The sequence below is a fragment of the Pseudomonas sp. KH_024_B2 genome (assembly GCF_057839965.1).
The window spans coordinates 5,533,760-5,646,086 of record NZ_CM174502.1 but is presented as its reverse complement, the minus strand read 5'-3'; the positions used below and the strand labels follow the sequence as shown (position 1 = coordinate 5,646,086).

At 59.4% G+C, this 112,327-nt stretch carries 105 protein-coding genes and 1 other RNA gene (2 of these 106 cut by a window edge); 67 read left to right on the top strand and 39 right to left on the bottom strand.

What is annotated here, in order from left to right; translation table 11 throughout:
- From AC3I0A_RS26275 to AC3I0A_RS26265, 3 genes are all read left to right on the top strand, one after another.
- Positions 1–369: the end of an ATP-binding cassette domain-containing protein gene (locus AC3I0A_RS26275; RefSeq protein ID WP_489375418.1), read on the top strand. 1,542 nt of this gene lie to the left of the window's left edge; the window shows 369 of its 1,911 coding nt (coding positions 1,543–1,911); the start codon falls outside the window, past its left edge; its stop codon occupies positions 367–369.
- Complete coding sequence (locus AC3I0A_RS26270) at positions 369–962, top strand: mechanosensitive ion channel domain-containing protein (protein ID WP_489375417.1); 594 nt, start codon at positions 369–371, stop codon at positions 960–962. The genes AC3I0A_RS26275 and AC3I0A_RS26270 overlap by 1 nt, the downstream gene beginning before the upstream one ends.
- A gap of 102 nt (positions 963–1,064) precedes the next feature.
- Positions 1,065–1,697 (top strand): LysE family transporter, encoded by a 633-nt coding sequence (locus AC3I0A_RS26265; protein ID WP_489375416.1) that lies wholly within the window; start codon positions 1,065–1,067, stop codon positions 1,695–1,697.
- A gap of 173 nt (positions 1,698–1,870) precedes the next feature.
- On the opposite strand, the gene AC3I0A_RS26260 is transcribed toward AC3I0A_RS26265, so the two are convergent.
- From AC3I0A_RS26260 to AC3I0A_RS26245, 4 genes are read right to left on the bottom strand one after another with little or no spacing between them, the layout of a single operon-like run.
- Complete coding sequence (locus AC3I0A_RS26260; protein WP_489375415.1) at positions 1,871–2,614, bottom strand: penicillin-binding protein activator LpoB; 744 nt, start codon at positions 2,612–2,614, stop codon at positions 1,871–1,873.
- 3 nt (positions 2,615–2,617) lie between these two features.
- Positions 2,618–3,205 (bottom strand): penicillin-binding protein activator LpoB, encoded by a 588-nt coding sequence (gene lpoB / locus AC3I0A_RS26255; RefSeq protein WP_489375414.1) that lies wholly within the window; start codon positions 3,203–3,205, stop codon positions 2,618–2,620.
- A gap of 39 nt (positions 3,206–3,244) precedes the next feature.
- Positions 3,245–3,616 (bottom strand): YcfL family putative periplasmic lipoprotein, encoded by a 372-nt coding sequence (locus AC3I0A_RS26250; protein ID WP_489375413.1) that lies wholly within the window; start codon positions 3,614–3,616, stop codon positions 3,245–3,247.
- A 14-nt stretch (positions 3,617–3,630) separates the two neighbouring features.
- On the bottom strand, positions 3,631–5,028 hold the full coding sequence (locus AC3I0A_RS26245; RefSeq protein WP_489375412.1) for a COG3014 family protein: 1,398 nt from the start codon (positions 5,026–5,028) through the stop codon (positions 3,631–3,633).
- A 353-nt stretch (positions 5,029–5,381) separates the two neighbouring features.
- Here AC3I0A_RS26245 and AC3I0A_RS26240 point away from each other — a divergent pair, with 353 nt between their 5' ends.
- Both AC3I0A_RS26240 and AC3I0A_RS26235 read left to right on the top strand, forming a co-directional pair.
- Positions 5,382–7,280 (top strand): FTR1 family protein, encoded by a 1,899-nt coding sequence (locus AC3I0A_RS26240; protein WP_489375411.1) that lies wholly within the window; start codon positions 5,382–5,384, stop codon positions 7,278–7,280.
- Between the two features lie 118 nt (positions 7,281–7,398).
- Entirely contained in the window at positions 7,399–7,848 is a 450-nt protein-coding gene (locus AC3I0A_RS26235; protein ID WP_489375410.1) for a YaiI/YqxD family protein, read from the top strand.
- A gap of 219 nt (positions 7,849–8,067) precedes the next feature.
- On the opposite strand, the gene elbB is transcribed toward AC3I0A_RS26235, so the two are convergent.
- Positions 8,068–8,736, bottom strand: a complete 669-nt coding sequence (gene elbB / locus AC3I0A_RS26230; RefSeq protein WP_489375409.1) for an isoprenoid biosynthesis glyoxalase ElbB — start codon at positions 8,734–8,736, stop codon at positions 8,068–8,070.
- A gap of 114 nt (positions 8,737–8,850) precedes the next feature.
- On the opposite strand from elbB, the gene AC3I0A_RS26225 reads away from it, so the two are divergent.
- Positions 8,851–10,086: a sterol desaturase family protein gene (locus AC3I0A_RS26225; protein ID WP_489375408.1), complete on the top strand. Its 1,236-nt coding sequence runs from the start codon at positions 8,851–8,853 to the stop codon at positions 10,084–10,086.
- On the opposite strand, the gene AC3I0A_RS26220 is transcribed toward AC3I0A_RS26225, so the two are convergent.
- The gene (locus AC3I0A_RS26220; protein WP_489375407.1) at positions 10,067–10,684 is read right to left on the bottom strand and encodes a DedA family protein; all 618 of its coding nucleotides are present in this window, start codon (positions 10,682–10,684) and stop codon (positions 10,067–10,069) included. The two genes, AC3I0A_RS26225 and AC3I0A_RS26220, sit on opposite strands and share 20 nt — an antisense overlap.
- Positions 10,685–10,892: 208 nt before the next feature.
- On the opposite strand from AC3I0A_RS26220, the gene hemB reads away from it, so the two are divergent.
- Together hemB and ppk1 are read left to right on the top strand one after the other, a co-directional pair.
- Positions 10,893–11,906 carry a porphobilinogen synthase gene (hemB, locus tag AC3I0A_RS26215; protein ID WP_489375406.1) on the top strand — a complete coding sequence of 338 codons (1,014 nt, stop codon included), beginning with the start codon at positions 10,893–10,895 and terminating at the stop codon, positions 11,904–11,906.
- Positions 11,907–11,924: 18 nt separating this feature from the next.
- Positions 11,925–14,144: a polyphosphate kinase 1 gene (gene ppk1 / locus AC3I0A_RS26210; RefSeq protein ID WP_489375405.1), complete on the top strand. Its 2,220-nt coding sequence runs from the start codon at positions 11,925–11,927 to the stop codon at positions 14,142–14,144.
- On the opposite strand, the gene ppx is transcribed toward ppk1, so the two are convergent.
- The 5 genes from ppx to AC3I0A_RS26185 all read right to left on the bottom strand — a co-directional run bounded on the left by ppx (position 14,131) and on the right by AC3I0A_RS26185 (position 18,729).
- Positions 14,131–15,633: an exopolyphosphatase gene (gene ppx / locus AC3I0A_RS26205; protein WP_489375404.1), complete on the bottom strand. Its 1,503-nt coding sequence runs from the start codon at positions 15,631–15,633 to the stop codon at positions 14,131–14,133. The genes ppk1 and ppx overlap by 14 nt on opposite strands.
- 237 nt (positions 15,634–15,870) lie before the next feature.
- Positions 15,871–16,608, bottom strand: coding sequence for an amino acid ABC transporter ATP-binding protein (locus AC3I0A_RS26200; RefSeq protein ID WP_489375403.1), 738 nt, complete (start codon positions 16,606–16,608; stop codon positions 15,871–15,873).
- A complete protein-coding gene (locus tag AC3I0A_RS26195; RefSeq protein ID WP_489375402.1) occupies positions 16,595–17,245 on the bottom strand; it encodes an amino acid ABC transporter permease in 651 nt (216 codons plus the stop codon). Before AC3I0A_RS26195 ends, AC3I0A_RS26200 begins: the two co-directional genes overlap by 14 nt.
- The gene (locus AC3I0A_RS26190) at positions 17,242–17,922 is read right to left on the bottom strand and encodes an amino acid ABC transporter permease (protein WP_489375401.1); all 681 of its coding nucleotides are present in this window, start codon (positions 17,920–17,922) and stop codon (positions 17,242–17,244) included. Before AC3I0A_RS26190 ends, AC3I0A_RS26195 begins: the two co-directional genes overlap by 4 nt.
- Positions 17,923–17,943: 21 nt before the next feature.
- On the bottom strand, positions 17,944–18,729 hold the full coding sequence (locus AC3I0A_RS26185) for a transporter substrate-binding domain-containing protein (RefSeq protein WP_489375400.1): 786 nt from the start codon (positions 18,727–18,729) through the stop codon (positions 17,944–17,946).
- 255 nt (positions 18,730–18,984) lie between these two features.
- On the opposite strand from AC3I0A_RS26185, the gene AC3I0A_RS26180 reads away from it, so the two are divergent.
- The 6 genes from AC3I0A_RS26180 (at position 18,985) to AC3I0A_RS26155 (ending at position 25,082) form a co-directional block, all read left to right on the top strand.
- On the top strand, positions 18,985–19,692 hold the full coding sequence (locus AC3I0A_RS26180) for a FadR/GntR family transcriptional regulator (protein ID WP_489375399.1): 708 nt from the start codon (positions 18,985–18,987) through the stop codon (positions 19,690–19,692).
- A gap of 122 nt (positions 19,693–19,814) precedes the next feature.
- A complete protein-coding gene (trxA, locus tag AC3I0A_RS26175) occupies positions 19,815–20,144 on the top strand; it encodes a thioredoxin TrxA (protein WP_007899382.1) in 330 nt (109 codons plus the stop codon).
- A 247-nt stretch (positions 20,145–20,391) separates the two neighbouring features.
- Positions 20,392–21,651, top strand: coding sequence for a transcription termination factor Rho (rho, locus tag AC3I0A_RS26170; protein ID WP_007899384.1), 1,260 nt, complete (start codon positions 20,392–20,394; stop codon positions 21,649–21,651).
- 141 nt (positions 21,652–21,792) lie between these two features.
- Positions 21,793–23,259, top strand: a complete 1,467-nt coding sequence (gene ubiD, locus AC3I0A_RS26165) for a 4-hydroxy-3-polyprenylbenzoate decarboxylase (RefSeq protein ID WP_419113893.1) — start codon at positions 21,793–21,795, stop codon at positions 23,257–23,259.
- Positions 23,259–24,227, top strand: a complete 969-nt coding sequence (locus AC3I0A_RS26160) for a CDP-6-deoxy-delta-3,4-glucoseen reductase (RefSeq protein WP_489375398.1) — start codon at positions 23,259–23,261, stop codon at positions 24,225–24,227. Before ubiD ends, AC3I0A_RS26160 begins: the two co-directional genes overlap by 1 nt.
- 207 nt (positions 24,228–24,434) lie before the next feature.
- A complete protein-coding gene (locus AC3I0A_RS26155; RefSeq protein ID WP_489375397.1) occupies positions 24,435–25,082 on the top strand; it encodes a gamma-glutamylcyclotransferase in 648 nt (215 codons plus the stop codon).
- Here AC3I0A_RS26155 and glpT read toward each other — a convergent pair.
- Complete coding sequence (glpT, locus tag AC3I0A_RS26150) at positions 25,079–26,431, bottom strand: glycerol-3-phosphate transporter (RefSeq protein ID WP_489375396.1); 1,353 nt, start codon at positions 26,429–26,431, stop codon at positions 25,079–25,081. The genes AC3I0A_RS26155 and glpT overlap by 4 nt on opposite strands.
- 214 nt (positions 26,432–26,645) lie before the next feature.
- Positions 26,646–27,623: an NADPH:quinone oxidoreductase family protein gene (locus AC3I0A_RS26145; protein ID WP_489375395.1), complete on the bottom strand. Its 978-nt coding sequence runs from the start codon at positions 27,621–27,623 to the stop codon at positions 26,646–26,648.
- A 158-nt stretch (positions 27,624–27,781) separates the two neighbouring features.
- Here AC3I0A_RS26145 and AC3I0A_RS26140 point away from each other — a divergent pair, with 158 nt between their 5' ends.
- Positions 27,782–28,189 (top strand): flagellar basal body-associated protein FliL, encoded by a 408-nt coding sequence (locus AC3I0A_RS26140; protein ID WP_489375394.1) that lies wholly within the window; start codon positions 27,782–27,784, stop codon positions 28,187–28,189.
- 145 nt (positions 28,190–28,334) lie between these two features.
- Here AC3I0A_RS26140 and AC3I0A_RS26135 read toward each other — a convergent pair whose 3' ends face one another.
- Entirely contained in the window at positions 28,335–28,784 is a 450-nt protein-coding gene (locus tag AC3I0A_RS26135; RefSeq protein ID WP_489375393.1) for an EVE domain-containing protein, read from the bottom strand.
- A 195-nt stretch (positions 28,785–28,979) separates the two neighbouring features.
- Here AC3I0A_RS26135 and AC3I0A_RS26130 point away from each other — a divergent pair, with 195 nt between their 5' ends.
- Complete coding sequence (locus tag AC3I0A_RS26130) at positions 28,980–29,126, top strand: hypothetical protein (protein ID WP_489375392.1); 147 nt, start codon at positions 28,980–28,982, stop codon at positions 29,124–29,126.
- A gap of 38 nt (positions 29,127–29,164) precedes the next feature.
- Here AC3I0A_RS26130 and AC3I0A_RS26125 read toward each other — a convergent pair whose 3' ends face one another.
- The 4 genes from AC3I0A_RS26125 to AC3I0A_RS26110 all read right to left on the bottom strand — a co-directional run bounded on the left by AC3I0A_RS26125 (position 29,165) and on the right by AC3I0A_RS26110 (position 30,595).
- Positions 29,165–29,770 carry a 5-formyltetrahydrofolate cyclo-ligase gene (locus AC3I0A_RS26125; RefSeq protein ID WP_489375391.1) on the bottom strand — a complete coding sequence of 202 codons (606 nt, stop codon included), beginning with the start codon at positions 29,768–29,770 and terminating at the stop codon, positions 29,165–29,167.
- A gap of 92 nt (positions 29,771–29,862) precedes the next feature.
- Positions 29,863–30,041, bottom strand: a non-coding RNA gene (ssrS, locus tag AC3I0A_RS26120) — 6S RNA.
- Between the two features lie 30 nt (positions 30,042–30,071).
- Positions 30,072–30,389, bottom strand: a complete 318-nt coding sequence (locus AC3I0A_RS26115; protein WP_489069327.1) for a cell division protein ZapA — start codon at positions 30,387–30,389, stop codon at positions 30,072–30,074.
- On the bottom strand, positions 30,386–30,595 hold the full coding sequence (locus AC3I0A_RS26110; protein ID WP_007982902.1) for a TIGR02449 family protein: 210 nt from the start codon (positions 30,593–30,595) through the stop codon (positions 30,386–30,388). The genes AC3I0A_RS26115 and AC3I0A_RS26110 overlap by 4 nt, the downstream gene beginning before the upstream one ends.
- A 127-nt stretch (positions 30,596–30,722) precedes the next feature.
- On the opposite strand from AC3I0A_RS26110, the gene AC3I0A_RS26105 reads away from it, so the two are divergent.
- The 9 genes from AC3I0A_RS26105 to gcvP all read left to right on the top strand — a co-directional run bounded on the left by AC3I0A_RS26105 (position 30,723) and on the right by gcvP (position 42,847).
- Complete coding sequence (locus AC3I0A_RS26105; RefSeq protein WP_489375390.1) at positions 30,723–31,277, top strand: YecA/YgfB family protein; 555 nt, start codon at positions 30,723–30,725, stop codon at positions 31,275–31,277.
- A gap of 27 nt (positions 31,278–31,304) precedes the next feature.
- Positions 31,305–32,639, top strand: coding sequence for a Xaa-Pro aminopeptidase (gene pepP / locus AC3I0A_RS26100; protein WP_489375389.1), 1,335 nt, complete (start codon positions 31,305–31,307; stop codon positions 32,637–32,639).
- Complete coding sequence (gene ubiH, locus AC3I0A_RS26095; protein WP_489375388.1) at positions 32,636–33,820, top strand: 2-octaprenyl-6-methoxyphenyl hydroxylase; 1,185 nt, start codon at positions 32,636–32,638, stop codon at positions 33,818–33,820. The genes pepP and ubiH overlap by 4 nt, the downstream gene beginning before the upstream one ends.
- A 107-nt stretch (positions 33,821–33,927) precedes the next feature.
- Complete coding sequence (locus AC3I0A_RS26090; RefSeq protein ID WP_489378605.1) at positions 33,928–35,145, top strand: 2-octaprenyl-3-methyl-6-methoxy-1,4-benzoquinol hydroxylase; 1,218 nt, start codon at positions 33,928–33,930, stop codon at positions 35,143–35,145.
- A gap of 228 nt (positions 35,146–35,373) precedes the next feature.
- Positions 35,374–36,375, top strand: coding sequence for an extracellular solute-binding protein (locus AC3I0A_RS26085; RefSeq protein WP_489375387.1), 1,002 nt, complete (start codon positions 35,374–35,376; stop codon positions 36,373–36,375).
- A gap of 171 nt (positions 36,376–36,546) precedes the next feature.
- Positions 36,547–38,163, top strand: coding sequence for an ABC transporter permease (locus tag AC3I0A_RS26080; RefSeq protein WP_489375386.1), 1,617 nt, complete (start codon positions 36,547–36,549; stop codon positions 38,161–38,163).
- Between the two features lie 156 nt (positions 38,164–38,319).
- Positions 38,320–39,402 carry a glycine cleavage system aminomethyltransferase GcvT gene (gene gcvT / locus AC3I0A_RS26075; RefSeq protein WP_489375385.1) on the top strand — a complete coding sequence of 361 codons (1,083 nt, stop codon included), beginning with the start codon at positions 38,320–38,322 and terminating at the stop codon, positions 39,400–39,402.
- 52 nt (positions 39,403–39,454) lie between these two features.
- Positions 39,455–39,838, top strand: coding sequence for a glycine cleavage system protein GcvH (gene gcvH, locus AC3I0A_RS26070; protein WP_489375384.1), 384 nt, complete (start codon positions 39,455–39,457; stop codon positions 39,836–39,838).
- Positions 39,839–39,973: 135 nt separating this feature from the next.
- A complete protein-coding gene (gene gcvP, locus AC3I0A_RS26065; protein WP_489375383.1) occupies positions 39,974–42,847 on the top strand; it encodes an aminomethyl-transferring glycine dehydrogenase in 2,874 nt (957 codons plus the stop codon).
- Between the two features lie 168 nt (positions 42,848–43,015).
- Here gcvP and AC3I0A_RS26060 read toward each other — a convergent pair whose 3' ends face one another.
- From AC3I0A_RS26060 to AC3I0A_RS26040, 5 genes are all read right to left on the bottom strand, one after another.
- Positions 43,016–43,336: a DUF2388 domain-containing protein gene (locus AC3I0A_RS26060; RefSeq protein WP_489375382.1), complete on the bottom strand. Its 321-nt coding sequence runs from the start codon at positions 43,334–43,336 to the stop codon at positions 43,016–43,018.
- A gap of 65 nt (positions 43,337–43,401) precedes the next feature.
- Positions 43,402–43,848, bottom strand: coding sequence for an NfeD family protein (locus AC3I0A_RS26055; RefSeq protein WP_489375381.1), 447 nt, complete (start codon positions 43,846–43,848; stop codon positions 43,402–43,404).
- 10 nt (positions 43,849–43,858) lie between these two features.
- Positions 43,859–44,779: an SPFH domain-containing protein gene (locus AC3I0A_RS26050; RefSeq protein WP_489375380.1), complete on the bottom strand. Its 921-nt coding sequence runs from the start codon at positions 44,777–44,779 to the stop codon at positions 43,859–43,861.
- Positions 44,780–44,898: 119 nt separating this feature from the next.
- Positions 44,899–46,680 carry a type IV pilus assembly ATPase TfpB gene (tfpB, locus tag AC3I0A_RS26045; protein ID WP_489375379.1) on the bottom strand — a complete coding sequence of 594 codons (1,782 nt, stop codon included), beginning with the start codon at positions 46,678–46,680 and terminating at the stop codon, positions 44,899–44,901.
- Positions 46,681–46,820: 140 nt separating this feature from the next.
- Positions 46,821–47,156, bottom strand: coding sequence for a hypothetical protein (locus tag AC3I0A_RS26040; protein WP_489375378.1), 336 nt, complete (start codon positions 47,154–47,156; stop codon positions 46,821–46,823).
- A gap of 125 nt (positions 47,157–47,281) precedes the next feature.
- On the opposite strand from AC3I0A_RS26040, the gene AC3I0A_RS26035 reads away from it, so the two are divergent.
- A complete protein-coding gene (locus AC3I0A_RS26035; RefSeq protein WP_489375377.1) occupies positions 47,282–47,746 on the top strand; it encodes an Lrp/AsnC family transcriptional regulator in 465 nt (154 codons plus the stop codon).
- A gap of 90 nt (positions 47,747–47,836) precedes the next feature.
- Here the strand turns inward: AC3I0A_RS26035 and AC3I0A_RS26030 are convergent, their stop codons facing one another.
- Positions 47,837–49,204: a CYTH domain-containing protein gene (locus tag AC3I0A_RS26030; protein WP_489375376.1), complete on the bottom strand. Its 1,368-nt coding sequence runs from the start codon at positions 49,202–49,204 to the stop codon at positions 47,837–47,839.
- 158 nt (positions 49,205–49,362) lie between these two features.
- Between AC3I0A_RS26030 and argE the strand changes: the two genes are divergently transcribed.
- The 10 genes from argE (at position 49,363) to AC3I0A_RS25980 (ending at position 59,885) form a co-directional block, all read left to right on the top strand.
- Positions 49,363–50,520 (top strand): acetylornithine deacetylase, encoded by a 1,158-nt coding sequence (gene argE, locus AC3I0A_RS26025; protein ID WP_489375375.1) that lies wholly within the window; start codon positions 49,363–49,365, stop codon positions 50,518–50,520.
- A gap of 150 nt (positions 50,521–50,670) precedes the next feature.
- On the top strand, positions 50,671–51,969 hold the full coding sequence (argA, locus tag AC3I0A_RS26020) for an amino-acid N-acetyltransferase (RefSeq protein ID WP_489375374.1): 1,299 nt from the start codon (positions 50,671–50,673) through the stop codon (positions 51,967–51,969).
- 646 nt (positions 51,970–52,615) lie between these two features.
- Positions 52,616–53,971 (top strand): OprD family porin, encoded by a 1,356-nt coding sequence (locus AC3I0A_RS26015; RefSeq protein WP_489375373.1) that lies wholly within the window; start codon positions 52,616–52,618, stop codon positions 53,969–53,971.
- 269 nt (positions 53,972–54,240) lie between these two features.
- Entirely contained in the window at positions 54,241–54,879 is a 639-nt protein-coding gene (locus AC3I0A_RS26010; protein WP_489375372.1) for a peroxiredoxin, read from the top strand.
- Positions 54,880–55,203: 324 nt separating this feature from the next.
- On the top strand, positions 55,204–55,797 hold the full coding sequence (gene ssuE / locus AC3I0A_RS26005) for an NADPH-dependent FMN reductase (protein WP_489375371.1): 594 nt from the start codon (positions 55,204–55,206) through the stop codon (positions 55,795–55,797).
- Positions 55,798–55,887: 90 nt separating this feature from the next.
- Positions 55,888–56,853: a sulfonate ABC transporter substrate-binding protein gene (locus tag AC3I0A_RS26000; RefSeq protein WP_489375370.1), complete on the top strand. Its 966-nt coding sequence runs from the start codon at positions 55,888–55,890 to the stop codon at positions 56,851–56,853.
- A gap of 25 nt (positions 56,854–56,878) precedes the next feature.
- Entirely contained in the window at positions 56,879–58,027 is a 1,149-nt protein-coding gene (gene ssuD / locus AC3I0A_RS25995) for an FMNH2-dependent alkanesulfonate monooxygenase (protein WP_489375369.1), read from the top strand.
- Between the two features lie 9 nt (positions 58,028–58,036).
- Positions 58,037–58,825 carry an aliphatic sulfonate ABC transporter permease SsuC gene (ssuC, locus tag AC3I0A_RS25990; protein WP_489375368.1) on the top strand — a complete coding sequence of 263 codons (789 nt, stop codon included), beginning with the start codon at positions 58,037–58,039 and terminating at the stop codon, positions 58,823–58,825.
- On the top strand, positions 58,822–59,628 hold the full coding sequence (ssuB, locus tag AC3I0A_RS25985; protein ID WP_489375367.1) for an aliphatic sulfonates ABC transporter ATP-binding protein: 807 nt from the start codon (positions 58,822–58,824) through the stop codon (positions 59,626–59,628). Before ssuC ends, ssuB begins: the two co-directional genes overlap by 4 nt.
- 41 nt (positions 59,629–59,669) lie before the next feature.
- The gene (locus AC3I0A_RS25980; RefSeq protein WP_419113863.1) at positions 59,670–59,885 is read left to right on the top strand and encodes a TOBE domain-containing protein; all 216 of its coding nucleotides are present in this window, start codon (positions 59,670–59,672) and stop codon (positions 59,883–59,885) included.
- Positions 59,886–60,011: 126 nt separating this feature from the next.
- Here the strand turns inward: AC3I0A_RS25980 and AC3I0A_RS25975 are convergent, their stop codons facing one another.
- Positions 60,012–60,650, bottom strand: coding sequence for a TetR/AcrR family transcriptional regulator (locus AC3I0A_RS25975; RefSeq protein WP_489375366.1), 639 nt, complete (start codon positions 60,648–60,650; stop codon positions 60,012–60,014).
- Positions 60,651–60,912: 262 nt separating this feature from the next.
- Positions 60,913–62,289 (bottom strand): glutamine synthetase family protein, encoded by a 1,377-nt coding sequence (locus tag AC3I0A_RS25970; protein ID WP_489375365.1) that lies wholly within the window; start codon positions 62,287–62,289, stop codon positions 60,913–60,915.
- A gap of 278 nt (positions 62,290–62,567) precedes the next feature.
- Here AC3I0A_RS25970 and AC3I0A_RS25965 point away from each other — a divergent pair, with 278 nt between their 5' ends.
- The 8 genes from AC3I0A_RS25965 (at position 62,568) to AC3I0A_RS25930 (ending at position 71,799) form a co-directional block, all read left to right on the top strand.
- Positions 62,568–63,359: a gamma-glutamyl-gamma-aminobutyrate hydrolase family protein gene (locus tag AC3I0A_RS25965; RefSeq protein WP_489375364.1), complete on the top strand. Its 792-nt coding sequence runs from the start codon at positions 62,568–62,570 to the stop codon at positions 63,357–63,359.
- A gap of 37 nt (positions 63,360–63,396) precedes the next feature.
- Positions 63,397–64,755 (top strand): glutamine synthetase family protein, encoded by a 1,359-nt coding sequence (locus tag AC3I0A_RS25960; RefSeq protein ID WP_489375363.1) that lies wholly within the window; start codon positions 63,397–63,399, stop codon positions 64,753–64,755.
- 56 nt (positions 64,756–64,811) lie between these two features.
- Complete coding sequence (locus AC3I0A_RS25955; RefSeq protein WP_489375362.1) at positions 64,812–66,176, top strand: aspartate aminotransferase family protein; 1,365 nt, start codon at positions 64,812–64,814, stop codon at positions 66,174–66,176.
- Between the two features lie 199 nt (positions 66,177–66,375).
- Complete coding sequence (locus tag AC3I0A_RS25950) at positions 66,376–67,473, top strand: polyamine ABC transporter substrate-binding protein (protein WP_489378603.1); 1,098 nt, start codon at positions 66,376–66,378, stop codon at positions 67,471–67,473.
- A 224-nt stretch (positions 67,474–67,697) separates the two neighbouring features.
- Positions 67,698–68,792 (top strand): polyamine ABC transporter substrate-binding protein, encoded by a 1,095-nt coding sequence (locus AC3I0A_RS25945; RefSeq protein WP_489375361.1) that lies wholly within the window; start codon positions 67,698–67,700, stop codon positions 68,790–68,792.
- A gap of 60 nt (positions 68,793–68,852) precedes the next feature.
- A complete protein-coding gene (locus tag AC3I0A_RS25940; protein WP_489375360.1) occupies positions 68,853–69,995 on the top strand; it encodes an ABC transporter ATP-binding protein in 1,143 nt (380 codons plus the stop codon).
- Positions 69,992–70,912: an ABC transporter permease subunit gene (locus AC3I0A_RS25935; RefSeq protein ID WP_489375359.1), complete on the top strand. Its 921-nt coding sequence runs from the start codon at positions 69,992–69,994 to the stop codon at positions 70,910–70,912. The genes AC3I0A_RS25940 and AC3I0A_RS25935 overlap by 4 nt, the downstream gene beginning before the upstream one ends.
- Positions 70,909–71,799 (top strand): ABC transporter permease subunit, encoded by an 891-nt coding sequence (locus tag AC3I0A_RS25930; protein WP_489375358.1) that lies wholly within the window; start codon positions 70,909–70,911, stop codon positions 71,797–71,799. The genes AC3I0A_RS25935 and AC3I0A_RS25930 overlap by 4 nt, the downstream gene beginning before the upstream one ends.
- Positions 71,800–71,868: 69 nt before the next feature.
- On the opposite strand, the gene AC3I0A_RS25925 is transcribed toward AC3I0A_RS25930, so the two are convergent.
- Positions 71,869–72,303, bottom strand: a complete 435-nt coding sequence (locus AC3I0A_RS25925; RefSeq protein ID WP_489375357.1) for a YkgJ family cysteine cluster protein — start codon at positions 72,301–72,303, stop codon at positions 71,869–71,871.
- A gap of 265 nt (positions 72,304–72,568) precedes the next feature.
- Here AC3I0A_RS25925 and AC3I0A_RS25920 point away from each other — a divergent pair, with 265 nt between their 5' ends.
- The 5 genes from AC3I0A_RS25920 (at position 72,569) to AC3I0A_RS25900 (ending at position 82,048) form a co-directional block, all read left to right on the top strand.
- Positions 72,569–75,019: a glycogen/starch/alpha-glucan phosphorylase gene (locus AC3I0A_RS25920; protein ID WP_489375356.1), complete on the top strand. Its 2,451-nt coding sequence runs from the start codon at positions 72,569–72,571 to the stop codon at positions 75,017–75,019.
- A gap of 115 nt (positions 75,020–75,134) precedes the next feature.
- On the top strand, positions 75,135–78,755 hold the full coding sequence (locus tag AC3I0A_RS25915; RefSeq protein WP_489375355.1) for a DUF2339 domain-containing protein: 3,621 nt from the start codon (positions 75,135–75,137) through the stop codon (positions 78,753–78,755).
- Positions 78,752–80,125 carry a DUF3999 domain-containing protein gene (locus AC3I0A_RS25910; RefSeq protein WP_489375354.1) on the top strand — a complete coding sequence of 458 codons (1,374 nt, stop codon included), beginning with the start codon at positions 78,752–78,754 and terminating at the stop codon, positions 80,123–80,125. Before AC3I0A_RS25915 ends, AC3I0A_RS25910 begins: the two co-directional genes overlap by 4 nt.
- Before the next feature lie 290 nt (positions 80,126–80,415).
- Positions 80,416–81,426, top strand: coding sequence for a class 1 fructose-bisphosphatase (locus AC3I0A_RS25905; RefSeq protein ID WP_489375353.1), 1,011 nt, complete (start codon positions 80,416–80,418; stop codon positions 81,424–81,426).
- A 4-nt stretch (positions 81,427–81,430) separates the two neighbouring features.
- Positions 81,431–82,048: a DUF924 family protein gene (locus AC3I0A_RS25900; protein WP_489375352.1), complete on the top strand. Its 618-nt coding sequence runs from the start codon at positions 81,431–81,433 to the stop codon at positions 82,046–82,048.
- Positions 82,049–82,061: 13 nt separating this feature from the next.
- On the opposite strand, the gene AC3I0A_RS25895 is transcribed toward AC3I0A_RS25900, so the two are convergent.
- The 3 genes from AC3I0A_RS25895 to AC3I0A_RS25885 all read right to left on the bottom strand — a co-directional run bounded on the left by AC3I0A_RS25895 (position 82,062) and on the right by AC3I0A_RS25885 (position 84,655).
- Positions 82,062–82,394, bottom strand: coding sequence for a type II toxin-antitoxin system RelE/ParE family toxin (locus AC3I0A_RS25895; protein WP_489375351.1), 333 nt, complete (start codon positions 82,392–82,394; stop codon positions 82,062–82,064).
- Positions 82,391–82,663 carry a type II toxin-antitoxin system Phd/YefM family antitoxin gene (locus AC3I0A_RS25890; protein WP_489375350.1) on the bottom strand — a complete coding sequence of 91 codons (273 nt, stop codon included), beginning with the start codon at positions 82,661–82,663 and terminating at the stop codon, positions 82,391–82,393. Before AC3I0A_RS25890 ends, AC3I0A_RS25895 begins: the two co-directional genes overlap by 4 nt.
- 99 nt (positions 82,664–82,762) lie before the next feature.
- Positions 82,763–84,655: a methyl-accepting chemotaxis protein gene (locus AC3I0A_RS25885; RefSeq protein WP_489375349.1), complete on the bottom strand. Its 1,893-nt coding sequence runs from the start codon at positions 84,653–84,655 to the stop codon at positions 82,763–82,765.
- 282 nt (positions 84,656–84,937) lie between these two features.
- On the opposite strand from AC3I0A_RS25885, the gene bamE reads away from it, so the two are divergent.
- Both bamE and AC3I0A_RS25875 read left to right on the top strand, forming a co-directional pair.
- Positions 84,938–85,192 carry an outer membrane protein assembly factor BamE domain-containing protein gene (gene bamE / locus AC3I0A_RS25880; RefSeq protein ID WP_419113747.1) on the top strand — a complete coding sequence of 85 codons (255 nt, stop codon included), beginning with the start codon at positions 84,938–84,940 and terminating at the stop codon, positions 85,190–85,192.
- Positions 85,193–85,228: 36 nt separating this feature from the next.
- Positions 85,229–85,798 (top strand): lipocalin family protein, encoded by a 570-nt coding sequence (locus AC3I0A_RS25875; protein WP_489375348.1) that lies wholly within the window; start codon positions 85,229–85,231, stop codon positions 85,796–85,798.
- Between the two features lie 32 nt (positions 85,799–85,830).
- Here the strand turns inward: AC3I0A_RS25875 and AC3I0A_RS25870 are convergent, their stop codons facing one another.
- Positions 85,831–88,227, bottom strand: a complete 2,397-nt coding sequence (locus AC3I0A_RS25870; protein ID WP_489375347.1) for a penicillin acylase family protein — start codon at positions 88,225–88,227, stop codon at positions 85,831–85,833.
- Positions 88,228–88,327: 100 nt separating this feature from the next.
- Positions 88,328–88,921, bottom strand: a complete 594-nt coding sequence (locus AC3I0A_RS25865; RefSeq protein WP_489375346.1) for a DUF6436 domain-containing protein — start codon at positions 88,919–88,921, stop codon at positions 88,328–88,330.
- A 101-nt stretch (positions 88,922–89,022) separates the two neighbouring features.
- Here AC3I0A_RS25865 and bipL point away from each other — a divergent pair, with 101 nt between their 5' ends.
- Positions 89,023–89,961 carry a phospholipase BipL gene (gene bipL, locus AC3I0A_RS25860; RefSeq protein WP_489375345.1) on the top strand — a complete coding sequence of 313 codons (939 nt, stop codon included), beginning with the start codon at positions 89,023–89,025 and terminating at the stop codon, positions 89,959–89,961.
- 50 nt (positions 89,962–90,011) lie between these two features.
- Here the strand turns inward: bipL and AC3I0A_RS25855 are convergent, their stop codons facing one another.
- On the bottom strand, positions 90,012–90,764 hold the full coding sequence (locus tag AC3I0A_RS25855) for a DUF2059 domain-containing protein (RefSeq protein WP_489375344.1): 753 nt from the start codon (positions 90,762–90,764) through the stop codon (positions 90,012–90,014).
- Positions 90,765–90,872: 108 nt separating this feature from the next.
- On the opposite strand from AC3I0A_RS25855, the gene AC3I0A_RS25850 reads away from it, so the two are divergent.
- Complete coding sequence (locus AC3I0A_RS25850; RefSeq protein WP_489378602.1) at positions 90,873–91,505, top strand: 2OG-Fe(II) oxygenase; 633 nt, start codon at positions 90,873–90,875, stop codon at positions 91,503–91,505.
- A gap of 181 nt (positions 91,506–91,686) precedes the next feature.
- On the opposite strand, the gene AC3I0A_RS25845 is transcribed toward AC3I0A_RS25850, so the two are convergent.
- Positions 91,687–92,460, bottom strand: a complete 774-nt coding sequence (locus tag AC3I0A_RS25845) for a transporter substrate-binding domain-containing protein (protein WP_489375343.1) — start codon at positions 92,458–92,460, stop codon at positions 91,687–91,689.
- Between the two features lie 134 nt (positions 92,461–92,594).
- On the opposite strand from AC3I0A_RS25845, the gene AC3I0A_RS25840 reads away from it, so the two are divergent.
- A complete protein-coding gene (locus tag AC3I0A_RS25840) occupies positions 92,595–93,035 on the top strand; it encodes a DUF4399 domain-containing protein (RefSeq protein ID WP_489375342.1) in 441 nt (146 codons plus the stop codon).
- 62 nt (positions 93,036–93,097) lie between these two features.
- Here the strand turns inward: AC3I0A_RS25840 and serA are convergent, their stop codons facing one another.
- Entirely contained in the window at positions 93,098–94,327 is a 1,230-nt protein-coding gene (gene serA / locus AC3I0A_RS25835) for a phosphoglycerate dehydrogenase (protein ID WP_489375341.1), read from the bottom strand.
- 205 nt (positions 94,328–94,532) lie between these two features.
- Between serA and AC3I0A_RS25830 the strand changes: the two genes are divergently transcribed.
- The 4 genes from AC3I0A_RS25830 (at position 94,533) to AC3I0A_RS25815 (ending at position 98,845) form a co-directional block, all read left to right on the top strand.
- Positions 94,533–95,927, top strand: coding sequence for an FAD-binding oxidoreductase (locus tag AC3I0A_RS25830; RefSeq protein WP_489375340.1), 1,395 nt, complete (start codon positions 94,533–94,535; stop codon positions 95,925–95,927).
- A gap of 34 nt (positions 95,928–95,961) precedes the next feature.
- Positions 95,962–96,627 carry a fumarylacetoacetate hydrolase family protein gene (locus AC3I0A_RS25825; protein ID WP_489375339.1) on the top strand — a complete coding sequence of 222 codons (666 nt, stop codon included), beginning with the start codon at positions 95,962–95,964 and terminating at the stop codon, positions 96,625–96,627.
- Between the two features lie 256 nt (positions 96,628–96,883).
- Positions 96,884–97,810: an SdiA-regulated domain-containing protein gene (locus AC3I0A_RS25820; RefSeq protein ID WP_489375338.1), complete on the top strand. Its 927-nt coding sequence runs from the start codon at positions 96,884–96,886 to the stop codon at positions 97,808–97,810.
- Between the two features lie 120 nt (positions 97,811–97,930).
- Positions 97,931–98,845 (top strand): SdiA-regulated domain-containing protein, encoded by a 915-nt coding sequence (locus tag AC3I0A_RS25815; protein ID WP_489375337.1) that lies wholly within the window; start codon positions 97,931–97,933, stop codon positions 98,843–98,845.
- A gap of 146 nt (positions 98,846–98,991) precedes the next feature.
- Here AC3I0A_RS25815 and rpiA read toward each other — a convergent pair whose 3' ends face one another.
- On the bottom strand, positions 98,992–99,666 hold the full coding sequence (rpiA, locus tag AC3I0A_RS25810; RefSeq protein WP_489375336.1) for a ribose-5-phosphate isomerase RpiA: 675 nt from the start codon (positions 99,664–99,666) through the stop codon (positions 98,992–98,994).
- A 147-nt stretch (positions 99,667–99,813) separates the two neighbouring features.
- Here rpiA and ilvA point away from each other — a divergent pair, with 147 nt between their 5' ends.
- Both ilvA and AC3I0A_RS25800 read left to right on the top strand, forming a co-directional pair.
- Positions 99,814–101,328 (top strand): threonine ammonia-lyase, biosynthetic, encoded by a 1,515-nt coding sequence (gene ilvA / locus AC3I0A_RS25805; RefSeq protein ID WP_489375335.1) that lies wholly within the window; start codon positions 99,814–99,816, stop codon positions 101,326–101,328.
- Between the two features lie 39 nt (positions 101,329–101,367).
- A complete protein-coding gene (locus tag AC3I0A_RS25800; RefSeq protein WP_489375334.1) occupies positions 101,368–101,796 on the top strand; it encodes a DUF2269 domain-containing protein in 429 nt (142 codons plus the stop codon).
- A gap of 122 nt (positions 101,797–101,918) precedes the next feature.
- Here the strand turns inward: AC3I0A_RS25800 and AC3I0A_RS25795 are convergent, their stop codons facing one another.
- The gene (locus AC3I0A_RS25795) at positions 101,919–102,575 is read right to left on the bottom strand and encodes a histidinol-phosphatase (protein ID WP_489375333.1); all 657 of its coding nucleotides are present in this window, start codon (positions 102,573–102,575) and stop codon (positions 101,919–101,921) included.
- A 143-nt stretch (positions 102,576–102,718) separates the two neighbouring features.
- On the opposite strand from AC3I0A_RS25795, the gene AC3I0A_RS25790 reads away from it, so the two are divergent.
- The gene (locus tag AC3I0A_RS25790; protein WP_150806187.1) at positions 102,719–103,198 is read left to right on the top strand and encodes an RNA pyrophosphohydrolase; all 480 of its coding nucleotides are present in this window, start codon (positions 102,719–102,721) and stop codon (positions 103,196–103,198) included.
- A gap of 22 nt (positions 103,199–103,220) precedes the next feature.
- The gene (gene ptsP, locus AC3I0A_RS25785; protein WP_489375332.1) at positions 103,221–105,500 is read left to right on the top strand and encodes a phosphoenolpyruvate--protein phosphotransferase; all 2,280 of its coding nucleotides are present in this window, start codon (positions 103,221–103,223) and stop codon (positions 105,498–105,500) included.
- A 111-nt stretch (positions 105,501–105,611) separates the two neighbouring features.
- On the opposite strand, the gene AC3I0A_RS25780 is transcribed toward ptsP, so the two are convergent.
- Positions 105,612–106,358 (bottom strand): NRDE family protein, encoded by a 747-nt coding sequence (locus tag AC3I0A_RS25780; RefSeq protein WP_489375331.1) that lies wholly within the window; start codon positions 106,356–106,358, stop codon positions 105,612–105,614.
- A 122-nt stretch (positions 106,359–106,480) separates the two neighbouring features.
- On the opposite strand from AC3I0A_RS25780, the gene AC3I0A_RS25775 reads away from it, so the two are divergent.
- The 3 genes from AC3I0A_RS25775 to AC3I0A_RS25765 all read left to right on the top strand — a co-directional run bounded on the left by AC3I0A_RS25775 (position 106,481) and on the right by AC3I0A_RS25765 (position 109,175).
- A complete protein-coding gene (locus AC3I0A_RS25775) occupies positions 106,481–107,263 on the top strand; it encodes a sulfite exporter TauE/SafE family protein (RefSeq protein WP_489375330.1) in 783 nt (260 codons plus the stop codon).
- An 84-nt stretch (positions 107,264–107,347) separates the two neighbouring features.
- Positions 107,348–108,154 (top strand): prolipoprotein diacylglyceryl transferase, encoded by an 807-nt coding sequence (lgt, locus tag AC3I0A_RS25770; protein WP_489375329.1) that lies wholly within the window; start codon positions 107,348–107,350, stop codon positions 108,152–108,154.
- A 49-nt stretch (positions 108,155–108,203) separates the two neighbouring features.
- Complete coding sequence (locus AC3I0A_RS25765; protein ID WP_489375328.1) at positions 108,204–109,175, top strand: thymidylate synthase; 972 nt, start codon at positions 108,204–108,206, stop codon at positions 109,173–109,175.
- A 130-nt stretch (positions 109,176–109,305) separates the two neighbouring features.
- On the opposite strand, the gene cadR is transcribed toward AC3I0A_RS25765, so the two are convergent.
- The gene (gene cadR / locus AC3I0A_RS25760) at positions 109,306–109,755 is read right to left on the bottom strand and encodes a Cd(II)/Pb(II)-responsive transcriptional regulator (protein ID WP_489375327.1); all 450 of its coding nucleotides are present in this window, start codon (positions 109,753–109,755) and stop codon (positions 109,306–109,308) included.
- An 86-nt stretch (positions 109,756–109,841) separates the two neighbouring features.
- On the opposite strand from cadR, the gene AC3I0A_RS25755 reads away from it, so the two are divergent.
- Together AC3I0A_RS25755 and AC3I0A_RS25750 are read left to right on the top strand one after the other, a co-directional pair.
- The gene (locus AC3I0A_RS25755; protein ID WP_489375326.1) at positions 109,842–112,109 is read left to right on the top strand and encodes a heavy metal translocating P-type ATPase; all 2,268 of its coding nucleotides are present in this window, start codon (positions 109,842–109,844) and stop codon (positions 112,107–112,109) included.
- A gap of 16 nt (positions 112,110–112,125) precedes the next feature.
- Positions 112,126–112,327 carry the start of a LysR family transcriptional regulator gene (locus AC3I0A_RS25750; RefSeq protein WP_489375325.1) on the top strand. It continues 662 nt past the right edge of the window, so the window shows 202 of its 864 coding nt (coding positions 1–202); the start codon lies at positions 112,126–112,128; the stop codon falls past the right edge of the window.

The window sequence follows — 112,327 nt, the reverse complement described above, 5'->3', positions numbered from 1 at the left end:
TATGCCCGCTGGCTGGTTGACTATCGTCTGCGCAATGCCCCGGTCAACAACACCCCGGTCAATGCCGACAAAACCGACAAGAAAGCCCAGCGCCAGGCTGCCGCCGCATTGCGTCAGCAATTGGCGCCGCACAAGCGCGAAGCCGACAAGCTCGAGGCCGAGTTGGGCAAGCTCCACGAAAAGCTCTCCAAAATAGAAGCCAGTCTGGGCGATAGCGCGGTCTACGAGGCCTCACGCAAGGACGAACTGCGCGATCTGCTGGCTGAACAAGCCAGGCTGAAGATTCGCGAAGCCGAACTGGAAGAGACCTGGATGGAGGCTCTGGAGCTGCTTGAAAGCATGCAGGCGGAGCTGGAGGCGCTGTCCTGATGGAAGCGCTCGATCTGCCTGTGTCTGCTGTGTGGATCGAGCCGCTATGGCTGGCAGGACAGATTCTGCTGATCCTGCTGGCCGGTTATCTGACCCAGCGCTTTGTGGCCAGATGCCTGACCCGCCTGGGCAAACGTTATCCGTTCCCGCCGCAATTTCTGATGCCGCTGCGCGGAGGTTTGCGTTGGCTGATCATGGGCAGCGCGCTGATCTTCGTGCTGGAGCGCCTGGGCGTTTCAGCGACGGTGCTCTGGACTGCGTTGTCGGGGTTTGTCGCGGTGGCCGCGGTGGCGTTCTTCGCCATGTGGAGTGTGCTTTCCAACCTGCTCTGCGCGATCCTGATCTTCACTGTCGGGCCGTTTCGGCTGGGCGATGTGGTCGAACTGGTGGACACCACCGACAAGCCTGGCGTCAAAGGCCGGGTAGTGGCGATCAATCTGCTTTACACCACGTTGATCGAGTCGGCCGAGGCCGGCACCGGCGGCGCCATGGTGCAAGTCCCCAATAGTCTGTTCTTCCAGCGCTCCGTGCGCCGCTGGCGCGGCAGTGATGTGCTGTCGTCGAGTACCAGCGAAAAACTGCCGGATAGCTGATAACGCTAGTCGGCAGGACGCCGGTCCGGCAAAAAATCGATAGTCATTCGCCAGAAGGCGCATTAGCTTAGACACCTATGACGTGTCTGAGTGAGGTGTGCGATGGTGCTTGAAACATGGCTGGCGTTTTTCGCCGCCTGCTGGGTGATCAGTCTTTCTCCCGGTGCCGGCGCCATTGCGTCGATGTCCTGTGGTTTGCAATACGGCTTCTGGCGCGGCTATTGGAACGCCTTGGGCCTGCAATTGGGCCTGGCGATGCAGATTGCGATTGTCGCTGCCGGCGTGGGTGCAATCCTCGCGGCGTCCGCCACAGCCTTCTACGCGATCAAATGGTTTGGTGTGGTCTATCTGGTCTATCTGGCGGTCAAGCAATGGCGTGCCTTGCCGAGCGATATGAGTGACGACGCGGCGATTCGGCAGATCGGCAAACCGCTGGCACTGGTGTTTCGTGGCTTTCTGGTGAACGTCAGCAACCCCAAGGCGCTGGTCTTCATGCTCGCGGTATTGCCGCAGTTCATCGACCCGCACGCGCCATTGGTGTCGCAGTACCTGATCCTTGGCGTGACCATGATCACCGTCGACTTGATTGTGATGGCGGGTTACACCGGCCTTGCTTCAAAAGTGCTGCGCCTGTTGCGCACGCCCAGGCAGCAGCGCCGCATGAATCGTACCTTTGCCGGTTTGTTTATCGGCGCCGCCGGGCTACTGGCGACCATTCGCCGCACACCGATTTAAACGCTTCACCCACAAAAAAGGCGACCTCAAGAGGTCGCCTTTTTTTATCTGATCGTTCCCACGCTCCGCGTGGGAATGCCTCTTGGGACGCTCCGCGTCCCTTCGCGGCAGTGACGCAGAGCGTCACGGGCTGCATTCCCACGCAGAGCGTGGGGAACGATCGAGGATGGGGCTTAGCGCAGAATGACTGGCGCCGTATCTCGCGGCAGGTTGTTGTGCAGCGGTGCTTGCTCCGACTGCTCGTAACCGGGGCCACCGAGCTGTTCGCTCAACTGGCGTGCCACGTCCTCACCCAGCGATTTGGACACATCGCGAACCACCCGAGGGCGGTTCAGCGAGACTTTGACATCCTGGCCATTCACCAGTTTGGTGTCTTGCCCATCGCCCATGGCGGTAAATGCCGAGGTGATTTCGAAGGTCCGGGTGTTGATCAGGCTGAAGTCGGCGACCAGGCTCAGGCCGAGAATCGCCGAATAGCTGTCGGTATTGGCCAATGCGGTAATGTCACGGGTGAAGTCGATATCCGACAGGGTGCCGAACAACACATAGTCGGCGCCCTTGTAGTGACCGGCCTTGATCCGCTTGATCACATCAAAGACGTCTTCGCTGGACTGGGCGGTGTACGGCTTACCTTGAATCAGCTGGAACATCCCGGACTTGAGAATCTCGCCCTTGATATCGCCGCTGAATTTACGCAGCTCACCCTGCTCGATATAGCTGCTGGTGGCCTCGACTTCGTTATAGCTCGACGAGCCGCTGGCGTGATAGATCCCCGCCTGGTAGTTGCTCTGCGCTGAAACGGTGTGGATGTATTCCTCCACACGCTCCTGATACGCGAGGTCGGTGACCGCGATTTTCGGGGCCGCCTGAGCGCCAAGCGCACAGGCCAGGGCCATGATGCCAATCCATGCACGCATTGCTTAACGCTCCGTGGTTTTGCGGATCTCTTTCTCGTCCATCCACTCGGCCAGACCGCTTTCGACGTCGATCAATTGCAGGCTGAATTTGTAGAAAACGTCCTTGTAATCGCTGCTGCGCTTGACGATCGAACTGATCGAACCTTCAAGACGGTATTTGGCGGCGATCATGTTGCCGGTCTTGGCCACGGTACCTTTCTTGTACAGACCACTCTGGTTTTGCAGCTTGAGCTGGTCAACCTGGCTCTGCATGGCGGTGTTGTCGCTGGCGAAACGGGCGGTGCCGGACTTCATCAGCTGAGTCTTGATGGTGGTAGTGATTTCGCGGGTATCGATGTACTCGCTGGTTTTGTTCTTCACATCGTAAACCTGTACCACCGGACGACCCTGCAGGATCCCGGACTGGGCCAGGGAGCGAGTCATGGTCTCGGCGATCATCTGCAAGTCGGTGGAGCCGAACTCGTTGGTCACCAGCTCCACAGCCTTACTGTCGCCGTAAGCGATGTTTTTACCGCCCAGAACCGGTGAGTTGTTGGCGCAACCGCTGGCCAGAAGGGCGACCACGGCGAGGAACGAAAAGCGTGCAAACATGGGAATACTCTCTAAATCCGAACGAAACGGGTGGATGACTTAAGGCGTTTTGATTTCCAGACGGAAATCCACAGCCTTTGCCAACGGGGCAATGGCCGGCAGGAAGCTGGTCTGCGAGCCGTACAGGGTCAGGCTTTTCCAGGATTCCTCTTCAGCCACCGGGAAGCCTTCCGGGCCCAGCCAGGCGAAGCGGTAGTACATCGTCTTGTTGTTGACGCTGGTGTTGCTCAACTGCACGTTGACGGTCATGAAGCCGTTTTCCCGCGCCACGCGCATGGCGCCGACCACAATGTTTTTCAGCTTGCCCATGCTCACGACTTTGCTGGCCGCGCTGCCGGGTTCCGGCGGTGGAGGGGTGGCGCACCCGGCCAGCAGGGCCAGGGCGACGACAGCAATGATTTTGAAGCGCATGAAAGACTCTCTGCTTAAGGTTGTTTGAGGCTGGCCACGGCCTGTTGATTGACCGCAGGTGTCACATGGGCGGCGATTCCGCTGGTGAACACCTGATTGCCGACTACGCGCAAGGTAATGACTTGATAGCGTTGATCTATTTTGACCATCACCTTCGAGCCGCCAAGGGCGTTGGGCAGGCTCAGCTCATGCGCGCCTTGCTTGAGGCGCAGGCGCACGACCTGGGTCGCGTCAGGCAAGGTGCGCCAGGTACGGGTATCGGCACCTTCCATCACCGCTGAGGTGATGCCCACGGCCAGACCGGCCAGCGGGTTGACGTCGTTCAACTGCTTTTGCGCAACGCCGCGGGTAACGGCACGCACGGTGGTGCGCAGAATGATCCCCGGCATGTCGTCACGCAGGGCGCGGCGGGACATGGCGGTGGTGCTGTTGAGCTGCGTCAGGTTCTGTTGCTGACCGTCCACGCCGATCTGAGTGAAGGTCGCGGTCGAGGTGTCCGGTTTGATCACCGGGAACGACAGGGGAGTGATGACCAGATTGCCACTGATCGGCAATGGCAACGGAATACGGATGGAGTCGCGGGCGGGGGCCAGGCCGCTTTGCACAACGATCAGAATGTCGCTTTCTTCGGTCCTGCCGGCCGGCTTGTCGAGGTTCAGCAGCGCCTGTTCGAGCAACGGAGTGTTGGGACGCAATTCCGCGGCTTTGCGGTAGCCCGGCGCAGCGAGGTCTCTTTCACCCAGGGCTTCATAGACGAAACCGGCCAGGTAATGGCTGAAAGCACTCTGGTAGCTGTTTTTCAGGCCGACCACTTCAGGTGCGTCGAGGCTGGCCACGGGATAGCCCTGAAGATCTTTGTATTCAGTCTTGACCCCTTGTTTCCCGGCTTCGTCTTCGCGCTTGAGGTATTCCTTGTCGCGCAGCTCGGCGATCACCGCTTCACGTTCGTGGGTCTTTTTGATTTCGGTGCGGGCACCCTCGAAGTCGTTGACGGCCAGCAGGTTCAGCGCCATCTGGGTGGTCAGCATGACTTTTTCGTAGTCATAGCCTTCGTAGCGACGGACCTTGTCGTTGACCAGAAAGCTGCCGAACTGGGACAGGTACTTGGCGGTATCGAGCTTGACCGAATCTTCCCAGGCTCCCACCACCTTATCGGCGCTTTTCCATGCGGTCTGGCTACCGGCCAAATCACCTTTGGCGCGCAACAGTTCACCTTTCTCGAAGTAATAGAGCAGGTCTTTGTCCTGGCTGCGGTTGTTCTTTTCCAGCAGGGTCAGCGCGGCATCGACATTGCCGGAGCTCAACTGCTGGTTGGTTTCCTGGAGCTCGGAGTCGTAGCTGCGAAATACCGAACAACCGGCAAGCAAGGTGACCGCACTGAGCGCGAGCGAGGTAAGGGCGCGAGATGCCATGTGGAGACTTCTTCCCTGAACGTAAACAGCCGAGCGTGCTGGTCGGGCTGGATGAACCAAATGGCAGGGAAGATGGCTAACCTGCCAATTCCTCATTAGTAGAGGAGCTTAAATACCCTTTTGGAATAACCAAGGCGCTGCATTATAGGCTGCGAGGATGGCAATGTAATGGCTTTTTAATTTCACCATTCAAAGGAGTGCCACTATTTGAGTGCCCGATGGCAAGGAGCCGTCGAGGCGTCTATCACCCGGAAATTTGTTCCAGCCATAGACATAAAAGGACGAGAACGCTTGAGTGAAACTCATTCAAAGTGAACAATGTGTTACTTCGTATTTCCAATTGAGATTCATTCATGACTGCCCCGTCCCGTTTTCTGGCCTGGCTGGTGCTGCCGGTGTTTGCGTTATGCAGTTTCAATCTGCTGGCCGACACCGTGGAAGGCGCGCCCCAGGCACTGCATTTGCTCGACTACATTGGCGCGGATTACCCGGCCACAGTCGAGGCCGGCAAGGTCATCGATGACTCCGAGTACCGTGAGCAGCTTGAGTTTCTGAGCGTTCTGCAGGGGCTGATCGTTGCCTTGCCAGCCAAGCCGGAACGGGCCGAGCTGGAGCAGGGCGTAAGCAGTTTGCGTCACGCCATCAGCCAGCGTCAGGACGGTGCGGGCGTCGCCCGTCAGGCACGGCAATTGGGCGCCAGACTGGCAGTGGCCTATGAGGTCAGCCAGGCGCCGATCATTACCCCGGATCCGACCCGCGGTGCGCCACTGTATGCCCAGCATTGCTCGGTGTGTCACGGCGATGCGGGCGCTGGCGACGGCCCGGCAGGCGTGGGACTGATGCCTCCACCGGCCAACCTGCGCGATGCGGCGCGGATGGATCGCTTGAGCCTCTACGCGATTTACAACACCCTTGGCCTGGGTATTGAAGGCACGGACATGCCGTCTTTCGCCGATCAACTGGATGACCGCCAGCGCTGGGATCTGGCGACCTGGATCGCCAGTTTCAGCGCTGACCCGGCGGCTGCGAAAAGCGAGAAAAACTTCAACCTCGCCGATCTGGCCCGTCAGACTCCAGGTGAAGTGCTGGCTGCCTCAGGCCCTGAGGCGGCGGCGACTTTCCGTGCCCAGCGCGCGCAGCCGCCGCAGGTCAAACGCGGCCCGGCGCAGTTGCTCGACTACACCGCGGCGACGCTGGACAAGAGTCTCGCAGCCTACCGCGCCGGCGATCACGAACAGGCTTACGATCTCTCGGTAGCGGCGTATCTGGAAGGCTTCGAGCTGGTCGAGAGCTCCCTGGACAACGTCGACGCCAATGTGCGCAAAGACACTGAAAAATCCCTGATGGCCTACCGTCAGTCGTTGCAGGACGGCTTGCCGGTGGCGCAAGCCGAGCAGCGCCTGGATGCTGCGAAAGCCAGGTTGAAGCAGTCTGCCGGTCTGTTGGGCAGCGATGGCCTGAGCTGGTCCTTGAGTTACATCTCCGGTTTGCTGATTCTGCTGCGTGAAGGCCTGGAAGCGATTCTGGTGCTGGCGGCGGTCCTGGCATTCCTGCGTAATACCGGCCAGCAGTCGGCGGTGCGCAGCGTCCACGTCGGCTGGGGTTTGGCGCTGATGGCCGGTCTGGTGACCTGGGCGGTGGCGGCTTACCTGATCGATGTCAGCGGCGCCCAGCGTGAATTGCTCGAAGGTGCGACGGCGTTGTTCGCCAGCGTCATGGTGCTCTGGCTGGGTGTATGGATGCACGACCGCCGCCACGCGGCTGCCTGGCAGGATTACATCAAGAGCAGCCTGGTCAGCGGCGGTGGACGGTTCGGCTTTGCGATGCTGGCGTTCTTCTCGGTTTACCGCGAGCTGTTCGAAGTGATCCTGTTCTACGAAACCCTCTGGCTGCAAGCGGGCCCGGCCGGCCACAATGCGGTGCTGGCGGGCGGTGCGACGGCGCTGGTGATGTTGATCGGCCTGGCCTGGGTGATCCTGCGCGGTTCGGCGAAGTTGCCGCTGGCGCTGTTCTTCGGAATCAACGCCGGATTGCTGTGTGCGCTGTCGGTGGTGTTTGCCGGGCATGGTGTCAAAGCCTTGCAGGAAGCCGGAGTCTTCGGCACCCGGCCGGTGCCGTTCTTTGACTTCGACTGGCTGGGGATCCACGCTGATGCGTATTCGCTGGGTGCCCAGGTCGTGGCGATTCTGGCGATCATCGTGCTTTACAGCCGTAGTCGCATGGCGGAGAAGCGGCGGGTGCAGGCTTCTTGAAGCATTCGCTGCGCTCATTTTCGCGGGCAAGCCACGCTCCCACAAGTACGGTGCAATATTTGTGGGAAGGGCCGGGCGACGTTCGCTTGCCCGCGAAGCTTTAGAGGAAAAACACAATATGCGTGTCTGGATCGATGCTGACGCCTGCCCCAAGGCGGCGAAGGATCAGGTCATCAAGTTTGCCTTGAAGCGCCAGTTCGAAGTGCTGCTGGTGGCGGGGCAGAGCCAGATCAAGCCGGGCTACGCCTGCGTAAAGCTGATCGTGGTGCCCAGCGGTCCGGATGCGGCCGATGATTATCTGGTCGAACACGCGGTGCCCGGTGAACTGGTGATTTGCAGCGATGTGCCGCTGGCCGATCGCTTGATCAAAAAGGGTGTCGCAGCCCTTGATCCGCGCGGCAAGGAGTTCGACCCACAGAACATGGGCGAGCGGCTCGCAGTGCGCAACTTGTTCACTGACCTGCGCGATCAGGGCCAGATGGGCGGCGGCCCGCCGCCCCATGGTGAACGCGAGAAGCAGGCGTTCGCCAATGCGCTGGACCGGATTCTTACGCGGTTAATGCGCTGAGCTTGAACTGGAAACGCACCCGTGGGGGCAAGCCCCAATGCTGGTAAGTTAAGAAATTTGAGCGACGAAGATCCTGTGGGAGCGTGGCTTGCCCGCGAAGAACGATGACGCGTAATGCCTGAAAAACCGCGGTGTTTTCTTCGCGGGCAAGCCCGCTCCCACAGTTCTGCGGCTTAACTTACCGGCATTGGGGCAAGCCCCCTCGCCACAAAGTCGGCTTCAAACATCGTTTTCGTGAGTCAACTCCAGCACTCGGTCCACCAGCTTGTTAATCCCCGAAGCCGCTTCACTGATTGACTGCGCGAGCATGTAGGCCGGGGTGCTGACCAGTTTGCGTGCCTTGTCTTCGATGATCTCGCTAACGGCGCATTCTTCATGGGTAGCGCCCATTTTGGTCATCGCTGCGGCTGTATCGGCATCATTGCCGATAGTGCAGGTTACGCCCGGGCCGTAGATCTTGGCGGCCAAGGCTGGCGAGATGCAGATCAACCCGACCGGTTTACCGGCTTCGGCAAAGGCTTCGGCCAGGGCCAGGACTTCCGGCTGCACGGTGCAGCCGGCGCCTTCGATCGCAAAGCTGGAGAGGTTTTTGGCCGCCCCGAAACCGCCAGGAACAATCAGCGCATCGAAGTCTTCGACGTCCGCTTCACGGATATCCTTGATGTTGCCCCGAGCGATTCGCGCCGACTCCACCAGTACATTGCGCGACTCGGGCATTTCTTCGCCGGTGAGGTGGTTGATCACATGCATTTGGGGGATATCGGGTGCGAAGCACTGCACTTGGGCACCGCGCTGATCCAGGCGCAGCAAGGTGATCACGCTTTCATGGATCTCGGCGCCGTCATACACGCCACAGCCGGAAAGTAGCACTGCGATTTTTTTGCTCATGGGTTCTTCTCCAGATTCATGGCGTTAAATGTCCACTAATTTGTCACTCGTTGCCATAGGGTTATTGCGCGACTACACCTAGTCTTTGGATAACAATTGCGATCAGGTCGCGTCATGAACTTCATCCTTTATGCAGTGCCGTTTTTCTTTGTGCTGATAGCCGTCGAGCTGTTGGCCGACCGCTGGCGTGGCGTGAATAATTATCGCCTGGCGGACGCGATCAACAGCCTCAGCACCGGGGTGTTGTCGACTACCACGGGCCTGTTGACCAAAGGCGTCGGGCTGATCTCCTATGCCTTTGCCCTGAAGCATCTGGCCGTGATCGAGCTGTCGGCCGATAGCGCCTGGGTCTGGGTGTTCGCCTTCGTCTTCTATGACTTCTGCTACTACTGGCTGCATCGCCTGGGTCATGAACGCAATATCCTCTGGGCGGCGCATTCGGTGCATCACCAAAGCGAGGACTACAACCTGTCCACGGCGCTGCGCCAGACCAGTAGCGGATTTCTGCTGAGCTGGATCTTCTACCTGCCGCTGGCGGTGCTCGGCGTGCCGCTGTTGGTGTTCGTCAGCGTCGCGGCGCTCAATCTGCTCTATCAATTCTGGGTACATACCAGACACATACCGAAGCTTGGCTGGTTCGAATGGGTTTTCGTCACGCCGTCCAACCATCGTGCCCACCATGCGCAGAACGCTCTCTACATGGATCGCAACTACGGCGGGGTGTTCATTATTTGGGACCGCTTGTTCGGTTCATTCCAGGAAGAGGACGACAACGAGCCGGTGATTTTCGGTGTGACCACGCCGTTGGCGAGCTGGAATCCGTTATGGGCGAATGTGCAGTTCTATGCGCAACTGCTGGCCGACGCGCGGCGCACCGAAAGCCGGTGGGACAAGTTGCGAATCTGGTTCATGCGTACCGGCTGGCGGCCGGCGGATGTGGCGGCAAAATACCCGATGACCAAGCCGGACTTGAGCCAGTTCCGCAAGTTCGAGGTGCCGCTGGATGGACGACAGCAGCTGTATGTCGCGCTGCAGTTCACGGTGTACATCGCGCTTGGTAGCTACCTGATGAACCTTGCCGACAGTTTGCCAACGGCCGCACTGGTCTTGGGCTGGAGCGCTGTGGCGTTTGGTCTGTTTGTGCTGGGCGTGGCCCTGGAGAATCGCCCGTGGGCGTTGAAGCTGGAGCTGTTGCGTCTGGCGCTGAACGTGCCACTGGTGTGGCTGGCGCCGATCCTGGGGCTGTGGCCGGCCAGCGCGGTGGGCTGGGTCGGCCTGCTCAGTTACAGCCTGCTCAGTGGCATCGGCCTCTACTGCTGTAGAAACCGACTCACTCGACTGGCGTCGTAGGTTTGCTGGCTTGTTCGGCCTGTTCGTCTTCGTAGATCTTTTTAGCGAGGCGGGCGTTCTTGAAACGCCGACGCAGCCACAGACAGAAGCCCAGCAGCAACAGCGCGCCCAGCACCCACAGCTCGTACTTCTTGACGCTGCCGAGCATGCCCTCGAGCACCGCGCCGAAATGGTAAGCCGCAGCAGCCAGGGCAGTGGCCCAGATGGCGGCGCCAATCCCGTTGAGCAGCAGATAACGTCCCGGCGGATAACCGGACAGGCCGATCGCCACTGGCATCACGGTACGCAGGCCATACACGAAGCGAAAGCTCAGCACCCAGATGTCCGGGTGCTTGCGGATATGCTCCAGCGCCCGATCGCCCATCAATTGCCAGCGCGGTTTGCGCGCCAGCAATTTGCGGCCGTGCTTGCGCCCCAGGAAGTACCACAGCTGATCGCCGGCATAGCTGCCGAAGAACGCCACGACCACCACCAGGTTGATATCCATGTATCCGCGAAACGCAAGGAAGCCTGCGAGCACCAGAATGGTTTCGCCTTCGAAGAAGGTGCCGAGAAAAAGGGCGAAGTAGCCGAAATCCTGAAGAAATTGTTGGAGCATTGTCTGGATGCTGGCGAAATGAACGCGCAGCCTAACCCTTCGGACACATTCAGGAAAGTATCCAAATGTGTCTCGACGTGAACATTTCCTACAAGGACAATGGGTGCGACTACCAGTCACAGGGGTAAGCACGACTGTCATCTCTTCGTCATAATGGCCGCTTATAACTGTCACGCTCGCCCGCCAGCGCGGGCTCAAGGAGTCTGCCGTGAGCTTTACCCCCGCCAGCCGTCTGTTCCCTGCTACCCGCCTGCGCCGCAACCGTCGTGATGATTTCTCGCGTCGACTGGTCCGTGAAAACGTCCTGACCGTCGACGACCTGATCCTCCCGGTATTTGTGCTGGACGGTGAAAACCGTCGCGAGTCGGTGGCTTCGATGCCAGGGGTCGAACGCCTGACCATCGACCTGCTGCTTGAAGAAGCGGCCAAATGGGTCGAGTTGGGAATTCCTGCATTGGCACTGTTCCCGGTGACACCGCCCGAGCTCAAATCCCTTGACGCTGCGCAAGCCTGGAACCCGGACGGCATCGCCCAGCGCGCGACCCGTGCGCTGCGTGCACGCTTCCCTGAGTTGGGTGTGATTACCGACGTGGCGCTGGACCCGTTCACCACCCACGGGCAGGACGGCATCCTCGATGAGGAAGGCTATGTGCAGAACGACATCACCGTCGATGCACTGGTCAAACAAGCGCTATCCCACGCCGCTGCCGGCGCTCAGGTGGTCGCTCCATCGGACATGATGGACGGCCGGATCCAGGCGATCCGCGAAGCCCTCGAACTGGCCGATCACGTCAATGTGCGGATCATGGCCTATTCGGCGAAGTACGCCAGCGCCTATTACGGTCCGTTCCGCGATGCCGTCGGCTCCGCGCTGAATCTGGGCAAGGCCAACAAGGCCTCCTATCAAATGGACCCGGCCAACAGCAACGAAGCCCTGCATGAAGTGGCCGCCGACTTGTCGGAAGGCGCGGATATGGTCATGGTCAAACCTGGCATGCCGTACCTGGACATTCTTTATCGGGTCAAAGAAGAATTTAAAGTGCCGACCTTTGTCTATCAAGTGAGCGGTGAATACGCGATGCACATGGCGGCGATCCAGAATGGCTGGCTGAGTGAAGGGGTTATTCTTGAATCCCTGACCGCTTTTAAACGTGCAGGCGCTGATGGCATCCTGACTTACTTTGCCGTTCGTGCTGCTCAATTGTTACGAGAGCAAAAATAGCCCTCCCAGGAACATGTGATGAATACCGTAGGACTCACTGAAGTTGCACTAGAAGACGCTCAATCCGTGGTCGAGCAAATCGTCGAAATCCTGCCGGAGCTGGAAACCCCGCCGCCGGCCGTGGTCGAGCCGCAGCAAGCGGTGCCGGCGATTGCGATTCCCGGCCTGGATGACAGTAGCCTGTACATCCATCGCGAGCTGTCGCAGCTGCAGTTCAATATCCGCGTGCTGGAACAGGCGCTGGATGAGTCCTATCCATTGCTGGAACGGCTGAAATTTCTGCTGATCTTCTCCAGCAACCTGGATGAGTTCTTCGAAATTCGCGTCGCCGGCCTGAAGAAGCAGATCACCTTCGCCCGTGAGCAGGCCGGTGCCGATGGCCTGCAACCGCATCAGGCGCTGGCGCGCATCAGCGACCTGGTCCACGGTCACGTCGACCGCCAGTACGCGATCCTCAACGATATTCTGTTGCCGGAGCTGGAGAAGCATCAGGTCCGCTTCATTCGTCGCCGCTACTGGACGACCAAACTCAAGACCTGGGTCCGGCGCTATTTCCGCGACGAGATCGCGCCGATCATCACCCCGATCGGCCTCGACCCGACGCACCCGTTCCCATTGCTGGTGAACAAGAGCCTGAACTTCATCGTCGAGCTGGAAGGCGTCGACGCCTTCGGTCGCGATTCCGGTCTGGCGATCATCCCGGCGCCGCGTCTGTTGCCGCGAGTCATCAAGGTTCCGGAAGAAGTCGGCGGTACCGGCGACAACTATGTGTTCCTGTCGTCGATGATCCACGCGCACGCCGATGACCTGTTCCAGGGCATGAAGGTCAAGGGCTGCTACCAGTTCCGTCTGACCCGAAACGCCGACCTGTCGGTCGATACCGAAGATGTCGAAGACCTGGCCCGCGCCCTGCGTGGCGAGCTGTTCTCCCGTCGCTATGGCGATGCGGTGCGTCTGGAAGTGGCCGACACTTGCCCGAAACACCTGTCCGACTACCTGCTCAAGCAGTTCAACCTGAATGAAACCGAGCTGTACCAGGTCAATGGCCCGGTCAACCTGACGCGTCTGTTCAGCATCACCGGTCTGGACAGTCACCCGGAGCTGCAATACACGCCGTTCACGCCGCAAATCCCCAAGCTGTTGCAGAACAGCGAGAATATTTTCAGCGTGATCAGCAAGCAGGACATCCTGCTGCTGCACCCGTTCGAATCCTTCACGCCGGTGGTCGACCTGCTGCGTCAGGCGGCCAAGGATCCGCATGTATTGGCGGTCCGGCAGACGCTGTATCGCAGCGGCGCGAATTCGGAAATCGTCGATGCCTTGGTCGATGCGGCGCGTAACGGCAAAGAGGTCACTGCGGTGATCGAGTTGCGTGCGCGTTTCGACGAAGAGTCCAACCTGCAACTGGCCAGCCGTCTGCAAGCCGCCGGTGCGGTGGTGATCTATGGTGTGGTCGGCTTCAAGACCCACGCCAAGATGATGCTGATTCTGCGTCGCGAAGCCGGGGAGATCGTCCGTTACGCCCACTTGGGTACCGGCAACTACCACGCGGCCAACGCCCGCCTGTACACCGACTACAGCCTGCTGACGTCCGATGACGCGCTATGTGAAGACGTCGGCAAACTGTTCAGTCAGTTGATCGGCATGGGCAAGATCTTGCGCATGAAGAAGTTGATGCACGCGCCGTTCACGCTGAAGAAGGGCATGCTCGACATGATTGCCCGGGAAACCCAGTTCGCCCTCGACGGCAAGCCGGCGCACATCATCGCCAAGTTCAACTCGCTGACCGATCCGAAGATCATTCGTGCGCTGTACAAGGCCAGTCAGTCCGGGGTGCGTATCGATCTGGTGATACGTGGCATGTGCTGCCTGCGGCCGGGTATCGCCGGGGTCTCGCACAACATTCATGTGCGCTCGATCATCGGTCGCTTCCTCGAGCACACGCGGGTGTTCTACTTCCTCAACGGTGGCGAAGAGCAGATGTTTCTGTCCAGCGCCGACTGGATGGAGCGCAACCTCGACAAGCGCGTCGAGACTTGCTTCCCGGTCGAGGGCAAGAAGCTGATTCTGCGCGTCAAGAAAGAGCTGGAAAGTTATCTCACCGATAACACTCACAGCTGGAATCTGCAGTCGGACGGCCGCTACATTCGCAACACGCCGACCGGCAATCAGAACCCGCGCAGTGCCCAGGCCACTCTGCTCGAGCGCCTGAGCAACCCGGTGCTCAGCGTACGTTAAGCACGAAGCCGACTCGGGTCAGCCACTCCGCTTCCAGCGCGAAGTCGGCCTGAGTCAGCTGGTTCTCTTGCAGCCAGTTTTTCGGGAACAGCACATCCAGACTGTCGCCGTCGGCGCGCAGCACCACTTGCGGCATCTCCTGGGTGCCGCGGATGTGATGGAACAGAATCGCAAAGCGCAGCAATACGCACAGGCGAATCAGCTTGACGCCTTCATCGCCGAATTCGGCGAACTTGTCCCGGGGAATGTTGCGTCGATGGCCGCGCACCAGTAGCGCGAGCATTTGCTGGTCTTCGCGGGAGAAGCCGGCCAGATCCGAGTGCTCGATCAGGTAGGCGCCGTGCTTGTGGTATTGGTAGTGGGCGATGTCCAGCCCGACTTCATGGACCTTGGCTGCCCAGCCGAGCAGTTCGCGCCAGACGCCGTCATCCAGATCCCAATCCGTCGCCACCTGATCGAAGGCATGCAGCGCCTTGCGCTCGACCCGTGCCGCTTGTTCCAGATCGACGTGATAACGGTCCATCAGCGAGCTGAGGGTGCGCTCACGGACGTCTTCGTGATGATGACGGCCCAGCAGGTCATAGAGCACACCTTCGCGCAGAGCGCCTTCACAGTGGTCCATGCGTTGTAGCTCGAGGGCATCGAAAATCGCTTCGAGAATCGCCAGGCCAGCCGGAAAAATCGCCCGGCGATCGGGTTTGATGCCCTCGAAGTCGATTTTCTCGATGTCGCCGAGCTTGAACAGCTTGCGTTTGAGCCAGGAAAGCCCTTGGGCGTTGACCTCGCCGGTGCCGTGACCGCCGGCCTTCAACGCCAGACCAATGGCGCGGATGGTGCCCGAGGAGCCGATGGCTTCATCCCAGGTCAGGCGATGCAGGGCATGTTCGATGCCCATGATCTCCAGCCGTGCCGCCGTGTAAGCCTGGGCGTAACGGGCCGGCGTGATCTTGCCGTCGCGGAAATAGCGTTGGGTATAGCTGACGCAGCCCATTTGCAGGCTTTCACGCAGCAGCGGTTCGAAACGCTGGCCGATGATGAATTCGGTACTGCCGCCGCCGATGTCGGCCACCAGGCGCTTGCCCGGGGTGTCGGCGAGAGTGTGGGAGACGCCGAGGTAAATCAGACGTGCTTCTTCACGGCCAGAGATGACTTCTACCGGATGACCGAGGATTTCTTCGGCGCGGCCGATGAATTCGCCACGGTTACGCGCTTCGCGCAGGGCGTTGGTGCCAACGATCCGCACCGCGCCCGGGGGCATACCGTTGATCAGTTGAGCGAAACGTTTCAGGCAATCGAGCCCGCGCTGCATGGATTCTTCGCTGAGCTGACGCTCTTCGTCGATCCCGGCGGCCAGCTGAACCTTCTCGCCGAGCCGCTCCAGAATGCGGATTTCATCGTTCTGGGTTTTGGCCACGACCATGTGAAAGCTGTTGGAGCCCAGGTCGATAGCGGCGATCAGAGAAAGATTAATGGCTTGGGATTGCGGCATGGTTAAAGGGTCTCGGTCGATAACCTCGCCATCCTGCCACGATCAAACCGTCGCCGCCAACGCGCAGTGTTCAAAGCCTTGATCTGGCGCAGGAATGCCGATGACCGCTTCGCGGTCAATCGCGGGCAAGCCCGCTCCCACATTGGTTCTGCGTCGTATGCGGGATTAGAGGCGACATAGAACCCCTGTGGGAGCGGGCTTGCCCGCGAAGGCGGCCTCCAAGGCACTGAAGATCTCTCAGCCCGCCGCCTCAACCGTCCCGATAAAATTCGCCAATTCCACCGTCTGCGGATTGGCAAACAATATCTTCGGATCGCCGACCTCATGCACCTTGCCCTGATGCATGAACACCAGCTTGTCGCCGACTTCACGGGCGAAACGCATTTCGTGGGTGACCATGATCAGCGTCATGCCATCCCTGGCCAGTTGTCGGACCACGCTGAGCACTTCGTTGACCAGTTCCGGGTCGAGCGCCGAGGTGATCTCGTCGCAAAGCAATACTTTGGGGGACATGGCCAGCGCCCGGGCAATCGCCACGCGCTGCTGCTGGCCGCCGGACAGGCGATCCGGGAACGCATCGAACTTTTCTCCAAGCCCCACTCGCTCAAGCATCTGGCGCGCCAGTTCGGCCGCCTTGGCCTTCGGCACTTTCTGCACCACCTGTGGCGCGAGCATCACGTTTTCGCCCACGGTCAGGTGCGGGAACAGGTTGAACTGTTGAAACACCATCCCGACCTTCTGCCGCAGGCTGCGCAAATCGGCGCGAGCGGCGTCCAGGTATTCGCCGTCGACTTCGATGACCCCGTCGTTGATCGACTCCAGGCCGTTCAAGGTTCGCAGCAGGGTGCTTTTGCCCGAGCCGCTGCGACCGATGATCGCTACGACCTGACCTTCCTCGATACTGAGGTCGATGCCTTTGAGCACATGGTGGTCGCCGTAATATTTATGCAGGGCGGAAATTCTAAGCAGAGGCATGCAGTCTCCTTTCCAGGTAGCGCGCACTGAGCGACAAGGGGTAGCAGAGCAGGAAATAACCGAGCGCCACCAGGCCGTAGACCATGAAGGGCTCGAAGGTGGCGTTGGCGAGCATGCCGCCGGTCTTGGTCAGTTCGGTGAGGCCGATGATCGACGTCACGGCAGTGCCTTTGATCACTTGCACCGAGAAACCTACGGTCGGCGCCACGGCAATGCGCAAGGCTTGCGGCAGGATCACGTAGCGCAGTTGTTCAAGCGGAGTCAGCGCCAGGCTCGACGAGGCTTCCCACTGACCGTGAGGAATCGATTCGACGCAACCGCGCCAGATCTCCGCCAGATAAGCACTGGTAAACAGCGTCAAAGCGATCGCTGCGGCCAGCCACGGCGAGATATCGATGCCGAGCAGCGCGATGCCAAAGAACACCAGAAACAGCTGCATCAACAGCGGCGTGCCCTGGAACAGTTCGATGTAAGTGCGGGCGAATGCACAGGGGAAAGCCTTGTCGGAAATTCGCAGCGTCATGACCAGCAAGCCGATCAGTCCGCCACCGATGAATGCCACCAACGACAGCGCCAGGGTCCATTGCAGGCCGGTGAGCAGGTTGTGCACGATGTCCAGGAACGTGAAGTCGCTCATTGGCTGTTCCTCGCGCTGCTTCTTGCTATATACCGGCGGCCGATCCAGTTCAGTAATTGGCGGATCATCAGGGCCATGCACAGGTAGACCAGCGTGGTCAGGGCATAGGTTTCGAAGGCGCGGAAGTTACGCGACTGAATGAAGTTGGCGGCGAAGCTCAGTTCCTCCGTGGCGATCTGCGAACAGACCGCCGAGCCGAGCATGACGATGATGATCTGGCTGCTCAACGCCGGCCAGACCTTGCCCAGCGCCGGCAGCAGCACCACATGGCGGAAGGCTTCGAAGCGGGTCATCGCCAGTGCGGCCGCGGCTTCAAGCTGGCCGCGTGGAATCGCCTGAATGCCTGCGCGAATGATTTCCGTGGAATAGGCACCCAGGTTGATCACCATCGCCAGTATGGCTGCCTGCCATTCGGAAATTTGCACGCCAAGTGACGGCAAGCCGAAGAAGATGAAAAACAGCTGCACCAGAAACGGCGTGTTGCGGATCAACTCGACATACACCCCGAATATCGCCGCGAATGGCTTGATCTGCCAGGCCCGAACCAGCGCACCGACAATCCCGAGGCTGATCCCGAGCAGCGCTCCAATGGCGGTCAATTCAAGGGTGAACAGCGCTCCTCGCAGCAACAGGTCGGTGTTGTCCAGCACTGGTAAAAAGTCGAACTGATAAGCCATGGTCAATCTCCGTGACAGCGATCAGAGATCAGCCGGCAGCGGCTGCTTGAGCCACAGTTGCGAATTCTTTTCCAGGCTGCCGTCGGTTTTGGCCGTGACCAGAATCTGATTCACCTTCTCCAGCAGCGCCGGCTCGTTCTTGTTCACGCCGACGTAGACCGGCGAGTCCTTGAGCTTCACTTTCAGGGCTGGAATACGCTTCGGGTTGCGCTCGCTGATGGTGACCATCACCACGTTGCCGCTGGCGATCAGGTCAACCTGGCCGGCCAGGTAGGCGGCGATGGTCGAGTTGTTGTCTTCGAAGCGCTTGATGGTCACACCTTGCGGGGCCACGGCAGTCAGCTCGATGTCTTCGATGGCGCCACGGGTGACGCTGATGGTTTTGCCTTTCAGGTCGTCCAGCGTGCTGATGGCCGCATCGGGCGGGCCGAACACCGCGAGATAGAAGGGTGCATAGGCGCGGGAGAAGTCGATGACTTTTTCGCGGTCAGGGTTTTTGCCGAGGCTGGAGATCACCAGATCGACTTTGCCGGTGGTCAGGAAGGGGATCCGGTTGGTGCTGTTGACCGGGGTCAGTTCGAGTTTGACCTTGAGTTGATCGGCCAGAAGTTTCGCGGTGTCAATGTCCAGGCCGCGGGGCTTCATGTCCGGCCCGACCGAACCGAAGGGTGGGAAGTCCTGCGGTACGGCCACCTTGAGGGTGCCGCGTTTGACGACATCTTCCAGGCCGTCGGCATGGGCGGGCGCTTGACTCAGCATCAGGCTGGCAAACAGGGCAGTGAGCAGGGCGCTGCAACGCTTGGTCATGACAACTCTCCGAATCCAGGGAAGTGATTTCTGCGTTCGGACTTTGCACAGCCCATGCCAGCCGTCTCGAAATGCGCTGGCGGGCAGGGTTTGTCTGGGTTCCATCGGTCTTACTGGTCTGAACAGTTGAGGTGCTTTTTGCCCCGTTATCGAGCGTCGGTCGACATGCCTGACCCCGCATGGGGCGTGACTTGCCGTGAGTCGCCAATAGCTTTACAACTAGCCGGTCATTGGCCAGGTCCCTGCGAAAAAACCATGAACTCGATCTCCCGCGCCGTACCCGAAATAGCCCTGCAAGCCATTCGAAAACTGATCGCCGAACAAGGCTTCGGGCCAGGGGATGTGTTGCCCTCGCAGCGAGATCTGGCGTTGCAACTGGGTGTTAGCCGGGCGTCGTTGCGTGAGGCCTTGTCGTCCTTGAGTGCGCTGGGGGTGATCAGTGTGCAGCCGGGGAAGGGCGTGTTCGTGCAGTCGCTCATCGACTTGCCTCGCGGCGAGTCGGGTTTGTCCTGGCCCTTTGCGGCCCAGGCCTCGCCCGTGGATATCTTTCAGTTGCGCTATGCCCTGGAAGGTTTTGCGGCGGGTTTGGCGGCGGTAACCCTGACGGCGGATGAGCTGGATGCCCTGGAGGACAATGTCGAGGCGATGCGCAACGAATTGCGTGCCGAAGATTTCGACGCGGCGGCGCGGCTGGATTTCGAGTTTCACCGGCGAATCCTGCTGGCCAGCGGCAATCAGGCGATGCTGAGCATTCTCAGCACCAGCGCCGAGATGTTCCTGGAAAGCCAGAAATTACCGTTCATCCGGCCCGAGCGGGCCATGGAAACCTGGCAGGAACACCGCAAGATCCTCCGAGCCTTGGCTCGCCGGGCGTCCGGCGCCGCGCAGAAGGCCATGCAGGAACACGTGCGTAACGCAGCCCTGCGTACCGGGATTGTCATCGTGACTCCCGCGACGTCCTGAGTTGAGCTATACCCAAACTCATGCGCCACCATAGTGAGAGTCAATCACCTGCGGCTTCCTGAACAGGGGAAGGGCGGCTATGATGGGCAACGTTTTTTTTTGCTTACAACCCGGAGACATCCATGAGCAGCGATCTTATCAAGCACGTCACCGACGCTAACTTCGAAGAAGAAGTACTTAAGGCTGCCGGCCCTGTGCTCGTTGACTACTGGGCTGAATGGTGCGGCCCTTGCAAAATGATCGCCCCGGTTCTGGACGAAATCGCTGGCACCTACGCCGGCAAACTGACCGTCGCCAAGCTGAACATCGACGAAAACCAGGAAACCCCGGCCAAGCATGGCGTGCGTGGTATCCCGACGCTGATGCTGTTCAAGAACGGCAACGTCGAAGCTACCAAGGTCGGCGCGCTGTCGAAGTCGCAACTGGCTGCATTCCTCGACGCCAATATCTAAGCGTCGTTATCAAGAATCATGAAAAGGCCCCGCAAATTGCGGGGCTTTTTCATGAAAGAGGGCTAGACGCTCTGAAACTCAGGTGGTACATTCGGCCCCGCACTGGTTTCTCCATTGCCCCCTGCTAGCCGTCGCCGACGCTCTCCTTTTCGAATAGTACGCGATCCTGTCGCCTTCTCTGCGGCGCGGCCTCATTAAGCCAAAAGCTTAATTTCCCCCCCTCCATAAATGATTACGTCATTCCTATATGAATCTGACTGAACTCAAGCAAAAGCCGATTACCGAACTGCTCGAATTGGCCGAACAGATGGGCATAGAAAATATGGCCCGTTCGCGCAAGCAGGACGTGATTTTCTCCCTGCTCAAAAAGCACGCTAAAAGCGGTGAGGAAATCTCCGGTGATGGCGTGCTGGAGATTCTCCAGGACGGCTTCGGCTTCCTCCGCTCTGCTGACGCTTCCTATCTCGCCGGCCCAGACGATATCTATGTCTCGCCGAGCCAGATCCGTCGCTTCAACTTGCGCACCGGTGACACCATCGTTGGCAAGATCCGCCCTCCGAAGGAAGGCGAGCGTTATTTCGCCCTGCTGAAGGTCGACACGATCAACTACGATCGTCCGGAGAACGCGAAAAACAAGATTCTCTTCGAGAACCTGACCCCGCTGTTCCCGACCGTGCGGATGAAGATGGAAGCCGGTAACGGTTCCACTGAAGATCTCACCGGCCGTGTGATCGACCTGTGTGCGCCGATCGGTAAAGGCCAGCGCGGCCTGATCGTTGCTCCGCCGAAAGCCGGTAAAACGATCATGCTGCAAAACATCGCAGCGAACATCGCCCGTAACAATCCGGAAGTTCATCTGATCGTTCTGCTGATCGACGAACGTCCGGAAGAAGTAACCGAAATGCAGCGTACCGTACGCGGCGAAGTGGTTGCCTCGACGTTCGATGAGCCGCCAACCCGTCACGTGCAGGTTGCCGAAATGGTGATCGAGAAGGCCAAGCGCCTGGTCGAACACAAGAAAGACGTGGTGATCCTGCTCGACTCCATCACTCGTCTGGCTCGCGCCTACAACACCGTGATCCCGAGCTCCGGCAAGGTCCTCACCGGTGGTGTCGATGCTCACGCCCTGGAGAAACCGAAACGTTTCTTCGGCGCCGCGCGAAACATCGAAGAAGGCGGTTCGCTGACCATCATCGCCACCGCGCTGGTTGAAACCGGCTCGAAGATGGACGAAGTGATCTACGAAGAATTCAAAGGCACCGGCAACATGGAACTGCCTCTGGATCGCAAGATCGCGGAAAAACGCGTCTTCCCGGCGATCAACATCAACCGTTCCGGCACCCGCCGTGAAGAGTTGCTGACCGCTGACGACGAGTTGCAGCGCATGTGGATCCTGCGCAAGCTGCTGCACCCGATGGACGAAGTCTCGGCCATCGAGTTCCTGGTCGACAAGCTCAAGCAGACCAAGACCAACGATGAGTTCTTCTTGTCGATGAAGCGCAAGTAAATCGCGCAAGTCAGCAAAAGCCGGGGAAACCCGGCTTTTTGCTATCTGACTATTCATGATCTGCGCAGTCACTATTCTGAACAGCTGGGTTCGGCGCTAAACTCATGCCCCCGAACGCCATGGCCAAAACGAGGCTCACGCATGCAGTATCGCGACTTGCGCGACTTTATCAGCGGCCTGGAAAAGCGCGGCGAACTCAAGCGCATCCAGGTTCCGGTGTCCCCAGTGCTGGAAATGACCGAGGTCTGCGATCGCACTTTGCGCGCCAAAGGTCCGGCCCTGCTCTTCGAAAACCCGACCGGTTATGACATTCCAGTGCTTGGCAACCTGTTCGGCACCCCTGAGCGCGTTGCCTTGGGCATGGGCGCCGAAGCGGTCAGCGAACTGCGGGAGATCGGCAAACTGCTGGCCTTCCTGAAAGAGCCAGAGCCGCCGAAAGGGTTGAAGGACGCCTGGTCGAAGCTGCCGATCTTCCGCAAGATCATCGCCATGGCGCCGAAAGTCGTTAAAGACGCGGTCTGCCAGGAAGTGGTCATCGAAGGTGATGACGTCGATCTGGCCATGTTGCCGGTGCAGACCTGCTGGCCTGGCGATGTCGGCCCGCTGATCACCTGGGGCCTGACGGTTACCAAAGGTCCGAACAAGGACCGGCAGAACCTCGGCATCTATCGCCAGCAGGTCATCGGTCGCAACAAAGTCATCATGCGCTGGTTGAGCCATCGTGGCGGCGCGCTGGACTATCGTGAGTGGTGCGAGAAGCATCCGGGTCAACCGTTCCCGGTTTCCGTGGCGCTGGGTGCGGATCCTGCAACCATTCTTGGTGCGGTCACGCCGGTGCCGGACAGCCTCTCCGAATACGCCTTCGCAGGTCTGTTGCGTGGCAACCGTACCGAACTGGTGAAATGTCGTGGCAACGACCTGCAAGTTCCGGCGACCGCCGAGATCATCCTTGAGGGCGTGATCCACCCGGGCGAAATGGCCGACGAAGGTCCGTACGGCGACCACACCGGCTACTACAACGAAGTCGACAGCTTCCCGGTGTTCACCGTCGAGCGCATCACCCACCGAATCAAACCGATCTACCACAGCACCTACACCGGCCGTCCGCCGGATGAGCCGGCAATTCTCGGTGTGGCGCTGAACGAAGTGTTCGTGCCGATCCTGCAAAAGCAATTCCCCGAGATCACTGACTTCTACCTGCCGCCGGAAGGTTGCTCGTACCGCATGGCCATCGTGACCATGAAGAAGCAGTATCCCGGCCATGCCAAGCGGGTAATGCTCGGTGTCTGGTCGTTTTTGCGACAGTTCATGTATACCAAGTTCGTTATCGTGACTGACGACGATATCAACGCACGCGACTGGAACGACGTGATCTGGGCCATCACCACGCGCATGGACCCCAAGCGCGACACGGTGATGATCGACAACACGCCGATCGACTACCTCGACTTCGCCTCGCCGGTTTCCGGCCTGGGCTCGAAGATGGGGCTCGATGCCACGCATAAATGGCCCGGTGAAACCACCCGCGAGTGGGGCCGGGTTATCGTCAAGGATGAGGCAGTCACCCGCCGGGTCGATGCTATCTGGAATCAGTTAGGAATAGATTGATGCGTGTAACCTTGCAGCCGTCCGGAGCAGTGCTTGAGATATTGCCCGGCGAGCGGATTCTCGATGGAGCACGGCGCCTGGGCTACGAATGCCCGCAGAGCTGTCGCAATGGCAATTGTCATGTGTGCGGCGCGCTGCTGGTCGAAGGTCGGGTCGAACAGGCCGGTGATGTCCGTGATCACGGCGAGTTCTACACTTGCATTGCAGAGCCGCTGGAAGACTGCATCGTGCTGTGGGATGGCGTGCTTGCGCTGGGAGAACTGCCGGTGCGCAGCCTGTCGTGTCAGGTGATTGAGTGTGTCGAAGTCGGCGGTGATGTCTGGCGGGTACGGCTGCGGGCGCCGGCGGGCAAACCGCCGCGTTATCACGCCGGCCAGTACCTGATGCTCGAGCGCGAGAGTGGTGAGAAATCCGCGTTCTCGCTGGCCTCGGCGCCGCATGCCGGACGTGATCTGGAACTGCATGTGCTGGTGCGCGAAACCAGTGCACAAAATCTGATCGAACAGCTGCAACGTAACGCCATGGTGCGAATCGAGATGCCATTCGGCGACACCCACTTGTCCGAACTGCCGGACGGCCCTTTGGTGCTGATCGCCGCCGGTACCGGCATGGCGCAGATGCACAGCCTGATCGAGCACTGCCGGGCCAGGGGTTTCAAGCATCCGGTGCATCTGTACTGGGGCGTGCGCCAGCCGGACGACTTCTACGAGATCGAGCACTGGGATGAGTGGAAGCAACTACCCAATCTCTATCTGCACAAAGTGGTCAGCGATCTCTGCGGTTGGGACGGTCGTTGCGGCATGTTGCATGAAGCGGTGTGCGAAGACATCAGCGATCTGTCTGCTGTACACGTTTATGCCAGCGGTTCGCCGGCGATGATCTACGCGACCCTTGATGCACTGGTCAGTGCGGGCATGGACGCGCACCAGATGCGCGCCGATGTGTTTGCCTACGCTCCCCGGCCTTGATTCCTCAGCGACTGGGCCGCTCCTCGTTGTAACTCCCTATATAGCCTAATGGTATTTATTCAATTGGATAAATGCCGTTAGGGTATATGTCACTTAGGCGGCCGATTAATGGCACCTAACTTGCCTTAAAACTTATGTGTCTTGCGGTTACAGCCGTGCGTTCTATTAAGTAATTATCGATACGCGGGGAGCTCAACGCTATTCGCCATGACAGCCATCGAACCGGCTCTTTTGAATCTGCCTTACCCGCCGCGGCTCGATCTGGGACCGCAGCTCACTCACGAACAGCTCATGAGCTCGATGCAGACCACCATGAGTCGGCACAAGGGTGGGCCGGTCTGGTTATTCGCCTACGGTTCATTGATCTGGCGTCCTGAATGCTCGGCGGTCGAGCGGGTACGCGGGCGAGTGCATGGTTATCATCGCGGCTTGTACCTGTGGTCTCACGAGCATCGTGGCACCCCGGAGTTACCAGGGCTGGTATTCGGTCTGGATCGCGGCGGCTCGTGCAGCGGCTTCGCTTACCGGCTGCCGGAAGAACAGCTGGAAGCATCGTTATATGCACTTTGGCAGCGCGAGATGCCGGTCCCGTCTTATCGCCCACACTGGCTCAGCTGCCGCCTCGAAGACGGAAGCCAGGTTCAGGCCCTGGGGTTCGTACTGGAACGGCACCTGCCCAGCTACGCCGGCAACTTGCCAGACAGCGTGCTGAGCCAGGTATTCGCCAGCGCTTGCGGACGCTACGGCACTACTCGCGATTACGTCGAGCAGACCGTTAACGCCCTGCGTAGCCACGCCATGCCAGACCGGAATCTGGAGGCGCGGCTCAAGCGCTGTCATTCAGGCTCGCATTAAGCGAGCACTTCTTCGCGGCTCGAACTGGCTACGTTCTTGTGCCACAAAGTCGGAGCGAGGAAGGCCATGGCCAACAGGCAGGCACTGACCAGCAACACAAAGCCGCCATCCCAGCCGAAATGGTCCACGGTGTAGCCCATCGCTGCACTGGCCGCGACCGAACCACCCAGATAACCGAACAGGCCAGTGAACCCCGCAGCGGTGCCGGCGGCTTTCTTCGGCGCCAGCTCCAGCGCCTGCAGACCGATCAGCATCACCGGGCCGTAGATCAGGAAGCCGATGGAGAACAGCGCGATCATGTCGACGGTCGGGTTGCCCGCCGGGTTGAGCCAGTAAACCAGTGTTGCCACAGTCACCAGCGCCATGAATACCATGCCGGTCAGGCCGCGGTTGCCACGGAAGATCTTGTCCGACATCCAGCCGCACAGCAGCGTGCCGGGGATGCCTGCCCACTCGTAGAAGAAATACGCCCAGGACGTTTTGTCGACATTGAAGTGTTTGACTTCTTTGAGATAGGTCGGCGCCCAGTCCAGCACGCCATAGCGCAGCAGGTAGACGAAGACGTTGGCCAAGGCGATGTACCAGAGCATTTTGTTGCGCAGCACGTATTTGACGAAGATTTCCTTGGTGCTGAATTCTTCTTCATGGCTGGCATCGTAGCCTTGCGGATAATCGTTCTTGTACTTCTCGATCGGCGGCAGGCCCACCGACTGCGGGGTGTCACGCATGGTGGCAAAAGCGAACACCGCCACCAGCAAGGCTACAGCCGCCGGCACATAAAACGCCGCATGCCAGTCGTTGAACAAGCCCATGCCCAGCAGGAACAGCGGACCGATCAGTCCGCCGCCGACGTTATGCGCGACGTTCCATACGGAAACCACGCCGCCGCGTTCCTTCTGCGACCACCAGTGCACCATGGTCCGGCCACTCGGCGGCCAACCCATGCCCTGAGCCCAGCCGTTGATGAACAACAGAATGAACATGATGGTCACGCTGGACGTCGCCCAAGGCGCGAAACCGAAGATGAACATGACCCCGGCCGACACGAGCAAGCCGAATGGCAGGAAGTAGCGCGGGTTGGAGCGGTCGGACACCAGGCCCATGAGGAACTTGGACAAACCGTAGGAAATGGCAATCGCCGACATCGCCAGCCCCAGCTGACCTTTGGTGTAACCCTCTTCGATCAGGTACGGCATGGCCAGGGAGAAGTTCTTGCGCAGCAGGTAATAACCCGCGTAGCCAATGAAAATCCCGGCGAAGATTTGCCAGCGCAAGCGGCGGTAGGTGCTGTCTACGTGTTCTTCAGGCAATGGAGCCTGATGTGCGGCAGGACGAAAGAAAGCAAACATTCAAAGGCTCCAGATTTCTTGTTTTGACTGCGGATGCGAATGTTACAGTTTCGTTACCGAAAATAGCACCGCATATCATCCGTAGGCACGGAACAAATGAGCAATTTCATGTTGTTTTACGAACATGTCGCATAAAGGTAAGTGAGGGGCGTGTTTGGTGCCGTCTTCTGTAGGAGTCGTCGGTCGACGCTCCTACAGTAAAGGGGGCATCTGTTTACCGAACCTGCACAACCACCTTCCCAACCGCCTTGCGCTGGCCGAGATCATTGATGGCTTGAGCCGCTTGCGCCAGCGGATACACCTGCGATACCAACGGCTTCAACTTGCCTTCTGCAAACCAGCCGAACAATTGCTGGAAGTTCGCTGCGTTGTCCTGCGGTTGGCGTTGGGCGAACGAGCCCCAGAACACGCCGACCACGGCTGCGCCTTTGAGCAGAGCAAGGTTCACCGGTAGTTCGGGAATGCGTCCGCTGGCGAAGCCGACTACCAGCAGCCGGCCATTCCAGGCGATGGCGCGGATGGCCTGGTCGAACAGGTCGCCACCGACCGGGTCGTAGATCACGTCGGCACCCTGGCCGTCGGTCAGGCGTTTGATTTCGTCTTTCAGGTTGGTTTCGCTGTAGTTGATCAGCTCATCGGCACCGGCGGCCTTGGCGACCGCGAGTTTTTCGGCGCTGCTGGCGGCGGCGATAACGCGGGCGCCCATGGCTTTGCCGATTTCCACGGCGGCGAGGCCGACGCCGCCGGATGCACCGAGTACCAGCAGGGTTTCGCCGGGTTGCAGATTGCCGCGTTGTTTCAGCGCATGCATGGAGGTGCCATAGGTCATGCTGAACGCCGCGGCGGTGTTGAAGTCCATGGCCGCAGGAATGGGCAGCACGTTGTAGCCCGGCACTGCGACCTGCTCGGCGAAGCTGCCCCAGCCGGTCAGCGCCATGACCCGGTCACCGACTTTGAGATGACTGACCTTTTCGCCCACCGCACTGACTACACCGGCCGCTTCTCCACCGGGTGAAAACGGGAAGGGCGGCTTGAACTGGTATTTGCCCTCGATGATCAGCGTGTCCGGGAAGTTCACCCCGGCGGCGTGCACGTCCAGCAGGATCTCGTTCTTCTTCGCTTGAGGACTGGCGACTTCTTCCAGCACCAGCGTTTCGGCAGGGCCGAAGGCTTTGCATAGCACGGCTTTCATCAGGGCTATTCCTTTTGGAGTGATGGCCGATAAGTGTAGGTGTGTGAGTCAAGCGGTCAACGAGCATGCCCCGCCCTGATAGTCAGCCATAAGCTTTGTGCTTGGGCTCCGACAGGCGGGTCGCTATGCTAGGCCGCAAACCGGATAAGGAGCGAATTGTGAAAGCGTGGATCATGTTGATGCTGGCCCTGTCTCTGCCAATGGCGGCGATGGCCGAAGAAGCCAAAGAGGGTGCAGCACCGAAAGTCAGCTACATCAGCCTGACCCCGCCATTCGTTGGCAACTATGGTCTGGATGGCAGCCCGAAACTCAAGGTGTTTAAAGCCGACGTGGCCTTGCGTGTGACGGGTGATGAAGCGGCGCAAGCGGTGAAGGCCAATGAGCCGTTGATCCGCAACCAGTTGGTGGCGCTGTTTTCCCAGCAAACCGCCGAGGCCATGAGCAACGTCGAAGCCAAGGAAAAGCTCCGTCAGGAAGCCTTGAAGCAGACGCAGCAAGTGATGAACGACGAAACCGGCAAGCCGATGGTTGATGATTTGTTGTTCAATAATTTGATTATTCAATAGGATTTTTGGTGTCTGGGCGGGCCTCATCGCGAGCAAGCTCGCTCCCACATTTGATCTCCATTGGCTGCAGAATTTGCATCCAACACAAATCCCTGTGGGAGCGAGCTTGCTCGCGATGAGGCCAGTACAAGCAACCGAGTACTCTCTAGCGCAACGCCAACACCGCCGCCCATTGCTCGGCGGTCACCGGCATCACTGACAGCCGACTGCCTTTCTGTACCAACGGCAACTCGGCCAGCGCGGTTTGCTGTTTCAGATAGCCCAGCCCCAATACTTTGGGAAAGGTTTCGACATGGGCGACGTTTATCGCGCTCCACGGATTTTTCTCGGTGCTGGCTTTAGGGTCGAAATACACGCTTTGCGGCTCCAGCGCGGTCGGGTCCGGATAGGCTGCTTCGGCAATGCGCCCAATACCGGCAATGCCCGGCTCGGGGCAACTGGAGTGATAGAAGAAAAACTCATCGCCTGCCGCCATGGCCCGCAGAAAGTTACGCGCCTGATAATTGCGTACACCGTCCCAGCGCGTTTCACCGAGCTTCTCCAGTCCTTTGATCGAGAGTTCTTCCGGCTCGGACTTCATCAGCCAATAGGCCATCGTGTTTGCTCCTGGAGGGTACGCGGGCAAGTTGTCGGTCAATTTTATGACAAACCGACAGTCGGTTGACGCCGGCATTTGCGTGTCGGTTCACGTTACCGCAAAATGCCGGCCTTCCAAGCTTGACGCTGCTGCACGGCCTATAACGAAACCGCTGCTGTCATCGTGTGTGATTTGCCTGAAGGGGGGCAATCGATGAAACGCAAACCGGATTTACTATGGATTTTGGTTATTTTGTTCGGTTTGGGGGTCGTGACTACCGGTTACGCGCAGAGTCTGTGGTCGAATCAGACCGATGCACCGATTGAAGTCGCTCAGCAACAGCCATCCTTCAAGCGCTGATAGTGTTCACCGGACGCCGCTGACTCAAGTGGCGTCTACTACTCGGCGAAATACCACTTCCTGTCCGTGACCGTTCCTTGCAGCGGTACATCCCAGCTCGCCTGATCCAGTCGTTCGACTTTCTGACATTCATGGGCCAGCCCCAGCAACGTCGGCTTGCGCCAGGTTTTGCGGCGCGCCAGATACGCCAGGCTGCGGTCATAGAAGCCGCCGCCCATCCCCAAGCGTCCGCCGAATTCATCAAAACCAACCAGCGGTAACAACACCAGATCCAGCGCCCAGACCTTGCGTTGCCTGGCCGCGTTATGTCGTGGCTCGGGGATGCCGAAACGGTTGGGCCGAAACTTTTCCCCGGGGCGAATGCGCTGGAACACCATCTTGGTTTGTGGCCAAGGGCTGAGCACCGGCAAATAGATGGCCTTACCCCGACGCTGAGCGGCGCGCAGCAGCAGGCTCGGATCGATTTCACCATCTGCGGGTAGATAAAGAGAGATGTGTTTTGCCCGGCGAAACAGCGGGTGCTGTGCCAGTTGTCGATAAAGCCCGCGGGCTGCCTCGCGTTGTTGGCAAGGCGTCAGCGCCTGGCGGGCCTTGCGCAGCATGCGTCGAAGTTGCGGGCGGGATAGCGGCGCAGGTTCGTTCATGGATTCTGGCTGATCAGGATCGAGCGCGGCAGGATGGCGTACTCGTAAAAAGCCAATGCCAGTTTGAAGAAACTGGCATTGGGCAAGAATTCAGGCTCCCCGGATGAACCGCTGTCGACTTAGCCCTTGAACCCGAAAGTTCAAGGTGGAGGATGCAGTAAGCGTTAAGGCTTTCCGTCTAGCGGACATGCACACCGGCCCAACGTGCAACCTCCAGGGTAGTGCGAATCGGCTCAGGGACATCGCCAACTGGCAAGCACCCCAGGGAGTGGCGCGAGTATACCGCAACCACCCTCAGGAATCAGCTCTTGCTGACATCCGGATCGGTAGCGAGCACCAGATCGACGCGTTCCAGCAGGTCGCGGACCTGCTCGCGGGTCGAACCGCTGGCCTGCACTTCAGAGCGCTCCTGGTTATGCAGCAGGTCATGGGTGATGTTCAGCGCAGCCATCACCGCAATGCGATCGGCACCGATGACTTTGCCGCTGCTGCGGATTTCGCGCATCTTGCCGTCCAGATAACGGGCAGCACTCACCAGGTTGCTGCGTTCTTCCTGGGGGCAGATGATCGAATATTCCTTGTCGAGGATCTGCACGGTAACGCTATTGCTTGAACTCATGAGTCTTGCTCCAGGGCTTTCAGGCGCGAAATCATGGATTCGACCTTACGCCGGGCGATTTCGTTCTTTTCAATGAGGTGCGCGCGTTCTTCACGCCAGGTCTTTTCCTGAGCTAATAAGAGTCCATTCTGGCTCTTTAGTTGCTCGACCCGGGTAATCAGCAGTTCGAGTCTGGCCATCAGTGCTTGCAGGTCGGTGTCTTCCATAGTGTTCCACAGGATTTGTCTGATGGGTGGTAACTGGCGGACAGCCTTTAATAGTCTTGGCGAGTCTGTCGATGTAGGATACAAGGCCTTCATTCTAGACATAGCGCCGTCTGGCGCCTAGCTGCCCATGCCCATTCAGAATTCCCCGTACCAAGCCTTCGCCACCCTGCTCAAAACCAGCGGCCATCCTGTCTCGCCTGCCGAATTGCATGGCCTGTTGCTCGGCCGCAGTTGCGGCGGTGCCGGTTTCGAATCCGACAGCTGGCTGGTCGACGCCGCCGAGATGCTCGAAGGCGAGCCGCAAGACAATGTCCGCAACGCCTTGATCGGCCTGCAAGAGATGGTCAAGGGCGAACTGACCAGTGACGACATGACCGTTGTCCTGCTGTTGCCGTCCGATGACGCGCCGCTGGCCGAGCGTGCCGAGGCCCTGGGCCAGTGGTGCCAGGGTTTCCTTGCCGGCTTCGGTCTGACCTACCGCGACAACGCGCTGAGCGCTGAAGCCACCGAAGTCCTGCAAGACCTCGCGGCCATCGCCCAGGTGCAAGACGCTCTGGAAGAGTCCGACGACGGCGAAAGTGACTACATGGAAGTCATGGAGTACCTGCGGGTCGCGCCGCTGCTGCTGTTCACCGAGACCAAAAAACCGGCTGAACCTGCTGCCAAGCCTTCGCTGCATTAATTGCTTGATAGGGAAATCCATCTGCCCATGATTCATATCCCGAAATCGGAATACACCCGCCGCCGCAAGGCGCTGATGGCGCAGATGGAACCCAACAGCATCGCGATTCTGCCGGCTGCCGCCGTGGCGATCCGCAACCGTGATGTCGAGCACGTCTACCGTCAGGACAGCGATTTCCAGTACCTCAGCGGTTTTCCCGAGCCTCAGGCAGTGCTGGTGCTGATGCCCGGTCGTGAGCATGGCGAATATCTGCTGTTCTGCCGTGAACGTAATGCCGAACGGGAGCTGTGGGACGGTTTGCGCGCCGGTCAAGAAGGCGCGATCCGTGACTTTGGCGCCGATGACGCCTTCCCGATCACCGACATTGACGACATCCTGCCGGGCCTGATCGAAGGGCGCGACCGGGTCTATTCGGCCATGGGCAGCAATCCTGAATTCGACCGCCATCTGATGGACTGGATCAACGTGATCCGCTCTAAAGCGCACCTCGGCGCCCAGCCGCCGAACGAATTCGTTGCTCTGGATCATCTGCTGCACGATATGCGGCTGTATAAATCAGCGGCAGAAGTGAAGGTGATGCGCGAGGCCGCGCGGATTTCCACTCAGGCCCATGTTCGCGCCATGCAGGCCAGCCGTGCCGGTTTGCATGAGTTCAGCCTGGAGGCGGAGCTGGATTACGAGTTCCGTAAAGGTGGGGCGAAAATGCCGGCGTATGGCTCGATCGTCGCCTCCGGGCGCAACAGCTGCATCCTGCATTACCAACAGAATGACGCGGTGCTCAAGGACGGCGATCTGGTGCTGATCGACGCCGGTTGCGAGATCGACTGCTACGCCAGCGACATCACCCGGACCTGGCCAGTCAGCGGCAAGTTCTCTCCTGAGCAGAAGGCGATCTACGAGTTGGTGCTGGCTGCCCAGGAGGCCGCGTTTGCCCAAATCGCGCCGAACAAGCACTGGAACCAGGCCCACGAAGCCACGGTTCGGGTAATTACGGCGGGGCTGGTGGAGCTTGGCTTGTTGCAGGGTGACGTCAACGAACTGATCGCCAGCGAAGCCTACAAGGCCTTTTACATGCATCGTGCCGGTCACTGGCTGGGGATGGATGTGCATGACGTCGGCGAGTACAAGGTCGGCGGTGAATGGCGGGTGCTGGAAGTCGGCATGGCGCTGACGGTCGAGCCGGGTATCTACATCGCACCGGACAATCAGCACGTGGCGAAGAAATGGCGCGGCATTGGCGTGCGTATCGAGGATGACGTGGTAGTGACCAGACAGGGCTGTGAAATTCTGACCAACGGCGCACCGAAAACCGTGGCCGAGATCGAGGCATTGATGGCGGCTGCCCGGACTCAAGCGGCATGAGTAGAGTCAATCTGGCAATCATCGGTGGTGGTCTGGTCGGCGCCAGTCTGGCGTTGGCCTTGCAGGCCGGAGCCAAGGCGCGCGGCTGGAAGATCGTGCTGATCGAACCTTTCGCCCCCGGCCACACCTATCAACCGAGCTATGACGCCCGTTCCTCGGCGCTGTCCTTCGGCGCCCGGCAAATTTATCAGCGGCTTGGTGTGTGGCAGGAAATTTCCCGCCGCGCAGAGCCGATCAAACAGATCCATGTTTCCGATCGCGGGCGGTTTTCCACTGCGCGATTGTCGGCCATGGAAGAGGGCGTTCCGGCGCTCGGTTATGTGGTGGAGAACGCCTGGCTCGGTCAATGCCTCTGGCAAAGTCTGGACAAGGATGTGATCAGTTGGCGCTGCCCGGCGGAAGTGACGCGCATGGAACCTCTCGAAGATGGCTACCGCCTGACCCTCAGCGATGAAATCACCCTCGATTGCGACCTGGCCGTTTTGGCCGACGGTGGTCGTTCCGGTCTGCGCGAGCAGTTGGGTATCGGCGTCAAAAAGCGTCCGTACAACCAGAGCGCGCTGATCGCCAACATCACCCCGAGCGAAGCCCATGACGGCATGGCGTTCGAACGCTTTACCGATGACGGTCCGATGGCCTTGCTGCCGCTACCGGAAAACCGCTGCGCGCTGGTCTGGACCCGACTCGGCATGGACGCAAAGCGTCTGGCCAACCTCGATGAGCGCAGCTTCCTCAGCGAGTTGCAGGGCATCTTCGGTTATCGCCTCGGCACCCTCAAGCAAGTCGGCGCGCGGCATCTTTATCCGCTGACGCTGGTGGAGGCCGAAGAACAGGTTCGTCCCCATCTGGCGGTATTGGGCAATGCGGCCCACAGCCTGCATCCGATTGCCGGTCAGGGTTTCAACCTGTCCCTGCGCGATGCCCAGGCGCTGGCCGATACGTTACTGGCCAGCGAGAGCGGGCCGGGCGACTTCGCCATCTTGCAGGCCTATCGGGAGCGGCAACGGCTGGATCAGCAGTTGACCGTGGGCTTCTCCGATCAGGTCACCCGTTTGTTTGGCAGCACGCAGCCACTGGTTTCGCTGGGTCGCAATATCGGCCTGCTTGGCCTCGATTTGCTGCCGCCGGCCAAGCGCTGGTTCGCCCGACAGGCCATGGGACTTGGCACGCGTCCCGAATGACCCGGCGTTTCGAGACTCATAACGACGGCGGCACGCTGGTGGCGCGGGTCGATAACCCCCTTTACGTGCGGCTCAAGCCGCAAGCGAGACAGGCTTAAAGCATGGAAATGCGCGCAGATCTGCTGATTGTCGGGGCCGGAATGGTCGGGAGCGCGTTGGCGCTGGCGTTGCAGGACAGCGGGCTGGAGGTTTTGCTGCTCGACGGCAGCCCATTGAGCGTCAAGCCCTTCGATCCGCAGGCGCCGTTCGAGCCGCGAGTGAGCGCCTTGTCGGCAGCCAGCCAGCGGATCCTCGAACGCCTGGGGGTCTGGGAGGGTATCGTCAACCGCCGCACCAGCCCATATGCCGAAATGCATGTGTGGGACGGCAGCGGCACCGGACAGATTCACTTTTCGGCGACCAGTGTGCACGCCGAGGTGCTGGGGCATATCGTCGAGAACCGCGTGGTTCAGGATGCCTTGCTCGAGCGCTTGCACGACTGCGATATGGGCCTGCTGGCCAATGCGCGTCTGGAGCAGATGCGCCGCTCCGGCGACGACTGGCTGCTGACCCTGGCGGATGGGCGCATGCTGCGTGCGCCCCTGGTGATCGCGGCGGACGGTGCCAACTCGGCGGTGCGCCGTCTCACCGGTTGCGCGACTCGCGAGTGGGATTATCTGCATCACGCCATCGTCACCAGCGTGCGCAGTGCCCAGCCCCATCAGATGACCGCCTGGCAGCGTTTTACCGATAACGGTCCGCTGGCGTTCTTGCCGCTGGAGCGTGATGGTCAGCACGATTGGTGCTCGATCGTCTGGTCGACCACCCCGAGCGAGGCTGAACGCCTGATGGCGCTGGATGACGAAACTTTCTGTCGCGAGCTGGAGCGTGCCTTCGAAGGACGCCTGGGCACGGTGTTGAGCGCTGACCCGCGACTCTGTGTCCCGCTGCGTCAGCGCCATGCCAAGCGCTATGTGGCTGAAGGCCTGGCGTTGATCGGCGACGCTGCCCACACCATCCACCCGTTGGCCGGGCAGGGGGTCAATCTCGGTTTCCTCGACGCCGCTGTGCTGGCTGAGGTGCTGCTGCAAGCGGCCAGCCGCGGCGAGCGTCTGGCGGATGTGAAAGTACTGAGCCGTTATGAGCGCCGACGCATGCCGCACAATCTGGCGCTGATGGCGGCGATGGAAGGCTTTGAACGCTTGTTCCAGGCTGATCCCTTGCCACTGCGCTGGTTGCGTAATACCGGGCTGAAAATGATCGATCAAATGCCAGAGGCCAAGGCGCTGTTTGTGCGCGAGGCGCTGGGGCTGATTGGGGATTTGCCGGAGTTGGCCAAGGCTTGATCCTTCAGCGTCGCTTATGGCCCCTTCGCGGGCAAGCCCGCTCCCACAGGAGTACGCAGTCTAAATGTGGGAGCGTGGCTTGCCCGCGAAGCGATGGTTCAATCAACGCAGATTTTCGACCTTGCCGATGCAGCAACATCTAGTAACTTCTGCGCAGAGTGTTCGGTTGAGAAGCTAAATGTGAGTCCTTATCATTTCGTCTCAATCCTATTACGAGAGACCGCTCCCATGTTGGCACCGAAGCGTCTACTGACCGCCCTGGCACTCACTCTGATTGGCAGCACCGCTCAGGCGGCTGATGAGGTGGTGGTCTACTCCTCGCGTATCGATGAGCTGATCAAGCCGGTTTTCGATGCCTACACCAGCAAGACCGGTGTCCAGGTGAAGTTCATCACCGACAAGGAAGCGCCGCTGATGCAGCGGATCAAGGCCGAGGGTGAGAACGCTACCGCCGACCTGCTGCTCACCGTCGATGCCGGCAACCTCTGGCAAGCAGAGCAGATGGGTATTCTTCAGCCGTTTACCTCCAAGATAATCGACGCCAACATTCCGCTTCAATACCGCTCGTCCGCTCATCAATGGACCGGTTTGAGCCTGCGGGCGCGGACCATTGCCTATTCCACTGATCGGGTAAAACCAGCAGACCTGAGCACTTACGAGGCATTGGCCGACAAGCAGTGGGAAGGCCGTTTGTGCCTGCGTACGGCGAAGAAGGTCTACAACCAGTCGCTGACTGCCACGTTGATCGAAACCCACGGTGTGGAAAAGACCGAAAAAATCATCAAAGGCTGGGTCAGCAACCTGTCTACCGATGTGTTCTCCGATGACGTCGCGGTGCTCGAAGCGATCAATGCCGGGCAATGCGATGTCGGTATCGTCAACACCTACTACTATGGCCGTCTGCACAAGCAGAAGCCTGATCTGGCGGTAAAACTGTTCTGGCCGAACCAGGGTGACCGTGGTGTACACGTCAACCTGTCCGGCATCGGCCTGACCAAACATGCCCCGCACCCGGAAGCGGCCAAGGCGCTGGTGGAGTGGATGACCACACCTGAAGCGCAGAAGATCTTCGCCGATATCAACCAGGAGTTCCCGGCCAACCCGCAGGTGCAACCGTCTGCTGAAGTGGCGGGCTGGGGTAAGTTCGTCGCCGATACCCTACCGGTGGAAGTGGCCGGCAAGCGTCAGGCCGAAGCCATTCGCTTGATGGACCGTGCTGGCTGGAACTGAGTCGCTGGTTATACTGCGTCCCGCATCTGCGGGGCGTTGATCGTTCCCACGCTCTGCGTGGGAATGCAGCCATGGACGCTCTGCGTCTGCCCGCTCCAGAGGTGACGCAGAGCGTCGCAGGCCATGTGCCCACGCAGAGCGTGGGCACAATCATTTGATAGAGAGCTTTTCGTGGCCCATCCCGCCCAACGTCGTTGGTATCCGCTGGTCTTTGCCATTGCCGCGCTGGTTCTGTTGCCGCTGAGCGTGTTGCTGCTGTCGTGGCAGTCGATCGACCAGCAGATATGGTCGCACCTGTGGGAAACCCAGATGCCGCGCTTGCTCGGTAATACCCTGACGCTGGTGCTGGGCGTGGGAGTCGGCGTAACGCTGCTGGGTGTCAGCCTGGCCTGGTTGACCAGCCTTTGCGAGTTCCCCGGGCGGCGCTGGCTGGATTGGGCGCTGATGCTGCCGTTTGCGATTCCGGCCTATGTGCTGGCGTTCGTGTTTGTCGGGCTACTGGATTTTGCAGGTCCCGTGCAAACGCTGATGCGCGAATGGTTCGGCAGCGGCCTGCGCCTACCTCGGGTGCGTTCCACCGGTGGCGTGATCCTGGTTCTGGTGCTGGTGTTCTACCCCTATGTCTACCTGCTGGCGCGCACGGCCTTTCTCGCCCAAGGCAAAGGCTTGATGGAAGCGGCGCGCGTCCTCGGTCAGTCGCCATGGCGAGCCTTCTGGCACGTGGCGCTGCCCATGGCGCGTCCGGCCATCGGTGCCGGCGTGGCATTAGCACTGATGGAGACCCTGGCGGATTTCGGCGCAGTGTCTGTGTTCAACTTCGATACCTTCACCACGGCCATTTACAAGACCTGGTACGGCTTCTTCAGCCTGCCCAGCGCCGCGCAACTGGCCAGTCTGTTGCTGCTGGCAGTGATGTTGGTGCTCTATGGCGAGCGCCGGGCCCGGGGCGCCCACCGAGCGGGAAACGAACGGCCGCGAAGCAAGGCGTTGTATCACCTGCGCGGGCTCAAGGCCCTGGCCGCGAGTGGCTGGTGCGGCCTGGTGTTCGCCTGCGCGTTTGTGATCCCCGTGCTGCAACTGCTGGTCTGGTTCTGGCAGCGCGGACGTTTCGATCTCGATGAGCGTTATGCCGGGCTGATCGTGCACACGCTGTATCTGGGGGGCATGGCGGCATTGATCACAGTGAGCGTGGCCTTGTTGCTGGCATTTGCCCGACGACTGGCACCGACCCATGCCATCCGCTCCGGGATCAGTGTGGCCAATCTGGGTTACGCCTTGCCGGGTTCGGTGCTCGCGGTGTCGATCATGCTTGCATTCAGCTATCTGGACCGCGAACTGGTGATTCCGCTGTCGTCCTGGCTGGGCGGTGCTGGCAAGCCTTTGCTGCTGGGCAGCTTGTCGGCGTTGTTGCTGGCATATCTGGTGCGTTTCATTGCGGTGGCCTATGGGCCGCTGGAAAACAGCCTGGCGCGGATCCGGCCTTCATTGCCCGAAGCGGCACGAAGTCTGGGCGTCAGTGGACCGCGACTGTTTTTCAAAGTGTATCTGCCGCTGTTGCTGCCGGGCACCTTGAGTGCCGCGTTACTGGTGTTCGTCGATGTGCTCAAGGAAATGCCCGCCACCTTGCTGATGCGCCCGTTCGGCTGGGACACGCTGGCCGTCCGCATCTTCGAGATGACCAGTGAAGGTGAGTGGTCGCGAGCGTCCCTGCCGGCATTGACACTGGTTTTGGTCGGGCTGTTACCGGTCATCGGATTGATCCGACGTTCCGCTCATCGAATCAGCTAGGTGTCAGTCCTACACCTTGCGGCTACAATGCGCGGCATTCGGTGCGGTCCACCCTTCGGGTCGGGTCACTGAAAGCTGCTGCAAGCCACATTTTTAAAGGCTTTCAACCAGCACAGTGCCTGTCCGCACCTTCGCCACGCCCGGAAGGAGAAACCCATGGGACAGCGTACGCCTCTGTATGACCTTCACCTCGCCCTCGGCGCGAAGATGGTCGATTTTGGCGGTTGGGATATGCCTTTGCATTACGGCTCGCAAGTCGAAGAGCACCATCAGGTGCGACGCGACTGCGGGGTTTTTGATGTATCCCACATGACCGTGATCGATGTCAGCGGCCCCCAGGCCAAGGCCTGGCTTCAGCATTTGCTGGCCAATGATGTCGAGCGTCTGCACAGCTCCGGCCGTGCCCTGTACAGCGCCATGCTCAATGAGCGTGGCGGGGTAGTCGACGACATGATTGTCTACCGCACCGAGGCCGGTTACCGTCTGGTGGTGAATGCCGCCACGCGTGATCAGGACATGGCCTGGATGCAGGCTCGGCTCGGTGAGTTCCAGGTGCAGATGCATGAGCGCCCGGAGTTGGCGATGCTCGCGATTCAGGGCCCGCAGGCCCGGCACAAGATTGCCGAACTGGTCACTCAGGCCCGCGGCATGCTGATTCAGCAGCTCAAACCTTTTGAGGGTCAGGCCGAAGGTGACTGGTTCATCGCGCGTACCGGCTATACCGGCGAAGATGGTCTGGAAATCGTCCTGCCTGCCGATCAGGCACCGGCGTTCTTCAACGATCTGGTCGGTGCGGGCATTTCGCCGATCGGTCTCGGCGCCCGCGATACCCTGCGTCTTGAAGCCGGCATGAACCTTTACGGTCAGGACATTGATCAGGATGTCTCACCGCTGGCCGCCAATATGGCCTGGAGCATTGCCTGGGAGCCTGAGACTCGCGACTTCATCGGTCGGGCCGCTCTGGAGGCAGAGCGGGCAGGCGGAGTGAAACAAAAACTGGTTGGGCTGGTGCTGGAAGAACGCGGTGTTTTGCGCGCTCACCAGGTAGTTCGCATCGCCGATGTTGGCGAAGGGGAGATCACCAGTGGTAGTTTCTCTCCTACGCTTAGCAAGTCGATCGCACTGGCGCGGGTGCCCATGGCAACCGCCGACCGTGCAGAAGTGGAAATCCGTGGCAAGTGGTACCCGGTTCGGGTGGTAAAACCGACCTTTGTGCGTCATGGCAAAGCCTTGATCTAACTTTTTCTGGCGGGCAATCAACCGCTGACATTTCTTCTTGAGGACACAGAATATGAGCGAAATCCCTGTCGACCTGCGTTTTGCCGAAAGTCACGAATGGGCCCGTCTGGAAAAGAGTGGCAACGTGAAAGTGGGTATTTCAGACCACGCTCAGGAAGCCTTGGGTGATGTAGTGTTCGTCGAGTTGCCGGAAATCGGCAAGGTGTTCGCTGCCGGTGAGGCCGCGGGTGTGGTCGAGTCGGTCAAGGCCGCGTCCGATATCTACTCGCCAGTCTCCGGTAAGGTCATTGCCATTAACGAGGCGTTGGCCGACAACCCGGAACTGGTCAACAGCGCGCCATACGACAGCTGGTTCTTCGAACTCGAGCCAAGCGATACCGCTGAACTGGACAAGTTGCTCGGCGCCGCCGACTACAAGGCCGCTATCGGCGAGTAAGCCCTTGGCGACACCTGAAAAGCCCCGACCTGTCGGGGCTTTTTATTGACCGCAGGAATCCGCTGCGGGATCGACTGCTATGCTGCTGTGACCGTATTGCATCGACGCTGAGCGCCATTCAAGAGAGAGCCCGTCATGTCCCAGTTGCCGTCCTTGAGCCAGTTACGCGACCCCAATGCCTTCCTGCGGCGCCATCTGGGGCCGGATGCCGGCGAGCAGCAGGCCATGCTCGACAGTCTCGGGCTCGGCAGTCGGGTCGAGTTGATCGAGCAGACGGTGCCGCCGGGTATTCGCTTCAACCGTATTCTGGATCTGCCGCCAGCACTCGACGAAGAGGCCGCACTGGCCAGGCTTAAAGGTTATGCCGAACAGAACCAGATCTGGACCAACCTGATCGGCATGGGCTATCACGGTACTCTGACGCCGACGGTGATCTTGCGTAACGTGCTGGAAAATCCCGGTTGGTACACTGCCTACACACCGTATCAGCCTGAAATTGCTCAAGGCCGGCTCGAAGCACTGCTGAATTTCCAGCAGCTGACCATCGATCTCACTGGTCTGGAGCTGGCCAACGCTTCGCTGCTGGATGAAGCCACAGCGGCGGCAGAAGCCATGGCCCTGGCCAAGCGCGTGGCCAAATCCAGAAGCAATCTGTTCTTCGTCGACGAAAATTGTCATCCGCAGACCATCTCGGTGGTGCAGACCCGGGCCGAAGGGTTTGGCTTCGAGTTGGTGATCGACGCTGTGGATAACCTCGCCAGGCATCAGGTCTTCGGTGCGTTGCTGCAGTATCCGGACACTCACGGCGAGATCCGCAATCTACGCCCGCTGATCGACCATCTGCATGCGCAGCAGGCGCTGGCTTGCGTGTCTGCCGACCTGCTCAGCCTGTTGCTATTGACCCCGCCAGGAGAGTTGGGTGCCGATGTGGTATTCGGCTCGTCCCAGCGTTTTGGTGTGCCCATGGGCTACGGTGGGCCCCACGCGGCGTTTTTTGCCAGTCGCGATGAGTACAAACGGGCGATTCCCGGGCGGATCATCGGTGTTTCGAAAGACGCGCGCGGCAATGTGGCCCTGCGTATGGCGCTGCAAACCCGCGAGCAACATATCCGCCGCGAGAAGGCCAACTCGAACATCTGCACAGCGCAGGTGCTGCTGGCCAACATCGCCAGCTTCTATGCGGTTTATCACGGCCCCAAGGGGCTCAAACGCATCGCCCAACGGGTTCACCGGCTGACCTGCATTCTGGCGACGGGCCTGGAGAGAAATGGCATTACACGGCTCAACAAGCGGTTTTTCGACACCCTGACGCTGGAAGTCGGCGGCAGCCAGACGGCGATCATCGAAAGCGCCAAGGGCGCGCAAATCAATCTGCGCATTCTCGGGCGTGGTCAGTTGGGTCTGAGCCTTGACGAGACCTGCGACGAAACCACTGTGGCGCGGTTGTTCGATGTATTCCTCGGCGCCGATCATGGGCTGGATGTCGCTGAGCTGGATGCCGAGTCATTGGTTTCGGGCATTCCGAATGAACTGCTGCGCAGCTCGCCTTATCTGAGCCATCCGGTATTCAGTGCCCATCACAGCGAAACCGAGATGTTGCGTTATCTCAAACAGCTGGAGAACAAGGACCTGGCGCTCAACCAGTCGATGATTCCGCTGGGCTCCTGCACCATGAAACTCAACGCCAGCAGCGAGATGATTCCGATCACCTGGCCGGGTTTCGCCAATATGCACCCGTTCGCGCCGAGAGAGCAGGCGTTGGGTTATTCACTGATGATCCGCGAGCTGGAGAGCTGGCTCTGCGCGATCACTGGTTTCGATGCCATCTGCATGCAACCCAACTCCGGCGCTCAGGGCGAGTACGCCGGGTTGCTGGCGATCCGCAGGTACCACGAAAGCCGTCAGCAGGGCGCGCGCAACATCTGTCTGATCCCGGCTTCCGCCCACGGCACCAACCCGGCTTCGGCGCAGATGGCCGGGATGCAGGTAGTGATCGTCGAGTGCGACGATGCCGGCAACGTTGACCTGGACGACCTGAAAGCCAAGGCCCAGGCCGCCGGCGACAATTTGTCGTGCCTGATGGCGACCTATCCGTCGACCCATGGCGTGTATGAAGAAGGCATCAGCGAGATCTGCGAAGTTATCCACAGTCACGGTGGTCAGGTCTATATGGATGGCGCCAACCTTAATGCCCAGGTCGGGTTGGCCCGGCCGGCGGATATCGGCGCCGACGTTTCCCACATGAATCTGCACAAGACGTTCTGTATTCCCCACGGTGGTGGTGGTCCCGGGATGGGGCCGATTGGCGTGCGGGCGCATCTGGCACCGTTCGTCGCCAATCACCCGGTGGTGCCGATCGAAGGTCCGCTGCCAGAGAACGGAGCGGTCAGCGCGGCACCTTGGGGCAGTGCAAGCATCTTGCCGATCAGTTGGATGTACATCGCGCTGATGGGGCCGCAATTGGCCGATGCCAGCGAAGTGGCGATCCTCGCGGCGAACTACCTGGCCGAGCACTTGAGCGGCGCCTTCCCGGTGCTCTACAGCGGGCGAAATGGCCGGGTGGCTCACGAATGTATCCTCGACCTGCGACCGCTCAAGGCGCAAACCGGGATCAGCGAGGAGGATGTCGCCAAGCGCTTGATGGACTACGGCTTCCACGCGCCGACGATGTCGTTCCCTGTACCGGGCACACTGATGATCGAACCCACCGAAAGCGAGTCCAAGGCTGAGCTGGATCGCTTCATCGAAGCGATGCTGAGCATCCGCGCCGAAATTGCCCAGGTGCAGAACGGCACCTGGCCTGGCGAAGACAATCCGTTAAAACGCTCGCCCCACACGCTGGCGGACATCACCGGCATCTGGGAACGGCCTTACAGCATCGATCAGGCGGTGACGCCTACTGCTCACACCAAGGCCCATAAATACTGGCCGACGGTGAACCGCGTCGACAATGTCTATGGCGACCGAAATCTGTTCTGTGCCTGCGTGCCGGTGGATGCGTATCGCTGATCTGTGGGAGCGGCGGTGCGGCGATCCGACTTGCCCGCGAAGCGAACACCGCGGTTTTTCAGGTGTTGTGCGTCATCGTTCTTCGCGGGCAAGCCCGCTCCCACAGGTGTTGAGAACAAAAAAATGCCGCTCGAAGGAGCGGCATTTTTTATTCAGCCAAGCAGCAGATCACTCTTGAGCAACGGCATTCTTCGCCAGAATAGCGTTGGCCAGTTCCATGTCGGTGGCCTGTAAACCCGGGTTGTCGGTGCGGACTTTCTGTATTGCGGCTTCCAGATACGGGCCGCGGATGCTGCCTTCGCTGGCGACGAAGCTGCCGGCGTCATCCTGAGCCGCGACGACCAGCTTGTGATCCTTGGAGGTCAGGTAGCTGGAACCGGTGGTCGCTCCCGAGGTAATGACGTTACGCCAGAAGGTGTCCTCCGCCATTGCCGATCCGACAGGAAAGGACAGCAAGGCCAGGGTGGCGACAGCTAATTTGAGACGCATGGGTGACTCCGACTTTGGGTTATCTGGCGCCTTTGATGCTCGATAACCCACTGAGTTCCATGACTTTAATCGATCCGTTCTACCTGGATGACGACCCCTTCCTGGCCGATCACCCGAACACGGGAGCCGGCGGGTGTGTCCGGCCCTTTGGCCATCCAGACACCGTCGGCGACTTTGATCTTGCCGCGCCCCCCGACAATCGCTTCATGCACCACGAAGGTTTTGCCGATCAGCTCCTGGCCACGCAGATTGAGGGTCGGTTGATCGCTGGCTCTGGCACTGTGTTGGCGTTTCCACCAGTACAATGCCGTCAGCACTGATAGCAGACCGAACAGCAGCAATTGCACTTCCCAGGACAAATCCGGAATCAGGAAAGTCAGCACCCCGACTATGGCAGCGGCCATGCCGACCCAGAGCAAATACCCGCCAGCGCCGAACACTTCGAGAATCAGCAGGACGGTGCCCAGCGCCAGCCAGTCCCAGAACGACAAATGCTGCATGAATGCCCACATAGGTCGCGCCTCAGGCCTTTTTGCTGTCGAACGTGGCTTTGACGATTTCGCCGATGCCGCCGACGGCGCCGATCACCTGGCTGGCTTCCAGTGGCATCAGGATCACTTTGCTGTTGTTGGCCGATGCCAGTTTGCCCAGCGCATCGATGTATTTCTGCGCGACGAAGTAGTTGATCGCCTGCACGTTGCCGGTCGCGATCGCTTCGGATACCACCTGCGTGGCCCGGGCTTCGGCTTCGGCTTGCCGCTCGCGGGCTTCGGATTCGAGGAACGCAGCCTGACGACCACCCTCCGCTTCGAGGATCTGCGCCTGCTTTTTACCTTCGGCGGTCAGAATCGCCGACGCCCGCAGACCTTCGGCCTCGAGAATTTGCGCGCGCTTGATCCGCTCGGCTTTCATCTGGCCGGACATGGCGGCCATCAGGTCGGCGGGCGGGCTGATGTCCTTGATCTCGATCCGGGTGATCTTGATGCCCCACGGCGCCGTGGCTTCATCGACAGTACGCAGCAATCTCTCGTTGATGTTGTCACGCTGGCTGAGCATCGCGTCCAGTTCCATGGAGCCGAGTACGGTACGGATGTTGGTTTGCAGCAGGTTGCGGATAGCATGTTCGAGGTTGTTCACCTCATAGGCGGCCTGAGCGGTATTGACCACCTGGAAGAAGCACACGGCATCGATCTGCACGGTAGCGTTGTCGGCGGTGATGACCTCTTGCGGCGGAATGTCCAGCACGCTTTCCATCACGTTGATCTTGCGGCCGATGCGGTCCATGACCGGAATGATGATGTTCAGGCCAGGCTTCAGGGTGTTGGTGTAGCGGCCAAAGCGCTCGACCGTCCACTGAAAGCCTTGCGGAACCACCTTGAAGCCCATGAACACAATGGCGATGGCCAGGCCGACGAAAAGTAAAAGCACGGTACCGATCTGCATGACATTTCCCTGTTCAGGTTTTAATCGATGAGGCTGCAATGGTCTGATGGTAGCGGAATGGGGCTGGCATACGAGTCGATTCGTGCTGTTTTGCATCATCAGGAGACAAAGTCCTGTTCTTACTTCTGCTCACTCTGCGGCGTAACCCGCAGCACCTCCTCAATCGTAGTCAATCCGGCGGCGACTTTTTGTGCGCCGGACAGTCGCAGGCTGCGCATGCCTTCCTTGAACGCCTGGTGACGCACCGCCTGTAGATCGGTATCAGGGCTGATCAGTGCTTTGACGGTGTCGCTCAGCAGCATTATTTCGTAGACCCCGGCACGTCCTCGGTAACCGGTGTCGCGGCACTCCAGACAACCGATGGCCCGTTGGGCATTGGTTGGCATTGGCGCTTGCCAGGGCCTGGTCAGGGTTTGCCAATCGTCTTCGCCCAGGCTCAGCGGCGCTTTGCAGTGGGGGCAAAGGGTGCGCACCAGACGCTGGGCCATGACGCCGAGGACGGTGGCCTTGATCAGGTAATGCGGCACGCCGAGTTCCAGCAGGCGGCTAATGGCGCTGGGCGCGTCGTTGGTGTGCAACGTCGACAGGACCAAATGCCCCGTGAGTGCGGCCTGGATCGCCATTTCCGCGGTTTCCAGATCACGGATTTCGCCGATCATGATGATGTCCGGGTCTTGCCGCATCAGCGCCCGCACACCGCTGGCAAAGGTCAGGTCGATATTGTGCTGAACCTGCATCTGGTTGAACGCCGGTTCGACCATCTCGATCGGGTCTTCGATGGTGCAGAGGTTGACCTCGGGCGTCGCCAGTTTTTTCAGCGTGGTGTAGAGCGTGGTGGTTTTGCCCGAACCGGTGGGGCCGGTCACCAGAATGATGCCGTTGGGCTGGCGGGTCATGTCTTGCCAGCGGCGCAGGTCCTCTGCGGAGAAACCCAGCTGATCGAAATCCTTGAGCAGCACTTCCGGGTCGAAAATCCGCATGACCATTTTTTCGCCAAAGGCCGTCGGCAGCGTCGACAGCCGCAACTCGACTTCACCGCCGTCCGGGGTTTTGGTCTTGACCCGACCGTCCTGGGGTTTGCGCTTTTCCGCGACATTCATCCGGCCCAGGCTTTTCAGGCGGCTGACGATGGCCATGGTCACTTGCGGCGGGAATTGATAGACGTTGTGCAGCACGCCGTCGATGCGAAAGCGTACGGTGCCTTGCTCGCGACGGGGTTCGATGTGGATATCGCTGGCACGCTGCTGGAAGGCGTACTGGAACAGCCAGTCGACGATGTTGACGATGTGCGCGTCGTTGGCGTCCGGCTCCTGATCACTGGCGCCGAGGTTGAGCAACTGTTCGAAGTTGCCCAGGGTGCTCATTTTTTGATCAGCGTTGTTGGCGCCGCTGACCGACTTGGCCAGCCGGAAGAACTCCACGGTAAAGCGCTGAATGTCCGCCGGGTTGGCCACCACGCGTTTGATCGGCAGCTTCAGGACGTGAGTCAGATCGGCTTCCCAGGCTTTGACGTAAGGCTGCGCGCTGGCCACGGTCACCGCATCGCGGTCGATCGAAACAGCGAGAATCTTGTGGCGTTGGGCGAAGGCATAGGACATCAGCGCAGTGATGCGCGCGACGTTGATCTTCAGCGGATCGATGCGCAAATAAGGCTGACCGGCCTGCTGCGCGAGCCATAAAGTCAGGCTTTCCAGATCGAGCCGTTTACCGGGGCGGCTGAGGTCGTCGAGGTGTTGGCTGGCGAGAAACTCTAGCGGATGGAGCTGGTGGTTGGCGGCATTGCGTCGGGTACCCAATGCGTGTTCGGCCGAATCCTGGCTGATAAAGCCTTGGGCGACCAGTTCACGCAACAGATCATTGAGATCCAGCCAGCGGTCCTGAGTGAGGAGGGAAACGGACATGCGGGTTCCTTATGAACAATCCTGTAACTAGCGGTTTAGACGTGTGCGTCTCTGACCACAGATTGCCAAGAATAGTCCCCGGATGAGCCGACCGTTCGGCTATTGCCAAACCAGGCGTTGCGAATTCTTGCCGAGCGACCTCAGCCGAGCGCCTGTGCGGGCTGAGCCCATGAAGAATCAGCAGGTTGCAGATCCACCGAGCAGACACTGATCAAGTTACGCAATTTTTCAGCGATCACCTGGGCGCGGTGCCAGCTCAGCCCGTCGAGCGCCACATCGATCGACAGCAAATCGTTCTGCTGCAACACGTTGACCTGCTGCGGAACCAGAAACTGCAGGGCGAAATGGTTGAGTACCCGACACAGCAGATCCGGTTCAGCTTCGGCGAGCAGCTGATAGCGCACGCGGCAATGGGCGTTGCTGACGTTCCAGACATCGGCGCGGGTTGGGGGGCTGACAGCTTCGAGAGGGGGCATGTGGGTTCTCCAAATCATTGGAGAAATTTTTACATGCGATTCGCGGTATTTCTTATCTATGATTGGATTAATTGGTGATAAATCGAATTGAATAATTCGCCATTGGTTGGTTTAGGGGTTTTTATATGCATAGCGATCTCGACGCTTACGATCGACGGATTCTGGCACTGCTCCAGGAGGACGCCTCGCTCTCCAGCGCGCAAATCGCCGAACAGGTAGGGCTGTCGCAGTCGCCGTGCTGGCGACGGATTCAGCGGCTCAAGGAGGAGGGGGTGATTCGCGGGCAAGTGACGTTGCTGGATCGCAAGAAGATCGGCCTCAACACGCAGATCTTCGCCGAGATCAAACTCAACGCCCACGGTCGCTCCAACTTCACTGAATTCACCGAGGCGATTCGCGGCTTTCCAGAAGTATTGGAGTGCTATGTGTTGATGGGGTCAGTGGACTTTTTGCTGCGCATCGTGACGGCGGATATCGAGGCCTACGAGCGGTTTTTCTTCGAGAAACTGTCGATGGTGCCGGGGATTCAGGAGGTCAACTCGATCGTGGCTTTGTCTGAAATCAAATCCACGACGAGTTTGCCGGTGTAGCAGTGGGTTTGCGTTGAATCTTCTGACGTCTTCGCGGGCAAGCCCGCTCCCACAGGAGATGTGGGAGCGGGCTTGCCCGCGAAAGCGATCTTACATCCGCAGCAAAGTCTTCCAGGCACGGTTCTGATACACCGCAATCGCTTGCTGCTTGCGGGCATCGAGCGCTTCATCGGTGATTGGCTCGTTGGCCAGTTGCTGCAACTGTTTCAGCTCACCGTAGAGGCGATCCGTTTCCGGGATCTCCAGCACGCCACGCGCGTGATGCAGCCAGGCCTGGATGCGTTCGATACGCGGCAATTGCTCGGCCAGATCTTCCGGTTGTTGCTGGTAGCGCGGCAGTTGCAGGGCGACGGCTTCGTCGGCCAGCAGACGCGGCAACCAGTTGCCCAATTGCGCAGCGCCCTGGCGATTGCCACGAGTGTTGCGATCGGCAGCCCAGGCGCGGGCCAGCAGCCAGCGTGAAGTGTTCAGCGAGAACAGGCCCCAGCGAACGTCTTCCAGTTCTTCGGCGAACTGTTCCGGCGCGGCTTTGCGCACGTCTTCGTCGTCCTGACCGGCTTGTACCAGCGGACGCCAGTCTTCCAGCAACGCATCGAGCGAGACACGCAGGTCATGGGTCGACTGACGCGGTGCGGCCTGGCCGAGGCTGCCGATCAGCGCGCGCAGTTCGCTAAGGTTTTCTACCCAATCCTGCAGCAGGCGCCAGTGGCCGTTGAAACGGTATTGCTCGGCCAGACGCTGGCTGCTGCTCAGCAAGTGCCAGCTCAATGCCGCGAAGGCATCGTCCAGCGGCAGTTCAGTCGTCAGCTGCGCAGCGGGCAGGCTCAACGAATAGCTGTTGGCGTCGAACAGGCGATAGCCACGCTCGGCCTTGCTGATATCGCACGGCATCAGCGCCAGGGTGACGGCCAGTTCGGCGGCCAGTTCCAGCAGTGCGGCCGGCTCGCCTTCGCGCAGCTCCAGCTCCAGCTCGCAGATTTCTTCTTTCTGCTCGCCGGCGATCACGTGGCCCAGGTCCAGCGCGGCTTCGATGACCACTTTGGCCTTGCCACGGCCCCAGGCGATTTCGGCGCGTTCGCGGACGAAGTCGGTGGTGAAGATCGGCTTGAGGGTCTTTTTGTCCAGCTCGGCCAGTTGTTCCGGCCAGCATTCGCCGTCGAGTTTTTTTACGTCGAGCTTGGCTTTGGGCAGTTTCCAGTCGTATTCGTGACGCTCGGACAGACCGGCGATGCTTTGACCGCGGGTCTTGAGGGTCTGGATCACTTCTTCGCCATCACGACGCAGGCGCAGGGCAACCTTGGCCTGGGCCAGGTCGCGCTCCGGCGTGTCGAAGTACTGGTTCATCAGTTCACGGCGTTCCCAGCCACTTTTGTTGCGTTTTTTCAGTAACGGATGCTCGCGCAGGGCGGCGAGGGTTTCGCGGCTGACGCGGAGTTTGATTTCAGTTTCTTTCTGCATGGCCGGAAAATCCAGGATCGGGAGCGCAGCCGGGGGAATGTGTGGCTGCCAAGGTCGTGCAGTGTACAGGACTCACCGGCTCGACGTGCCGCGACGGTTTATTCCATGGTGCGGATAGCTCTATGATGAAGCTCGTCTGTGAAGTTTGGAGCCAGCGCATGCCTTTGCCATCCATGAAAGATCAGTTCGCTGCGCTGATCGCCGCGCCGTCGGTCAGTTGTACCCAGCCGAGCCTGGACCAATCCAACCGTGCGGTAATCGATCTGTTGGCGACCTGGCTCGGCGATCTGGGTTTTGCCTGCGACATCCAGCAGGTCAGCCCCGGCAAGTTCAATCTGCTCGCCAGCTTCGGCTCTGGTCCCGGTGGCCTGGTGCTGGCCGGACACAGCGATACGGTGCCGTACGACGGCGCGCTATGGCAGACCGATCCGCTGAAGCTGACCGAAGTCGATGGCCGCTGGATTGGCCTGGGCAGCTGCGACATGAAGGGCTTTTTTGCGCTGGCCATCGAAGCCGTCCTGCCGCTGCTGGACAAGTCGTTCAAGCAACCATTGCTGATCCTCGCTACCTGCGACGAAGAAAGCTCCATGGCCGGCGCTCGTGCACTGGCCGCAGCGGGTCGGCCGCTGGGACGTGCAGCGGTGATCGGCGAGCCGACCGGGCTCAAGCCGATTCGTCTGCACAAAGGCGTGATGATGGAGCGCATCGATATTCTCGGGCAAAGCGGCCACTCATCGGACCCCCGCCTGGGTCATAGCGCGCTGGAAGCCATGCACGACGCCATGGGTGAACTGCGCGGCTTGCGCCTGGCGTGGCAACGCGAGTATCGCAATCCGCAGTTCAGCGTGCCGCAGCCGACCCTGAATTTTGGCTGTATCCACGGTGGCGACAACCCCAACCGGATTTGCGGCCAATGCTCGCTGGAATTCGACCTGCGACCCCTGCCGGGCATGGACCCGCAAGTGTTGCGCGCAGCGATCCGGCAGAAGCTCGAGGCTGTGGCCGAGTGGCATCAGGTGAAGATCGATTACGCGCCGTTATTCCCCGAAGTGCCGCCTTTCGAGCAAGCTGCGGACTGCGAATTGGTCCGGGTCGCGGAAAGACTCACCGGCCACCTTGCCGAAGCAGTAGCGTTTGGCACCGAAGCGCCTTATCTTCAGCGTCTTGGCTGCGAAACCCTGGTGCTCGGCCCTGGCGATATCGCCTGCGCCCACCAACCGGGGGAATATCTCGAAATGTCACGTTTGCAGCCTACCGTGCATCTATTACGTCAACTGATCGAACATTACTGCCTGACACCGGCGCCGCTCGTATAAATTGCGGCCCGATAAATTGCCAGTGTCCCAACCCGTACTTATGAGGAGAGCGCGCGTGTCGCCAAGCCTGTTCCGACGATAACCATCAGCCCGCTGTGCGTTTTCTGTTTCGCCCTTTTTTCGGCTGCTATTTATTACAGGCCCAGGTTCATGCCCGATTACGTCAATTGGCTTCGTCACGCTTCTCCGTACATCAACGCCCACCGCGATTGCACCTTTGTCGTCATGCTTCCTGGCGACGGGGTCGAGCATCCGAACTTCGGCAATATCGTCCACGACCTGGTGCTGTTGCACAGCCTGGGCGTGCGGCTGGTGCTGGTTCATGGCTCGCGCCCGCAAATTGAAACCCGTCTCGCGGCTCGAGGCCTGACCCCGCATTACCACCATGGCCTGCGCATCACCGATGCGGCGACTCTGGAGTGCGTCATCGATGCGGTCGGCCACCTGCGGATCGCTATTGAAGCGCGCCTGTCGATGGACATGGCTTCTTCGCCGATGCAGGGCTCGCGCCTGCGGGTGGCGGGCGGCAATCTGGTGACTGCCCGGCCGATTGGCGTGCTTGAAGGTGTCGATTATCACCACACCGGCGAAGTGCGTCGGGTCGACCGCAAGGGCATCAACCGCCTGCTGGATGAGCGTTCGATCGTGCTGTTGTCGCCGCTGGGCTATTCGCCGACCGGGGAAATTTTCAACCTCGCTTGCGAAGATGTCGCCACCCGCGCAGCCATTGACCTGGGGGCGGACAAGCTGCTGCTGTTCGGCGCGGATCTCGGTCTGATCGACGAAAATGGTCGGCTGGTCCGTGAGCTGCGTCCGCAACAGGTGCCGGCGCATCTGCAGCGCCTGGGCAGCAACTATCAAGCTGAGCTGCTGGATGCGGCAGCTGAAGCTTGCCGGGGTGGTGTGGCTCGCAGTCATATCGTCAGCTACGCCGAAGACGGCGCGCTGCTGACCGAACTGTTCACCCGCGACGGTGGCGGTACGCTGGTGGCTCAGGAGCAATTCGAGATTGTGCGCGAAGCGGCCATCGAAGACGTCGGCGGTCTGCTGGATCTGATCAGTCCGCTGGAAGAGCAGGGCATCCTGGTACGCCGTTCCCGCGAAGTGCTGGAGCGCGAGATCGAACAGTTCAGTGTGGTCGAGCGCGAGGGGATGATTATCGCCTGTGCGGCGCTGTATCAAATTGCCGATTCGGACGCGGGGGAGCTGGCTTGCCTGGCGGTGAACCCGGAATACCGCCACGGCGGTCGTGGTGATGAATTGCTCGAGCGAATCGAAACCCGCGCCCGGGCTCAGGGGCTGAAAACCTTGTTCGTGCTGACCACGCGTACCGCGCACTGGTTCCGCGAGCGTGGCTTCGTGCCTAGCAGCGTCGAGCGCCTGCCCTCGGCCCGAGCTTCGCTGTACAACTATCAGCGTAATTCGAAGATCTTCGAAAAGACCTTATAACTGCGCCTGAAAAAGTCCCGTAGGAGCGAGGTTGATCGTTCCCACGCTCTGCGTGGGAATGCCTCACTGGACGCTCTGCGTCCGCTTCGACAGTGACGCGGAGCGTCATGGGCTGCATTCCCATGCGGGAGCGTGGGAACGATCAATACCGCGAATAATCCGCCAGCACCATCTCACCACCACGCTTCCAGACTGTGACTATTTCTGCTGTCTGAAAAAAATGCGAGAGACACACAAACTGTAACAATTTGACTAGATGATGCGCGTTTTAGCATGATGGCGTCGCTTTTTTGATCGCGGGTGACGTATGAGGCATACGCAAAAGCTAAGCGATCTAAAGAAATCATTACAAATACCATTTAGGAATTAGCTTATGAGCCGACACCCGGTGTCTGGTTCGGTTGAGTGATGCCAAGTGTTATTCCTTAATCGTATAAAAATGAATGAAACAATTCTTTTTGGCTTTATGAAAAAATCATTACCCTGCACGAAATCGATCACCGCGACCGGTTAGACCTTGGTCGTAGACACGCTTGGTTACGATTGACTTGCGAGTCACGGTACGGCGCTAATCGCGCACTGCGGATCCAGGGCGTTAGACCCAGGACCAAAGAACAGAAGAATTAGAAACGAGAGGAGCGAAACAATGAACAAGTCCACGTTGGCCATGGCTGTGGCCATTGGGGTTTTGGCGCAGCAGGCAGGCGCCGCTGGTTTTGTTGAAGACAGCAAAGCCACTTTGGGGCTGCGTAACTTCTACATCAACAACGATAACCGTGACTCCGGCACCAAAGCCGCAGGCGCTCAGAACAAACAAGAAGAGTGGGGCCAAGGCTTCATCTTCAACTTCACTTCGGGTTACACCCAAGGCACCGTGGGCTTCGGTCTGGACGCTATCGGTCTGCTGGGCGTGAAGCTGGATTCGGGCGGCGGCACCAACGGTGCGGGCAAGAACACCTACGGTGGCACTGTGTTCCCTACCGAGTCGACCAGTGGCAAAAACGCTCAGGCAGTGGATGAGTTCTCCAGCCTGGGCCTGACTGCAAAAGCCAAGATCTCCCAGACCGAACTGAAACTGGGTACTTTGCAGCCAAAACTGCCTGTCATCGTGACCAACGATGGTCGTCTGCTGCCGCAGACCTTCCAGGGTGGTCAGATCACTACCAACGAGATCAAGGACCTGACACTGGTTGGCGGTCAGATTGAGCATGCCAAAGGCCGTAACTCGACTAACAACGAAGGTCTGTCCATCCCGGGCGCCAACGGCGGTTCGAACTTCAACAACGGCAAGTTCAGCAACAAGTTCTACTACGCCGGTGGCGACTACAAGATCACCAAGGATCTGACCGCTCAGTACTACTACGGCAACCTGGAAGATTTCTACACGCAGCACTTCCTGGGTCTGACCCACAACTGGGCATTGCCAGTGGGTAGCCTGAAGTCCGATCTGCGTTACTTCAACAGTGATTCCGATGGCAAGAACGCCAGTCAGGAAGGTCGTCTGGCAGGCTACCGCGCCACCGGCGTTCATAACGACCGTGAAGTCGATAACCGTACCTGGAGTACGAAATTCACCTATAGCCTGCAAGGCCACGCCCTCAGCGCTGGTTATCAACGTGTGAATGGCACCAGCGACTTCCCATACCTGAACCAGGGTGACGGTGCCAGCAGCTACCTGATCACTGACTCGCAGATCGGCAAGTTTCAGCGTGCCGGCGAGCGCACCTGGTTGGCTCAATACGCTTATGACTTCGCTACCGTTGGCTTGCCAGGCCTGACCACTTCCGTGATCTACCTCAAGGGTGACAACGTGAACGCTGCCACTGGTAGTGACACAGGTGAATGGGAGCGCGACTTCTCCATTGGTTATGTTGTTCCGTCAGGCACTTTCAAAGGTGTAGGCCTGGCGTGGAAAAACGCTTCCCTGCGCTCCGACGTTACCGGTCAGCGTGACCAGGACGAAAACCGTTTGATCGTCAGCTACTCGATCCCACTGTTGTAATACCGCGTTGAAACCTCGCCCGGCGCAACGCCGGGCGAGGTGTTTCTCCAAGTCAGACTCACCCTGCAAGCCCTCCTAGAAACCCTTTGTTGCAGCTATTCCAGACCTTCTCGCCCCCAGAATGAGAGGATGGTCTTCGCGTGTTCGTGCGTCCGCTGAAGATCTGTTTTATATTCTAATTACTTATAAACAAATCGATATTTATTCTTTTTAATTAGTCTTCTGCGCAGGCACAGTAGGTTCAATAAGCACTCACAAGGAGCAGTACCATGAGCCTCAGACTTGGCGATATCGCCCCCGACTTCGAACAGGAGTCCAGCGCCGGCACGATTCGTTTTCACCAGTGGCTCGGCGATAGCTGGGGCGTGCTGTTTTCCCATCCCGCGGATTTCACCCCGGTGTGCACCACGGAGCTTGGTTTCACCGCCAGGCTCAAGGACGAATTCGCCAGTCGCGGCGTCAAGGCCATTGCCCTGTCGGTCGACCCGGTGGACTCGCACCACAAGTGGATCGAGGACATCAATGAAACGCAAAACACCCTCGTCAACTTCCCGATCCTCGCTGACGCTGATCGCAAGGTCTCTGACCTCTACGACCTGATCCACCCTAATGCCAACGACACCTTGACCGTGCGTTCGCTGTTCGTGATCGATCCGAACAAAAAGGTGCGCCTGACCATTACCTATCCGGCCAGTACCGGACGTAACTTCCATGAAATCTTGCGGGTGATCGATTCGCTGCAGCTCACCGACAACTACAAAGTGGCCACGCCGGCCAACTGGCAGGACGGTGATGAGGTGGTGATCGTGCCATCGCTCAAGGATGAAGAAGAGCTCAGGAAACGCTTCCCGAAAGGTTATCGCGCAGTGAAACCGTATCTGCGACTGACGCCGCAGCCTAACCGCTGAATCTCAGTCAGTTTCTTTGTGTTGCTGACACCGCCTTCGCGGGCAAGCCCGCTCCCACAGGAGTACGCGGTCAAATGTGGGAGCGGGCTTGCCCGCGAAGGCGGATTGACAGTCGCCGCAAAACTCAAGGTCCACAAAGCAGGGGTTTTCAGGTCGTTTCGACGGCCTGTTTTTTTGTCTGTAGAAATGTTCTTGTCTATGCATTTAAAGAATAAACAAATGAATAAATAAGATTTATAGATATATAAATCACCTGTTAAGGTCTGTTCATCCCAGCGAAATCGCAGTGAGCGAATCGCCAATAAGCCCTGAGGAATTATCTGCATGCTGGTCGTCTCACTCGGTGGAAGTCCCAGTCAGCGCTCCCGTTCCGGGGTGTTGCTGGACTATTCCAAACGCTGGTTACAGCAGCAAGGTGTGGAGGTGGTGAGTTATCAGGTACGGGACTTCCCGGCCGAAGATTTGCTCCACGCACGCTTCGGCAGCCCGATGGTGATCGACCTGCTGCAACAGATTGCCAACGCCGATGGCTTGCTGATCGCCACGCCGGTTTACAAAGCGTCATTCTCTGGCGCACTGAAGACCGTGCTCGATCTGCTGCCGGAGCGTGCACTGAGCCACAAGGTGGTATTGCCCATGGCCACCGGCGGCAGCATTGCTCACATGCTGGCGGTGGATTACGCGCTCAAACCGGTGTTGTCGGCGCTGAAGGCCCAGGAAATGCTTCACGGGATTTTCGCCGAAGACAGCCAGATCGCTTATGGCGAAGGCAGCGCCCAGGCGCAGCTGGTGCCGATATTGGAGCGACGTTTGAACGAGGCACTGGAGCAGTTCTACAGCGCGATGGCGCGGCGGCCACAGCCGATTGATCCGAATCTGTTGAATGAACGTCTGTTGAGTGCTCGCTGGAGCATTTAAGTCTCACCCGAATGTGAAGTACTCACCTTACTCCGCCGCTAACGGCCAAGCAGGTGCAGCCATAACCCCAACAGCAAAAAGGAGAGCGCTATGCGCACTGTCATTTTGCGTCGTGGTCTGGTCGCTCTGTTTGCTGCGGCTGTGTCCCTCGGCGTTATTACTCAAGCCGAAGCCGAGAGCTTGCGCATCGGCTATCAGAAATACGGCACCCTGGTGCTGCTCAAAGCCAAGGGCTCGCTGGAGAAACGTCTGGCAGAGCAGGGCGTTCAGGTGCAATGGACTGAATTCCCCGGCGGCCCGCAACTGCTCGAAGGGCTGAACGTCGGCTCCATCGATTTCGGCGTGACCGGCGAAACCCCGCCCGTGTTCGCTCAGGCGGCCGGTGCCGATCTGCTCTACGTGGCTTATGAGCCGCCAGCGCCGACCAGCGAAGCGATCCTCGTCCCGAAAGACTCGCCGATCAAATCGGTGCAGGATCTCAAGGGCAAAAAGGTCGTCCTCAACAAAGGTTCCAACGTTCACTATCTATTGGTTCGCGCCCTCGAAGACGCCGGCCTCAAATACACCGACATCCAGACCGTATTCCTGCCACCGGCCGATGCCCGCGCTGCGTTCGAACGTGGCAGCGTCGATGCCTGGGTGATCTGGGACCCGTACCAGGCCGCCGCCGAACAGCAACTGCAAGCACGCACCCTGCGTGACGGCAGCGGCATCGTCGACAACCATCAGTTCTACCTGGCAACCAAGCCTTACGCCGAAAAGCACCCGCAAGTGATCAAGGCGCTGGTGGAAGAAGTGCGTGCCGTCGGCGAATGGTCCAAGGCCAACCCTGAAGACGTGACCAAACAGGTTTCGCCACTGCTTGGCCTGCCCGCGGACATCACCCTGACCTCGGTGAAACGCCAGGGCTACGGCGCACTGTTCCTCACCCCGGAAGTGGTCGCCGCTCAGCAAAAAATCGCCGACAGCTTTTACCAACTCAAGCTGATCCCGAAACCGCTGAGCATCAAAGACGTGATCTGGACGCCACCTGCGACCGTTGCCAAAGCGCCGTAATTCGAATTCCTTGGGAGACAACTCCATGAGCCTCAATATTTTCTGGTTCCTGCCCACTCACGGCGATGGTCATTACCTTGGCACCGCCGAAGGCGCTCGCGCCGTTGATCATGGCTATTTGCAGCAGGTCGCTCAAGCGGCGGATCGCCTGGGTTTCGGCGGGGTGCTGATCCCCACCGGACGCTCCTGCGAAGATTCCTGGCTGGTTGCTGCGTCGCTGATCCCGGTGACTCAGCGGTTGAAGTTTCTGGTCGCGCTGCGCCCCGGGATCATTTCCCCAACAGTGGCGGCGCGTCAGGCGGCGACCCTGGATCGGTTGTCCGGCGGTCGTGCGCTGTTCAATCTGGTGACGGGGGGCGATCCGGATGAATTGGCTGGCGACGGGTTGTTCCTCAGCCATGAAGAGCGCTATCAGGCATCAGTAGAGTTCACCCGCATCTGGCGGCGGGTACTGGAAGGCGAGACCGTCGATTATGACGGTCAGCACATCAGCGTGAAGGGCGCGAAGTTGCTCTATCCGCCGATTCAGCAACCGCGTCCGCCGCTGTATTTCGGTGGTTCTTCGCAAGCGGCGCAGGACCTTGCGGCCGAACAGGTCGAGATGGTGCTGACCTGGGGCGAGCCACCGGCCGCCGTTGCAGAGAAGATTGAACAGGTGCGAGCCAAGGCTGCGAAGCTTGGACGGACCCTGCGCTTCGGCATTCGTCTGCATGTGATCGTTCGCGAAACCAACGCCGAGGCCTGGCAAGCAGCGGACCGACTGATCTCTCATCTGGATGAGGAGACCATCGCTCGCGCCCAGGCTTCTTTGGCGCGTTTCGACTCGGTGGGCCAGCAACGCATGGCGGCGCTGCATGGCGGGAGCCGCGACAATCTGGAAGTCAGCCCGAACCTCTGGGCGGGTGTCGGTCTGGTGCGCGGCGGTGCCGGTACGGCGCTGGTTGGCGATGGTCCGACCGTGGCGGCGCGGGTCAAGGAATACGCGGATCTGGGCATCGATACCTTTATCTTTTCCGGTTATCCACATCTGGAAGAGTCGTATCGAGTGGCTGAGCTGCTGTTCCCGCACCTGGACATCGAACGTCCGGAACTGCCGAAAAGCAGCGGTTACGTCAGCCCGTTTGGCGAAATGGTCGCCAATGACATTCTTCCTAAAGCTGCGTCCCAGAGCTGAGGCGCGGCCATGAAGAACGTAAAACTTAGCCATAGCCTCGCGCCGTGGGCCTTGCCGGTGTTGTTGCTGGCGGTGTGGCAGTTGTCGGTATCGGCAGGCTGGTTGTCGACGCGGATTCTGCCGGCACCGAGCGCGGTGATCGAGGCCGGTGCACGGCTGATTAGCAGCGGTGACATCTGGACCCATCTGGCAATCAGTGGCTGGCGCGCGGCGGTCGGTTTCCTGATCGGTGGCGGTATTGGTCTGGCCCTGGGCTTTATCAGCGGTTTGTCGAAATGGGGCGAACGCCTGCTCGACAGTTCGGTGCAGATGATCCGCAACGTGCCGCATCTGGCGCTGATTCCGCTGGTGATTCTGTGGTTCGGCATCGATGAGTCGGCGAAGATTTTTCTGGTGGCGTTGGGCACCTTGTTCCCGATCTACCTCAACACCTATCACGGCATTCGCAACGTCGACCCGGCGTTGGTGGAAATGGCCCGCAGTTATGGTTTGTCCGGTTTCGGCCTGTTCCGTCAGGTGATTCTGCCGGGCGCGCTGCCTTCGATTCTGGTGGGTGTGCGCTTCGCGCTGGGCTTCATGTGGCTGACGTTGATCGTCGCCGAAACCATCTCTGCCAGTTCCGGCATTGGCTATCTGGCGATGAATGCCCGGGAGTTTTTGCAGACTGACGTGGTGGTGCTGGCGATCCTGTTGTACGCGGTGCTCGGTAAATTGGCCGACCTCGCGGCCCGTGGTCTGGAGCGGGTCTGGTTGCGCTGGCATCCGGCCTATCAAGTGGCCAAAGGCGGTGCGGTATGACGGCTCAACAACCGCCTCGCCTGCTGCGCGGGATTCCGCTGGCGGTGCGCAAGCTGCAAAAAACCTTTGGCCAGCGCCAGGTGCTGCATGAGATCGATCTGCATATTCCGGCCGGCCAGTTTGTCGCGGTGGTTGGTCGCAGCGGCTGCGGAAAAAGCACCTTGTTGCGCTTGCTCGCCGGCCTCGATAAACCCACCGGCGGTGAATTGCTCGCAGGTTCCGCACCGCTGAGTCAGGCGATCGAAGACACCCGTTTGATGTTCCAGGAAGCGCGTTTGCTGCCCTGGAAAAAAGTCATCGACAACGTTGGCCTCGGGCTCAAGGGCAACTGGCGACCCAAAGCACTGCAAGCGCTGGAAGCGGTCGGCCTGGCGGATCGCGCCAACGAGTGGCCGGCGGCCTTGTCCGGTGGGCAGAAGCAGCGTGTCGCGCTGGCCCGCGCCTTGATTCACCAGCCTCGGTTGCTGTTACTCGACGAACCGCTGGGCGCACTGGATGCGCTGACCCGAATCGAGATGCAGCAATTGATCGAAGGCCTTTGGCAGAAACATGGATTCACCGTGCTGCTGGTGACCCACGACGTCAGTGAAGCCGTGGCGATTGCTGATCGGGTGATCCTGATCGAAGAGGGCGAAGTCGGCCTCGATCTGCAGGTAGAGCTGCCGCGCCCTCGGGCTCGCGGTTCGCACCGGCTGGCGGCGCTGGAAACCGAAGTCCTTGGCCGCGTGTTGTCGCTCCCCGGTTCGCCACCTGAGCCGGAACCCGTTTCACCCTTGCCCACGCAATTGCGCTGGGCTCAATAACTCAACTTCAAAAACCTTTTACCCAAACAGGAATACCGCTCATGACTATTAAAGCCATCAACGTTCGCAACCAGTTCAAAGGCACCATAAAGGAAATCGTGGAGGGTGATGTCCTGTCGGAAATCGACGTGCAGACCGCTTCCGGCGTGGTCACTTCGGTGATCACCACGCGCTCGGTCAAGGAGTTGGAACTGGTGGTCGGCAGTGAAGTGATCGCCTTCGTGAAATCCACCGAGGTATCGATCGCCAAGTTGTAAGCAGTGCGCAATGGACAACCCCGAATGGTTTAAGCCCTTCGGGGTTTTTTGGGTGTTTGTCTGTGGATCGGTGGTGCGGCCATCGCGAGCTTGCTCGCGAAGGGGCCAGTGGAGCCAGCAAAGAAATCAGACTGGAATAGTGCGCTTGGGCAAATACGGCGGCAGATACAACCCCAGATAAGCATCGAACACCCGCATCCCTTCTTCAGCCATACGCGGGGTGATCTGCCCATGCTGTTGCACCGAACGGGCGTAGACACGATCGCCCAGCTCCATGGCCAGGGCGAAGACGTCGACATCCTTGGGCAATACCGGCAACTGGAAATGCTGATCGAACAGTTTATGCATCAGGTCGCCGAGCTCGATGTCGTGCTGACGGTCGGCCTGGGTGACTTCGGTCAGACCGTGCTGGGCGAGGATCAGTTGGCGGGCGGCGGCGTCTTCGCTGTAAATGCTTAGCATACGTTGCTCTACCAGTCGCGACAGGTCACGCCAGTTGTTGAGCGATGCATGTTCGATAGGCGCTTGCAGGCAGGCGCGAAAAGCCGCGTGGACATCAGCAGTCAGGGCTTCGAGCAGGGCCGGGACGCTGGCAAAGAAGTGATAGACCGACGACGGCGGGATCTGCGCACCGGCAGCCACGCTGTAGATCGACAGGCTGGCCACGCCCTCGGCGGCAAGCAGCGTGCGGGCTGCGTCGAGTATCGAGTCGATCCGGGCCTGGCTGCGTGCGCGGGGTTTGCGGATAGTGGCGGGGCGCGTCATTTGAGTCTCCTGCGGGGCAGCGGGCATTGTACGCAGAGCGTGAGGATGATCCATACCCTGTGGCGAGGGAGCTTGCTCCCGCTGGGTCGCGCAGCGGCCCCAAATCCTGCGACCGCGTTCTGTCAGGCAGACGGTGCCAGCAGGTTTTACGACTGCTACGCAGCCGAGCGGGAGCAAGCTCCCTCGCCACAGGGTTTTGTGAATATCCATAAAAAAACGCCGCAGGCTTTTCGGCCGGCGGCGTTGTTTTTACTGCAACCGCTTACACGGTATGCAGGTACCAGTTGTACTCGAGGTCGGAGATGGAGTGTTCGAACTCCTCCAGCTCGCTCTCTTTACAGGCGACGAAGATGTCGATGTATTTCGGATCGATGTACTTGGCCATGACTTCGCTGTCGTCCAGCTCACGCAAGGCATCGCGCAGGTTGTTCGGCAGGCTCTGCTCATTTTGCTCGTAGGAGTTGCCTTCGACCGGAGCGCCAGGTTCGATCTTGTTGACCAGACCGTGGTGCACGCCGGCCAGAACCGAAGCCATCAACAGATACGGGTTGGCGTCGGCGCCGGCAACGCGGTGCTCCAGACGTACCGCATCGGCCGAACCGGTCGGTACGCGCAACGCAACGGTCCGGTTATCCAGACCCCAGCATGGCGAGTTCGGCACATAGAACTGTGCGCCGAAACGACGGTACGAGTTGACGTTCGGGCAGAGGAAGGCCATCTGCGCCGGTAGGGTCTCGAGCACACCGCCGATCGCGTGACGCAGTGCGGCGTTCTGCTCGGGATCCTCACTGGCAAAGATGTTCTTGCCTTCTTTATCAAGGATCGAAATGTGTACGTGCAGACCATTACCTGCCTGGCCCGGGTAAGGCTTGGCCATGAAGGTGGTGTCCATCTCATGGTCGTAGGCGATGTTTTTGATCAGACGTTTGAGCAGTACCGCGTAATCGCAGGCCTTGATCGGGTCGGCAACGTGATGCAGGTTCACTTCGAACTGCGCCGGAGCACTTTCCTTGACGATCGCGTCGGCCGGAATGCCTTGCTCTTTCGCACCTTCCAGAATGTCCTGGAGGCAGTCGACGTATTCGTCGAGGTCGTCGATCAGGTAGACCTGGGTCGAGTGCGGGCGTTTGCCGGAGATTGGCGAGCGGGGCGGTTGTGGCCGGCCATTCACGTTCTCCTGGTCGATCAGGTAGAACTCCAGCTCGAATGCGGCGCAGATGGTCAAACCCATGTCGTCGAACTTGCTGACGACCTGGCGCAGGACTTCGCGAGGGTCGGCGAAGAAGGGTTCACCTTCGATTTCGTGCATGGTCATTAACAGTTGCGCGGTCGGGCGCTTCTGCCAGGGTTCATTGCACAGGGTGTCAGGGATTGGATAACAGATTCGGTCAGCATCACCGATGTCCAGGCCCAGGCCGGTGCTTTCTACCGTCGAGCCATTGATATCCAGAGCAAATAAAGAGGCCGGCAGGTTGATGCCTTTCTCGTAAACCTTGTGGAGGCTGGTGCGTTCAATGCGCTTGCCGCGCACCACACCATTCATATCCGCAATCAGAAGGTCAACGTACAGAACCTCAGGATGTTCCTTAAGGAACGCGTTCGCTTCGTTAAGCTGAACGGCACGCGGGGGTACCGACATGATGCAACACCTTTGTTGTTAAAAATATCAATCATTGATCTCTTCAGATTCCAGTCAACCCGAACGGCATGCCGAAGTCAAGCGAGGCCTTTTTTGCCCTCAAAAAGCGCTCGAAAGGCATTTTTGGGGCAATTTAGGGCGTTTTTATGCCTTTAGCATCTTTGGCGTCCACAGCCTTGAGCGGGCCGTGTTGTATTTTTTACGGGGGTGTTGTGTAAAAAAATGAACAAGGCTAAGCTCGATTCAAACCCATAACAGCAATAATACCGGGGTGCTTCATGTCACGCCTGCCGTTAATCGGCGTCACCGCCTGCTCTAAGCAGATCGGTTTGCATGCTTATCACATCAGTGGCGATAAGTACGTCCGTGCAGTCGCCGTTGCTGCCAAGGGCTTGCCATTGATTCTTCCGTCCCTGGCGGAACTGCTCGATCCGACCGATATTCTTGACGGTCTGGACGGCATCCTCTTTACCGGCTCACCTTCCAACGTCGAACCCTTTCACTATAGCGGACCTGCCAGTGCGCCGGGGACTGCTCATGATCCTGCACGCGATCGCACCACCCTCCCGTTGATTCGTGCCGCAGTAGCGGCGGGCGTTCCGATGCTCGGGATTTGCCGCGGTTTCCAGGAAATGAACGTGGCGTTCGGCGGCAGTCTGCATCAGAAGGTTCATGAGGTTGGCACATTCATGGACCATCGTGAGGACAATAACGATCCTCTCGAAGTGCAGTACGCGCCCAGCCATCCGATGCATATCGAGCCGGGTGGCGTACTGGCGGGTCTGGGCCTGCCGAGCGAAATTTCCGTCAATTCGATTCATGGTCAGGGCGTTGAGCGTCTGGCGCCGGGTCTGCGTGTCGAGGCCAGGGCTCCGGATGGGTTGATCGAGGCTCTGTCTGTCGAGAAGGGCGGGACCGCAGGAGGCAAGGCCTTTGCTTTAGGTGTGCAATGGCACCCTGAATGGCAAGTGACCGCCAATCCTCATTACCTTGCCATCTTCCAGGCATTTGGCGATGCCTGTCGAAAGCGGGCAATACAACGCGACGCGGATGCGTCAACCAGCGCCTGACTCCAACGAGTCAGGAAACTCAAGCCTAGAGGCATTTATGAGTAACAACCTCGACCAGCTCACCGATTGGTTGAAAGACCATAAGATCACAGAAGTCGAATGCATGATTGGCGACCTTACCGGGATTACCCGCGGCAAGATCTCGCCGACCAACAAGTTCATCGCCGAGAAGGGCATGCGCCTGCCCGAGAGTGTGCTGTTGCAAACAGTGACGGGCGACTATGTCGAAGACGACATCTATTACGAACTCCTCGATCCGGCAGACATCGACATGATCTGCCGTCCCGATCAGAACGCGGTATTTCTCGTGCCTTGGGCCATCGAGCCCACGGCCCAGGTGATTCACGACACCTACGACAAGCAGGGCAACCCGATCGAGTTGTCGCCGCGCAACGTGCTCAAGAAAGTCCTGAAACTCTATTCCGATAGAGGCTGGCAGCCAATCGTGGCGCCAGAAATGGAGTTCTACCTGACCAAGCGCTGCGAGGACCCGGACTTCCCGTTGCAGCCGCCGATTGGCCGCTCCGGCCGCCCGGAAACCGGTCGCCAGTCCTTCTCTATAGAAGCTGCCAACGAATTCGACCCATTGTTCGAAGACGTCTACGACTGGTGCGAACTGCAGGAGCTGGATCTCGACACGCTGATCCACGAAGACGGCACGGCGCAGATGGAAATCAACTTCCGTCATGGCGATGCCTTGTCCCTGGCCGACCAGATTCTGGTGTTCAAGCGGACCATGCGCGAAGCGGCGCTCAAGCACAACGTGGCCGCGACCTTCATGGCCAAGCCGATGACCGGTGAACCGGGCAGTGCGATGCACTTGCACCAGAGCATCATCGACATCGAGACCGGTAAAAACGTCTTCTCCAATGAAGACGGGAGCATGAGCGAGTTGTTCCTGCACCACATCGGTGGCTTGCAGAAGTTCATCCCCGAGCTGCTGCCGCTGTTCGCGCCGAACGTCAACTCGTTCCGCCGCTTCCTGCCGGACACCTCGGCGCCGGTGAACGTTGAGTGGGGCGAAGAGAACCGCACCGTCGGCCTGCGCGTGCCGGATGCCGGCCCGCAGAACCGTCGGGTGGAAAACCGCCTGCCGGGTGCCGATGCCAACCCGTACCTGGCCATCGCTGCGAGCCTGCTCTGTGGTTACATCGGCATGGTTGAGGCCATTGATGCGAGCGCACCGGTGGTCGGGCGTGGTTACGAGCGACGCAATCTGCGTCTGCCGCTGACCATCGAAGATGCGCTGGACCGCATGGAACACAGCGCCACCATCGAGAAGTACCTGGGCAAGAAATTCATTACTGGCTACGTCGCGGTCAAGCGGGCCGAGCATGAAAACTTCAAGCGCGTGATCAGTTCGTGGGAGCGGGAATTCCTGCTCTTCGCCGTCTGATGCGCCGGGTGCGGCTGCTCCAGGCCGCACCCTCACTGAACTTTGGGAGAATTGGTATGACCAGCAACAACCCGCAAACCCGTAAATGGCAAATCCTGAGCAATGATCACCACCTGGCCCCTTTCAGCGACTTCAAACAGCTGAAAGTGAAAGGCCCGCGGATCATCACCAACGCCAAAGGCGTTTACCTCTGGGACAGCGAAGGCAACAAGATCCTCGACGGCATGGCCGGCCTCTGGTGTGTGGCCATCGGTTACGGGCGCGATGAGCTGGCCGATGCTGCCAGCAAACAAATGCGTGAACTGCCTTATTACAACCTGTTCTTCCAGACCGCTCACCCGCCGGTGCTGGAATTGGCCAAGGCCATCGCCGACATCGCACCGGAAGGCATGAACCACGTGTTCTTCACCGGTTCCGGCTCCGAAGGCAACGACACCATGCTGCGTATGGTCCGCCACTACTGGGCGATCAAAGGCCAGCCGAACAAGAAAGTCATCATCAGCCGCATCAACGGTTACCACGGTTCGACCGTGGCCGGCGCAAGCCTGGGCGGCATGACCTATATGCACGAACAGGGCGACTTGCCGATTCCGGGGATCGTCCACATCCCGCAGCCATACTGGTTCGGTGAAGGCGGCGACATGACGCCTGAAGAGTTCGGTGTCTGGGCTGCCGATCAGTTGGAGAAGAAGATCCTCGAGCTGGGTGTCGACAATGTCGGTGCCTTTATTGCCGAACCGATCCAAGGTGCGGGCGGCGTGATCGTGCCGCCAGAAAGCTACTGGCCGCGCATTAAGGAAATCCTCGCCAAGTACGACATTCTGTTCGTCGCCGATGAGGTGATCTGTGGTTTCGGCCGTACCGGTGAGTGGTTCGGTAGCGATTTCTACGACCTCAAGCCGGACATGATGACCATCGCCAAGGGCCTGACCTCCGGTTATATCCCGATGGGTGGCCTGATCGTGCGTGACGAAGTGGTCGAGGTGCTTAACGAAGGGGGTGATTTCAACCACGGTTTCACTTACTCCGGGCACCCGGTAGCGGCGGCGGTCGCACTGGAAAACATCCGCATCCTGCGCGACGAGAAAATTATCGAGCGCGTCCATGCAGAAACGGCACCCTATTTGCAGAAACGTCTACGGGAACTGAACGATCACCCGCTGGTGGGGGAAGTTCGTGGTGTCGGCCTGTTGGGGGCCATCGAGTTGGTTCAGGACAAGGCCACCCGTGCGCGGTATGTCGGGAAGGGCGTCGGCATGATCTGCCGGCAATTCTGCTTCGACAACGGCCTGATCATGCGCGCCGTGGGCGACACCATGATCATTGCTCCGCCGCTGGTGATCAGCCATGCCGAGATCGACGAGCTGATAACCAAAGCTCGCAAGTGTCTGGATCTGACTCTGAGTGCATTGCAAGGCTAAGTGCTAGGCTCTGAGCGAGGGCGCAACGTTGCACTTTCGCTCGGAGCAATCGCAAGGACGGGTCTTTCCTTGAAAGCCTGCCCTGGATCTTGCCAGACTACCGGTTGTTTTAGTTGCCCAGGAATCGGCCGCTGGCTCTTGGTTAACAAGAACGTGGTTAAAAAGAATAATTGGAGCATGACGCATGAAGGCATTAGGTATGAAACTAGCTGGCAAGACACTCCTCGCCTTGTCCCTGATGGGCGTGATGGCGGGTGCAGCCCAAGCCGATGACAAGGTGCTGCACGTGTATAACTGGTCCGATTACATCGCACCGGATACCGTCAAGAAGTTTGAAGCCGAGTCAGGGATCAAGGTTGTTTACGACGTTTTCGACAGTAACGAAACCCTGGAAGCCAAATTGCTGGCGGGCAAGTCCGGTTACGACATCGTCGTACCGTCCAACAACTTCCTGGCCAAACAGATCAAGGCCGGGGTGTACCAGAAGCTGGACAAGTCCAAGCTGACTAACTGGAAAAACCTCAACGAGTCGCTGCTCAAGGCAGTATCGGTGAGTGACCCGGGCAACGAACATGCCTTCCCTTACATGTGGGGTTCGATCGGTATCGGTTTCAACGCCGACAAGGTCAAGGCTGCACTGGGTGCCAATGCGCCAACCAACTCCTGGGATCTGCTGTTCAAACCTGAAAACGCCGCCAAGTTGAAGTCGTGCGGTATTAGTTTCCTTGATTCGCCAACCGAGATGATTCCGGTGGCGCTGCACTACCTGGGCTATCCAACCGACAGCCAGGACAAGAAACAACTGGCTGAAGCCGAAGCGCTATTCCTGAAAATCCGGCCTTCGGTGGGCTACTTCCACTCGTCCAAGTACATCTCCGACCTTGCCAACGGCAACATCTGCGTAGCCGTGGGTTACTCGGGCGACATCTACCAGGCCAAGGCTCGTGCAGAAGAAGCCGGTGGCAAAGTCAAAGTCAGCTACAACATTCCGAAAGAAGGTGCCGGCAGCTTCTACGACATGGTCGCTATCCCCAAGGATGCGGAAAACGTCGAAGGTGCCCACAAGTTCATGAACTTCCTGATGAAGCCGGAAATCATGGCTGAAATCACCGATGCCGTGCAGTTCCCGAACGGTAACGCGGCAGCCACTGCACTGGTCAGTAAAGAGATCACCAGCGACCCGGGCATTTATCCGCCTGCGGACGTGCAGGCCAAGTTGTATGCCATTGCCGACTTGCCCGCGGCTACCCAGCGAATCCTGACTCGCAGCTGGACCAAGATCAAATCGGGTAAATAAGTTAAACCCTGTAGCAGCTGCCGCAGGCTGCGTTAAGGTCCGAAGGACCTTCCCTCGTTCTTGAGGGCGCACGCAGCCTTCGGCAGCTGCTACAGGTATCTGCATAAAAGTTTTGCCGGAACGGTTTATCGAGGGTAAGTTGCGCGCCGGCTTTGTTGCCGGACAGCCATGGCTGTCATGTAACGCGGGCACAACTGCGGCCCAACTATTTAGAGGACCTCCACTTGCCTATTTGTTTTTTTCGCAACGCCATGCTGGCCGGTGCGGGCCTGACTCTGGCAGTCAGTGTTCAAGCCGCGCCCACCGTGCATATTTATAACTGGTCGGACTATATTGGCCCGACCACCCTGGTGGATTTCAATAAAGCCACTGGCATCAAGCCGGTGTATGACGTGTTCGACTCCAATGAAACCCTGGAAGGCAAGTTGCTGGCCGGGCATACCGGTTATGACGTGGTCGTGCCGTCCAACCACTTCCTGGGCAAGCAGATCAAGGCCGGGGCATTCCAGAAGCTCGACAAGTCACAGTTGCCGAATTATTCGAACCTCGACCCGGTGTTGCTCAAGCGCCTGGAGAAGAACGATCCGGGCAACCAGTACGCCGTGCCATACCTGTGGGGCACCAACGGCATCGGTTACAACGTCGAGAAAGTCAAAGCCGCGCTGGGCGTCGACAAGATCGACTCGTGGGCCATGCTGTTCGAGCCGGAGAACATCAAGAAGCTTTCCGGCTGTGGTGTGGCGTTCCTCGACTCAGCGGACGAAATACTCCCGGCGATGCTGAACTACATGGGCCTGTCGCCAAACAGCCAGGACCCTGAAGACTACAAGAAAGCCGAAGCCAAACTGCTGGCGATCCGGCCTTACGTGACCTACTTCAATTCGTCCAAATACATCTCTGACCTGGCCAATGGCGAGATCTGCGTGGCCGCCGGTTTTTCCGGCGATGTGTTCCAGGCCAAGGCGCGGGCCGCCGAAGCCGGCAAGGGCATCGACATTGCCTACGTGATTCCCAAAGAGGGCGGCAACCTCTGGTTCGACATGCTGGCCATTCCCCGGGATGCGACCAACATCAAGGAGGCCCATGCCGTTATCAACTATCTGCTCAAGCCTGAAGTGATCGCCAAGGTCAGTGATTCTGTCGGCTACGCCAACCCCAACCTGAAGGCGGGCGAGCTGATGGATCAGGCCGTACGCACGGACGAGGCGGTCTATCCCTCGCAGGCCGTCGTCGACAAGCTGTATGTCAATGCAGAGTTGCCAGCCAGGATTCAACGACTCATGACCCGCAGCTGGACCAAGATCAAGTCGGGTAAATAGCACGCTATCCAGGGTTCGTCTGTATTGGGCGAACTGCAAATTTTGTTGGGAGTTTCGTAAATGGCAGTTGCCTCCGGCGCCTATAAGAAAGCCCTCGATGGCGATCAATCACCTAAACAGGTGTTGGTCAAAATCGACCGGGTCACGAAGAAGTTCGACGAGACGATTGCCGTGGACGATGTGTCCCTGGAAATCAAGAAAGGCGAGATTTTCGCTTTGCTCGGCGGTTCGGGATCGGGCAAATCCACCTTGCTGCGGATGCTCGCAGGCTTCGAGCGGCCAACGGAGGGGCGCATTTTTCTCGATGGTGTGGATATCACCGACATGCCGCCGTACGAGCGGCCGATCAACATGATGTTCCAGTCCTATGCCTTGTTCCCGCACATGACGGTGGCGCAGAACATTGCCTTCGGCCTCAAGCAGGACAAGATTCCGGCGTCTGAAGTCGATGCCCGCGTGGCGGAAATGCTCAAGCTGGTGCAGATGAGCGAGTACGCCAGGCGCAAGCCGCATCAACTGTCCGGTGGTCAGCGTCAGCGGGTGGCGCTGGCGCGCTCCCTCGCCAAGCGGCCGAAGCTGTTGCTGCTCGACGAACCGATGGGCGCGCTGGACAAAAAGCTGCGCTCGCAAATGCAGCTTGAGCTGGTCGAGATCATCGAGCGGGTCGGGGTGACCTGCGTGATGGTGACTCACGACCAGGAAGAAGCCATGACCATGGCTGAACGCATTGCGATCATGCACCTGGGCTGGATTGCCCAGATCGGTAGCCCGATCGACATCTACGAAACCCCGACCAGCCGTCTGGTCTGTGAATTCATCGGTAACGTCAACATCTTCGAAGGTGAAGTGGTGGACGACGCCGAGGGCTATGCCGTCATTACCTGCAAGGACCTTGACCGTAACATCTACGTGGGTCACGGCGTCAGTACCTCGGTGCAGGACAAGGCCATCACCTACGCGATTCGGCCGGAAAAACTGTTGGTCACTACCGAGATGCCGACCTGCGAAAACAACTGGTCGAGCGGCAAGGTGCATGACATCGCCTACCTGGGCGGTCACTCGGTGTTCTACGTCGAATTGCCAAGCGGAAAACTGGTCCAGTCTTTCGTCGCCAACGCCGAACGCCGTGGCACACGGCCGACCTGGGGCGACCAGGTTTATGTGTGGTGGGAAGACGACAGCGGCGTGGTACTGCGTTCATGAAAATCCGAAAACTCAAACGTGCGTTGCAACGAATAACGCCCGGTGGCCGGCAGTTGGTCATCGGGGTACCGTTTCTCTGGCTGTTCATGTTCTTCATGCTGCCGTTCTTCATCGTTCTGAAGATCAGCTTCGCTGAAGCCGACGTAGCCATCCCGCCGTACACCGAGATCTACAGCTACGTCGAGCAGAAGCTGCAACTGCTGCTCAACCTCGGCAACTACGTGATGCTGAGCGAAGATGAGTTGTACATCGCCGCTTACCTCGGCTCGCTGAAGATGGCGTTATTCAGCACCATCCTCTGCCTGCTGATCGGCTATCCGATGGCCTATGCCATCGCCAGCGCGCGCAAGGAAATGCAAACCGTGCTGGTGCTGCTGATCATGATGCCGACCTGGACGGCGATCCTGATCCGCGTTTACGCGTGGATGGGCATCCTCAGCAACAACGGCCTGCTCAACGGCTTCCTGATGACGATGGGCTGGATCGATGAACCGCTGCAGATTCTCAACACCAACCTGGCGGTCTACATAGGGATTGTGTACTCGTATTTGCCGTTCATGATCCTGCCGCTCTACGCCAACCTGGTGAAGCACGACAACAGTCTGCTGGAAGCCGCGTCGGACCTGGGGTCGAGCACCTTCAACAGCTTCTGGAAAATTACCGTCCCGCTGTCGAAGAACGGCATCATCGCAGGCTGCATGCTGGTGTTCATCCCGGTAGTGGGTGAGTTCGTGATCCCGGAGCTGCTCGGCGGTCCGGAAACCCTGATGATCGGTAAAGTGCTCTGGCAAGAGTTCTTCAACAACCGTGACTGGCCGGTGGCGTCTGCCCTGGCGGTGGTGATGCTGGCGATCCTGATTGTGCCGATCATCCTGTTCAACCGTAGTCAGGCTAAAGAAATGGAGGGCAGAGAATGAAGCGCTTCGGTTTTTCAAGCCTGATGCTGATAGTGGGGCTGCTGTTCATCTATGCGCCGATGCTGATCCTGGTGATCTACTCGTTCAACGCCTCGAAGCTGGTGACGGTCTGGGGCGGTTGGTCGATCAAGTGGTACGTCGGTCTGCTGGACAACACCCAACTGATGGGCTCGGTGGTGCGCTCGCTGGAGATCGCCTGCTACACGGCGGTGGCGGCGGTGGCGTTGGGCACCCTGGCGGCGTTCGTGCTGACCCGAATCACCCACTTCAAGGGTCGCACGCTGTTCGGTGGCCTGGTCACCGCGCCGCTGGTGATGCCCGAAGTGATCACCGGTCTGTCGCTGTTGCTGCTGTTCGTGGCCATGGCGCAGATGATCGGCTGGCCGCAGGAGCGTGGCATCCTCACCATCTGGATCGCCCACACCACGTTCTGCGCGGCCTATGTGGCGGTGGTGGTTTCGGCACGCTTGCGCGAGCTGGACCTGTCCATCGAAGAAGCCGCCATGGACCTCGGGGCGCGGCCGTGGAAGGTGTTCTTCCTGATCACCATCCCGATGATCGCCCCATCGCTGGGCGCGGGCGGCATGATGTCCTTCGCCCTGTCGCTGGATGACCTGGTGTTGGCGAGCTTCGTCTCGGGCCCGGGTTCGACGACCTTGCCGATGGAAGTCTTCTCGGCGGTTCGTCTGGGCGTGAAACCCGAGATCAACGCCGTGGCCAGTTTGATTCTGCTGGTGGTGTCGCTAATGACCTTCCTGGTCTGGTTCTTCAGCCGCCGTGCCGAAGAACACCGCAAGCGCGCCATCCAGCAAGCCATCGACGAAAGCGCTGCCGACTCCTGGAAGCAACCGGACATACGCCGCGCCCCGGCGCCGACTTCGGTTTAAGCCAGTGTTGATGATCGTTCCCACGCGGGAGTGGGAACGGTCAGTTACCCTCTGGCCACAAGGTAAGGCTCAAAAAATATGCAGTGTCTTGCGGCTGGTATCGCGCTCGACTTCTTTGGGTTTGTACGCGCAATACCCTGGCCGAGGGCCGATTTTCGGGTGATTGCGGCAGGTGTCCGGGCGTTTTTCGTAAATGGTGCACAGACGGCTTTTGCGGTCCAGGTAAAGGCAATCGTTGTTGCTCATGCGCTGAAGCGTGAAAATTTCCGACTTCTGGTTGTAGCGCTCGACGATGCCTTCTTTCTGTAAGCGCTTGGCGATATTCTTTGGTGGGTCGCCACGCTCGAATTCATCGACGATGCCGATGCGGATCAAGTCTTTGATCTTCACTTCGACCGGCAGGGTGCAACAGCTGGAAACACAGCCACCGCACATATAGCTGGAGTATTTCGCCCAGGTATCGAGTCGGTCGATTTCCGCGGCGGCGATCAGTTGGGGCTTCATCAGGTGTGTTTCCAGGGGGTGTATCAGGGCGCGCGATGATACCGGGGTTGGTGGATGTGTGAACAACCATTTGCCGGTTTTTCGTCCGTTCAGGGTATTTTGGGCCAGATCGGCACGGCTTCTGCATCTTTTCAGGACATACCGGCCGGGACAAAAGCTTTGCGTGGGCAATTGCAAATTAACGCCGAACCACAGCCTTTGCCTCGTGTCAGACCGACTAGGCTCAGACAATTCCATGCCGTCTATCTCGTTCGAGGTCGTATCGATGACTCAGGAACCGCTTGTTCGTGACGTAGAGGTGGCCGCATTTCGCGACGCTGTCTTGGCCAAACTCACCTACGCGGTGGGCAAGGATCCGGATCACGCGTTTGACCATGACTGGTTCGAAGCCATTGCCTTGGCAGCCCGGGACCATATGGTCGAGCACTGGATGGACCACACCCGGCAGATCTACCGTAAGGGCCAGAAGCGGGTGTACTACCTGTCGCTGGAATTTCTGATTGGCCGTCTGCTCTACGACAGCCTGAGCAACCTCGGGCTGCTGGACGTGGCGCGCGAAGCCTTGACCGAGCTGGGTGTCGACCTTGAGCGTATACGCCTGCTGGAACCGGATGCGGCGCTGGGCAACGGTGGCCTTGGCCGGTTGGCGGCGTGTTTCATGGAAAGCATGTCGACACTCGGTATCGCCGGCCATGGTTACGGTATTCGTTATGAACATGGCTTGTTCCGTCAGGCGATAGTCGATGGCTGGCAGCAGGAGCAGACCGAACACTGGCTGGATTTCGGCAACCCGTGGGAATTCGAGCGCCCAGAGGTGATCTACCCGATCGGCTTTGGCGGTCACGTCGATACCGTGATGGATGAAACCGGCAAGACCAAGCAAGTCTGGTGGCCGGTAGAAACCGTCCGGGCGGTAGCCTACGACACGCCGGTGGTCGGTTGGCGCGGTGCCAGCGTCAACACCCTGCGGCTATGGCGGGCGCGGGCGATGGAAGAACTGCATCTGGAGCGCTTCAATGCCGGCGACCACTTGGGCGCCGTGGCTGAAGTGGCGCGGGCGGAAAGTATTTCCCGTGTGCTCTATCCGGCCGACAGCACCGAAGCCGGGCAAGAACTGCGGCTGCGTCAGGAATACTTCTTCGTTTCGGCATCCTTGCAGGATCTGATTCGCCGACACCTGAACATGCACGAGTCATTGCTGAATCTTGGGGATCACGCCGCGATCCAGCTCAACGACACCCATCCTTCGATCGCTGTGGCCGAGCTGATGCGTCTGCTGGTCGACCTGTACGACCTGGCCTGGGATGCGGCGTGGCAGGTTACCGTCGACACACTGTCCTACACCAACCACACGTTACTTCCGGAAGCACTGGAAACCTGGCCGGTGGGGTTGATGGAGCGGATGCTACCGCGGCATATGCAGATCATCTACCTGATCAATGCCCAGCACATCGACGCGCTACGGGCCAAGGGCATCCACGACTTCGACGTGCTGCGCGCGGTGTCGTTGATCGAGGAAGACAACGGCCGCCGTGTTCGCATGGGTAACCTGGCGTTTCTCGGCTCCCACAGCGTCAACGGGGTATCCGCTCTGCATACCCAATTGATGCGCAGTACGGTGTTTTCCGAGATGCATAAGCTCTATCCGGAGCGAATCAACAACAAGACCAACGGCATTACCTTCCGGCGCTGGCTGTACCAGGCCAACCCGGAACTGACCTCGATGATGGTCGATGCCTTGGGCCCCAAGTTGCTGGATAACGTTGAGCAGCGGTTGATCGACCTGGAGCCGTTCGCCGAGAAATCAGGGTTTCGCAAGCAGTTCGCCGAGCAGCGCCTGCACAACAAAAGAGCCTTGGCCGAAATCATCCATGAGCGCTTGGGCATCGCTGTCAATCCGGCGGCGATGTTCGATGTACAGGTCAAACGGATTCACGAATACAAGCGTCAGTTGCTCAACCTGCTGCACACCGTGGCGCTGTACCAGGCGATCCGCGCGGAACCGGAAATCGATTGGGTGCCGCGAGTGAAGATCTTCGCCGGCAAGGCTGCGGCCAGTTATCACCAGGCCAAGTTGATCATCAAACTGACCAATGACATCGCCCGCACGGTGAATAACGATCCGACCGTGCGCGGCTTGCTTAAAGTCGTGTTCCTGCCCAATTACAACGTCAGTCTGGCGGAGAGCATTATTCCGGCCGCTGACCTGTCGGAGCAGATTTCCACCGCCGGTTTCGAAGCCTCGGGCACCAGCAATATGAAGTTCGGCCTCAACGGTGCGCTGACCATTGGCACGCTGGACGGTGCCAACGTGGAAATGTGCGAACGTATCGGTGCCGAGCACATGTTTATCTTTGGCCTCACCGCCCAGCAGGTCGAAGCGCGCAAACTCAACAGTGAGTTCAGCGCCGTTCCCGATATCGCGGCCTCCCATCGGCTCAACGATGTGCTGCAAGCGATTCGCGGCGGGGTCTTCTCGCCAGATGATCCCGCGCGTTATACCGGGTTGATCGATTCGTTGATCGACCATGACCGATTCCTGGTCTGCGCCGATTTCGATTCCTATTGGCACGCTCAAATGCGAGTGGAAGCTCATTGGCAAAACTCGAAAGAGTGGTGGCGCTCGGCGGTGCTGAGCACTGCGCGGATGGGCTGGTTCTCGTCCGACCGGACGATTCGTGAATACGCGACGGACATCTGGAAGGCTCTTGGGTAGCTTTTTATGTAGCTTTTAACGACAAATGTGCGCAAGGCCCAACGCCTGTTGGGCCTGATCGATATACTGAGTGTCAGTTTCGCCGGGATGGCCACGGCGCTTAGGGATATCGACCATGCAATGGATTTTCATGTTGATAGGGCTGGTGCTGGGCGGGGGGCTCGATGAGTCCTTCAGCGGCGCCCTGCTGGGTGCACTGATCGGGCTCGGCGTCGGGCAGGCTATGCGCCTTGCGAGTCTGGGTTCGCAAGCGGCGCAGCAGCGCCAGCAACTGGAACTGGCGCAGAAGGCTTTAGCGGTTGTCGAGCGACGCTTGGCGCTGCTTGAAGTGCCGGGTGTCAGAGCTGCCGGGCAGCCTGAGCCGACGACTGCCAGCGAATCTGTCCAACCTGATCAACCCCCTGAAATTGTCTTGAGCGAAGCATCGGAACCGACTCCGGCGTCTTTGGGTGCGGTTCCCGAACTGGTCTGGGATTGGCCGGCCGAGCTTGAACACGAGCAATTTTCCGTTGCGCCAGAGGCGAGCAAACCACTGGCTGCCGATGCCTGGAAGCCAGAACCCGCCGCCCGCGAACCAAGAGAACCGGCCGCTCCACGTGGACCGAACCTGATCGAGCGCGCCATTGCCGGCGCACGCAATTGGTTGTTCGGTGGTAATACCGTGCTGCGGGTTGGTGTGGTGCTGTTGTTCCTGGGGTTGGCGTTTCTGCTGCGTTATGCCACTGAAGGCATGGTGGTGCCGATCGAGCTGCGTTACGCCGGGGTCGCGGCTAGCGCTCTTGGCCTGTTGGGGGTGGGCTGGTGGCTGCGTCTGCGTAACAGCAACTTCGCGTTGATGCTGCAGGGTACCGGGATCGCGGTGTTGTACCTGACGGTGTTCGCCGCCATGCGCCTGCATCCGTTGCTCGATCCGACCGCTGCCCTGGGCTTGTTGGTGGCGGTCACGGTGTTCTCGGCGATTCTGGCGATCACTCAGGACGCGCTGGGCCTGGCTGCTGCGGCGGCACTCGGTGGCTTTGCCGCGCCGATCCTGACCTCCACCGGCGCCGGCAATCATGTCGCGCTGTTCAGTTATTTCGCCTTGCTCAATGCCGGCATTCTCGGCATCGCCTGGTTCAAGGCCTGGCGTTTGCTCAACCTGATCGGTTTCGTCGGCACCTTCGGCATTGGCTTCGCCTGGGGCCTGCGTTCTTACACACCGGAACTGCTGTGGAGCACCGAACCGTTTCTGATCCTGTTCTTCCTGATGTACCTGGCGATCGGGCTGCTATTCGCGCGGCGCAAGTTGCTCGAAATGAGCGATGCACCAGAAGACGACAGCCGCGAGGCGCTGCTGCGCTGGTCGACGCGCAAGGGCGACTATGTTGACGGCACGATGCTGTTCGGCCCGCCGCTGGTGGGTTTCGGTTTGCAGTTCGCGCTGGTCGAGCATCTGGAATTTGCGGCAGCGTTCAGTGCTTTGGCGCTGGGCATCATCTACATCGGCCTGGCCCGTTTGCTTGCCGGTGGGCGAGCGCTGTTGCTGGGCGAAACCTGCCTGGCATTGGGGGTGATTTTCGCCAGCCTGGCGATTCCGCTAGGGTTGGATGCCCGCTGGACGGCGGCGGCCTGGGCGGTGGAAGGCGCGGGGATTTTCTGGCTTGGCCTGCGTCAGCAGCGCCCCCTGGCGCGGGCGTTTGCCTTGCTGCTGCAACTGGGCTCGGCGCTGGCATTCCTCAGCGAACTGCGCACTGGCGAGGCGAGTCTGCTGGACGGTGCACCGCTGGGGGCTCTGTTGCTGGGCGCGGCCTTGCTGTTCAGTTTCTATCAATTGCGCAACGCCTTGCCCGAGCAAGCGTCGAACCGGGAGCGCAAGGCATTGCCAGTGCTGGCCTGCGGTGGCCTGGCGTTCCTCTATCTGCTGGCGCCGTTGTTTTTCTTCAGCCACGGCACGGCCATCAGTTGGGCGCTGGCAGGGCTGGTGACCTTGTTTGTCGGCCTGCGCCTGCAATCGCGGACTTTCCTCTTTACCGCCTTCGCTGTGCAACTGCTCGGTGGCGCGTTGTTCCTGCTGCGGCTGCAAGGCGCGCAGGGCGACTCTGCGGTCTTCAGCGCCGGCTGGAGCGGTTTGCTCAGCGCGTCCCTGATCGGTCTGGCGTTGATTGGCGGCATGTTGCTGGCGGCGCGTGATGACATGGTGCGCAGCGACGTGCGCCTGTTGCGCGGTCTGTCGGTGGTGTTGCTGGCAGGTCTGGTGCTGATCAATCTGGCGGTGCTGTTCGTCCTGCCGTGGCAAACCGCGAGCGCGGTGTGGGCCGCCAGTGGTTTGTTGATCATCTGGTTGAGCCTGTATTTGCAACAGCGAGTGAGTTTTGTTTTTGGTCTGCTGTTGCAGGTAATTGGCGGTGCAGCGTTCCTGATTGCTGGTCCTGATCTGCTGGGACCATTGAGCAGCGAAGGATTGCGACCGTTGGCCCACAGCGGTTTCTGGACGCCGCTGGTGTTGGGGTTGGCGGCGATGGTCGGGGCCTGGCGCTTGCAGCGTGGCAATCATGCGACGGCGTTCGATGTCTTGAGTTTGCAGCGTTTGTCCGAACTGCTGCTGGTGTGGGGCGCGGCCTGGTGGGCGTTGGCGTTGGTCAGCGAGGTGTTGCGTTTCGCCCCGGCGGATCTGCAAGCCACACTGTTGCTTGGTAGCGCGGCGTTGAGTGTCGCGGTGTGGGCCGTGTTGGCCTTGCGCTTGAAGTGGCTGGCGTTGGGCCTGCTCTGCAGCTTGCTGATGCTGGCCTCGGGTCTGGTATTGGTGGCGGCCTGGCACACTCGCTATCACCCGGCGGCGAACTTCGGCTGGCTGGCGTGGGCGTCGGTGTTCATCGTGCATTTCATCTCGTTGCGACGCTTGGCGCCGATGCTGCCCGCTACCGCGTTGAGCGCTGCCCATGTGCTGGGTTGCTGGCTGCTGCTCGGCGTGCTGGCGCTGGAGTTGCGTTACGGCCTGCTGTTGTTGTCCGAGCAGTACAACGCCTGGCGCTGGTTGGGCTGGGCGATTCTGCCGAGCCTGTATCTGGTGCTGATGGCCGCGCCTCGCAGCTGGCCGTGGCCGGTTTCGGCTTATTCGCGCGAATACCGCTTGTACGCGGCGCTGCCACTGGCATTGCTGATGCTCGGCTGGTTCTGGCTGGCAAACATCGCCAGTGACGGTACCGCCGAGCCGCTGCCTTATGTGCCGCTGCTCAATCCGCTGGAGTTGGGCCTGTTGTTCGCCCTGTTCGGGGTCTATGTCTGGTCTCGCAGCGCGGTCACGCAATGGGCGATCCGCGCCGACTATGCCGAGCGCGCCACGCAACTGGTGGCAGGCGTCTCGCTGTTCGCCTTCTTCACTGCACTGGTGATGCGCAGTGCTCACTATTGGGGCGGTGTGCCGTTTGCGCTGGACTTGCTGCTCGAGTCGATGCTGGTGCAGGCCGGCCTGTCGATCGTCTGGACGCTGATTGCCTTGAGTCTGATGATCGGCGGCCATTTGCGTCACCGTCGCGAAATCTGGCTGATCGGTGCTGCGCTGATCGCGGTGGTGGTCGCCAAGCTGTTCTTTGTCGAGTTGAGCAACCGCGGCGGGCTGGCGCGGATCGTGTCGTTTATCGGCGTGGGTGTGTTGTTGCTGGTGGTGGGCTATTTCGCCCCGTTGCCGCCCAAACGTGCCGAAGCTGAGCCGGGAGCTGAAAAGCCGGCCAATGAATCTGAAGGAGTGTCGTCTTGAGACAGAAGCTGAGCCTGGGCTGGTTGGGGGCTGTGGGGTTGTGTGTGGCGCTGTCGGCCAATGCCCAGGAAAAGCCGGGAGATTTCGTCACCCAAGTGCCGTTGACCCTGAGCGGCGAAGGCCCCTGGTATCGCCTCGAGTTGCCGATGGCGGTGCAACTGAAGGCGCGTCAGACCGATCTCAGCGACGTGCGGGTGTTCAACGCCGCCGGTGAAGCCCAGGCCTACGCGCTGGCCCGTGAGCAAGCGCGGACCACCGAAAACCGTACCTTGAACGACGTGAAGTGGTTCCCCCTATACAGCTCGGCGGACGCCAGCGAAGCCATGCCGGGTATACGGGTGCAATCGAACGCCAACGGCACGCTGGTCGAAGTCCAGCCTTCCAGTCAGTTGGAAGCCGGTGAAGAAGTCCTCCGCGGCTGGTTGCTGGATGCCAGTGCGATCAAGGCGCCGTTGCAGCAGTTGATCCTCGACTGGACCAGCGAGCGTGATGGCTTTCAGCGCTTCAGCATTGAAGCCAGCGATGACTTGCAGCATTGGCAGTCCTGGGGCGAAGGGCAGGTGGCGCGCCTGTCGTTTGCCGACGAGCGGGTCGAGCAGCATGAAGTCGGTTTGCCGGGGCTGTCAGCGCGCTATCTGCGCCTGCTTTGGAATACCCCACAGTCGGCGCCGGTCCTCACCTCGGCCCAACTGGAAAGCGCCAGCACCAACAGCCTGCCGCTGCCATTGGTCTGGTCGCGGTCGTTGGCCGGGAGCAGCGTGAAGGCGGGCGAATACACCTGGCAGCTGCCGATGGGCCTGAGCATCGAGCGTTTGCAGATCGAGCTGAGCCAGGCCAACAGCCTCGCCCCGGTGACCCTGTATGGTCGTCGCGAAAGCAGTCTGCCATGGCAGCAGCTGAGCAGCGGTTTGCTCTATCGCCTGACCCAGAACGCTCAGGAGGTGGTGCAGGACGAATTGCAGCTGCCCGGTCAGACCGTTCAGCAGCTCAAGCTGATCGTCGATGAGCGTGGCGGTGGCCTGGGCGCTGAAGCCCCGGCCTTGCACTTTGCCGTGCGGGCGACGCAGTTGGTGTTTCTGGCGCGCGGTACAGGACCCTACACGCTAGCGCTGGGTAATCCGACGGTGAAAGCGGCGAATCTTTCGCTGTTGACGCTGATTCCGGACTACAGCGCCGAGCGCATGGCGGCTTTGGGTCAGGCCAAAGTCGATGGTGATTCGGTGGTGATTCAGCCGACCACCGCGACGCCGCCGGTTGTCGTTGGTACTGACTGGAAGAAAATCGGTTTGTGGGCGGTGCTCTTGCTGGGCGTGGTGTTTCTCGCCGCCATGGCGTTCAGTTTGTTGCGCAAACCACCGGCGAAGACCTGATTTTTTAGCGCTTCGCGCTATTCGCGGGCAAGCCCGCTCCCACATTTGATCGCATATCCCCTGTGGGAGCGGCGGTGCGACGATTCGACTTGCCCGCGAAGACGATCTTTCACTCAGCCGAGATGATGCTGAAAATGTGAGGAATCTTCAGACACCTTCGGTCGGTTTCGGACTACGCTCAACCCGGCGCATGAACTCTATGGGACGGATCACGTCTGATAGGAGGAAATGCGCCTCGACTCGCGTTAAACTGCGCGGGTTTTTAACCCCCCATTCCACCGGAGCCTTCCATGTCCCGCGTTACCCTGAGTCGCTATTTGATTGAGCAGACCCGCAGCAACAACACTCCTGCCGATCTGCGCTTCCTGATCGAAGTGGTGGCGCGTGCTTGCAAGGAAATCAGCCACGCCGTCTCCAAAGGCGCCCTGGGTGGTGTTCTTGGCAGCATGGGCACCGAAAACGTGCAAGGCGAAGTGCAGAAGAAGCTCGACGTGATCTCCAACGAAATCCTGCTTGAGGCCAACGAGTGGGGCGGTCACCTGGCCGGCATGGCGTCCGAAGAAATGGACAATGCCTACCAGATTCCGGGCAAATACCCGAAAGGCGCGTACCTGCTGGTTTTCGACCCGCTGGACGGTTCGTCGAACATCGATATCAACGCACCAGTCGGTACTATCTTCTCGGTGCTGCGTTGCCCGAACGAATACCTGAGCCAGAACGAACCCTTGAACGAAAAGGCCTTCCTGCAGCCAGGCACTGAGCAGGTAGCAGCCGGTTATGCCATTTACGGCCCGCAAACCATGCTGGTGCTGACCCTGGGTGATGGCGTGAAAGGCTTCACCCTGGACCGTGAAATGGGCAGCTTCGTCCTGACCCATGAAGACATCAGAATCCCGGAAACCACTCAGGAATTCGCGATCAACATGTCCAACCAGCGTCACTGGGAAGCCCCGGTACAACGCTATGTCGGCGAATTGCTGGCTGGCGAAGAAGGCCCGTTGAAAAAGAACTACAACATGCGCTGGGTCGCCGCGATGGTCGCCGATGTACACCGCATCCTGACCCGTGGTGGACTGTTCATGTACCCGCGCGACAGCCGCGAGCCGTCCAAGCCGGGCAAACTGCGTTTGATGTACGAAGCCAACCCGATGTCGTTCCTGGTCGAACAGGCTGGCGGCGCCTCCACCGACGGCCACCAGCGAATCCTCGACATTCAACCCGAAGGCCTGCACCAGCGTGTAGCGGTGTTCCTCGGTTCGAAAGAAGAAGTCGGACGCGCCACGGCTTACCACAAGGAATAAACCCATGTCCGCGCCCTGGCAGCCGTTGCTTGAGTGGTGGTTCGGTTCAGCATGCTCTTTGAACCAGAAACCGCCCAACGAAGTGGCGGCTGAGAAGGGCAGGTTATGGTTCGGCAAGCGCGACAGCCAGGACCTCGAAGCGCGCGAGCGTTTCGGGGTTCAGGTCGAGCAGGCACTGGCCGGCGAATTGACTGAGTGGGCGCAATGCCCCGAAGGTTGGCTGGCCTTGGTGCTGTTGCTCGATCAACTGCCGCGGATGATCTTTCGCGAAACCCCCAAAGCCTTTTCGGGTGACCTGCGTGCTCAAGCGCTGGTGGCTCAAGGGATTGCTGCAGATTTCGACCGGCAATTACCGGCTATACATCGGGCTTTTATCTATCTGGTGTTTGAGCATTGCGAGAATCTCGCGGCGCAGAACGAAGGCGTTTCGCGCTTCGCTGCCTTGCAAGCAGAGCAACCGCTGGCGGATCAGCCGGTGTTTGCCGACCATCTCGACTACGCCGAACGGCATCAAAAAATCATCGCCCGGTTTGGGCGCTTTCCTCATCGCAATGAGCTGCTTGGGCGGGTTTCCACGCCTGAAGAGTTGGCGTTTTTGCGTGAGCCGGGGTCGCGGTTCTAAGCACTGCGTGAGCTCACAGATTCACTTGTAGCAACCGTTTCATCAGCAGTGTTGGCAGGTTTTTTCGAGTGTCTGCAATAATGTGGATATAGACAGTCTGGTCTCGCACCTCATAAATGATCCGGTTCATTCCCGACAGGATTTGTCGATATTGGCTGAGATTAAGCTTCTCGATTTCTTCCGGGATTGATCCTGCATAAGGCAGTGCCCCCAAATGGCGGATGGCTGTCTTTAGATCGGTGTAAGTGCTTTGCCATGTCTGGGTAGAGAACTGTTTTGTGAGATAGCTACGCAGTTCCTTGAGGTCTGTTTCTGCGGATTTAAGAATAACGACATTAAAGCTCATTGATGATCGGCCCTGTCCAGTTCTGCAAAGACGTCCTCCGCATCCCTGAATTTGCCTTCGTCAATTTCGCGATTGCCCATTGCGAGTAGCTTCAGCAAGACCATCGTATCTTCCTGCTCTTCAAAGCTTTTTATATCCATTACTACCAGTTTTGCTTCTCCGTTTTGGGTGATGACCAAAGGCTCCCGACTCTCTGAGATGGTCTTGACGATTTCAGCGGTATGACTTTTCAGATAGCTGATGGGTTTTATCTGGGATGAAAGCTTCATGGAATTTGATCTCGTCTGGGTGAGCAGGACTGAGTTTAGTCTTAATTCAGTCCTGCGTCAGCTCCTCCAGACAAGCGCATTTTGGGTGCGATCGGGGGCCTAAATCCTGAAACTCCCTACCAACTGCTTCAACCGCGCCGCCTGCTGCTCAAGATCGGCACACGCTCGCAAGGTCGATTGCAGGTTTTCCACGCCTTCCTGGTTCAGGGTGTTGATCTCGGTGATGTCGACGTTGATCGATTCGACCACGGCCGTCTGCTCCTCGGTCGCAGTGGCTACCGATTGGTTCATGCCGTCGATCTCGCCGATGCGCTGGGTCACGCTGCCCAGGCGTTCACCGGCCTGGTTGGCGATGCCGACGCTGCTTTCGCTCTGGCGCTGACTGTCGGTCATAGTGATCACCGCTTCGCGGGCGCCGACCTGCAGTTCCTCGATCATCTTTTGCACTTGCTGCGCTGAATCCTGAGTGCGGTGGGCGAGGTTGCGTACTTCGTCGGCAACCACCGCAAAACCACGTCCGGCTTCACCGGCGCGGGCGGCCTCGATGGCTGCGTTGAGCGCCAGCAGGTTGGTCTGTTGCGAGATGCTGGTGATCACTTCGAGGATCTGCCCGATGTTCACCGTGTTGCTGTTCAGCGTCTCGATATTGCCGCATGAATCGCTGATCTTGGCCGACAACTGCTGCATGGCGGCGATGGTTTTATCCACCACCTGCTGACCGTCTTCGGCCAGGCTGCGGGCGTCGCTGGAATGTTGCGAGGCGAGGGCGGCGTTCTGGGCGATTTCCTGGGCGGCGGCGCCAAGCTGGTTAATCGCCGCAGCGACGCTGCTGGTGCGCGAGGCTTGCTGGTCAGAATTGAACATCGACGAGTTGGAGGCGCTGACTACCCGCAAGGCCACTTCGTTGACCTGGCCGGTGGCCGATGCTACTTCACGAATCGAGGTGTGAATCCGCTCGACGAAACGGTTGAAGGACATGCCCAGCGAGCCGAATTCGTCGTGGCCATGAATGATCAGGCGCTTGGTCAGGTCGCCTTCACCTTCGGCGATATCGTGCATCGCGCGGCCCATGGTCAGCAGGGGCTGCATCAGCACGCGGATCAGCATGCCCAGCAGGACGATGATAATCACCACGGCGATCGCCATGGCGATGATGGCCGAGGTGCGGAATTCACTGAGCATCGAGAACGCGGTGTCCTGATCAAGCACCAACGCCACATACCAGTCCGCCGACGGCACGCCGTTGACGTGGGTGAAGGAGATGAACTGAGACTTGCCGTCGACTTCAACTTCCTTCATGCCCGGGCTGACTTTAGGTGCACCGCCGGGATAAGCGTCGGCCAGACTCTTGAGCACCAGTTTGCTGTCCGGGTGGATCAGGATCTTGCCGTCGGCGCTGACGATAAAGGCATGACCATGGCCGCCGAAATTCAGCGAGTTGATGATCGCGCTGACGCTGGACAGATCGATGTCCGCGCCTGCCACGCCGATGAATTGATTCTGATGCTGTACCGGGGTGGCGACGGTGATCACCAGCTTGCCTGACGACGCTGCGATGTAGGGTTCGGTGACGATGGTCTGCTGGGCGCTGTTGGCCGCCTTGTACCAGCCGCGGGCGCGCGGGTCGTAATCTGCTGCGCGGTTGCCGGCCGGGATCGAGAACATCACGCCGTCCTGGCCGCCGAAGTAGCTCAGCTGAAAATTGCCGGTGTAGGCCGGCAGGCCGACGCTGCGCTTGAGATTGTCGGGCGCGCTGCCGTCGATGGCGATCTGTTGGGCCAGCGATTGCAGCAATTGCATGCGGCTTTCCAGCCAGGTGTGGATGTTGCGGGTGGTCAGGCTGCCGAGTTCCTGCATCGAGGTTTCGGTGCTGCTGCGCAAGGTCTGGCGCTGTCGATAGTCGTTGAACAGGATGAAGCAGGCGAATGCAACGACGACTACAAGAGCGGCTGCCAGCAGGATCTTGTGACTGAATTTCATGTTTGTGGTCATTAAATGAACTACCGCAAGTGGCTGGTCAGCGAGGGGGCGTCAATTTGCCACAGTGAGGGGCTTTGCGCTGCTTTTATGTCGGCTTCCCAGCGCCAAAGATTAGGCAGTTTTTGAGAAAGTCGACGAAATACCTCTTGGTGCAGGAAAGTGGCTGATTTCAGGAGGGAATGGGGATATGTCAGGTAAGAAATAGCCAGTGACTTGGGGAACCAGATGGTGGTTTTCTCTTCTAAGCTTCTGGTTGGCAGCCATGCCTTCCCCCTTCTTCCCTGGAGTTTCACCATGTCGCTGCGATCTCTTGCCTTGTTGTCGTTCTGCGTGCTGCTGGCTGCGTGCAGCAAGGTCAATCAGGAAAACTACTCGAAAATTTCGACCGGCATGCCCAAGGCCGAAGTTGAAAAACTCTTGGGTACTCCTTCCGATTGTTCCGGTGCCCTGGGCATGTCCAGCTGCACCTGGGGTAACAAGAACAGCTTTATCAGCGTGCAGTACGCCGGTGACAAAGTCCTGATGTTTTCCGGGCAAGGCCTGAAGTAAAAAAAACCGGGGCCGCGCGCCCACGGGAGAAGAATAATGATGCGGTTCGTAATAGTTCTTTTGGCCAGCCTGATATTGGCCGGCTGCGCCACCTCTGGCAATGACCCGTTGGCGCCCAAGACCGTCAACAGTGTCAATCTCAAACGTTACCAAGGGACATGGTACGAGTTGGCCCGTCTGCCGATGCATTTCCAGCGCAACTGCGCGCAATCCGAAGCCCATTACACCCTCGAGGACGATGGCGATATGGCGGTATTGAACCGTTGCCTGACTCCGGATTGGCAATGGGAAGAGGCCACAGGCACGGCAACGCCGCAGGTTCCCGGCAGAACCGACAAGCTGTGGGTCAAATTCGATAACTGGTTTGCCACGCTGTTGCCGGGCATTTCCAAGGGCGAATATTGGGTGCTGTACGTCAGCGATGACTACAAGACCGCCATCGTCGGCAGCCCGAATCGACGTCACCTCTGGCTATTGTCTCGTACGCCTGAGGTCAATGCGGTGAAGCGTGAGGACCTGCTGAGCAGGGCGCGTCAGCAGGGATATGACACTAACCGTCTGATCTGGCGAGTATCGGATGCGAAGATGGCCAAGACCTCGAAGTAGCGACGCGGTTTGATCAATCTTGTGCTGTTTGCTTATTGAGCCACCTTCGCCGGCAACAGCTTCAAGGTGCTGCGGGTATTGGCCGCCACTTCCTCGTCGCTGAAGTGCGCTTGCTGGTAAATCCCTTCGATGTACGCCTCGGCCTGGTCGTCAAAGTGCTTGTCGAACGGCACGCCGCTTTGTCCTACCGGGTTGATGGTCAGGCTGTGGGCGGGGTCGGCGAAGTCGATGATGCGTCGGGTCGAGGGACCATAGGTTACCGGCCACGGCGCGGGGCCGATCCTGGCCGAAAGGTTGTTCGGCACTTCGTGAGTGCCGGGCGCCTCGAACGGGCCGACGTTGAAAATTCGATCCAGTGGCTTTTGCAGGCCCAGCGGATGGCCGTGAGTCAGGGTATGCGCTTTGCCCCACAGCCATTGAGTCGAGTCGTCGCCGAGGAGGGTCTTGAGGTGGGCGATGCTGGCCTGCCATGCAGCCTTGACGGTGTCGGCGCGACTTTCCTTCCCAGGGGTGTCGCGGTTATCCCACCACGGCGAATCGGTGGACGCAGCCAGACGCGGCAATGTTGCATCAATGACTCGAGTGGAGAGCAGGGTCTCGAAGAAGCCGTCGCCGAGTTCGTCGTGAAACGCGGCGTCGGTCAGGTTGAACAGAAACTGGTTGAACAGCGTGGCGCTGGTGGAGTCCAGCGGATAGTCGCCTTTCCACTGCGTCAGTTGCTCTACCAGTTTGAGTTCCGCCGGGTCTTTCACCACCTCCCGCAGCACCGGCAACAGCGGCGCCAGCAGACGAGGACCGTAGGCGGTAGTGGTGCCCAGTTGCAGCGCCTGGCTGTTATCCAGGTCCCATTTGATGCCTGCGTCGCTCAGCTGCTTGTTCAACTGCTGGCCGCGATCCGCCAGGTTGTAATAGCCGGGGATTTCCATTCCGGTAGGTGAGAGTGGCTGGAAATTGGCCGAGACAATGTAACCGCGCGCCGGGTTCTCTTCCTGAGGGTTGGCGCTGAACGGATAGAAACCATCCTTGTCCGCCTGGCTGGTGCTGCCGTCGAGGATAAAGCCTGGATTTACCCCGGCCGGGCGTTTCGGCAGTTGCGCCGCCGCCCACCAACCGATGTCGCCCTTGGCGTTGGCCCACACCAGATTCAATCCCGGTGCCTGGACCTTGGCCGCGGCGCTGCGGGCCTTGGTCAGCGTGTTAGCGCGGTTGAGCTGGTAGAAGCCCTCGAGAATCGGGTTTTGGGTTTCGAGGAATCCCCACCACATGGCTATCGGTGTTTTGCCAGCAGTGGCGCCAAGCACGTCATTGACGACAGGACCGTGGGGCGATTGGCGCAGGACCAGCGTGACCGGAGCCTGGCCTTTTACTGTGATCTGCTGTTCGCTGGTGGTCATGTCGACCCATTGGTCGCGATACCAGACCTGATTGGGATTGTCCGGGTTGACCTTCTCGGCGATCAGGTCGAGATCGTCATTCTGGAACATGGTCACGCTCCAGCCGAAATCCAGGTTGTGACCGAGGGAGGCGAAGGGCATCAGCGCCTGGTAGTAGCCGTACAGCTCGAATCCTGGCGCCGACAGATGGGCTTCGTACCACACCGAAGGCGCGGAGAACCGTACATGAGGATCGCCGGCCAGCAGTGGTTTGCCACTTTTGGTCCGGTTGCCGGCAATCACCCAGGCATTGCTGCCTTCGAACTGCGGCAAGCCGTTGTCGGCCAGTGCCTGTTCGCTCAGGCGGGCGATGGCGTTCAGGTCTTTCCAGTCGGCCGCGGCCAGGGCAGGGGTCGAAGCCAGTACGCCCTTGGGTTGCCAGTCGAGGTCAAAGACACTCAGGTAGTCATTACCCAGTTGATCGCGCACATAGGTCAGCAAGGGTTCGGTGCGAAACGCCGCGGCAAAACTGTAGGCCATGTAACCGGCGATGCTGATGGTGTCCTGGGCCGTGAACGGGCGCTTGTGGATGCCCAGTACGTCGAACTCCATGGGTTGGGCGTGAGTCGCCTGATACTGGTTGATACCGTCCAGATAGGCTTCCAGGGCTATCCAGGTCGGTGATTGCCGATCCATACCGGCCAGGTAAGTCTCTGCGCGCTCGCGAATACGCAGGCTGCGCATCAGTTTGTCGGTGTCGAGTAATTTGGCGCCGAGCACTTCGGCCAGCTCGCCGCGGGCCAGCCGGCGCATCATTTCCATCTGGAACAGCCGGTCCTGAGCGTGGACGAATCCGAGGGTGCGGTACAGGTCGGTTTCGTTCGCGGCGCGGATATGCGGCACGCCGCGTTCGTCATAACGCACCGTCACCGGGTCTTCCAGGTGATCGAGCTCAACAAGGCCCTGGCGCAAAGGCTGCTTGCTGTACACATACCAGCCACCACCGACGGCCAGTGCGACGATCAACAGGGCGAGTGCGGTGAGGCTGCGTTTCATGGTGACTCCTTGTTCGTTCTTGAAGACGGCTACTCCTGCCGCCGGTTTTTAGCACGGCTCACCGACCGGACATATCGCACCTAGGAGGGATTCGCTTGAGTCACTCGTGTACTTCTTTTGCGCTGTCATTGATCCACGGGCAATAACAGCCCACAGCCAATGTGTGAGTAGCGTTGACCGGGCGGTCTTCGCTCAATGCCTGCAAGATCGGTTCGATAAAGCTGTTGCTGGAGTTGCAGGTCAGGCCTTCGCTGTAGGGTCCGAAATACGCCAGTTTGCCGTTGCGGTCCCAGATCGCCACGGCCGGGCTCGCCGGTATCTGATCGGAGCCGGGCAGGGCCGGCAGGGTTTTCAGGCTGCTCAAGGTGGCGGGCAACTGGCCGTGGCTACCGGGTTTTTGCACCGAATAGAACTCCACACCTTGCGGCACGTAATGCTCGATCAGTTCAGCCAGGTGTTGTTGATTGCCGACGTTGCACGGGCAGGCAGGATCCCAGAAATGCACCAGGCGAATCGGGCCGGGACCGGCCAGTTCAGGTGGCAAACTTAGAGGATCGCCGGAAAACACCGCCGTGTGTTCGCTGAAGGCGCGCAGGTAACGGCCCTGAAACCAGTCGTAAGCGGCCCACAACGCCCCGGCACACACCAGGGCGAGCAGGCTGGCAAGCAGTGTCGTGCGGTAGGGCAGACGCATACGGATCAATCCTCGAAGGTCGCGTAGCTTGCCATGCTTGCCGCGACAGATGAATATCGCAGACCCATAAAGTCTGTTCCCGTTTTTGTCTGGAAATACTCATGCCTGCCACCTTCAACCCTGATCACCTGCGTGCCAGCCTGCTGCCGTTAGCCGCCGCGCAGCCGCTGTCGGTGGAGGCACAGGCCTATCAGCGTTTCTATGGCCTGGATTTCCTGCAGCGCGACGTGCCGGTCAAGCGTGCGCTGGGACGCTTCGAGGTCGGTGGGTACGAGGTGGTCAGCCAGGTCTGGTGGCCGCAGCAAGCCGTGGCCACGATGTTTTTGTTTCACGGCTTCTACGATCACATGGGGTTGTACCGGCATGTGATCGAGTGGGCACTGGAGCAAAATTTCGCGGTGATTGCCTGCGACCTCCCCGGGCACGGTTTGTCCAGCGGCGAGCGCGCCAGCATCAAGGACTTCGCCGAGTACCAGGCGGTGCTGCAAGGGCTGTTCAGCGAGGCGCAGTCACTCGATCTACCACAGCCGTGGCACCTGTGCGGGCAAAGCACCGGCGGGGCGATTGTGATCGATCATCTGCTCAGTCACGGCACCGACAGCCCGGCGCAAGGTCAGACCATCCTGCTTTCGCCGCTGGTGCGGCCGCGGGCCTGGGGGTGGTCGCAGTTCAGTTATTACCTGCTCAAACCTTTTGTCAAAGGCATCGAGCGGCGTTTCAGCGAGAACTCCAACGACCCTGATTTCTTGCCGTTCCTGCAGGCTGATCCGTTGCAGCCGTTATGTCTGCCAACCGCTTGGGTCGGAGCGCTGGCGCGGTGGATCAAACGCATCGAAGCTGCACCGCGCAGCACGCGGCGGCCACTGATCGTTCAGGGGCAAGCGGATATGACGGTGGACTGGGAGCATAACCTGGAGGTATTGCGCAGCAAGTTCGATCAGCCGCAGGTGCTGATGCTGCCGCAGGCTCGCCATCATTTAGCGAATGAAACACTGGCGTTGCGCGAGGGGTATTTCGGGTTTTTGACCAGGAACTTCTGAAAGATTTTAGTGACTGCTAAGACGCGAATGATTTTCTGATCGGCGCGGAACTAGGGCTGCAAACTCGAGGTGCTTTGCCCCACTGCCAACCCGGCGCGGATCGCTGCCAGCGCGGCTTGATAGTAAGCCTTGCCTTCGTCTGACTCAGCGAAGGTGGCGAACTCTTCCAGTTCCGAATCAGACAGGTCGCGGTAAACGTAGAGCAAGGTGTTGTTCAGGTCGGCGCCGATCTGATCCATCAGCCGCTGCCGTTGGCCGCTCAACATCCCTTGGGCCTGACCGTTGCCGAGCAGGCCGGGAATCATCTGGCTCAGGCTGTCGGCGGCAACCCCGGCGATCGCCAGGCTGACTTCGGCACCGGCCTCGCGAGCAGGCAGTGCCTGAGCCAAATGGCCAATGATCAACAGACGGTTGTCACTGGCTTCGATCTTCGGCAAGCCCTCAGCGTTTTTTGCCAACTGATCGCGGCGGGTCGCCAGCAGTTCAGCGGCGATGATCTTGCGCCCCAGTGGTGACTGGAAAAACGCCAGTGCCGGTTTCGGGTCGGCGAGGTTCTGCCGCAACTGTGCCAGGGCCCGCTGATCCATGGCCTTTGGCGCAAAGCGTTGATTGCTGTTGTTCACCAGCGCCTGGAACACTGCAGGCGGCAGGCTGTTTTTGTAGCGTTGCTGGGCGGCGGTCAGGGCATCACTAAAATGCGCGCGTTGTTCTGGCCAACCGGCGACCTTGTACAACTGGTCGAGGCCGTCTGCCCAAGCGGGCAAAATGCAGAACATCAGCAGTGAAAAAAGCAAGCGACGCATAAGGACTCCTGTCAGCAGGCGACTATTCTCCGTGTGAGGTATCGTCTTGTCGAGAATTCGTATCAGCCCGCTCTGCGGCTCTGTCGGATTTACAGGCGTATGGATACTATGCGCGGTATGCAAATACCCTCTGATCACCCGCTGCTGTTACGCATCGTCGACGACCTGGCTGCACGCGGCTGGTCGCAGCAGAATATTTTCCTGCCAGAGGCTCTGACCCTGGAACTGGCGGCTGAGTGCCGTAAACGTGCCTCCGAGGGGGAATTGGCGCCGGCTTCGGTGGGCCGAGGACCTTTCCAGGAGATTCGCGAGGGTATTCGAGGTGACCATATTCAGTGGATCGAGCCCGGCCAGGTCGAGTCTTGCGATAGCTACCTGGGGTTGATGGACAGCCTGCGGCTCGCGATGAATCGTGGGTTGTTTCTCGGCCTGGAGGATTTCGAAAGTCATTTCGCGCTGTACCCGCCGGGTGCGTTTTACCTTAAACATGTCGACCGCTTTCGCGATGATGACCGGCGCATGGTGTCTGTTGTGGTTTACCTCAATCAGGGCTGGTTGCCTAAGCATGGCGGCCAGTTGCGGATGTATCTGGATCAAGGGGTTGAACATGACGTGGTGCCCACGGGCGGTTGCCTGGTGGTGTTCCTCTCCGGCGAAGTGCCCCACGAAGTCCTGCCCGCCACTCGAGATCGCCTGTCGCTGACGGGGTGGTTTCGTCGTCGCGGCAATGAGCCGTTCTGACATGCAACTTGCCTGGATTTACAAAGCTACGCGGAACCCCTGTGGGAGCAGCCGGTCGACGCTCGATTGCTCGCGATGAGGCCGGCACATTCAACATTAATGTTGACTGACAAACCGCTATCGCGAGCAGGCTCGCTCCCACATTTGATCTCCAGTGTGACAAATCCCTCCGCCAAACTTATCAAGGCTTCGGCGGCTTGCTCGCATCCATTCCGAACCATTTTTCCGAAAGTGCCATTAGTCGACCATCGGCCTTGATGCGTTGCAGCGCCTTGTCGATGCTTGCCTGAAATGCCGGGTTACCTTTCTGAAAGGGGATCGCCAGGCTCAATGTCGGGCCGACGTTGGCGCCTTCTTTTACGGGCAGGCGGCTGTCACGAATGGCGTAAGGGACCAGCAGGCGGTCGCTGACGGCCGCGTCGATCTGCTTGTCCGCCACATCTCTGAGTGGTTGTTGCGCGTCGGGGTAGCTGCGCAGATCGACACCTTCGACCGTGCGCGTCTGTTCGGCGAACTGGCTGCTTTGCGCCACGCCCAGCGCCTGACCATTGAGTGCCAGCAGCGTGCCCAGCGGGCGCGGGTCTTCCTGGCGCACGATCAACTGCGCATTGGAATAGCTGTAAGGTTCGCTGAAATCGAAACGATCCTTGAGCTCCGGGGTCATTGCTATGTGGTTGATGGCCACATCGTACCTGCCGCTCTCGACGCCTTGCAGCAAGTCAGTCGAGTCCGTGACGACAAAGTCCGTCCGCACGTCCAGCTCGCTGGCGAGCATTTGGCCCAACTCGACCTCGAAGCCAGTGAGTTTGTCGTCATCCTTGAAGTTGAACGGTGGAGTATTGGCTTCCAGGGCAATGCGCAGCTCGCCGCGGTCATTGACATCGTCGATCAATTCGGCTTGAGCGTAAGGGGTCACTAGGGGCAGTAAAAGTAACAGGCCAGGCAAAAACCGCATGGTCACTCCTTTGAAATCGAATGTGCTGTGCGCGGGTTCTGGTGCGCTTTGCTATGGTGTTGAGAGCCTTCGACAACGAATTGCCACGAAGTTGTCTTAACCGTACAGATTTTCCGAAAAAACTGGAGAACAGAATGAACACCTTTATGTCTCGTGCTGCTTTGACCAGCCTGCTGCTGGGTGCTTCGATGCTGGCAAGCGCTGCGGATGGCATCCCGCGCACCCCGGCCCCCAAAGGCGCAGAGGTGCTCATCGTCTCTCCGGAAGACGGTGCCAAGGTGGGTCAAACCTTCAAGGTCAAGTTCGCTGTCAAGGATATCGCCCTGGCCCCCGCCGGCGACGAGACCAAAAACACCGGCCACCATCACCTGCTGATCGACGTCGACAAGCTACCGGCCGAGACCGCACCGATCCCGATGGACGCCAACCACATGCACTTCGGCAAGGCCCAGACCGAAGCCGAGGTCAAGCTGGCCCCAGGCAAGCATACCTTGCAGCTGGAACTGGGTGACAAAAACCATGTGCCGTTCGACCCGCCGATTGTCTCGAAAAAAATTACCGTGACCGTGGAATAACGATTCGCGGGCATGAAAAAGGGAGACCCCAAGGGTCTCCCTTTTTATTGGACGCTTGAAGCTTAGAACAACACGCGGCAACGGATGGTGCCGTTGACGTGTTGCAGCTTCTCTTGCGCCAGGTCCGAGTACTCGGCGTCGACGTCGATCACGACGTAGCCGACTTTCTCGTTGGTCTGCAGGAACTGACCGGAAATGTTGATACCGTTTTCGGCGAAGACCTTGTTGATCTCGCTCATCACACCCGGGATGTTCTGGTGGATGTGCAGCAAACGGTGCTTGCCAGGGTGAGCCGGCAGGGCCACTTCCGGGAAGTTGACCGAGGACACCGACGTACCGTTGTCGCTGTACTTGACCAGCTTCTCTGCCACTTCCAGACCGATGTTGGCTTGGGCTTCAGCGGTGGAACCGCCGATGTGCGGGGTCAGGATCACGTTGTCCAGGCCACGCAGCGGGCTTTCGAACTCTTCGTCGTTGGAGCGCGGCTCCACCGGGAATACGTCGATGGCCGCGCCGATCAGGTGCTTGTCCTTGATCGCGTCCGCCAGGGCTTGCAGTTCAACTACAGTGCCGCGAGCAGCGTTGATCAGAATGCCGCCCTTTTTGATCGCGCGGATTTCTTTCTCGCCGATCATCCACTGGGTCGCAGCGGTTTCCGGAACGTGCAGGGTGACGATGTCGGACATGCCCAGCAGCTCGGTCAGGCTGGCGACCTGAGTCGCGTTGCCCAATGGCAGCTTGGTGATGGTGTCGTAGAAGTACACCTGCATGCCGAGGCCTTCAGCCAGGACCGACAACTGCGTCCCGATCGAGCCGTAACCAACGATACCGAGCTTTTTGCCGCGGATTTCGAAGGAGTTGGCCGCGCTTTTGATCCAGCCGCCACGGTGGCAGGAAGCGTTCTTCTCGGGAATGCCGCGCAGCAACAGGATCGCTTCAGCCAGCACCAACTCGGCCACCGAACGGGTGTTGGAGTAAGGCGCGTTGAAGACCGCGATGCCGCGTTCGCGAGCAGCGTTGAGGTCGACCTGGTTGGTGCCGATGCAGAAGCAGCCAACAGCGACCAGTTTCTTCGCGTGATCGAAGATCTCTTCGGTCAGTTGAGTACGGGAGCGAATGCCGATGAAGTGAGCATCAGCGATCTTTTCCTTCAGCTGGGCTTCCGGCAGAGAACCGGTAAGGTACTCGATGCTGGTGTACCCGGCGGCCTTGAGGACGTCGACAGCGGATTGGTGGACGCCTTCGAGAAGAAGGAACTTGATCTTGCTCTTGTCGAGGGAAGTCTTGCTCATCTGCTTAAACCTGTGTCCCGGAGAAAAGTGGCAGGGGAAGTGGACAGCCTGAGCTGACCTGAACGGCATGACAGCCGTCACCGCAGAACGCCTTTGGGCACTATCCTGCGGGGGCGGTATGCTAGCATATGCACCCCGCTAAACACTCATTCCTGCGACGTGAAGCGTCTTCAGGATGACCATGAATTGTTCGAGAGTTCTGTCGATGACCAATCCTGCGCTGATTGATGAGCTGAAGACCCTGGTTGAGCCTGGCAAGGTACTGACCGATGCCGACTCCCTGAATGCTTACGGCAAGGATTGGACCAAGCATTTCGCGCCGGCCCCGACCGCCATCGTATTCCCGAAAACCACCGAGCAAGTCCAGGCCATCGTGCGCTGGGCCAATCAGCACAACATCGCGCTGGTGCCCTCCGGCGGACGTACCGGGTTGTCGGCGGCGGCGGTGGCGGCCAATGGCGAAGTCGTGGTGTCGTTCGACTATATGAACCAGATCCTCGACGTCAACCTGACTGACCGCACCGCGGTTTGTCAGCCGGGCGTGGTCACCGAGCACTTGCAGAACGTCGCCGAAGAAAAAGGCCTGTATTACCCGGTGGACTTCGCTTCGGCCGGTTCCAGCCAGATTGGCGGCAATATCGGCACCAATGCCGGCGGGATCAAGGTGATTCGCTACGGCATGACCCGCAATTGGGTCGCTGGCATGAAGGTCGTGACCGGCAAGGGCGATCTGCTGGAACTGAACAAAGACCTGATCAAGAACGCCACTGGCTACGACTTGCGTCAGCTGTTCATTGGCGCCGAAGGTACGCTGGGTTTCGTCGTTGAAGCCACCATGCGGCTGGATCGGGCACCGAAAAACCTTACTGCGATGGTCCTCGGCACTGCCGATTTCGACTCGATCATGCCGGTGTTGCACGCGTTCCAGAGCAAGCTGGATCTGACTGCCTTCGAATTTTTCTCCGACAAGGCATTGGCTAAAGTCCTGGCTCGCGGTGATGTGCCTGCGCCGTTCGAGTCCGATTGCCCGTTCTACGCGCTGCTGGAGTTCGAAGCGACCACTATCGATGTGGCCAACCACGCCCTGGAAACCTTCGAACACTGCGTCGAACAAGGCTGGGTCCTCGACGGCGTGATGAGCCAGAGCGAGTCGCAGCTGCAGAACCTCTGGAAGCTGCGCGAATACATTTCCGAAACCATTTCCCACTGGACGCCGTACAAGAACGACATTTCGGTCACTGTGTCGAAAGTCCCGGCCTTCCTGAAAGAAATTGACGCTATCGTCGGCGAACACTACCCGGACTTCGAAATTGTCTGGTTCGGCCACATTGGCGACGGCAATCTGCACTTGAACATCCTCAAGCCGGAAAATCTGAGCAAGGACGAGTTCTTCGCCAAGTGCGCGACCGTCAACAAGTGGGTGTTCGAAACCGTTGAGAAGTACAACGGCTCGATTTCCGCCGAACATGGTGTGGGCATGACCAAGCGCGATTACCTGACCTACAGCCGTTCGCCAGTCGAGATCGAATACATGAAAGCCGTCAAAGCGGTGTTCGACCCGAACGGGATCATGAACCCGGGCAAGATCTTCGCGGTTTGAAACACCTGATGAATTAACGAAGCAGGAGTCGCTAATGAGCTATCAGCACCAGTATGTCGACGGTACCCGTATCCACTTCCCGCTGGGGAAAGTGGTATGTATTGGTCGTAACTACGCCGAACACGCCAAGGAACTGGACAACCCGGTGCCCACCGAGCCGTTGCTGTTCATCAAGCCGGGCAGCTGTGTCGTTGCGCTTGAAGACAGTTTCACGATTCCGACCGAGCGTGGCTCTGTGCACTACGAGGCTGAAATTGCCGTGTTGATCGGCAAGCCGCTGTCGACCAGGCCGAGCCGCGAAGAAGTGCTCGACGCGATTTCCGGTTTTGCTCCGGCACTGGACCTGACCTTGCGCGACAAACAGGCGGAGCTGAAAGCCAAAGGCCTGCCATGGGAAATCGCCAAGTCGTTCGACGGTGCAGCCGTTCTGGCTCCGTTTGTGGTCAGCAGCAGCTTTGACGATCTGACCAACATCGGCATCCGCCTGACCATCAATGGCGAAGTCCGTCAGGATGGCAACAGCCGCGACATGCTCAACCCGATCGTGCCGATGATCCAGTACATGGCCGGCTGTTTCTCGCTGCAGGCCGGTGACGTGATCCTGACCGGCACCCCGGTGGGCGTCGGCCCGCTGAATGTCGGTGATGAGCTGGTGCTGGAATTGCCGGGCGTGAGCAGCTACAACTGCAGCGTTCGCTGATCTTGAACCGCTCTCGCAAGGGAATGAAAAGCCTTGTGGGAGCGGGCTTGGGTGGGAGCGGGCTTGCCCGCGAATGCGTCATCTCAGTCGATACATGTGCCGGGGCGAACATTGCCTTCGCGGGCAAGTCGGATCGCCGCACCGCCGCTCCCACAGGTCTTGCCCTGTTTCAGGTCCTGCCTGTTTTTTTCCTTTTTTTCACATGTCGTCCGGATAATTCTTCGGCCACAGCATGATTTTCTGAAAGGCTTCCTCAATGACCACGCAATCTGTCCCTACGCTTGAAACGGGTCGCCGCTCCCGCCTCGCCCTGCGCAGGTATTACTGGCTCTTGCTGGTCGGGGCGATGGTGTATGGCCTCGCGTTTGCGATGCATTGGGATGATCGGGGTGTGCTCTGGGTGCAAGAGCGTTTCAAAACCCCGGCCGAACGCAAAGAGAGTGTCTGGCTGCCGGACTATCGCGCGGTGATCGATGCCAAGCTGTTGCCGGGCATGGAAAAGGATGAGGCCTCTGATCTTGTCTACAACCCGCTGACGAAAACCCTGTTTTCGGTCATGGGCAAAAATCCGTTTCTCGTCGAGCTGAACCTGCAAGGCGATGTGCTGCGCAAAATGCCGTTGATTGGCTGGAATAATCCGGAAGGCGTGACGATGATGGAAAACGGCTCGATGGCCATCGTCGATGAGCGTCAGCACAGTCTGGTGATCGTCAAAGTCGAACCGGAAACCCGTGAATTGAACATCGCCGACTTCCCGAAATACGACCTCGGCCCATCAAAAGACCAGAACAAGGCCTTCGAGGGGATCACCTGGGACCCTCGTAACCAGCAGCTGTTGCTGGGTGAGGAGCGCCCGCCGGCGTTGTTTACCTGGAAAAGCGACGGCAGCCAGACGCTCAAGGGCGACAAGCAAAAACTGCCGAGCAATGCGTTGGACATGCGCAATCTCTCGGCCCTGGCCATCGACCCGCGCACGGGTCATGCCCTGGTTCTGTCCGCCGATTCTCACTTGTTGCTCGAGCTGGATGAAAAGGGTGAACAGGTCAGCTTCATGACCTTGCTTGGCGGTTTCAATGGCCTGAAAGACACCATCCCCCGCGCCGAGGGCGTGACGATGGACGAGGCGGGCACTTTGTATATGGTTAGCGAACCGAACCTGTTTTATCGATTCGATAAAAAGTAGGATGGTTTGGGCTTTGTTGCAGGAGTTGTCCCGAGCTAAGCCTCCGTGCATTCACAATTAAGTTTGAATTCATAAAATCGTGGTATTTCATCCGCCCGTTTTGCTCTTGAGCTTGCCTGAATGCGCCGACTTGCCCGCCCTAAGCCTTTTTTGCTGTTTGTCGGTCTTGTCGTTCTGATGCTGCTGGGGTTGGCCGGGCAGCACTATCGATTTTTCGAACGCGGCTGGTTCAATCTGCAGACCTGGTGGCAGCCGGTTGATGCTCGGTCCATGGGCCTGGCAGATTACCGGGTGGCGCTTGAGGCCAAGGTCATCGAGGGACTGGATGACGATGTCTCGGCGCTGACCTACGATCCGGACCGAAACAGCCTGTTCACCGTCACCAATCAAAACTCCGAACTGATCGAACTGTCCCTCGACGGACGGATTCTTCGTCGTGTGCATTTGATCGGTTTTGGCGATCCGGAAGCTGTGGAGTTCATCAGCGCCAATACTTATGTGATTACCGATGAGCGTCAGCAACGGCTGATCAAGGTTCACCTGGATGACGACACGGTTTTCCTCGACGCGGCAGACGCAGAGCAAATCACCCTTGGCGTGCACATGAGCAGTAACAAGGGATTTGAAGGTCTGGCTTACGATTCGGTGGGTAAGCGGCTATTCGTCGCCAAGGAACGCGACCCGATGCTGATCTATGAAGTGCAGGGTTTCCCGCATTACAACCCGGAGAAGTCCTACGCGGTTCATGTGGTCAACAACCCCAGGCGCGATGCCGGTTTGTTTGTCCGCGATCTGTCCAGCCTGCAATACGATGAGCGCAGCGGCCATTTGCTGGCGCTGTCCGATGAGTCGAGACTGGTTCTGGAGCTGGATGTCGACGGCCGACCGTTGAGCACAATGTCGCTGAGCAAGGGGCGTCAGGGGCTGCAGGAGACCGTACCGCAAGCGGAAGGGATCGCCATGGACAACGACGGCACCCTCTACCTCGTCAGCGAACCCAACCTGTTTTACGTCTTCAAGAAGCCACAGCCCTGAACAACACCGCATACCCCCTGTGGGAGCGGGCTTGCCCGCGAAGGCGGTGTGTCAGTCAACTGTGATGTTGAAGCTGATGGCCTTTTCGCGGGCAAGCCCGCTCCCACAGTTATTTCATCTGCCCACAAGAGTGGGGGCAGTCTGGCTTATCGAGCGCGCAGGGTTTTCACGCCTTCGCTGGTGCCCAGCAGCAGCAGGTCGGCCGGACGCGCCGCGAACAAGCCATTGGTGACCACGCCGACGATGGCGTTGATCTGGCACTCCAGTTCAACCGGATTGGTGATCTGCATGTTGAACACGTCGAGGATGATGTTGCCGTTGTCGGTCAACACGCCTTCACGGTAAACCGGGTCGCCGCCCAGCTTCACCAGCTCGCGGGCCACGTGGCTGCGGGCCATCGGAATCACTTCGACCGGCAGCGGGAAGGCACCCAGCACCGGTACCAGTTTGCTGGCGTCGGCGATGCAGATGAAGGTCTTGGCCACGGCCGCGACGATCTTCTCGCGGGTCAGGGCTGCGCCGCCGCCCTTGATCAGGTTCAGGTGTTCGTCGCTTTCATCGGCGCCATCGACGTAGAACTCCAGGTCGCTGACGGTATTGAGCTCATACACCGGAATGCCGTGGCCCTTGAGGCGTGCGGCGGTGGCTTCGGAGCTGGCGACCGCGCCGTCGAACGCGCCCTTGTGCAAGGCCAGGGCGTCGATGAAGCAGTTGGCGGTGGAGCCGGTGCCGACCCCGATGACGCTCTTGTCGTCGAGTTTCGGAAGGATGAAGTCGACGGCGGCCTGAGCCACTGCCTGTTTGAGTTGATCCTGGGTCATGCGGGCTCCGAAAGCGGGCAGAGGGGGAACGAAAGGCCGGCATTATAGCCGTATACCCGGTTAAAACCTCTGGATTCGTGTGGTCGCACGGCCGAACGCTGGGTTAGACTCCTTGGCCCTGCCCAACCCGCTCAGTGATGCTTTCCGATGCTCGAACAGTACGTCAAGAAGATCCTCACCTCGCGCGTTTATGACGTTGCCGTGGAAACCCCATTGCAGACTGCCCGCCAGCTCTCCGAGCGGCTGGGCAATGAGATCTGGCTCAAGCGTGAAGACTTGCAGCCCGTGTTCTCGTTCAAGATTCGCGGCGCTTACAACAAACTCACCCAGTTGACCGATGAAGAGCGTGCCCGCGGTGTGGTCACCGCATCGGCCGGCAACCACGCCCAGGGTCTGGCGCTTGCGGCCAAAGTGCTGGGGGTCAAGGCGATCATTGTGATGCCCAAGACCACCCCGGAGATCAAGGTCGAAGGCGTGCGTTCCCGTGGCGGCAAAGTAGTGCTGCACGGCGATAGCTTCCCGGAAGCATTGGCTTACTCGCTGAAACTGGTCGACGAAAAAGGCTACGTCTACATCCACCCTTACGATGATCCGCACACCATTGCCGGGCAGGGCACCGTGGCGATGGAGATTTTGCGCCAGCATCCGGGGCGCCTGGACGCCATATTCGTCCCGGTGGGCGGCGGTGGCCTGATCGCCGGGATCGCGGCGTATGTGAAATACCTGCGACCGGAAATCAAAATCATCGGCGTCGAACCAGATGATTCAAATTGCCTGCAAGCGGCCATGGCGGCCGGCGAGCGCGTGGTGTTGCCGACCGTCGGCCTCTTCGCCGATGGCGTGGCGGTGGCGCAGATCGGCCAGCACACCTTCGATATCTGCAAAGACTACGTCGATGAAGTGATCACCGTCAGCACCGACGAGATCTGCGCGGCAATCAAGGATATCTACGACGATACCCGCTCGATCACTGAGCCTGCCGGCGCGTTGGGCGTGGCCGGGATCAAGAAGTATGTCGAGTCGCGCGGCGTCACCGGCCAGACCCTGGTGGCGATCGACTCCGGCGCCAACGTCAACTTCGACCGCTTGCGCCATGTTGCCGAGCGCGCCGAGTTGGGTGAAGGCCGCGAAGCCATCATCGCCGTGACCATTCCGGAAAAGCCTGGCAGCTTCAAGGCGTTCTGCGAAGCCATCGGCAAACGTCAGATCACCGAATTCAACTATCGCTACAACACCGGCAGCGAAGCGCACATTTTCGTCGGCGTGCAGACGCACCCGGAAAACGATCCGCGCAGGGCGTTGATCGGTAGCCTCACCGAGCAGGGTTTTCCGGTGATCGACCTGACCGACAACGAGTTGGCCAAGTTGCACATCCGGCATATGGTCGGTGGTCATGCGGCGCGGGTCAGCGATGAGATAGTGCTGCGCTTCGAGTTCCCGGAGCGTCCGGGCGCGCTGTTCAACTTCCTCAACAAACTGGGCGGACGCTGGAATATTTCGATGTTCCATTACCGTAACCATGGCGCCGCGGACGGCCGAGTGGTCGCGGGCCTGCAAGTGCCTGCCGAAGAGCGCCATCTGGTGCCCGCGGCATTGGCGGAAATCGGCTACCCGTACTGGGATGAAAGCAACAATCCGGCGTATCAGCTGTTCCTCGGTTGAGCGACTACGCTGGTGGGCATGGCCTAAGGAATCGAATACATGGAAACGCTTACCACCCTGAAAATAGTCCATGTCATGGCGACAGTGCTGTTCCTGGGCAGTGCACTGGGGCTGGCGATCTGGGTCTGGCGCGCTCGCCGTAATGGCGACGCGACGATTCACGCCCGGACCTTGCAGCGGCCGTGGCTGTTTGTTTGGCTGGTGATGGGGGTCTGCCTGCTCAGCATGCCGTTCAGCGGCTGGTGGCTGGCGCATCTGGTGGGCTGGCCATTGGGGCAGACCTGGGTTCTGGCCTCCAGCGTGATCTACACCTTGGGCGTGCTGAGCTGGTTCTGGCTGCTGGTGCGGCTCAATCGCCTGCGCAAGGCGCCGGCGGGTAGCAATGGGAAGCTCACCCTGGCATTGGCGTTGTTCAGCTTTGTATGTTTTATCGCCATTGCAGGGTTAATGGGCGCCAAGCCGGTTTAAGGCTTGGGACCGCGTTGCCTTCATCGCGAGCAAGCTCGCTCCCACATTAGATTTTCAGCGAAAACGGATTTTGTGTACGACCGAGATCGAGTGTGGGAGCGAGCTTGCTCGCGAAAGCGGTTTCAGCCGCGCAGCGTGATCACCGGCCAACCCCGTTTTTCAGCCTCGGCCCGCAAATTCGGGTCCGGATCCACCGCCACCGGATGGGTCACCAGCTCCAGCAACGACAAATCATTCATCGAGTCGCTGTAAAAATAGCTGTCTTCCAGGCTAAGCCCGGTTTCTTCCAGCCAACGGTTCATTCGCGTCACCTTGCCCTCGCGAAAACACGGGATGTCAGTGCTGCGCCCGCTATAGCGACCGTCGACCATCTCGCATTCGGTGGCGATCAGGGTTTCGACGCCCAGGCGTGCGGCAATCGGCCCGGTGACGAAACGGTTGGTGGCGGTGATGATCACCAGCTTGTCACCGGCGGCCCTGTGTCTGGCCAGTAATTCAATGCCCTTGGGCAGTACTATCGGTTCTATGCAATCGCGCATGTAGTCGCTATGCCACTCATCCAGCACGGCCATCTCGGTGCGGCCGAGGACTTCCAGGCAGAAGTTCAGGTACGCGGCGTTATCCAGCTTGCCGGCCAGGTAGTCCTGGTAGAACTCATCGTTGCGTGCTTTGTAGGTGACGGCGTCGAGGAAGCCTCTTTCACACAGGTAATCGCCCCAGGCGTGGTCACTGTCACCACCCAAAAGCGTGTTGTCCAAGTCGAATAAAGCCAGGCGCATTGCAGTTACTCGCTGAAAAGTCTGTAAAAAGGCCTCCAGAATACGGACTTTTCACAAGAGTGCACATAAGGTAGGCCGGCTCGTTGCTGCTTTCACAACCTTTGTGGAACAATGCGGCGACATGCGTTTGCGAGGTTGCTGCCGTGATCGACCCCGATGGTTTTCGCCCCAATGTCGGGATCATTCTGACGAATGATGCCGGCCAGGTGCTATGGGCTCGCCGTATCAATCAAGATGCCTGGCAGTTTCCGCAGGGTGGTATCAACCCTCAGGAGACGCCGGAAGACGCCTTGTACCGCGAGTTGAACGAAGAAGTGGGTCTGGAACGCGAAGATGTGCAAATTCTCGCCTGTACCCGGGGCTGGTTGCGCTATCGTTTGCCGCAACGTCTGGTGAGGACGCACAGCCAACCGCTGTGCATCGGCCAGAAACAGAAATGGTTTCTCCTGCGCCTGGTCTCCAACGAGCAGCGGGTGCGGATGGATTTGACCGGTAAACCGGAGTTCGATGGCTGGCGCTGGGTCAGTTATTGGTATCCGTTGGGCCAGGTGGTGACATTCAAGCGCGAGGTGTATCGACGCGCTCTCAAAGAGCTTGCCCCGCGCCTTTTAGCGCGCGACTGACGACGGAGTTCGACCCCGAGCCATGCTCAATACGCTGCGCAAGATCGTCCAGGAAGTTAACTCCGCCAAGGATCTCAAGGCGGCGTTGGGGATTATTGTGTTGCGCGTCAAGGAAGCCATGGGCAGCCAAGTCTGCTCGGTCTATCTGCTGGACCCTGAGACCAACCGCTTCGTGCTGATGGCCACCGAGGGCTTGAACAAGCGCTCGATCGGCAAGGTCAGCATGGCGCCCAATGAAGGTCTGGTTGGCCTGGTCGGCACGCGTGAAGAACCCCTGAACCTCGAGAACGCCGCTGATCACCCGCGTTATCGTTACTTCGCCGAAACCGGTGAGGAGCGCTTCGCCTCATTCCTTGGCGCACCGATCATTCACCACCGTCGCGTTGTCGGCGTGCTGGTCATTCAGCAAAAAGAACGTCGCCAGTTCGATGAAGGCGAAGAAGCTTTCCTGGTGACCATGAGCGCTCAGCTCGCCGGGGTTATCGCTCACGCTGAAGCCACTGGCTCGATCCGCGGTCTGGGTCGTCAAGGCAAAGGTATTCAGGAAGCAAAGTTCGTCGGCGTACCCGGTTCGCCCGGTGCGGCGGTCGGTACTGCGGTGGTCATGCTGCCGCCGGCGGATCTGGACGTGGTGCCGGACAAAACCATCACCGATATCGAGGCCGAGCTGGGGCTGTTCAAGACCGCGATTGAAGGTGTGCGCGCCGACATGCGTACGCTGTCTGCCAAGCTGGCCACTCAGCTGCGTCCAGAAGAACGTGCGCTGTTCGACGTCTACCTGATGATGCTCGACGACGCTTCGCTGGGCAGTGAAGTGACTACCGTGATCAAGACCGGTCAGTGGGCCCAGGGCGCCTTGCGTCAGGTGGTCACCGATCACGTCAACCGTTTCGAATTGATGGACGACGCCTACCTGCGCGAGCGGGCATCGGACGTCAAAGACCTCGGTCGCCGCCTCCTGGCTTATCTGCAAGAGGAGCGTCAGCAGACGCTGGTCTACCCCGACAACTCCATTCTGATCAGCGAAGAACTGACGCCGGCGATGCTCGGCGAGGTGCCGGAAGGCAAGCTGGTGGGTCTGGTGTCGGTCCTGGGCTCGGGCAACTCCCACGTGGCAATCCTGGCCCGGGCCATGGGTATTCCGACGGTGATGGGTCTGGTTGACCTGCCATATTCCAAGGTCGACGGCATTCAGATGATCGTCGACGGCTACCACGGCGAGGTTTACACCAACCCGAGTGAGGTGCTGCGCAAGCAATTCGCCGAGATTGTCGAAGAAGAGCGGCAACTGGCCCTGGGGCTGGATGCACTGCGTGACTTGCCGTGCGTGACCCTCGATGGCCACCGCATGCCGTTGTGGGTCAACACCGGCCTGCTGGCGGACGTGGCGCGGGCGCAGAAGCGCGGCGCCGAGGGTGTGGGGCTGTACCGCACCGAAGTGCCGTTCATGATCAATCAGCGCTTCCCGAGCGAAAAGGAGCAGCTGGCGATTTATCGCGAGCAACTCGCCGCCTTCCATCCGCAACCGGTGACCATGCGCAGCCTGGACATCGGCGGCGATAAGTCGCTGTCGTATTTCCCGATCAAGGAAGACAACCCGTTCCTCGGCTGGCGCGGGATTCGCGTCACCCTCGACCACCCGGAAATCTTCCTGGTCCAGACCCGCGCCATGCTCAAGGCCAGCGAGGGTCTGAACAACCTGCGCATTCTGCTGCCGATGATCTCCGGTATCCATGAGCTGGAAGAGGCGCTGCACCTGATCCACCGCGCCTGGGGCGAAGTGCGCGACGAAGGCACCGACGTGCCGATGCCGCCGGTTGGCGTGATGATAGAAATTCCCGCTGCGGTGTATCAGACCAAGGAACTGGCGCGGCAGGTTGACTTCCTCTCGGTCGGCTCCAACGACCTGACCCAATACCTGCTGGCCGTGGACCGCAACAACCCACGGGTCGCCGATCTCTACGACTACCTGCACCCAGCGGTGCTGCAAGCCTTGCAGAACGTGGTGCGTGACGCCCATGCCGAAGGCAAGCCAGTGAGTATCTGCGGCGAGATGGCCGGTGATCCGGCAGCGGCGGTATTGCTGATGGCGATGGGTTTCGACAGTCTGTCGATGAACGCCACCAACCTGCCGAAAGTGAAGTGGATGCTGCGCCAGATCAACCTGAGCAGGGCCAAGGAATTGTTGGCCGAGCTGATGACTATCGACAACCCGCAAGTTATCCACAGCTCGCTGCAACTGGCGCTGAAGAATCTCGGGTTGTCGCGGATGATCAGCCCGGCGTCGATGAAGCCGATTTAATTCGCTGGCATCCAGTTAAACTGCATCGAGGCCTTCGCGGGCAAGCCCGCTCCCACAAGTAATACTCAGAACCTGTGGGAGCGGGCTTGCCCGCGAAGACGTCAGACCAATCTAAACCCGCACCTCAACCTCCCCCAAATGCCCGCCATAGGGCCCGAAACTGCGCTCGACGATGTGCCGAGAGCCATCGGCGTGAACGATCAGCGCAGTGCTGGCGCGAGTGCCATAGCTGGGACTTGCGATAAACACACTCGACAGCAGGCTCTCGGTCGCCAGGCCAACCCCGGTATCGGGCAACTCGGCGAAGGGCGCGATCTGTGGATCGTTCAACAGCGCGAGCAGCGCCTGGGGCTGCGGATCATCCAGTACCTCGCTCAATGCCGCCTTGGCCTTGAGCACTTTCGGCCATGGCGTATCGAGCCCGGCATTGGAGAGTCCGTAGACCCCTGCCGCCAAACGCCTGGGCTCAGACTCCAGTGCGTTGTAGTGCCATAATTCGTTTGCAGTACCCACTAGCAGGTTGAACCCGGCATATTCCAGCGATCTGCCGACAACGTCGGCTAAATAGTCTTCAACCGGCATTTCCCCGCAGAGAAAGCGCGCCACCAGTTCACCCCGTGATCGACGCGCCACAGGCTTTTGGGGATTACGGATATTGGTCAGCGCCGCAAAGCGTCCAGTGGCACCGACTCCCAGCCAGGTGCCTCCCGCCTCCAGGTCTCGACCGGCATAAACCTGCGGCGCCTCCGGCCATTGCGCGAACGGCAGGCTGGGACGGGCGTAGAACTCATCGCGGTTGGCGGCCACAACCAGCGGCTGGGCATGGCCGGGGCGCCAGGCGAATACGATCAGGCACATAAGGTTATCCCTTTGTGTTTTTTGCCCACTCTACGCACAGATCAGGCGGGTATCCATCGTCATCCAGTGGAGCCCAAGGCCATGCATCCGTTACCATGCCGAACTTATTTCGGGATGCACCCATGGAATTTCTGCTCTATCTGCTGCTGGGCGCCTGTGCGGGCGTGCTGGCCGGGCTGTTTGGCGTTGGCGGCGGAATCATCATAGTCCCGGTGCTGGTGTTCAGTTTCACCGTGCAAGGCTTCGATGCATCGGTGCTGACTCACCTGGCGGTCGGTACCTCCCTGGCGACGATTATCTTCACCTCGGTCAACGCAGTCCGCGAGCATCACAGCAAGCGCGCGGTGCGCTGGCCAATCTTTGTCTGGATGACCGTCGGGATCCTCGTTGGTGCTGGTTTCGGCGCGCTGACGGCCGAGACCATCTCGGGGCCGAACCTGCAGAAAATCATCGGCGTGTTCGCCCTGGTCATCGCCGTGCAACTGGCGCTGGACTTCAAACCCAAGGCCAGCCGAACCGTTCCCGGAAAGCTCGGTCTGACCCTGGCTGGCAGCGTGATCGGCTGGGCCTCGGCGATTTTCGGTATTGGCGGCGGTTCGTTGACCGTACCGTTCCTGACCTGGCGTAGCGTGCCGATGCAGCAGGCGGTGGCCACTTCATCGGCCTGCGGCCTGCCCATTGCTCTGGCCAGTGCATTAAGTTTCATGATTCTGGGCTGGCATGATCCGCTGCTGCCAGCTCATAGCCTGGGCTTCATTTATTTACCCGCGCTGCTCGGGATTGCCCTGACCAGCATGGTTTTCGCGCGTTATGGCGCACGTCTGGCACACAAGCTGTCGCCGCGTTTACTAAAAAGAATGTTCGCCGCCTTGCTGTTTTGCGTGGGTTTGAATTTTCTGCTCTGACAGCGCGTCGCAATATTGGCTTAATCCAGGTCTGGCATGGTCCGGCCTGGAATTTTGAGTTTGCTGATCTAACGAGGAGTCGTAATGCTGCCTTACCCGCAGATTGACCCGGTGGCCCTGGCCATCGGCCCGCTGAAAATCCACTGGTACGGCCTGATGTACCTGGTCGGTATCGGTGGTGCCTGGCTGCTGGCGTCGCGCCGGATGAACCGTTTCGACCCGACCTGGACCAAGGAGAAACTCTCCGACATGGTCTTCTGGATGTCGATGGGGGTCATTCTCGGCGGTCGACTGGGTTATGTGCTGTTCTACGATCTGCATGCCTACCTGGCCAATCCGACCCTGATCCTCGAAGTGTGGAAAGGTGGTATGTCGTTCCACGGCGGTTTTATCGGGGTCATGCTGGCGGCCTGGTGGTTCGGCAAGCGCAACGGCAAGTCGTTCTTCGAGCTGATGGACTTCGTCGCGCCGATGGTGCCGATTGGCTTGGGTGCCGGGCGCATTGGCAACTTCATCAATGCCGAGTTGTGGGGCAAGGCGACTGACGTGCCTTGGGCGATGATTTTCCCAACCGATGAGTTGCAACTGGCGCGTCACCCGTCGCAGCTGTACCAGTTCGCACTGGAAGGCGTCGCGCTGTTCGCTATCCTATGGTTATTCTCGCGCAAACCGCGGCCGACCATGGCCGTGTCCGGGATGTTTGCGTTGTTCTACGGAATCTTCCGCTTCATCGTCGAGTTCGTCCGGGTACCGGACGCCCAGCTCGGCTATCTGGCGTGGAACTGGCTGACCATGGGTCAGGTGCTGTGCCTGCCGATGATCATCGGTGGCCTGGCCTTGATCTGGCTGGCGTATCATCGCACTCCGGCGAGCAAAAGCGCCGCGCTTTAAATTCGAATCGCAGGGCTCGCGCCCTGTATTCAAAGGACACAGGTAATACATGAAGCAATATCTCGATCTGGTCGCCGATGTCATCAAGAACGGCACCAAACAGGCCAACCGCACTGGCGTGAACACCATCAGTTTGCCCGGCGCCATGCTGCGCTTTGATCTGAAGGAAGGTTTCCCGGCGATCACCACCCGCAAAATGGCCTTCAAATCGGCCATCGGCGAGATGGTCGGATTTCTGCGTAGGGTGAACAACGCTGCTGAATTCCGTGCCTTGGGCTGCAAGGTCTGGGACCAGAACGCCAACGAAAATGCCCAGTGGCTGGCTAACCCGTTCCGTCAGGGCGACGACGATCTGGGCGAGATCTACGGCGTGCAATGGCGCAAATGGCCGGCGTACAAGCAGATCAATACCAGTAATGAACCCGCTATCGAACTGGCGTTAAGTCAGGGCTACCGGCAGATCGCCGAAGGTAGAGAAAACGGTCAGGCTTATGTGGTGTTGTACAAGGCCATCGACCAGATTCGCCAGTGCGTCGACACCATCATCAAGGATCCGGGCAGCCGACGGATCCTGTTCCACGGCTGGAACTGCGCCCAGCTCGATGAAATGGCCTTGCCGCCGTGCCACCTGCTGTATCAGTTCCACCCGAATGTCGAAACCAAAGAGATTTCTTTGACCCTTTACATCCGTTCCAATGATTTGGGCCTCGGCACACCGTTCAACCTGACCGAGGGCGCGGCGCTGCTCAGCCTGATCGGCCGCCTGACCGGCTACACGCCGCGCTGGTTCACCTATTTCATCGGTGATGCCCACGTCTACGAAAACCACCTGGACATGCTCAATGAACAGCTCACCCGTGAGCCGTTCCCGATGCCGAAACTGGTGATTTCCGAGCGCGTGCCGGAGTTTGCCAGGACCGGTGTGTACCAGCCGGAGTGGCTGGAGCAGATCGAGCCGAGCGATTTCTCGCTGGAAGGCTATGAGCACCACGCGCCGATGACCGCGCCGATGGCGGTTTGATCTGAATCTACAGTGACCCTTTCGCGGGCAAGCCCGCTCCCACAAGGTCAGCGAAAATCCTGTGGGAGCGGGCTTGCCCGCGAAGGCTATGTATCAGTCGTCGTAGCCCTCAGAGACGGTACGCAAACCCTCAATGCCCGTGGCTACGGCCCACATGTGAATGCTCGGCTTCACTCGCCACCACCCCGCCGCTCACCTCCAGCCGCTGCAAAATCCCGCACTGATCGATATCCGGCCCTTCGCTGCAGCGTTGGCGCAGGTCGAGCAGTTGTGCCTGCAAGGCCAGCAAGCCGTCGATCCGCGCCTTGACGTGGTGGATGTGTTCGTCGATCAAGGCGTTGACGCTTTCGCACTGACCTTGCGGGCTGTCGCGCAGGCCCAGCAGGCTGCGGATTTCCTCGAGGGTCATGTCGAGGGTGCGGCAGTTGCGGATAAAAGTCAGACGCTCGGTGTGGGCCTGGGTGTACAGACGGTAATTGCCTTCGCTGCGCGCAGGTGGCGGTAGCAGGCCTTCGCGTTCGTAATAACGAATGGTTTCGACCTGACAGTCAGTCAGTTTCGCCAGTTCACCGATCTTCATTTTCAATCATCTCCGATTGGCTGCTTGACCCTATAGTGGCTACAGGGTGTTCACTTGGCAACAGGCACCTTTTCGGACGGACCCCCATGAGCGATTCCCTGCACACCCATAAACCCGAGGCTGGGCATGATCACGATCACCGCAACAAGTTGCAGCCCGTGCAGAAGCACGATCACGGCGGTCATGGGGATTCCTGCTGTTCGTCTACCTTCGCGCCGTCGCTGATCACGTTCAGCGAAGCCCCCATGGTCGGCGCGCGCTTGAGCCGCTTCCGTATCGAAGCCATGGACTGCCCGACCGAGCAGACACTGATCCAGAACAAACTTGGCAAGCTTTCGGGTGTGCAGCAACTGGAATTCAACCTGATCAATCGGGTGCTGGGCGTCACTCACAACCTGCCATCCACCGCCCCCATCGTCGAGGCGATCAAATCCCTTGGCATGCACGCCGAGCCCATCGAACAGGGCTCCGCCGCTGAGATAGCGATCCAACCTGCGAAAAAAACCTGGTGGCCGCTGGCCCTGTCCGGCGTCGGCGCGTTGGCCGCCGAAGTGATCCACTTCACTAACGCCGCGCCGACCTGGGTTGTGGCATCGATCGCATTGGTGTCGATTCTCAGCGGTGGCCTCGGCACTTACAAGAAGGGCTGGATCGCCCTGAAAAACTTCAACCTGAACATCAACGCGCTGATGAGCATCGCCGTGACCGGTGCGGTATTGATCGGTCAGTGGCCGGAAGCGGCGATGGTGATGTTCCTGTTCACCGTGGCCGAGTTGATCGAAGCCAAATCCCTCGACCGCGCGCGCAACGCCATCGGCGGCCTGATGCAGATGGCGCCGGAACAGGCCACTGTGCAGCAGGTTGATGGCAGTTGGCTCGAATGCGAGGTGAAAACCATTGAATTGGGCGCGTTGGTGCGGGTTCGTCCAGGCGAACGTATCGGCCTGGACGGTGAAGTGGTGTCCGGTAACTCGACCATCGATCAGTCGCCGATCACCGGTGAAAGTCTGCCGATCGAGAAAACCATTGGCGATAAAGTCTTCGCCGGGACCATCAATCAGTCCGGTTCCCTGGAGTACAAGGTAACGGCTGCCGCCAATAACTCGACCCTGGCGCGAATCATTCATGCCGTCGAGCAGGCTCAGGGTGCGCGCGCACCGACTCAACGTTTCGTCGATACCTTCGCCAAGGTCTACACACCGGTGGTGTTCATCTTCGCCTTGGCCGTGGCGGTGATTGCGCCGCTGTTCATGGGCGGTGTCTGGTTCGAGTGGATCTATCGCGCACTGGTGCTGCTGGTGGTCGCTTGCCCATGCGCGCTGGTGATTTCTACCCCGGTGACCATCGTCAGCGGCCTCGCGGCAGCGGCGCGCAAAGGCATTCTGATCAAGGGCGGCGTGTATCTGGAGGGTGGTTACAAGCTCGATTATCTGGCCTTGGACAAGACCGGCACCATCACCCACGGCAAACCGCTGCAGACCGACTATCTGTCCCTTGATCCGATAGCCGCCGAGATCGCGCCGGGTATTGCCGCCAGTCTGGCCGGGCGTTCCGATCATCCGGTGTCTTTGGCCATCGCCAATGCGGCTGTGGATAAACAGCTGACGCTGCACGCTGTGGATAACTTCGAGGCCCTGAGCGGTCGTGGCGTGCGAGGCGAAATCGGTGGTCAGCTCTACCATTTGGGCAACCATCGTCTGGTAGAAGAACTGGGTCTGTGCTCGCCGGCGCTGGAAGAGAAGCTGTTCGCCCTGGAAGAGCAGGGCAAATCCGTGGTGCTGCTGCTCGATATGTCCGGGCCGCTGGCGTTGTTCGCGGTGGCGGATACGGTCAAGGAATCCAGCCGCGAGGCGATCCAGCAACTGCACGAGCTGGGCATAAAGACTCTGATGCTGACCGGCGACAACCCGCACACTGCCCAGTCGATTGCCGCCCAGGTTGGGATCGATCAGGCTCAGGGCAATCTGCTGCCAACCGACAAGTTGCAAGCCATCGAGGCCTTGTACGCTCAAGGCCAGCGGGTCGGCATGGTCGGCGACGGTATCAACGATGCGCCGGCGCTGGCCCGTGCCGAGATCGGTTTCGCCATGGCCGCGGCCGGTACCGATACTGCCATTGAGACCGCCGATGTCGCCCTGATGGACGACGATCTTCGCAAGATCCCGGCATTCATCCGACTCTCGCGGCAGACCTCAAGTATCCTCAAACAAAATATCGCCTTGGCGTTGGTCATCAAGGCGATCTTTCTTGGGGTAACCTTCCTGGGGCTGGCCACGATGTGGATGGCCGTTTTTGCCGACATGGGCGTCAGCCTGTTGGTGGTGTTCAATGGTTTGCGCCTGTTGCGCAAATAGACGATGAGAGGGTGCAGTGCTGAGTGCCGAGCTGAAGGCTTTTTACATGGTCGCCCGCCTGGGCAGCATTACCCAGGCGGCGAAAAAGCTCGGCCTGAGCCAACCGACGGTGACGACGCAGATTCGTCATCTGGAAAGCCAGTATTCAGTTGAGTTGTTCTACCGCGGCGGCCGCCGCTTGAGCGTCAGTGACGAAGGTGCGCGGCTGCTGCCGATGG

What these genes read in the sequence shown, in the direction of transcription:
- AC3I0A_RS26050 (WP_489375380.1), bottom strand. Translation starts at nt 44,779, where the DNA reads ATGCAGATCGGTACCGTGCTTTTACTTTTCGTCGGCCTGGCCATCGCC.
- gcvT (WP_489375385.1), top strand. Translation starts at nt 38,320, where the DNA reads ATGGGACAGCGTACGCCTCTGTATGACCTTCACCTCGCCCTCGGCGCG.
- AC3I0A_RS26240 (WP_489375411.1), top strand. Translation starts at nt 5,382, where the DNA reads ATGACTGCCCCGTCCCGTTTTCTGGCCTGGCTGGTGCTGCCGGTGTTT.
- AC3I0A_RS25865 (WP_489375346.1), bottom strand. Translation starts at nt 88,921, where the DNA reads ATGCGTCTGCCCTACCGCACGACACTGCTTGCCAGCCTGCTCGCCCTG.
- ppk1 (WP_489375405.1), top strand. Translation starts at nt 11,925, where the DNA reads ATGAATACCGTAGGACTCACTGAAGTTGCACTAGAAGACGCTCAATCC.
- AC3I0A_RS26185 (WP_489375400.1), bottom strand. Translation starts at nt 18,729, where the DNA reads ATGACCAAGCGTTGCAGCGCCCTGCTCACTGCCCTGTTTGCCAGCCTG.
- AC3I0A_RS25780 (WP_489375331.1), bottom strand. Translation starts at nt 106,358, where the DNA reads ATGTGCCTGATCGTATTCGCCTGGCGCCCCGGCCATGCCCAGCCGCTG.
- AC3I0A_RS25915 (WP_489375355.1), top strand. Translation starts at nt 75,135, where the DNA reads ATGCAATGGATTTTCATGTTGATAGGGCTGGTGCTGGGCGGGGGGCTC.
- AC3I0A_RS26060 (WP_489375382.1), bottom strand. Translation starts at nt 43,336, where the DNA reads ATGCGTCTCAAATTAGCTGTCGCCACCCTGGCCTTGCTGTCCTTTCCT.
- AC3I0A_RS25815 (WP_489375337.1), top strand. Translation starts at nt 97,931, where the DNA reads ATGCGCCGACTTGCCCGCCCTAAGCCTTTTTTGCTGTTTGTCGGTCTT.
- AC3I0A_RS26010 (WP_489375372.1), top strand. Translation starts at nt 54,241, where the DNA reads ATGAGCCTCAGACTTGGCGATATCGCCCCCGACTTCGAACAGGAGTCC.
- pepP (WP_489375389.1), top strand. Translation starts at nt 31,305, where the DNA reads ATGATTCATATCCCGAAATCGGAATACACCCGCCGCCGCAAGGCGCTG.
- AC3I0A_RS26225 (WP_489375408.1), top strand. Translation starts at nt 8,851, where the DNA reads ATGAACTTCATCCTTTATGCAGTGCCGTTTTTCTTTGTGCTGATAGCC.
- ssuD (WP_489375369.1), top strand. Translation starts at nt 56,879, where the DNA reads ATGAGCCTCAATATTTTCTGGTTCCTGCCCACTCACGGCGATGGTCAT.
- trxA (WP_007899382.1), top strand. Translation starts at nt 19,815, where the DNA reads ATGAGCAGCGATCTTATCAAGCACGTCACCGACGCTAACTTCGAAGAA.
- AC3I0A_RS25795 (WP_489375333.1), bottom strand. Translation starts at nt 102,575, where the DNA reads ATGCGCCTGGCTTTATTCGACTTGGACAACACGCTTTTGGGTGGTGAC.
- AC3I0A_RS25755 (WP_489375326.1), top strand. Translation starts at nt 109,842, where the DNA reads ATGAGCGATTCCCTGCACACCCATAAACCCGAGGCTGGGCATGATCAC.
- AC3I0A_RS26145 (WP_489375395.1), bottom strand. Translation starts at nt 27,623, where the DNA reads ATGAAAGCCGTGCTATGCAAAGCCTTCGGCCCTGCCGAAACGCTGGTG.
- gcvP (WP_489375383.1), top strand. Translation starts at nt 39,974, where the DNA reads ATGTCCCAGTTGCCGTCCTTGAGCCAGTTACGCGACCCCAATGCCTTC.
- AC3I0A_RS26265 (WP_489375416.1), top strand. Translation starts at nt 1,065, where the DNA reads ATGGTGCTTGAAACATGGCTGGCGTTTTTCGCCGCCTGCTGGGTGATC.
- AC3I0A_RS26055 (WP_489375381.1), bottom strand. Translation starts at nt 43,848, where the DNA reads ATGTGGGCATTCATGCAGCATTTGTCGTTCTGGGACTGGCTGGCGCTG.
- bamE (WP_419113747.1), top strand. Translation starts at nt 84,938, where the DNA reads ATGTCGCTGCGATCTCTTGCCTTGTTGTCGTTCTGCGTGCTGCTGGCT.
- AC3I0A_RS26035 (WP_489375377.1), top strand. Translation starts at nt 47,282, where the DNA reads ATGCATAGCGATCTCGACGCTTACGATCGACGGATTCTGGCACTGCTC.
- AC3I0A_RS26160 (WP_489375398.1), top strand. Translation starts at nt 23,259, where the DNA reads ATGCGTGTAACCTTGCAGCCGTCCGGAGCAGTGCTTGAGATATTGCCC.
- elbB (WP_489375409.1), bottom strand. Translation starts at nt 8,736, where the DNA reads ATGAGCAAAAAAATCGCAGTGCTACTTTCCGGCTGTGGCGTGTATGAC.
- AC3I0A_RS25845 (WP_489375343.1), bottom strand. Translation starts at nt 92,460, where the DNA reads ATGCGGTTTTTGCCTGGCCTGTTACTTTTACTGCCCCTAGTGACCCCT.
- AC3I0A_RS25925 (WP_489375357.1), bottom strand. Translation starts at nt 72,303, where the DNA reads ATGAAGCCCCAACTGATCGCCGCCGCGGAAATCGACCGACTCGATACC.
- bipL (WP_489375345.1), top strand. Translation starts at nt 89,023, where the DNA reads ATGCCTGCCACCTTCAACCCTGATCACCTGCGTGCCAGCCTGCTGCCG.
- AC3I0A_RS25955 (WP_489375362.1), top strand. Translation starts at nt 64,812, where the DNA reads ATGACCAGCAACAACCCGCAAACCCGTAAATGGCAAATCCTGAGCAAT.
- AC3I0A_RS25920 (WP_489375356.1), top strand. Translation starts at nt 72,569, where the DNA reads ATGACTCAGGAACCGCTTGTTCGTGACGTAGAGGTGGCCGCATTTCGC.
- AC3I0A_RS25885 (WP_489375349.1), bottom strand. Translation starts at nt 84,655, where the DNA reads ATGACCACAAACATGAAATTCAGTCACAAGATCCTGCTGGCAGCCGCT.
- AC3I0A_RS26200 (WP_489375403.1), bottom strand. Translation starts at nt 16,608, where the DNA reads ATGCCTCTGCTTAGAATTTCCGCCCTGCATAAATATTACGGCGACCAC.
- AC3I0A_RS25830 (WP_489375340.1), top strand. Translation starts at nt 94,533, where the DNA reads ATGACCAATCCTGCGCTGATTGATGAGCTGAAGACCCTGGTTGAGCCT.
- tfpB (WP_489375379.1), bottom strand. Translation starts at nt 46,680, where the DNA reads ATGTCCGTTTCCCTCCTCACTCAGGACCGCTGGCTGGATCTCAATGAT.
- rho (WP_007899384.1), top strand. Translation starts at nt 20,392, where the DNA reads ATGAATCTGACTGAACTCAAGCAAAAGCCGATTACCGAACTGCTCGAA.
- AC3I0A_RS26235 (WP_489375410.1), top strand. Translation starts at nt 7,399, where the DNA reads ATGCGTGTCTGGATCGATGCTGACGCCTGCCCCAAGGCGGCGAAGGAT.
- ilvA (WP_489375335.1), top strand. Translation starts at nt 99,814, where the DNA reads ATGCTCGAACAGTACGTCAAGAAGATCCTCACCTCGCGCGTTTATGAC.
- AC3I0A_RS26115 (WP_489069327.1), bottom strand. Translation starts at nt 30,389, where the DNA reads ATGAGTTCAAGCAATAGCGTTACCGTGCAGATCCTCGACAAGGAATAT.
- AC3I0A_RS25930 (WP_489375358.1), top strand. Translation starts at nt 70,909, where the DNA reads ATGAAGCGCTTCGGTTTTTCAAGCCTGATGCTGATAGTGGGGCTGCTG.
- AC3I0A_RS26110 (WP_007982902.1), bottom strand. Translation starts at nt 30,595, where the DNA reads ATGGAAGACACCGACCTGCAAGCACTGATGGCCAGACTCGAACTGCTG.
- AC3I0A_RS25820 (WP_489375338.1), top strand. Translation starts at nt 96,884, where the DNA reads ATGACCACGCAATCTGTCCCTACGCTTGAAACGGGTCGCCGCTCCCGC.
- AC3I0A_RS25935 (WP_489375359.1), top strand. Translation starts at nt 69,992, where the DNA reads ATGAAAATCCGAAAACTCAAACGTGCGTTGCAACGAATAACGCCCGGT.
- argE (WP_489375375.1), top strand. Translation starts at nt 49,363, where the DNA reads ATGCCTTTGCCATCCATGAAAGATCAGTTCGCTGCGCTGATCGCCGCG.
- AC3I0A_RS25980 (WP_419113863.1), top strand. Translation starts at nt 59,670, where the DNA reads ATGACTATTAAAGCCATCAACGTTCGCAACCAGTTCAAAGGCACCATA.
- rpiA (WP_489375336.1), bottom strand. Translation starts at nt 99,666, where the DNA reads ATGACCCAGGATCAACTCAAACAGGCAGTGGCTCAGGCCGCCGTCGAC.
- AC3I0A_RS25855 (WP_489375344.1), bottom strand. Translation starts at nt 90,764, where the DNA reads ATGCGTCGCTTGCTTTTTTCACTGCTGATGTTCTGCATTTTGCCCGCT.
- AC3I0A_RS25775 (WP_489375330.1), top strand. Translation starts at nt 106,481, where the DNA reads ATGGAATTTCTGCTCTATCTGCTGCTGGGCGCCTGTGCGGGCGTGCTG.
- AC3I0A_RS26000 (WP_489375370.1), top strand. Translation starts at nt 55,888, where the DNA reads ATGCGCACTGTCATTTTGCGTCGTGGTCTGGTCGCTCTGTTTGCTGCG.
- AC3I0A_RS25970 (WP_489375365.1), bottom strand. Translation starts at nt 62,289, where the DNA reads ATGTCGGTACCCCCGCGTGCCGTTCAGCTTAACGAAGCGAACGCGTTC.
- AC3I0A_RS26245 (WP_489375412.1), bottom strand. Translation starts at nt 5,028, where the DNA reads ATGGCATCTCGCGCCCTTACCTCGCTCGCGCTCAGTGCGGTCACCTTG.
- AC3I0A_RS26090 (WP_489378605.1), top strand. Translation starts at nt 33,928, where the DNA reads ATGCGCGCAGATCTGCTGATTGTCGGGGCCGGAATGGTCGGGAGCGCG.
- ssuC (WP_489375368.1), top strand. Translation starts at nt 58,037, where the DNA reads ATGAAGAACGTAAAACTTAGCCATAGCCTCGCGCCGTGGGCCTTGCCG.
- AC3I0A_RS25875 (WP_489375348.1), top strand. Translation starts at nt 85,229, where the DNA reads ATGATGCGGTTCGTAATAGTTCTTTTGGCCAGCCTGATATTGGCCGGC.
- ssuB (WP_489375367.1), top strand. Translation starts at nt 58,822, where the DNA reads ATGACGGCTCAACAACCGCCTCGCCTGCTGCGCGGGATTCCGCTGGCG.
- ubiH (WP_489375388.1), top strand. Translation starts at nt 32,636, where the DNA reads ATGAGTAGAGTCAATCTGGCAATCATCGGTGGTGGTCTGGTCGGCGCC.
- AC3I0A_RS25965 (WP_489375364.1), top strand. Translation starts at nt 62,568, where the DNA reads ATGTCACGCCTGCCGTTAATCGGCGTCACCGCCTGCTCTAAGCAGATC.
- AC3I0A_RS25840 (WP_489375342.1), top strand. Translation starts at nt 92,595, where the DNA reads ATGAACACCTTTATGTCTCGTGCTGCTTTGACCAGCCTGCTGCTGGGT.
- ppx (WP_489375404.1), bottom strand. Translation starts at nt 15,633, where the DNA reads ATGCCGCAATCCCAAGCCATTAATCTTTCTCTGATCGCCGCTATCGAC.
- AC3I0A_RS26040 (WP_489375378.1), bottom strand. Translation starts at nt 47,156, where the DNA reads ATGCCCCCTCTCGAAGCTGTCAGCCCCCCAACCCGCGCCGATGTCTGG.
- AC3I0A_RS26195 (WP_489375402.1), bottom strand. Translation starts at nt 17,245, where the DNA reads ATGAGCGACTTCACGTTCCTGGACATCGTGCACAACCTGCTCACCGGC.
- AC3I0A_RS26155 (WP_489375397.1), top strand. Translation starts at nt 24,435, where the DNA reads ATGACAGCCATCGAACCGGCTCTTTTGAATCTGCCTTACCCGCCGCGG.
- gcvH (WP_489375384.1), top strand. Translation starts at nt 39,455, where the DNA reads ATGAGCGAAATCCCTGTCGACCTGCGTTTTGCCGAAAGTCACGAATGG.
- AC3I0A_RS25825 (WP_489375339.1), top strand. Translation starts at nt 95,962, where the DNA reads ATGAGCTATCAGCACCAGTATGTCGACGGTACCCGTATCCACTTCCCG.
- ubiD (WP_419113893.1), top strand. Translation starts at nt 21,793, where the DNA reads ATGCAGTATCGCGACTTGCGCGACTTTATCAGCGGCCTGGAAAAGCGC.
- AC3I0A_RS26270 (WP_489375417.1), top strand. Translation starts at nt 369, where the DNA reads ATGGAAGCGCTCGATCTGCCTGTGTCTGCTGTGTGGATCGAGCCGCTA.
- AC3I0A_RS26105 (WP_489375390.1), top strand. Translation starts at nt 30,723, where the DNA reads ATGCCCATTCAGAATTCCCCGTACCAAGCCTTCGCCACCCTGCTCAAA.
- serA (WP_489375341.1), bottom strand. Translation starts at nt 94,327, where the DNA reads ATGAGCAAGACTTCCCTCGACAAGAGCAAGATCAAGTTCCTTCTTCTC.
- AC3I0A_RS26250 (WP_489375413.1), bottom strand. Translation starts at nt 3,616, where the DNA reads ATGCGCTTCAAAATCATTGCTGTCGTCGCCCTGGCCCTGCTGGCCGGG.
- lpoB (WP_489375414.1), bottom strand. Translation starts at nt 3,205, where the DNA reads ATGTTTGCACGCTTTTCGTTCCTCGCCGTGGTCGCCCTTCTGGCCAGC.
- AC3I0A_RS25975 (WP_489375366.1), bottom strand. Translation starts at nt 60,650, where the DNA reads ATGACGCGCCCCGCCACTATCCGCAAACCCCGCGCACGCAGCCAGGCC.
- ssuE (WP_489375371.1), top strand. Translation starts at nt 55,204, where the DNA reads ATGCTGGTCGTCTCACTCGGTGGAAGTCCCAGTCAGCGCTCCCGTTCC.
- AC3I0A_RS26125 (WP_489375391.1), bottom strand. Translation starts at nt 29,770, where the DNA reads ATGAACGAACCTGCGCCGCTATCCCGCCCGCAACTTCGACGCATGCTG.
- AC3I0A_RS26260 (WP_489375415.1), bottom strand. Translation starts at nt 2,614, where the DNA reads ATGCGTGCATGGATTGGCATCATGGCCCTGGCCTGTGCGCTTGGCGCT.
- AC3I0A_RS26180 (WP_489375399.1), top strand. Translation starts at nt 18,985, where the DNA reads ATGAACTCGATCTCCCGCGCCGTACCCGAAATAGCCCTGCAAGCCATT.
- ptsP (WP_489375332.1), top strand. Translation starts at nt 103,221, where the DNA reads ATGCTCAATACGCTGCGCAAGATCGTCCAGGAAGTTAACTCCGCCAAG.
- AC3I0A_RS25940 (WP_489375360.1), top strand. Translation starts at nt 68,853, where the DNA reads ATGGCAGTTGCCTCCGGCGCCTATAAGAAAGCCCTCGATGGCGATCAA.
- AC3I0A_RS26015 (WP_489375373.1), top strand. Translation starts at nt 52,616, where the DNA reads ATGAACAAGTCCACGTTGGCCATGGCTGTGGCCATTGGGGTTTTGGCG.
- AC3I0A_RS26130 (WP_489375392.1), top strand. Translation starts at nt 28,980, where the DNA reads ATGAAACGCAAACCGGATTTACTATGGATTTTGGTTATTTTGTTCGGT.
- AC3I0A_RS26220 (WP_489375407.1), bottom strand. Translation starts at nt 10,684, where the DNA reads ATGCTCCAACAATTTCTTCAGGATTTCGGCTACTTCGCCCTTTTTCTC.
- lgt (WP_489375329.1), top strand. Translation starts at nt 107,348, where the DNA reads ATGCTGCCTTACCCGCAGATTGACCCGGTGGCCCTGGCCATCGGCCCG.
- AC3I0A_RS25900 (WP_489375352.1), top strand. Translation starts at nt 81,431, where the DNA reads ATGTCCGCGCCCTGGCAGCCGTTGCTTGAGTGGTGGTTCGGTTCAGCA.
- AC3I0A_RS26030 (WP_489375376.1), bottom strand. Translation starts at nt 49,204, where the DNA reads ATGCAGAAAGAAACTGAAATCAAACTCCGCGTCAGCCGCGAAACCCTC.
- argA (WP_489375374.1), top strand. Translation starts at nt 50,671, where the DNA reads ATGCCCGATTACGTCAATTGGCTTCGTCACGCTTCTCCGTACATCAAC.
- AC3I0A_RS25800 (WP_489375334.1), top strand. Translation starts at nt 101,368, where the DNA reads ATGGAAACGCTTACCACCCTGAAAATAGTCCATGTCATGGCGACAGTG.
- AC3I0A_RS25765 (WP_489375328.1), top strand. Translation starts at nt 108,204, where the DNA reads ATGAAGCAATATCTCGATCTGGTCGCCGATGTCATCAAGAACGGCACC.
- AC3I0A_RS25890 (WP_489375350.1), bottom strand. Translation starts at nt 82,663, where the DNA reads ATGAAGCTTTCATCCCAGATAAAACCCATCAGCTATCTGAAAAGTCAT.
- AC3I0A_RS25895 (WP_489375351.1), bottom strand. Translation starts at nt 82,394, where the DNA reads ATGAGCTTTAATGTCGTTATTCTTAAATCCGCAGAAACAGACCTCAAG.
- glpT (WP_489375396.1), bottom strand. Translation starts at nt 26,431, where the DNA reads ATGTTTGCTTTCTTTCGTCCTGCCGCACATCAGGCTCCATTGCCTGAA.
- AC3I0A_RS26135 (WP_489375393.1), bottom strand. Translation starts at nt 28,784, where the DNA reads ATGGCCTATTGGCTGATGAAGTCCGAGCCGGAAGAACTCTCGATCAAA.
- AC3I0A_RS26085 (WP_489375387.1), top strand. Translation starts at nt 35,374, where the DNA reads ATGTTGGCACCGAAGCGTCTACTGACCGCCCTGGCACTCACTCTGATT.
- cadR (WP_489375327.1), bottom strand. Translation starts at nt 109,755, where the DNA reads ATGAAGATCGGTGAACTGGCGAAACTGACTGACTGTCAGGTCGAAACC.
- AC3I0A_RS25850 (WP_489378602.1), top strand. Translation starts at nt 90,873, where the DNA reads ATGCGCGGTATGCAAATACCCTCTGATCACCCGCTGCTGTTACGCATC.
- AC3I0A_RS25905 (WP_489375353.1), top strand. Translation starts at nt 80,416, where the DNA reads ATGTCCCGCGTTACCCTGAGTCGCTATTTGATTGAGCAGACCCGCAGC.
- AC3I0A_RS25960 (WP_489375363.1), top strand. Translation starts at nt 63,397, where the DNA reads ATGAGTAACAACCTCGACCAGCTCACCGATTGGTTGAAAGACCATAAG.
- AC3I0A_RS26190 (WP_489375401.1), bottom strand. Translation starts at nt 17,922, where the DNA reads ATGGCTTATCAGTTCGACTTTTTACCAGTGCTGGACAACACCGACCTG.
- AC3I0A_RS25950 (WP_489378603.1), top strand. Translation starts at nt 66,376, where the DNA reads ATGAAACTAGCTGGCAAGACACTCCTCGCCTTGTCCCTGATGGGCGTG.
- AC3I0A_RS25870 (WP_489375347.1), bottom strand. Translation starts at nt 88,227, where the DNA reads ATGAAACGCAGCCTCACCGCACTCGCCCTGTTGATCGTCGCACTGGCC.